This is a genomic window from Pedobacter segetis (genome assembly GCF_016623585.1).
Lineage (GTDB): Bacteria > Bacteroidota > Bacteroidia > Sphingobacteriales > Sphingobacteriaceae > Pseudopedobacter > Pseudopedobacter segetis.
Genome location: NZ_JAEHFY010000011.1, coordinates 1 through 115,343, shown reverse-complemented (window position 1 = coordinate 115,343; position 115,343 = coordinate 1). Strand labels below are relative to the sequence as shown.

Annotated in this window: 83 protein-coding genes and 2 tRNA genes (1 of these 85 running past the window's edge); 54 read left to right on the top strand and 31 right to left on the bottom strand. The window is 36.3% G+C overall.

The window, feature by feature from the left end; all coding sequences use genetic code 11:
• The 4 genes from I5M32_RS09205 to I5M32_RS09190 all read left to right on the top strand — a co-directional run.
• Positions 1 to 357: the end of a metallophosphoesterase gene (locus tag I5M32_RS09205; protein ID WP_200585934.1), read on the top strand. Its footprint begins 882 nt before the window's first position; 357 of the gene's 1,239 nt are visible here — the last part of the coding sequence; its start codon lies beyond the left edge, outside the window; the stop codon is at positions 355 to 357.
• A gap of 64 nt (positions 358 to 421) precedes the next feature.
• Positions 422 to 1,300, top strand: a complete 879-nt coding sequence (locus I5M32_RS09200) for a UbiA prenyltransferase family protein (protein WP_200585933.1) — start codon at positions 422 to 424, stop codon at positions 1,298 to 1,300.
• Between the two features lie 30 nt (positions 1,301 to 1,330).
• Positions 1,331 to 1,996, top strand: coding sequence for an MOSC domain-containing protein (locus I5M32_RS09195; protein ID WP_200585932.1), 666 nt, complete (start codon positions 1,331 to 1,333; stop codon positions 1,994 to 1,996).
• Between the two features lie 137 nt (positions 1,997 to 2,133).
• The gene (locus I5M32_RS09190) at positions 2,134 to 2,619 is read left to right on the top strand and encodes a DUF4920 domain-containing protein (RefSeq protein WP_200585931.1); all 486 of its coding nucleotides are present in this window, start codon (positions 2,134 to 2,136) and stop codon (positions 2,617 to 2,619) included.
• A 99-nt stretch (positions 2,620 to 2,718) separates the two neighbouring features.
• Here the strand turns inward: I5M32_RS09190 and I5M32_RS16855 are convergent, their stop codons facing one another.
• From I5M32_RS16855 to I5M32_RS09180, 3 genes are all read right to left on the bottom strand, one after another.
• Entirely contained in the window at positions 2,719 to 2,850 is a 132-nt protein-coding gene (locus tag I5M32_RS16855; RefSeq protein ID WP_262895596.1) for a hypothetical protein, read from the bottom strand.
• A 21-nt stretch (positions 2,851 to 2,871) separates the two neighbouring features.
• Positions 2,872 to 2,994: a nucleotidyltransferase domain-containing protein gene (locus I5M32_RS17000; protein WP_394370317.1), complete on the bottom strand. Its 123-nt coding sequence runs from the start codon at positions 2,992 to 2,994 to the stop codon at positions 2,872 to 2,874.
• Between the two features lie 353 nt (positions 2,995 to 3,347).
• Positions 3,348 to 3,459, bottom strand: a tRNA-Asp gene (locus I5M32_RS09180).
• 164 nt (positions 3,460 to 3,623) lie between these two features.
• On the opposite strand from I5M32_RS09180, the gene I5M32_RS09175 reads away from it, so the two are divergent.
• The 3 genes from I5M32_RS09175 to I5M32_RS09165 all read left to right on the top strand — a co-directional run bounded on the left by I5M32_RS09175 (position 3,624) and on the right by I5M32_RS09165 (position 5,904).
• Entirely contained in the window at positions 3,624 to 4,100 is a 477-nt protein-coding gene (locus tag I5M32_RS09175; protein WP_200585930.1) for an Lrp/AsnC ligand binding domain-containing protein, read from the top strand.
• Positions 4,101 to 4,161: 61 nt separating this feature from the next.
• On the top strand, positions 4,162 to 4,401 hold the full coding sequence (locus I5M32_RS09170) for a hypothetical protein (RefSeq protein WP_200585929.1): 240 nt from the start codon (positions 4,162 to 4,164) through the stop codon (positions 4,399 to 4,401).
• 126 nt (positions 4,402 to 4,527) lie between these two features.
• Positions 4,528 to 5,904, top strand: coding sequence for a mercuric reductase (locus I5M32_RS09165; RefSeq protein ID WP_200585928.1), 1,377 nt, complete (start codon positions 4,528 to 4,530; stop codon positions 5,902 to 5,904).
• Positions 5,905 to 5,948: 44 nt separating this feature from the next.
• Here I5M32_RS09165 and I5M32_RS09160 read toward each other — a convergent pair whose 3' ends face one another.
• The 3 genes from I5M32_RS09160 to I5M32_RS09150 form a co-directional block, all read right to left on the bottom strand.
• Positions 5,949 to 6,500 (bottom strand): NUDIX hydrolase, encoded by a 552-nt coding sequence (locus tag I5M32_RS09160; protein ID WP_200585927.1) that lies wholly within the window; start codon positions 6,498 to 6,500, stop codon positions 5,949 to 5,951.
• Positions 6,501 to 6,856: 356 nt separating this feature from the next.
• On the bottom strand, positions 6,857 to 9,148 hold the full coding sequence (locus I5M32_RS09155; RefSeq protein WP_200585926.1) for a Tex family protein: 2,292 nt from the start codon (positions 9,146 to 9,148) through the stop codon (positions 6,857 to 6,859).
• A 165-nt stretch (positions 9,149 to 9,313) separates the two neighbouring features.
• Complete coding sequence (locus I5M32_RS09150; RefSeq protein WP_200585925.1) at positions 9,314 to 12,343, bottom strand: glycosyltransferase family 117 protein; 3,030 nt, start codon at positions 12,341 to 12,343, stop codon at positions 9,314 to 9,316.
• Positions 12,344 to 12,776: 433 nt separating this feature from the next.
• Between I5M32_RS09150 and I5M32_RS09145 the strand changes: the two genes are divergently transcribed.
• The 3 genes from I5M32_RS09145 to I5M32_RS09135 all read left to right on the top strand — a co-directional run bounded on the left by I5M32_RS09145 (position 12,777) and on the right by I5M32_RS09135 (position 14,468).
• Positions 12,777 to 12,847 (top strand) — tRNA-Gln (locus I5M32_RS09145).
• A 71-nt stretch (positions 12,848 to 12,918) separates the two neighbouring features.
• On the top strand, positions 12,919 to 13,860 hold the full coding sequence (locus I5M32_RS09140) for a ribose-phosphate pyrophosphokinase (protein WP_200585924.1): 942 nt from the start codon (positions 12,919 to 12,921) through the stop codon (positions 13,858 to 13,860).
• 20 nt (positions 13,861 to 13,880) lie between these two features.
• Positions 13,881 to 14,468 (top strand): 50S ribosomal protein L25/general stress protein Ctc, encoded by a 588-nt coding sequence (locus tag I5M32_RS09135; protein WP_200585923.1) that lies wholly within the window; start codon positions 13,881 to 13,883, stop codon positions 14,466 to 14,468.
• An 84-nt stretch (positions 14,469 to 14,552) separates the two neighbouring features.
• On the opposite strand, the gene I5M32_RS09130 is transcribed toward I5M32_RS09135, so the two are convergent.
• Entirely contained in the window at positions 14,553 to 15,812 is a 1,260-nt protein-coding gene (locus tag I5M32_RS09130; RefSeq protein ID WP_200585922.1) for a chloride channel protein, read from the bottom strand.
• A 159-nt stretch (positions 15,813 to 15,971) separates the two neighbouring features.
• Here I5M32_RS09130 and I5M32_RS09125 point away from each other — a divergent pair, with 159 nt between their 5' ends.
• From I5M32_RS09125 to I5M32_RS09095, 7 genes are all read left to right on the top strand, one after another.
• On the top strand, positions 15,972 to 16,607 hold the full coding sequence (locus I5M32_RS09125) for an O-methyltransferase (RefSeq protein ID WP_200585921.1): 636 nt from the start codon (positions 15,972 to 15,974) through the stop codon (positions 16,605 to 16,607).
• Positions 16,608 to 16,609: 2 nt separating this feature from the next.
• Complete coding sequence (locus I5M32_RS09120) at positions 16,610 to 17,305, top strand: glucosaminidase domain and LysM peptidoglycan-binding domain-containing protein (protein ID WP_200585920.1); 696 nt, start codon at positions 16,610 to 16,612, stop codon at positions 17,303 to 17,305.
• Entirely contained in the window at positions 17,302 to 18,129 is an 828-nt protein-coding gene (locus tag I5M32_RS09115; RefSeq protein WP_200585919.1) for a glucosaminidase domain-containing protein, read from the top strand. The genes I5M32_RS09120 and I5M32_RS09115 overlap by 4 nt, the downstream gene beginning before the upstream one ends.
• Positions 18,130 to 18,131: 2 nt before the next feature.
• On the top strand, positions 18,132 to 18,881 hold the full coding sequence (locus tag I5M32_RS09110; protein ID WP_234461919.1) for a hypothetical protein: 750 nt from the start codon (positions 18,132 to 18,134) through the stop codon (positions 18,879 to 18,881).
• A gap of 108 nt (positions 18,882 to 18,989) precedes the next feature.
• A complete protein-coding gene (locus tag I5M32_RS09105; protein WP_234461918.1) occupies positions 18,990 to 20,123 on the top strand; it encodes an ATP-binding protein in 1,134 nt (377 codons plus the stop codon).
• A 172-nt stretch (positions 20,124 to 20,295) separates the two neighbouring features.
• Positions 20,296 to 20,853 (top strand): peroxiredoxin, encoded by a 558-nt coding sequence (locus tag I5M32_RS09100; protein ID WP_200585918.1) that lies wholly within the window; start codon positions 20,296 to 20,298, stop codon positions 20,851 to 20,853.
• 84 nt (positions 20,854 to 20,937) lie between these two features.
• Positions 20,938 to 21,519, top strand: coding sequence for a carboxymuconolactone decarboxylase family protein (locus tag I5M32_RS09095; protein WP_200585917.1), 582 nt, complete (start codon positions 20,938 to 20,940; stop codon positions 21,517 to 21,519).
• Positions 21,520 to 21,739: 220 nt separating this feature from the next.
• On the opposite strand, the gene I5M32_RS09090 is transcribed toward I5M32_RS09095, so the two are convergent.
• Genes I5M32_RS09090 through I5M32_RS09075 form a run of 4 tightly spaced genes read right to left on the bottom strand, consistent with a single transcriptional unit; the run spans position 21,740 to position 26,352 of the window.
• A complete protein-coding gene (locus I5M32_RS09090) occupies positions 21,740 to 23,287 on the bottom strand; it encodes a DHA2 family efflux MFS transporter permease subunit (protein ID WP_200585916.1) in 1,548 nt (515 codons plus the stop codon).
• A 6-nt stretch (positions 23,288 to 23,293) separates the two neighbouring features.
• On the bottom strand, positions 23,294 to 24,340 hold the full coding sequence (locus tag I5M32_RS09085) for an HlyD family secretion protein (protein WP_200585915.1): 1,047 nt from the start codon (positions 24,338 to 24,340) through the stop codon (positions 23,294 to 23,296).
• Positions 24,341 to 24,359: 19 nt separating this feature from the next.
• Positions 24,360 to 25,724: a TolC family protein gene (locus I5M32_RS09080; RefSeq protein WP_234461917.1), complete on the bottom strand. Its 1,365-nt coding sequence runs from the start codon at positions 25,722 to 25,724 to the stop codon at positions 24,360 to 24,362.
• Positions 25,711 to 26,352: a TetR/AcrR family transcriptional regulator gene (locus I5M32_RS09075; RefSeq protein ID WP_200585914.1), complete on the bottom strand. Its 642-nt coding sequence runs from the start codon at positions 26,350 to 26,352 to the stop codon at positions 25,711 to 25,713. The genes I5M32_RS09080 and I5M32_RS09075 overlap by 14 nt, the downstream gene beginning before the upstream one ends.
• Before the next feature lie 190 nt (positions 26,353 to 26,542).
• Between I5M32_RS09075 and I5M32_RS09070 the strand changes: the two genes are divergently transcribed.
• The gene (locus I5M32_RS09070; protein WP_200585913.1) at positions 26,543 to 27,001 is read left to right on the top strand and encodes a MaoC family dehydratase; all 459 of its coding nucleotides are present in this window, start codon (positions 26,543 to 26,545) and stop codon (positions 26,999 to 27,001) included.
• Between the two features lie 556 nt (positions 27,002 to 27,557).
• On the opposite strand, the gene I5M32_RS09065 is transcribed toward I5M32_RS09070, so the two are convergent.
• The gene (locus I5M32_RS09065; RefSeq protein ID WP_200585912.1) at positions 27,558 to 28,565 is read right to left on the bottom strand and encodes a LacI family DNA-binding transcriptional regulator; all 1,008 of its coding nucleotides are present in this window, start codon (positions 28,563 to 28,565) and stop codon (positions 27,558 to 27,560) included.
• 306 nt (positions 28,566 to 28,871) lie between these two features.
• On the opposite strand from I5M32_RS09065, the gene I5M32_RS09060 reads away from it, so the two are divergent.
• From I5M32_RS09060 to uxaC, 17 genes are all read left to right on the top strand, one after another.
• Positions 28,872 to 32,081 carry a SusC/RagA family TonB-linked outer membrane protein gene (locus I5M32_RS09060; protein ID WP_234461916.1) on the top strand — a complete coding sequence of 1,070 codons (3,210 nt, stop codon included), beginning with the start codon at positions 28,872 to 28,874 and terminating at the stop codon, positions 32,079 to 32,081.
• Positions 32,082 to 32,091: 10 nt separating this feature from the next.
• Positions 32,092 to 33,864: a RagB/SusD family nutrient uptake outer membrane protein gene (locus tag I5M32_RS09055; protein ID WP_234461915.1), complete on the top strand. Its 1,773-nt coding sequence runs from the start codon at positions 32,092 to 32,094 to the stop codon at positions 33,862 to 33,864.
• A 14-nt stretch (positions 33,865 to 33,878) separates the two neighbouring features.
• Positions 33,879 to 35,513 carry a DUF4957 domain-containing protein gene (locus I5M32_RS09050; RefSeq protein WP_200585911.1) on the top strand — a complete coding sequence of 545 codons (1,635 nt, stop codon included), beginning with the start codon at positions 33,879 to 33,881 and terminating at the stop codon, positions 35,511 to 35,513.
• Between the two features lie 67 nt (positions 35,514 to 35,580).
• Positions 35,581 to 37,089 carry a pectate lyase family protein gene (locus tag I5M32_RS09045; protein ID WP_200585910.1) on the top strand — a complete coding sequence of 503 codons (1,509 nt, stop codon included), beginning with the start codon at positions 35,581 to 35,583 and terminating at the stop codon, positions 37,087 to 37,089.
• Between the two features lie 9 nt (positions 37,090 to 37,098).
• A complete protein-coding gene (locus I5M32_RS09040; protein ID WP_234461914.1) occupies positions 37,099 to 38,511 on the top strand; it encodes a pectate lyase family protein in 1,413 nt (470 codons plus the stop codon).
• Between the two features lie 7 nt (positions 38,512 to 38,518).
• On the top strand, positions 38,519 to 39,277 hold the full coding sequence (locus tag I5M32_RS09035) for a rhamnogalacturonan acetylesterase (protein WP_200585909.1): 759 nt from the start codon (positions 38,519 to 38,521) through the stop codon (positions 39,275 to 39,277).
• Positions 39,278 to 39,788: 511 nt separating this feature from the next.
• Positions 39,789 to 40,820, top strand: coding sequence for a T9SS type A sorting domain-containing protein (locus I5M32_RS09030; protein ID WP_200585908.1), 1,032 nt, complete (start codon positions 39,789 to 39,791; stop codon positions 40,818 to 40,820).
• A gap of 193 nt (positions 40,821 to 41,013) precedes the next feature.
• Complete coding sequence (locus I5M32_RS09025) at positions 41,014 to 45,366, top strand: pectinesterase family protein (RefSeq protein ID WP_200585907.1); 4,353 nt, start codon at positions 41,014 to 41,016, stop codon at positions 45,364 to 45,366.
• A 165-nt stretch (positions 45,367 to 45,531) separates the two neighbouring features.
• Positions 45,532 to 47,136, top strand: a complete 1,605-nt coding sequence (locus I5M32_RS09020) for a glycoside hydrolase family 43 protein (RefSeq protein WP_200585906.1) — start codon at positions 45,532 to 45,534, stop codon at positions 47,134 to 47,136.
• Positions 47,137 to 47,147: 11 nt separating this feature from the next.
• Positions 47,148 to 48,122 carry a pectinesterase family protein gene (locus tag I5M32_RS09015; protein WP_200585905.1) on the top strand — a complete coding sequence of 325 codons (975 nt, stop codon included), beginning with the start codon at positions 47,148 to 47,150 and terminating at the stop codon, positions 48,120 to 48,122.
• Between the two features lie 5 nt (positions 48,123 to 48,127).
• A complete protein-coding gene (locus I5M32_RS09010) occupies positions 48,128 to 49,072 on the top strand; it encodes a pectinesterase family protein (RefSeq protein WP_200585904.1) in 945 nt (314 codons plus the stop codon).
• Between the two features lie 39 nt (positions 49,073 to 49,111).
• Complete coding sequence (locus I5M32_RS09005; RefSeq protein ID WP_200585903.1) at positions 49,112 to 50,059, top strand: alpha/beta hydrolase; 948 nt, start codon at positions 49,112 to 49,114, stop codon at positions 50,057 to 50,059.
• Positions 50,060 to 50,332: 273 nt separating this feature from the next.
• The gene (locus I5M32_RS09000) at positions 50,333 to 52,048 is read left to right on the top strand and encodes a glycoside hydrolase family 28 protein (RefSeq protein ID WP_200585902.1); all 1,716 of its coding nucleotides are present in this window, start codon (positions 50,333 to 50,335) and stop codon (positions 52,046 to 52,048) included.
• A 1-nt stretch (position 52,049) separates the two neighbouring features.
• A complete protein-coding gene (locus tag I5M32_RS08995; protein WP_234461913.1) occupies positions 52,050 to 53,999 on the top strand; it encodes a glycoside hydrolase family 88 protein in 1,950 nt (649 codons plus the stop codon).
• 4 nt (positions 54,000 to 54,003) lie between these two features.
• Positions 54,004 to 55,512 (top strand): tagaturonate reductase, encoded by a 1,509-nt coding sequence (locus I5M32_RS08990; RefSeq protein WP_200585901.1) that lies wholly within the window; start codon positions 54,004 to 54,006, stop codon positions 55,510 to 55,512.
• 3 nt (positions 55,513 to 55,515) lie between these two features.
• Complete coding sequence (locus I5M32_RS08985) at positions 55,516 to 57,165, top strand: UxaA family hydrolase (RefSeq protein ID WP_200585900.1); 1,650 nt, start codon at positions 55,516 to 55,518, stop codon at positions 57,163 to 57,165.
• Positions 57,166 to 57,295: 130 nt separating this feature from the next.
• The gene (gene uxaC / locus I5M32_RS08980) at positions 57,296 to 58,702 is read left to right on the top strand and encodes a glucuronate isomerase (protein ID WP_200585899.1); all 1,407 of its coding nucleotides are present in this window, start codon (positions 57,296 to 57,298) and stop codon (positions 58,700 to 58,702) included.
• Positions 58,703 to 58,933: 231 nt separating this feature from the next.
• On the opposite strand, the gene I5M32_RS08975 is transcribed toward uxaC, so the two are convergent.
• The 3 genes from I5M32_RS08975 to I5M32_RS08965 are packed head-to-tail and all read right to left on the bottom strand — an operon-like array spanning position 58,934 to position 62,603.
• Complete coding sequence (locus tag I5M32_RS08975) at positions 58,934 to 60,805, bottom strand: M1 family metallopeptidase (protein WP_200585898.1); 1,872 nt, start codon at positions 60,803 to 60,805, stop codon at positions 58,934 to 58,936.
• A gap of 9 nt (positions 60,806 to 60,814) precedes the next feature.
• Positions 60,815 to 62,038 carry an energy transducer TonB gene (locus tag I5M32_RS16935; protein WP_200585897.1) on the bottom strand — a complete coding sequence of 408 codons (1,224 nt, stop codon included), beginning with the start codon at positions 62,036 to 62,038 and terminating at the stop codon, positions 60,815 to 60,817.
• Positions 62,031 to 62,603, bottom strand: a complete 573-nt coding sequence (locus I5M32_RS08965) for an RNA polymerase sigma factor (protein ID WP_200585896.1) — start codon at positions 62,601 to 62,603, stop codon at positions 62,031 to 62,033. Before I5M32_RS08965 ends, I5M32_RS16935 begins: the two co-directional genes overlap by 8 nt.
• A gap of 87 nt (positions 62,604 to 62,690) precedes the next feature.
• On the opposite strand from I5M32_RS08965, the gene I5M32_RS08960 reads away from it, so the two are divergent.
• The 10 genes from I5M32_RS08960 (at position 62,691) to I5M32_RS08915 (ending at position 81,522) form a co-directional block, all read left to right on the top strand.
• Entirely contained in the window at positions 62,691 to 64,553 is a 1,863-nt protein-coding gene (locus I5M32_RS08960; protein WP_200585895.1) for a vWA domain-containing protein, read from the top strand.
• Positions 64,540 to 65,286, top strand: a complete 747-nt coding sequence (locus I5M32_RS08955) for a DUF4197 domain-containing protein (protein ID WP_234461912.1) — start codon at positions 64,540 to 64,542, stop codon at positions 65,284 to 65,286. The genes I5M32_RS08960 and I5M32_RS08955 overlap by 14 nt, the downstream gene beginning before the upstream one ends.
• 105 nt (positions 65,287 to 65,391) lie before the next feature.
• Positions 65,392 to 66,114, top strand: a complete 723-nt coding sequence (locus tag I5M32_RS08950) for a DUF4197 domain-containing protein (protein WP_200585894.1) — start codon at positions 65,392 to 65,394, stop codon at positions 66,112 to 66,114.
• Between the two features lie 452 nt (positions 66,115 to 66,566).
• The gene (locus I5M32_RS08945) at positions 66,567 to 68,168 is read left to right on the top strand and encodes an MFS transporter (protein ID WP_200585893.1); all 1,602 of its coding nucleotides are present in this window, start codon (positions 66,567 to 66,569) and stop codon (positions 68,166 to 68,168) included.
• Between the two features lie 308 nt (positions 68,169 to 68,476).
• Positions 68,477 to 69,559 carry a family 43 glycosylhydrolase gene (locus I5M32_RS08940; protein ID WP_200585892.1) on the top strand — a complete coding sequence of 361 codons (1,083 nt, stop codon included), beginning with the start codon at positions 68,477 to 68,479 and terminating at the stop codon, positions 69,557 to 69,559.
• Positions 69,560 to 69,955: 396 nt separating this feature from the next.
• Positions 69,956 to 71,101 carry a T9SS type A sorting domain-containing protein gene (locus I5M32_RS08935; protein ID WP_200585891.1) on the top strand — a complete coding sequence of 382 codons (1,146 nt, stop codon included), beginning with the start codon at positions 69,956 to 69,958 and terminating at the stop codon, positions 71,099 to 71,101.
• Positions 71,102 to 71,866: 765 nt separating this feature from the next.
• On the top strand, positions 71,867 to 75,100 hold the full coding sequence (locus I5M32_RS08930; RefSeq protein WP_200585890.1) for a SusC/RagA family TonB-linked outer membrane protein: 3,234 nt from the start codon (positions 71,867 to 71,869) through the stop codon (positions 75,098 to 75,100).
• Between the two features lie 13 nt (positions 75,101 to 75,113).
• Entirely contained in the window at positions 75,114 to 76,934 is a 1,821-nt protein-coding gene (locus I5M32_RS08925; protein ID WP_200585889.1) for a RagB/SusD family nutrient uptake outer membrane protein, read from the top strand.
• A gap of 24 nt (positions 76,935 to 76,958) precedes the next feature.
• Positions 76,959 to 79,796: a SusC/RagA family TonB-linked outer membrane protein gene (locus I5M32_RS08920; protein ID WP_200585888.1), complete on the top strand. Its 2,838-nt coding sequence runs from the start codon at positions 76,959 to 76,961 to the stop codon at positions 79,794 to 79,796.
• A 13-nt stretch (positions 79,797 to 79,809) separates the two neighbouring features.
• Positions 79,810 to 81,522, top strand: coding sequence for a RagB/SusD family nutrient uptake outer membrane protein (locus I5M32_RS08915; protein WP_200585887.1), 1,713 nt, complete (start codon positions 79,810 to 79,812; stop codon positions 81,520 to 81,522).
• Positions 81,523 to 81,780: 258 nt separating this feature from the next.
• Here I5M32_RS08915 and I5M32_RS08910 read toward each other — a convergent pair whose 3' ends face one another.
• Complete coding sequence (locus tag I5M32_RS08910) at positions 81,781 to 82,401, bottom strand: hypothetical protein (RefSeq protein WP_200585886.1); 621 nt, start codon at positions 82,399 to 82,401, stop codon at positions 81,781 to 81,783.
• Positions 82,402 to 82,628: 227 nt separating this feature from the next.
• Between I5M32_RS08910 and I5M32_RS08905 the strand changes: the two genes are divergently transcribed.
• Together I5M32_RS08905 and I5M32_RS08900 are read left to right on the top strand one after the other, a co-directional pair.
• Positions 82,629 to 83,603, top strand: a complete 975-nt coding sequence (locus I5M32_RS08905) for an NAD(P)-dependent alcohol dehydrogenase (protein ID WP_200585885.1) — start codon at positions 82,629 to 82,631, stop codon at positions 83,601 to 83,603.
• A gap of 60 nt (positions 83,604 to 83,663) precedes the next feature.
• Positions 83,664 to 84,287 carry a Crp/Fnr family transcriptional regulator gene (locus I5M32_RS08900; RefSeq protein WP_200585884.1) on the top strand — a complete coding sequence of 208 codons (624 nt, stop codon included), beginning with the start codon at positions 83,664 to 83,666 and terminating at the stop codon, positions 84,285 to 84,287.
• Between the two features lie 164 nt (positions 84,288 to 84,451).
• On the opposite strand, the gene I5M32_RS08895 is transcribed toward I5M32_RS08900, so the two are convergent.
• Together I5M32_RS08895 and I5M32_RS08890 are read right to left on the bottom strand one after the other, a co-directional pair.
• Positions 84,452 to 84,823, bottom strand: a complete 372-nt coding sequence (locus I5M32_RS08895) for a DUF6567 family protein (RefSeq protein WP_200585883.1) — start codon at positions 84,821 to 84,823, stop codon at positions 84,452 to 84,454.
• A gap of 61 nt (positions 84,824 to 84,884) precedes the next feature.
• Positions 84,885 to 85,511, bottom strand: coding sequence for a hypothetical protein (locus tag I5M32_RS08890; protein WP_200585882.1), 627 nt, complete (start codon positions 85,509 to 85,511; stop codon positions 84,885 to 84,887).
• A gap of 257 nt (positions 85,512 to 85,768) precedes the next feature.
• Here I5M32_RS08890 and I5M32_RS08885 point away from each other — a divergent pair, with 257 nt between their 5' ends.
• The 5 genes from I5M32_RS08885 (at position 85,769) to I5M32_RS08865 (ending at position 96,775) form a co-directional block, all read left to right on the top strand.
• Positions 85,769 to 86,149: an MmpS family transport accessory protein gene (locus tag I5M32_RS08885; protein ID WP_200585881.1), complete on the top strand. Its 381-nt coding sequence runs from the start codon at positions 85,769 to 85,771 to the stop codon at positions 86,147 to 86,149.
• Between the two features lie 68 nt (positions 86,150 to 86,217).
• The gene (locus tag I5M32_RS08880) at positions 86,218 to 86,745 is read left to right on the top strand and encodes a hypothetical protein (protein ID WP_200585880.1); all 528 of its coding nucleotides are present in this window, start codon (positions 86,218 to 86,220) and stop codon (positions 86,743 to 86,745) included.
• Positions 86,746 to 87,805: 1,060 nt separating this feature from the next.
• Positions 87,806 to 90,781 carry a SusC/RagA family TonB-linked outer membrane protein gene (locus tag I5M32_RS08875; protein ID WP_200585879.1) on the top strand — a complete coding sequence of 992 codons (2,976 nt, stop codon included), beginning with the start codon at positions 87,806 to 87,808 and terminating at the stop codon, positions 90,779 to 90,781.
• 29 nt (positions 90,782 to 90,810) lie between these two features.
• On the top strand, positions 90,811 to 92,292 hold the full coding sequence (locus tag I5M32_RS08870) for a RagB/SusD family nutrient uptake outer membrane protein (RefSeq protein WP_200585878.1): 1,482 nt from the start codon (positions 90,811 to 90,813) through the stop codon (positions 92,290 to 92,292).
• Between the two features lie 445 nt (positions 92,293 to 92,737).
• The gene (locus I5M32_RS08865; protein WP_200585877.1) at positions 92,738 to 96,775 is read left to right on the top strand and encodes a hybrid sensor histidine kinase/response regulator transcription factor; all 4,038 of its coding nucleotides are present in this window, start codon (positions 92,738 to 92,740) and stop codon (positions 96,773 to 96,775) included.
• Positions 96,776 to 96,967: 192 nt separating this feature from the next.
• On the opposite strand, the gene I5M32_RS08860 is transcribed toward I5M32_RS08865, so the two are convergent.
• The 6 genes from I5M32_RS08860 to pyrH form a co-directional block, all read right to left on the bottom strand.
• Positions 96,968 to 98,521, bottom strand: coding sequence for a RagB/SusD family nutrient uptake outer membrane protein (locus I5M32_RS08860; RefSeq protein WP_200585876.1), 1,554 nt, complete (start codon positions 98,519 to 98,521; stop codon positions 96,968 to 96,970).
• A gap of 9 nt (positions 98,522 to 98,530) precedes the next feature.
• Positions 98,531 to 101,593 (bottom strand): SusC/RagA family TonB-linked outer membrane protein, encoded by a 3,063-nt coding sequence (locus tag I5M32_RS08855; RefSeq protein ID WP_200585875.1) that lies wholly within the window; start codon positions 101,591 to 101,593, stop codon positions 98,531 to 98,533.
• Positions 101,594 to 102,323: 730 nt separating this feature from the next.
• Positions 102,324 to 102,512: a PLDc N-terminal domain-containing protein gene (locus I5M32_RS08850; protein WP_200585874.1), complete on the bottom strand. Its 189-nt coding sequence runs from the start codon at positions 102,510 to 102,512 to the stop codon at positions 102,324 to 102,326.
• Between the two features lie 16 nt (positions 102,513 to 102,528).
• On the bottom strand, positions 102,529 to 104,295 hold the full coding sequence (locus tag I5M32_RS08845; protein ID WP_200585873.1) for an ABC transporter ATP-binding protein: 1,767 nt from the start codon (positions 104,293 to 104,295) through the stop codon (positions 102,529 to 102,531).
• A 98-nt stretch (positions 104,296 to 104,393) separates the two neighbouring features.
• Positions 104,394 to 104,957, bottom strand: a complete 564-nt coding sequence (gene frr, locus I5M32_RS08840) for a ribosome recycling factor (RefSeq protein ID WP_200585872.1) — start codon at positions 104,955 to 104,957, stop codon at positions 104,394 to 104,396.
• An 18-nt stretch (positions 104,958 to 104,975) separates the two neighbouring features.
• Complete coding sequence (gene pyrH / locus I5M32_RS08835; protein WP_200585871.1) at positions 104,976 to 105,680, bottom strand: UMP kinase; 705 nt, start codon at positions 105,678 to 105,680, stop codon at positions 104,976 to 104,978.
• A 532-nt stretch (positions 105,681 to 106,212) separates the two neighbouring features.
• Between pyrH and I5M32_RS08830 the strand changes: the two genes are divergently transcribed.
• Positions 106,213 to 107,280, top strand: coding sequence for a PA0069 family radical SAM protein (locus tag I5M32_RS08830; protein ID WP_200585870.1), 1,068 nt, complete (start codon positions 106,213 to 106,215; stop codon positions 107,278 to 107,280).
• Positions 107,281 to 107,622: 342 nt separating this feature from the next.
• Here I5M32_RS08830 and I5M32_RS08825 read toward each other — a convergent pair whose 3' ends face one another.
• From I5M32_RS08825 to I5M32_RS08815, 3 genes are read right to left on the bottom strand one after another with little or no spacing between them, the layout of a single operon-like run.
• Positions 107,623 to 108,189, bottom strand: a complete 567-nt coding sequence (locus I5M32_RS08825; RefSeq protein WP_200585869.1) for a hypothetical protein — start codon at positions 108,187 to 108,189, stop codon at positions 107,623 to 107,625.
• A 4-nt stretch (positions 108,190 to 108,193) separates the two neighbouring features.
• On the bottom strand, positions 108,194 to 109,012 hold the full coding sequence (murQ, locus tag I5M32_RS08820) for an N-acetylmuramic acid 6-phosphate etherase (RefSeq protein ID WP_200585868.1): 819 nt from the start codon (positions 109,010 to 109,012) through the stop codon (positions 108,194 to 108,196).
• An 11-nt stretch (positions 109,013 to 109,023) separates the two neighbouring features.
• A complete protein-coding gene (locus tag I5M32_RS08815) occupies positions 109,024 to 109,416 on the bottom strand; it encodes a VOC family protein (protein WP_200585867.1) in 393 nt (130 codons plus the stop codon).
• 287 nt (positions 109,417 to 109,703) lie between these two features.
• Between I5M32_RS08815 and I5M32_RS08810 the strand changes: the two genes are divergently transcribed.
• The gene (locus I5M32_RS08810) at positions 109,704 to 111,329 is read left to right on the top strand and encodes a S41 family peptidase (RefSeq protein WP_200585866.1); all 1,626 of its coding nucleotides are present in this window, start codon (positions 109,704 to 109,706) and stop codon (positions 111,327 to 111,329) included.
• Positions 111,330 to 111,487: 158 nt separating this feature from the next.
• Here the strand turns inward: I5M32_RS08810 and I5M32_RS08805 are convergent, their stop codons facing one another.
• The 4 genes from I5M32_RS08805 to I5M32_RS08790 form a co-directional block, all read right to left on the bottom strand.
• Positions 111,488 to 111,994: a CPBP family intramembrane glutamic endopeptidase gene (locus tag I5M32_RS08805; RefSeq protein ID WP_200585865.1), complete on the bottom strand. Its 507-nt coding sequence runs from the start codon at positions 111,992 to 111,994 to the stop codon at positions 111,488 to 111,490.
• A gap of 53 nt (positions 111,995 to 112,047) precedes the next feature.
• The gene (locus I5M32_RS08800; protein ID WP_200585864.1) at positions 112,048 to 112,254 is read right to left on the bottom strand and encodes a hypothetical protein; all 207 of its coding nucleotides are present in this window, start codon (positions 112,252 to 112,254) and stop codon (positions 112,048 to 112,050) included.
• 142 nt (positions 112,255 to 112,396) lie between these two features.
• Positions 112,397 to 114,559, bottom strand: coding sequence for a peptidase domain-containing ABC transporter (locus I5M32_RS08795; protein WP_200585863.1), 2,163 nt, complete (start codon positions 114,557 to 114,559; stop codon positions 112,397 to 112,399).
• A 395-nt stretch (positions 114,560 to 114,954) separates the two neighbouring features.
• Positions 114,955 to 115,176 (bottom strand): hypothetical protein, encoded by a 222-nt coding sequence (locus tag I5M32_RS08790; protein ID WP_234461911.1) that lies wholly within the window; start codon positions 115,174 to 115,176, stop codon positions 114,955 to 114,957.
• Between the last annotated feature and the right edge of the window lie 167 nt (positions 115,177 to 115,343).

The window sequence follows — 115,343 nt, the reverse complement described above, 5'->3', positions numbered from 1 at the left end:
TGGGGTACCGGCCGTTTCCCTAAGTTTGGTAAAATGGAAGAGGCCATTAAAAACACCGATGATCTGCCGATAAAACTACTGCTTTCTCATGATCCTTCGCACTGGCGGGCAGAAGTATTGCCAAAATACCCCACCGTTGATGCAAGTTTCGCCGGCCATACACATGGTGCGCAATTTGGTATCGAAAGCGAATATGTTAAATGGAGCCCGGTACAATATGTATATAACGAATGGGACGGGCTTTATAAAGAAGGCAACCAACAATTATACGTAAACGTGGGTTACGGCTTTTTAGGTTATCCGGGGAGAGTTGGTATTTTGCCAGAGATCACTATTTTTGAATTAAAAAAAGGTTAGTTTTTTCTATTGAGAAATATAAAATCTGTTTGCTAGCTTTAAACCGTTGGCTTTCCACTTTAAAATGATTAGATATTTCCGGCTTCCTTTAGATTTTTTACTCTTTAGCAACATCTTTATTTCTTTGGGTGCGGCAGCACAAGGTTTGGTAACCTACCATCTGTTAGGCTTTGCCATAAATTGGTACATCATAGGTTGCCTCTTCTTTTCTACCATTGTTTCCTATAATTTTAGCATCCTCATCCAAAAACCAAAAAACCCACAGAATTCAGAATATAGGCGTGTGCGATGGATCTTTGCCCATTATAAACTTAATTTGGCCATTACCGTTTTGGCTGCTTTAGCTTTAATGCCTTGCTTTTTTGAATTGGGTTTTAAGCCCCAAGTACTGTTGGTATTCTTAGGGATTATTTCAATAGGATACTCTACCCCTTTATTTTCTACCGGTGGGGCAAAATACGGTTTAAGAAACATACCAGGGCTAAAATTATTATTGATCGCTCTGGTTTGGGCCTTAAGTTCGGTATGGTTGCCCTATTTAGAAATTGCTGCTAACCAACAAATTAACCTTAGTAAACCAGATTTATTTATTCTAATTTTTAAGAGATTACTGTTTGTAACAGCAATTACTATCCCTTTTGATATTAGGGATATGCTGCAAGACACCAAGTATAAACTAAAAACAATTGCAACGGTTTATGGCGAAAAAAAAGCCTATTTATTTTGCCAAATATTATTGGTGGTTTATCTGATTTTATTGTTCTTCTTCCGCTCAGGCGGATTCAATATCGATTTTTTTGCGCTCACTTTAACCATTATTCTAACTGCTTGGCTCATTTTTAAATCTAAATGGGAAAAAAATGAATACTACTATTTTTTTTACTTAGACGGAACCTTGATTTTACAATACGTAGTATTGCTTTTCTTTAATCTTATATCCTGAGTAAATTTGAAATCCTCATCACCATTCATCATGAATAAAAACATTTCCATACAATCAATCAATATAAAAGGGAATATAGAACAGTTGGTGGCCGATCATCAATCGGTAAAAACCGCTTTTAAAAAAGAAAGCATTGGTGATAGAAACATATTTTTACGCATGACGGGTTTTGAAGGCGATATGGTTGCAGATAAAAAACACCATGGCGGCAACGATAAGGCGATTTGCTGTTATAGTGCAAATAGGTTTGCCTATTGGGAAAAAGAATTAAATTTAGATTTAGGGTTTGCCGCCTTTGGAGAAAACCTAACCCTAGAAGGAGAAAGTAGTTTAGAAGAAAATATTTTTATTGGCGATAAATATCAATTAGGAGATGCAATAGTAGAAGTTTCAGAACCCCGTGGGCCTTGTTTTATCATCGGGATAAGATATAACTATAAACCATTCGCTAAACTTTGTCAAGATACAGGTTTTACTGGTTTCTATCTGCGCACCATCAAAGAGGGGCAGGTTAAAAAAACCGATGGATTGGTACATTTATCAGCTCATCCAAAAAAGATCTCTGTTGCTTTTGTTAACCAAATCCGTTACCACGATTTTAAAAATAAAGCCGCTCTAGAACGCTTGGTTGATTTAAAAGAACTCACTTTAGAATGGAGAGAAAAACTAGAGGTATTATTAAGAAAGGCAAAATGAAAATAGGTTTTACCGGTTATTTTAAGCATCAAAATTATTGCCTATTGTAAGTCATTGGTAAATTTATTGTCTTATTAGTAAGAAATAATGTAAAGCTTTAATAAATAAATAGATATTTGTCTCATTGGTTATTAAAAATGAAAATAAATATTCTATCCCTATTGCTGCTTGCGCTTTTAGCTACTTCATGCGTTAATAGAGAAAAAGTGCGTTTAAGGGGTGCCCAAAACATTAAGGGAACCGTTTACGGCGACTCTATACTTGACAATAACGTTAGAGAATTAAGTACTTTATTAGATTTGGTACATGGTGGCGAGCGTGAAAAAGTTACCGTTAAAGGTGTGGTTAATAATGTTTGCAATAAAGACGGTAATTGGGTTACCATTAAATTACCCAATAACGACCTTATGAAGGTAAATTTTGAAGAAGGTAAATTTAAAATTCCCAACAGCACTAAAGGAAAAACGGTAGTAATTAAAGGAATGGCCAAAACCGATATTTTTAGCGAAGATCAACAAAAGCAGCTCGCCCAAGAAATTGATGCCCCAGAAAAAGAAATAGCAAAAATAAAAGGCCCAAAAAGAATGATCTCTTTTGATGCGATCGGTATGGTGGTATTGTAGTCATCAATTTTCGGCTGGTTATGCAAGGCCAAAATAAATGATCTATTAGATCAAACCTTAGTGCTTCATAAAGTTAAGGCTCAAAAATTAATCGGCCGTTTAAGGTTTTGCATTGGGCACTTTAAAAATCATATCTTTATTTTCATAAAGCACCTCATGTTGCGCTTCTATGTTTTTATGGAAACTTTCTGGCAACCTTGCCCAATCAAAAAGATGTACCACAATCAGCACATTACACTCCCGTATTTTTTCTTAAACATTCAAAAATATATCGAGTGATAATCTCTTTAAGTCAGGGGTTCTTATCACTAAATCTAAATCGCTGCCTACATGTGCATCTCCGTTTACTCGGCTGCCATAAGCCCAAACTTGTATAGGTAAAATAATCTCAAACTCTTTAACACAGGCCTAACGATACCTATCATCATCTATCTCGTTTGGGTCTGCGCTTAGTAATAGTCCGTAGGCTTTGTCTAATGTTGCAATACAACGCTCTAAGTAAGTGGTATCGATTTTTTTTTCATATTGGATATTTATAGCATTATAGTTTAAATGCTTTTACCGAAAATAGAAATTTTTTGACGGAGATATTAAAATGTTCAGATGCTAGCTGTTTTAATTATAGATTTAAGTTTTTCAATTTCAAAAAGCTTATAAAACAGTTAAGCTCCAAACGGGGAGAGTGGAGCTTAAACTAACCAATTATAAACCTAAATTAAACGAAAGGGCTGTAGGGGTAGGAGTCGAACCTACACGAAGCAGTTATTTCACCTTGCGGCTATTTCCCAAATCTTCGCCACCGAGACAAGGAGGTGTGTCTGCCAATTTCACCACCCTACAGTGTATTTTATTTTTTCAATTTTAACATTCGGCTTGCCCGTTTGTCTTATTGTATAGAACAAATGTAATGCTATTGGTAATACGTTGCAAATATTTCAACAAAATATTTTAATTTTTATTAATTTTTTATTTATAATTGTTAAATATTAGTAATCGATAAAAACATGAATGATAAATTAAGACCTAATTTAGAAATTGATAATTTGGATATAGATATTTTATCTATTTTAATGAACGATGCAACCACCGCCTATACAGAAATAGCCAAAGAATTGATCGTTTCTGGCGGCACCATACATGTGAGGATGAAAAAGATGCAGGATTTGGGCATTATCAAAGGATCTAACCTAATTGTAGATGCCCAAAAAGTGGGTTATGATATTTGTGCTTTTTTAGGGATCTATTTAGAAAAAGGTTCTATTTATCATGATGCCGTTAATGAGCTAAAAAAAATCAAAGAGATAGTAGAACTACATTATACCACGGGTGGCTATTCTATGTTTGCAAAAATTATTTGTAGAGACACCAACCATTTAAGATATGTTTTAAACGATGAAATACAAGCGGTTTCGGGTATCCAGCGTACAGAAACATTTATTTCTTTAGAAGAGAGCATCAAAAGACAGATTACTTTGAAATAGATTATTAAAAAGCTAAATGGCAAGAAGTTTGATTTAATACTAAGAATTAAACTCAAACACCATGGAAGCAAAAGATAAAAAATGGGAATCTGGCCCCATGCAAGAAACAGACGATAAAAGAACCATTGAGCAAATAAATAGGGCTAAAGAAGAGGCCCAAAGAAGAAACGAGAATTTAGACGAGGAGGAGCCCGAGGGCGGTTACAAAGAAAAAAACGGAGACCATAAAAGGCAATTTACAGATATAAGAAACGAGCCCAAGCAAGATAAAAAAGCTACCCATCCGCAAACTGGCGGATAATTTAAAGATAGCTTTTAAAAACCCCTTTAACCATTAATTTGGTTAAAGGGGTTTTGTTTTCTTGTCAAATCTATTATGGCATCTTATGTGCTTTAGTAGGTTATCATTCACTCCATAATTAAGATCATGCAAAAATTCGATGTAATTGTTATTGGCGCAGGCCAAGCAGGAATCCCACTATCAAAAAAGTTTGCCCAAGCAGGTAAAAAAGTAGCATTAATAGAAAAAAGAATGATCGGTGGCACCTGTATAAACGATGGTTGCTCGCCAACAAAAACGATGGTTGCCAGCGCAAGGGTTGCATATTTGGTAAAAAACGGCGCAAAGTGGGGCGCAAATCCAAAAAATTTCGAGCTTGATTATTCAACCGTTTTAGAAAGGAAAAACGCAATCGTTAAATCTTTTAGAAACGGAGCGATCAAAGGTTTAGAAAAAGAAAAAAACATCACGGTTTTTATGGGCGAAGGCTATTTTGAAGCTGCGCACCATATAAAAATCGATACAAAAGAAGAAACAATAGACATAGAGGGAGAACTTATTTTTATCAATACGGGCTGTTCGCCAACCATCCCAAACATAGAGGGTATAAAAACCACTTCTTACCTTACTTCTACCACCATTATGGAATTAGAAGAAGTTCCAACACATCTAATCATTATAGGTGGTGGCTACATTGCCTTAGAATTTGGGCAGATGATGAGCCGTTTTGGAGCGAAAGTGACCATTTTAGAAAAGTCTGATACTTTGCTGCCTCATGAAGATGATGATGTTTGTGTTGCCATTACAGACATATTTAAAAGTGAAAACATAGAGATACACACCTCTGCAGAAGTAATTGCTGTTTCGGGAAAAAATGAAAAAACGGTAAGCACCACCATTAAAGGTAAAAAGAGAGACTTTACCGGGAGCCATATTTTAGTGGCTGCGGGGCGCTCTCCACAAACAAAAAATCTAAAATTATCATTTGCTGGCATAAACACTAATGATAGGGGTTTTATTGAAGTTGATGAACATCTAAAAACCACACAAAAAAATATTTATGCTTTGGGCGATGTTAAAGGCGGCCCTGCTTTTACGCACATTGCCTACAATGATTATGTAATTTTGGCCGATAATCTATTAAAAAATGGCAGCAAAACCACCAAAGGAAGGCTTGTACCATATTGTATGTTTACAGACCCACAACTAGGGCGCATTGGCATTACAGAAGGCGAGGCTAAAAAGCAAAAATTGAATTACAAAGTGGCCAAGTTAGAAATGAAATATGTAGCTAGGGCTTTAGAAACTGGCGAAACCAAAGGTTATATGAAAGCCATAGTAGATGCGGGTACTAAACTCATTTTAGGTGCATCTATCATTGGCGAGCAAGGTGGAGAAATCATGTCGGTTTTGCAAATGGCCATGATGGGGAATATCACTTATGAGCAAATTAGGTCCAATATTTTTGCCCACCCCCTCTTTTCAGAATCGCTGAACAATCTTTTTATGTCATTAGATGAATAGCTAAAAGGAGAAAGGGTTTAAAGCATAAGGAAAACAGCAAAAGCTTACTTCAAAACACCTAATTTCAAAAGCCCATAAGTTAAACCAGTTACATGCAACGCTTGCGGGATCTCATTGTGCAACAGCATTTGCTTTACTTCGGCAACAGAATAAAGTTCAATGTCTATATCTTCATGTTCATCTAGATCTTGCTCTTGCACTTTTTTTCCGCCTTTGGCCAAATAGCAATAAGTAACATTATTAGAAGTTGCGGGGTTGGGGTAAATGGTAGAAACCAATTCAAAATCATCAAACAAATAACCTGTTTCTTCTAAAAGTTCACGCTTTGCGGCATCAACGGGCTTTTCATCACCATCGATCACACCTCCAGGTATTTCGATAGAAACAATATCTCCGCTATGGCGATATTGCCTCACCATGATCACTTTTTCATCATCAGTTACGGCAACCACGTTTACCCAATTTGGGTATTCAAGCACATAATATTCGCTCGCCACCCTCCCATTGGGCAATTCACATTCATCAACCCTTAAAGTTGCCCAAGGTTTTTGCACTAAATATTTAGAAGAAAGTGTTTTCCATTTAGAAATTGCCATGTGTTAAAATTAGAAAATTAAATGGTTTTTTTTATCGATATAATTAAGAAATCCATTGTCGATGTTATTCCGTTAGCCAGCTGGCTAATCGGGATCTCATCAAAATCAGTTTTAATATATTTCCCCATCCTAAAAGCGAGGCACTAATCCATCTGCTAACCAACAATAAATCTTTCCTGTTAAATATTTTGGGCGTTTTAACTCTTTTTTTGCAACTGGCTTTACGCATAAAGACAAAAAAGCCTGCCCGAAAACAGGCGGGGATGCCGTTCCTATCGTTAACGCAAATCCCTTTAAAGGTCAAAATGCTTTTTATGGCCCATGGCTTAAGCTATGGGCCATAAAACATAATCAGCCTATTTAAACTTCCCCATTAAAGCTTTCAATTTATCTTGCATATCACCTTCTGCAACTTTTGGTTGTTCTTTTTTCATAACAACAGCTTTTTGCTGAACCACTTTATTCGCGTGTTTTTGAAACGGTTTGCGCTCTACGGGTTTTTGGGCGATTTCTTTTTTCTCCCCAGATTTCATGGTCAGTGAAATTCTCTTTCTAGCAACATCCACTTCAACCACGGTAACTTGTACCCTTTGCGAAACTTTAACCACTTCATTTGGGTTGCTGATAAATTTATCTGCCATCTGGCTTAAATGCACCAAACCATCTTGGTGTACGCCAATATCAACAAAAGCCCCAAAATTGGTTATGTTGGTAACAATGCCGGGCAGTTTCATCCCTGCTTTCAGATCTTCTATTTTATTGATCCCATCGGCGAAGGCAAAAGCCTCAAAAGCTTCACGGGGGTCTCTCCCAGGTTTTGCCAGTTCGGCAATGATATCCTTTAAAGTTGGCAAACCAACTTCTTCAGAAACATAATTTTTTAAATCTATCTGTTTTCTTTTCTCCTCATCATTCAGTAAATCCGCCACTTTACAATTTAAATCTTTTGCCATTTTCTCTACCAAGGCATAACGTTCTGGGTGTACTGCACTGGCATCTAATGGATGGTCGCTGTTTCTGATACGTAAAAAAGCAGCGGCTTGTTCAAAGGCCTTATCGCCCAAACGGGCAACTTTTTTTAAAGAGTTCCTGTTTTTAAATGCACCATGTAAATTACGATACTCCACAATATTTTGCGCCAATTGTGACCCCAAACCCGATACATAAGCTAAAATTTGCTTGGAGGCCGTATTTAATTCTACACCAACGGCATTTACACAACTAATCACGGTATCATCTAAAGAGGTTTGTAATTTATTTTGATCTACATCATGTTGGTACTGCCCAACACCAATAGATTTTGGGTCTATTTTTACCAGTTCTGCCAAGGGATCCATCATCCTTCTACCTATGGAAATTGCGCCCCTAACCGTAACATCATGATCGGGCAATTCTTCCCTTGCCGTTTCAGATGCCGAATAAATAGAAGCTCCGCTCTCGTTTACCATCACCACCAAAACATTTTGTAAGTTTTGCGTCTTCACAAAATCCTCGGTTTCTCTGCTCGCCGTTCCGTTGCCAATCGCAATGGCTTCTATTTTATATTTCTCGCATAAATACTTTAAAGTTTGTGCAGCTTCTTTGGCAACCCCAGCACCAGTATGCGGGTAAATGGTGGTGTTTTCCAATAGTTTGCCCTGCTGATCTAAACAAACCAATTTACAGCCCGTTCTAAAACCTGGGTCTAAGGCCAGAACCCGTTTCTGCCCAATGGGCGCTGCCAATAAAAGCTGACGAGCATTCTCTGCAAAAACCCTAATGGCTTCCTCATCAGCCATTTGTTTAGATTTTAATCGGGTTTCAGTTTCCATGGATGGCTTTAACAATCGTTTATAGCAATCATTTAAAGCCAACTTTATTTGTTGCGATTTTTTATTGTTGGTCGTAACGAATTGATTTTCTAAAATCTGTATGGCAGCCTCTTCTTCTGGCAAAGCATCCAATTTCAAAATCAGTTCTTTCTCGCCACGCCGCATGGCCAAAACACGGTGAGATGGTGCCGTTTTAACGGGTTCGCTCCAATCAAAATAATCTTTATATTTTATTCCCTCTTCTTCCTTGCCTTTTAAAACCTCGGCTTTATAAATCCCTTTATCAAAAAACAGCAAACGCAAATTGGCCCTTGCATCGGCATTTTCAGATATGATCTCTGCAACAATATCCCTTGCGCCCTGCAAAGCTTCATCGATAGTATTTACCCCTTTTTCTATGTCAATAAAAGCTTTCGCCTCCTCTTCTGGGTTTTTAGCGTCTTGAAGCAACAAGCTTAATCCTAATGGTTCTAATCCTTTTTCTTTGGCGATAGAAGCCTTTGTTTTTCGCCTAGGTTTATAGGGCAAATAAATATCTTCCAACAAAGTCATGGTTTCGGCATCCAAAACTGCTTTTTTTAATTCGTCGGTTAATTTCCCTTGCTCTTCAATAGATTTTAGGATAGCTTCTTTTCTTTTATCCAGATCACGTAATTGCTGCGCCCTATCACGGATGTTGGCTACTTGTACTTCGTCCAAACTGCCCGTCATTTCTTTCCTATACCTAGAAATAAACGGAATGGTTGCGCCTTCATCTAATAAGCTCAAAGTAGCTTCTACCTGTTTGCTGCCTATATTTAATTCTTGTGCGATTAAAAATATATGTTGTTGTGCCATGCTTTGTTTTTGTGGTACGAAGATGGGAAATTGAGAACTTATTTTAGAATTGGTTTGTACACATTTATGGAAAAGTATTTTTTGGGTAATGTATAATTTCCCTAAAACAAAAAAAGCACAACGATAATTACCGCTGTGCTCCAAAATCTTAAAAAAATCTAAATCTTATCTCGCCATCCCGAAAGTGGCTTCGTAGGTTTTCATTTTACTTTCTAGCTCTTTATGTAAAGCTGGTTCGCCATATTTGTTGGTCATATCTACAAATTGGGAGAGTACAAAAAGATTGAGTTGTATATCTCTGCTGGCCAAGTTTTCTTTACTGGCAATAATACTTGCGTGGTAATCCAGCTCTTCAATGATCAGCTTTTCACTTTGCTTTAACAAATCTGTGGCTTGTTGTTTCATTCCCAAGCTGTACATATTAGAAATCATCTCAAATTTACTTAATGCAAAATTAGGGTCGTAAGTAGTGGTTATAGGTAAAACCCTTAAGCATTCTTTCATCACGTTTCTTGCGCTATCTACTTTGCCTTCGTGTATTAAGTTTTTAGCCAGCTCATTAAACTTGTTTACAGATAAGAACACCATCTTTTCAGATTCTGGATCTAAATAAGGTGCGGTTTTAATAGGTCCCCAATCAAAATTATGCATCAAATTATTGTACATTACATCGGTGTTAACCACTTCTGTTTCTCCAAGAGGGCTATCTGAGGCGATTTTTCCTTTAACCTTTGGTTGTAGCCTCAAAGCAAAACCTTCGTTAAACAAATAATTATCTAAACCCAAAAAGTTGCTGTTAGGTACGGTAAAAGCAAAATAGATAGGGCGTTTCCAATGGTTATGAACTAAAATATCTAAAATTGCCAATTGCCCTTTTGTTAAATAATTGCCACTGAAAGTCCAATCCATTTCTGGTACAATTTGGCTTTTATTTACTGTTTTAACCGTTTTGGTGGCTAAAACTTCTGCTGGGTTAATGGTCATTTTAAAACTTTTTGTAGGTAAAAAGTTTTCAGATTTACCACTTTGGTAGGCCACTTTTGCTTCCGGATTATCTGATGTTAAAAACTCAAATACATCCTTTAGCTCTTGGGGTCCTTCCAGTTTAAAGTCTTGGTAAAAAAGCACATCCCTGGTCCCGGTTTTGTACATATCGGGCTTCATGCTCATTGGTAAAGGGGCCGATTGGTTAAAAGGCCTTCTCAATTGATCAATATACCAATCTGTATCAAATAAGCTTAGGTTAACAATCCTAACATCTGGCCTAAAGTTTTCTACCTCTTGTACAAACCATAAAGGGTAGGTGTCATTATCTCCATAGGTAAACAAAATGGCATTTGGCGCACAGCTGGCCAAATAATTCTTGGCAAAATCCCTTGCGGTAGATTTTCCAGAACGATCGTGATCGTTCCACTCTTGGCTAGCCATTAATATTGGCGCTGCAAATAAACATACCACGGTTGCAATTACTGCCGCCGTTTTTGGCGTGACAACTTTTTTGAGCCAATCCATTACCGCAAAAACGCCCAAACCTATCCAAATGGCATAGGCATAAAAGGAACCAACGTAGGCATAATCTCGCTCACGCGGTTGGCTTGGCGTTTGGTTTAGATAAATTACAATGGCCAAGCCGGTAAAGAAAAATAATAGCGCAACGATCCCAGCATCTTTTTGGCTGTTTTTAAAATGCCAAAAAGCACCTAAAAGCCCTAAAATTAAAGGCAAGAAAAACATCCTGTTATAAGCTTTGTTTTTGGTGATGCTTTCGGGCAGAGCAGATTGGTCTCCCAAGCGTAAAGCATCTAAAAATTTAATCCCGCTTATCCAATTCCCATCGGTATAATTTCCAATTCCTTGGCTATCGTTTTGGCGGCCGGCATAATCCCACAGTAAATATCGCATATACATAAAACCAACCTGATAAGTGGCGAAGAAACCAATGTTTGTAGCAAAAGTTGGGCTTTCTTGAGGGCCTAAATTCATCCAATCCCTATACACCGCCGGATGATTAGAATCATCACTGTACATTCTAGGGAACAAAGTATTTCTATCGTATTCATAAGATTGCTTTTGCCCGGTTACTTCATATTTTGTTTCACCTTTTCTGTATTGATTTGCACCTTGCTTGGTATCAATGGGCTTAGAATCGAAATACTGGCCATAAACCAAAGGCCTATCGCCATATTGCTCTCTATTTAAATAACTTAAGAAAGAAAAAGCATCTTGTGGATTGCTGTTATTTAAAGTTGGGTTGGCTTTTGCCCTGATAACGATCATGGCAAATGAGCTGTACCCAAAAATGATCAGGATAAAAGAAAGCATCGCCATATTCAAAACAGGCTTGTTTTTCTTTATAGAATAAACGGTTAAATAAATGGTTAAACCTATCATCAATAAAGCGAAGAAAAGCACCCCAGACCCAAAGCCAAAACCAAATGTATTTACAAAAAGCAGATCAAAATTTGCAGCAATCTTGATCATGTATTGGATAATACCATATTGGATGATACCCAAAATGAGGATACCAGCAAGCAGGGCAACAAAAACCCCTTTGGTGGTGGCCAATTTATTTCTTCTGAAATAGTACACCAAAGCCATTGCGGGTATGGCCAATAGATTTAATAAGTGGATGCCAATGGATAAACCCATTACATAAGCTATAAACAACAACCATTTATCTGCATAAGGCTCATCAGCATGTGCATCCCATTTTAAAATTGCCCAAAACACAACTGCCGTACATAATGAAGACATGGCGTAAACTTCTGACTCTACAGCAGAAAACCAGAAAGAATCTGAAAAAGCATAAGCTAATGCACCCACTAAACCAGCACCCATTATCGTAATTAATTGATAAGTGCTAGGCATTACGCCCGCCTTTAAAACCACTTTTTTCCCTAGTGCCGTGATGGACCAAAACAGAAACATGATGGTTGCACCACTAGCTAAAGCCGAACTTACATTTACACAATAAGCCACCTTTTTGGGGTCGCTGGCAAATAGGCTGAAGATTTTCCCTATCATTAAGAACAAGGGTGCGCCAGGCTGGTGTACAATCTGTAATTTATAAGCGGCAGAGATAAACTCGCCACAATCCCAATAGCTTGCGGTAGGCTCTAAGGTTAAAATATAAACCGTTGATGCGATTAAAAAGGCTAGCCAACCTAGTAGGTTGTTGATTTTTGTATAGGTCATTTCGAAAATAATCTTTTAACCGCCGAAAATAACTAATTGTATTCAAATTAAAGGCATTTTAACATTTATTAACCACAGATGGTTTTTTAAGATCAACAATAGCTCAAAATAAAAGATAATTAATGATTTGGGCGTTTTAACACTTCGCCAGCTGGCGGATACATCTTTTTTTGCTATTTGCTAAATGGCAAGCGCAAAAAAAAGCCTGCCCTAAAAACAGGCTTGGATGCCGTTCCTATCGTTAATGCTGCTGAAAGGCACAAAACTTCGTAGATGAGCTAGGTAACGTTATGGAATCCTCTAATCAAAAACATTTTATGGCGCATACGATCTTATCCTTAAAAACTTTATTATCAAAATAATTTGCATCATTTATCTAATGCTCCTATATTTGCATTCCGTTTTGGAAGACTATTGTTTTTTAAGACAAGATTGCCCGATAGTATAATGGTAGTACAACGGTTTTTGGTACCGTCTGTCTAGGTTCGAATCCTGGTCGGGCAACTTAAGAAAAATTCGGAAGTTGCATAAATTTCCGAATTTTTCATTTTAAACTACTCCAAAAGTAAAAGCTCATGCCTTCAACTTTTAATACCGTAAAACTTTTTTCAGGATCTGGCACAACTGGGCTATCAGAAAAAATCGCTAAATGTTATGGTAAAGATTTGGGAAAGGTAATTCTTTCTAGGTTTTCTGATGGAGAGTTTCAACCACATTATGACGAGTCTATAAGAGGTTGTGATGTTTTCTTGATTCAATCTACCTGCCAACCCAATGATAATTTGGTAGAGCTTTTGATGATGATAGATGCAGCAAAAAGAGCTTCGGCGCATTACATTACTGCGGTTATCCCTTATTTTGGTTTAGCAAGGCAAGATAGAAAAGACAAGCCCAGGGTGGCTATCGGCGCAAAGCTGGTCGCTAATCTTTTGGTGGCGGCGGGTATCCATCGCATCATGACAATGGATTTACACGCAGCGCAAATCCAAGGTTTTTTTGACATCCCGGTAGATCATTTAGACGCATCGGTAATATTTGTTCCCTATATCAAAAGTTTAGGATTACAAAATTTAACCATCGCCTCGCCAGATATGGGTGGTTCTTACAGGGCCAGAACGTTTGCAAAATATTTTAATGCAGAGGTTGTAATTTGTGATAAGAGGAGAAAAAGAGCCAATGAAATAGAATCAATGTCTATAATTGGTGATGTAACAGGCCAAGATATTGTTTTGATAGATGACATAATAGACACCGCAGGGACGCTTTCAAAAGCAGCAGGTTTGATTATGGAAAATGGCGCAAAAAGTGTTAGAGCCGTTTGTACGCATGCTGTTTTATCGGGCAAAGCCTATGAAACCATAGAGAACTCTGCTTTAGACGAGTTAATAGTTACCGATACTATCCCTTTAAAGCATCATAGCAATAAAATAAAAGTATTATCAACGGCAGATTTGTTTTCAAAAGCAATCGCAAACGTAAATGAACACGCATCAATAAGTGAACTTTTTAAAATTTAACAATAAAATAAATACAAATCATGAATTCAATCGCTATTAGCGGTTCTCTAAGAGAGAACGTAGGGAAACGCGACGCAAAGGAACTGCGTTACGAAGGTAAAGTACCAGCCGTACTATACGGTGGTAAAGAACAAATACATTTTGCAATTGATGCCCCAGAATTGAGAGACCTAGTTTACACACCGGAGGTAAACTTTGCCGAAATAACCGTGGGAAACAAGAAGTTTAATGCAATAATGCAGGATATACAATTTCATCCTTTAACAGAGAAAATAGTACATATTGATTTTCTTCAGTTGTTTGACGATAAAATAGTTACCATGGAAATACCGGTAAAATTAACCGGAACTTCTCCTGGTGTTAAAGAAGGTGGTAAATTAATCCAGAAATTGCGCAAATTAAAAGTTAAAGCATTACCTAAGGATATGCCACAATATGTAGAGGTTTCTTTAGAACCTTTAACGGTTGGTAAATCTGTAAGAGTGCGTGATTTAAAACCTGATGGTTTTGTGATTACTAACGTACCAGAAGATACGGTTGTTTCTGTAATTATGTCTAGAGCTTTAAAACAGGCAGAACAGCAAGCAGCGGCCACTACCAAAAAGTAAAATTTTTTTAATCAAAAAATCCCCGTTGGTGCTTTAACCAACGGGGATTTTTTATGGAATTTCAAATTGATTCTGATAGTTTTACTAAGGCTTATTATAACTATAAACCGTGTAGCTACATAAAAACTGAGCAGCGTATTTTGCGATAAAACTACAGATCAAAACAGGGACAAACAACAAGTAGCCTCCAGGAACCATGCTGCAGATCAAAAATATAGAGGTTAAAGGGGCATGAATAGCCGCACTTAGCATACCTGCCGCCCCTAATAAAGCAAAATTCAAAATGATCAAATGAGTGCCTAAATAATGGTTAAGCATCATTGCCGTTAACATTCCTAAAACTGCGCCAGCAACTATACTTGGTGCGAAAACTCCCCCATCGCCACCCGCACCCAATGTTAAAGAAGCGGCCAAAGGTTTTAACAAAGCTATAATCAACAACAAAAACATCAAGCTTAAAGAAAAAGGTTGCTGGTTAATTTTATCCATCAATCCCGGTATGGCATGATAGCTATCGCCGTAAAGCTGTGGAAGAAATAGCAAACCGATACCAACCAAAATTGCGCCGCTGTTAACCCTTATAAAATTGTTCTCTATTTTAGCAAAAGTGCCTTTGATATAAATTACCGCTTTGGTAAAGTAAACTGCCAAGGCCCCAACCAAAACACTGAGGATAATAAAAAACGGAATAGCACTTGTATTCCAATTGATCACCGAGAATTTGAAAAGGGTTTCCCCGCCCAGTAAAATAATGCTTAACCAACTTACCAAAACAGAGATACCACAACTTAATACGATCGAAAAAGTCAACTTTTTTCTGGCTATTACTTCTATGGCAAACAAAAAGCCGGCAATTGGGCTAACAAACAACATCGCAATACCAGAAGCTACGCCTGCACAGATCAATTCTGTTTTATAAATGTTCGCAATGGCGGTTTTTCTTTGGGCCACCGCACCTATGGCGGCCGTTGCAACAACCGTAGATACCTCTACGCCCGTAGAACCACCAAAAATTACCGTTAAAAACCCGTTAAAATAATGTGATGGCACCTTAAAGGTTGGCAACATATTCTTTCTGTTATCAATGGTTTGATAAATCTCTTTTATGCCCTTGTTTTGTTTGCCCTTAAACAAGTACTTTCTCAGAAAATAAATCAAGGTTATCCCAACGGAAGGCAAAATAATGAACAATAGCGGATAAAGACTGGCCTTGCCAAATATCAAATGCTCAAAATGTTCTGTGGCTTTTTTTAAGGATACCGCCAGCAAAACGGCAAATAAACTCACAACCGCAGATGTAATAATGAGTTTTAAATAGTTTATGGTAATGATCGTTTTTCGCATTTCAAATTTGCAAAGAGATTATTTTCTTGTGCAAAGATAAGACAAATAATAAGTTAGTGTTGTTTGAGTTTAATAGATGGTTTATTTTACAAATCTTAAATAAATTACGGCTTAAGGGCATTCCATTATTTATTTATTTGCTATCATTATCTTTGTCAAATGTTATCAACCTCAGAAGAGTTAAACCATTATCTTTCTAAAACCAGCGAACCAGAGGGCCATCTATTAAAAAGAATCGATAGGGAAACCCAATTAGAAGTTCTAATGCCGAGGATGCTCTCTGGGCATTTTCAAGGAAGGGTTTTAAGCATGTTGAGTAAGATGCTGAAACCCAAGGTTATTTTAGAAGTGGGGACTTTTACCGGTTACGCTACCTTATGTTTGGCCGAAGGCTTACCAAAAGATGGGAAGATCATCTCCTTAGACATAAACGAAGAATTAGAAGACAGGGTTAGGGGCTACTTTTCGGCATCGGATTATAAACAACAAATAGATTACAGGATCGGAAACGCCCTTGAATTGATACCGAAAATTGAGGATGTTTTTGATCTGGTATTTATAGATGCCGATAAAAAAAACAACGGCGCTTATTATGATTTGGTTTTTGATAAACTGAAACCCGGCGGGATCATTATTGTTGATAATGTTTTATGGAGCGGGAAAGTTTTAACCAATATTAACGATTCTGACACTATAAATATCAGTACATTTAACCAAATGGTAAAAAACGACACTAGGGTTGAGCAATTGATCTTACCCGTGAGAGATGGGCTTTTTATCATTCGTAAAAAATAAAAATGCTCTTTTCAATAAATGATAACTTTTTTAAAAAAACCCTACTAAAGATAGTTTTGCTAACCCTATTTTTTATTACGCTCAATTCTAGATGTTTTTCACAATCCGTAACCCAAAATTATATCGAAGAACATAAAGACTTCTCTGTTGACCTAATGAACAAATACCATTTACCGGCCAGTATTATTTTGGGTGTTGCAATTCACGAGTCTGGTAGCGGAACAAGTAAAATAGCCAGATATTTGAACAATCATTTTGGCATTAAAGGTTATAATAACAGCACTCAAATTAGGTCTGCATACAAAGGCTTTGAGGTTGCAGAAGATTCTTATTTAAACTTTATCGATATTCTGCAAAGCCGATCAAAATTTAAGATCCTGTTTAACAAATACTCAGATTACGATTATCGTTCTTGGGCTTATGGCATTCAAAGGGGCGGTTACGCAGCAAGTAGAACTTGGGCCTCACAGGTAATAGCAATCATAAAAAAATACAAACTTTATGAGCTAGATAACAGGCCCATAGATTATGTAGAACCCGTGGAAGCGGTAAAGGTTAACATTTATTACAAAGTAAAACCTGGTGATACTTTGGGTAAAATTGCACTTAAATACCATACTACTGTTAAAAACTTGATGAAGAGAAATAATTTAAAATCTCCCATATTGCAAATAGGACAAAAATTAAGAATTAAATGAAAAACCTATTGTTATCGCTTTCGCTGATAATTTTATTGGCTTCTTGTGCTTCTAAAAGAAAAGTTTATCAAAAAGAAAATAAACAAGTTGAAAAAACCGCCAACAAAATATCTGGCGGTAATTACATTTCTTATGATACCCAATCTTATATCGATAGATTTAAAAACATTGCCGTTACCGAGATGAACAAATATGGTATCCCGGCTAGCATCACTTTGGCACAAGCACTTTTAGAATCTGGAACTGGTAATAGTGATTTGGCTAAATATGCCAATAATCATTTTGGTATCAAATGTACCTCAGATTGGAGTGGTAAAGGATATTATAAAGATGATGATAAAAAAGACGATTGCTTTAGGGTTTACAATAACCCCGAAGAAAGCTTTAAAGATCATTCAGAATTTTTAAAAAGAAAGCGATATGCCTTTTTATTTGAGTTAGATAAAAACGATTATGAAGGATGGGCAAAAGGCTTAAAGCAAGCTGGGTATGCAACAAACCCGAGATACCCAACTTTATTGATCAGTATAATTGAAAAGTATGATCTACATCAATACGATAAACGCGAAGGAGAAATTGATAAAATAAAAAGGGAAGACCGTGTATTATCAGACATCAATAAAAACATTCCTAAAGAGCAATCAAAAGACCGTAAAACAGATGCGCCACCAGTGATCGCCGGCGATAAATACCTGGTACAACAGGGCGATACACTTTACAACATTTCTAAACGTTTTGGCTTAACCGTTGAGCAGCTTAAAGCCCTAAACAACATGAACGATAGCACAATTAAGATAGGCCAAGAAATAACCATCAAAAAATAAATTTGAAAAACATCCTTTGCTTTTTTTCCTTTGTAATCTTTACTCTTTCCGCTTATGCTCAAACTAAAGGAGAAATAGGTGGGATCGTGTTTGATAGTAATACCAAATTTAGGTTAAATAGGGTTTTACTAACAAACGTAAATACGCAACAATCCATCTACAATAATAATAAGGGAGAGTTTTTTATCAAAATTAATGTTGGTGATATTTTAACCAGTAAATTACAAGGTTATAGAACCGACACTTTGAGATATACCGGACAAACAACCTTGATCATTTATCTTAAAAGACTTGCTATCCCACTGCCCGAAGTGGTTTTCAAAGATTCTGTATTATCGGCTAAGGCCAAATACGAAGAAACAAAAAGAGAATTTAATAAGGCAATAAGATTGGGCAATGATAAAGATTTGATAAGCACTGGCCCGGCGGGGGCAGGGCTAAGCATAGAAGCTATATGGAGTGCATTTAGCAAAGAAGGAAGAAACGCCCGTAAGCTGATGGAAATTATGGAACGCGATTATCAAAACTCTTTTGTTGATGAGATTTTCAATAAAGATTTGGTGGCCAGGGTTACTGGCTTAAAAGGCGACAGATTATTGATTTTTATGATCAACTATCGCCCTTCTTACGCCTTTGCAATCAAAGCCCGCAATTATGATTTGATCAATTACATAAAAGTGGCTTATATGAAGTATCAAATGAATCCTAAACTCGAAGACATCTCTGAATTAGAACCTATCGAAATAAAATAAATGATTTTATTGCCCCCAATTAACGTTAATTTAGTCAGTTGATTGACCCAATTAACGTTAATTTAGTCAGTTAATTGACGAAATTAACGTTTTTATTATATTTGAATTATGAAAATCTATAGAAAGGTTCAAGATTTAATTCAAAAACGCATTAATCAAAACAAGGTATTACTGCTTTATGGCACTAGGAGAGTTGGTAAAACCTACTTGATCAAATCTGTAGAGAAAGATTACACCATACCCTTTCTGCACCTTAATGCAGAAGATGCGGATGTGGCCTCTATTTTAGAAAACAGGAGCGTAAGCAATTACCAAAGATTGTTGGCGGGCAAAAAACTATTGATCATAGATGAGGCCCAAGTGATTCCAGAAATTGGAAAGATCTTAAAGTTAATGATCGATAGTTTTGAAGACTTAACAATTATAGCAACCGGATCCTCTGCTTTTGACCTATCTAACCAAACCGGCGAACCATTAACGGGCAGAAGCTATACTTATCATTTATATCCTGTATCCCAAAAAGAGTTATCTGCCTTAGAAAACAATTTAGAAACAAAACAGAATTTAGACGACAGGTTGGTTTTTGGTTCTTATCCAGAGGTTTTTCAATTAGAAACCCCTAAAGAAAAAGAAGAGTATCTAAAAAATCTGGTAAAATCTTACCTGTTAAAAGATATTTTACATTTCGAGAATATCCAGAACAGCACAAAAATATTTGATCTATTAAAACTAATGGCCTACCAGGTTGGGTCTGAGGTTTCATTAAATGAATTGGGCAAAAAACTAGGCATTAGCAAAAACACCGTAGAAAGATATTTAGATCTTTTAAGCAAAGTGCAAATATTATTTAAACTTGGGGGCTTTAGCACAAATTTGCGTAAAGAGATCATCAAATCTGCAAAATGGTATTTCTTTGATAACGGGATTAGGAATGCCATAATCAATGATTTTAGATTAGTGCCTGTAAGGCAAGATTTGGGCTTGCTTTGGGAAAACTATTGCATTTATGAAAGGATAAAGCTTAACAATCATCAGCAAATTAATTCTGAATATTATTTCTGGAGAACGTACGATCAACAAGAGATAGATTTGATCGAGAAAACAGGAAAAGAAATTAAGGCTTTTGAGTTTAAGTATGGAAACGGCACAAAAAAAATCCCTGCTTTTTTTACAAAAAATTATCCTGAAGCACCTTTTACCATCATCAATAAAGAGAATTATTTAGATTTTATTTTAGATTGATCTATTTAAGAAACGCCTAAAATTAAGATCAAAATATTGCCTATATTTTTTTAAAATTATATAGTGTTTATCTATTGATGTATAGATTAAAACAACCTCTGTTTGCTTTTTTAGGCACTTTAATAATCTTACATTTGCCGCATATTAAAATATTCATTTAAACACAGTAAACATGATAAGTATAGGAGAAAAGTTTCCGGATTTTGATAAAGTAGCCGTTGCAAGTCTAGAAAAAGGAAAAGAATTTGATAATATCTCATCTTCATCTTTCGTAAACGATGATAACCGTTGGACGGTAATGTTCTGGTGGCCAAAAGATTTCACGTTTGTTTGCCCTACAGAAATTGCAGAATTTAATAATAACTACGGAGAGTTTAGAGATAGGGATACCACTTTGTTAGGCGCTTCAACAGATTCTGAATTTGTTCATTTAGCTTGGAGAAATAACCACGATGATCTAAGAGGTTTAAAATTTCCGATGATTGCCGATACTTCAAAATCTTTAGCAGAGGATCTGGGTATTTTGGTTGCCGGCGAAAAGGTAGCTTATAGGGCAACATTTATTATTGACCCGCAGGGTGTAATTAGATGGGTTTGTGTAAACGATCTTAATGTGGGTAGAAACGTTAAAGAGGTTTTACGTGTTTTGGATGGTTTACAAACCGATGAATTGTGTCCTTGCAATTGGGAAAAAGGCGAAGAAACCCTTAATGCTGCATTAGAAGCTTAAAATTAAAGAACCCTTATTGTTATAAATTTAATGATAAGGGTTTTTTGTGTCCATAAAAAAACAAAAAATCTAAAATAAAATACAATGAGCATTATATCAGAAACCACCCAAGAACTATTAGCTATTTTTGGAGAAAACAATATCAACAATAAAGCTTTAGAAATATTAAACGCCGTAGATTTTAAATATCTTAGAGATCTAAAATTAAATTTCAACAGTACCTTAACGTCAGAATATATTAGTGAAAAAGAGTGCGGTTTGCTAGGATTGTCTGTGGCTGTAAATAACCGAAACCCTGTTTTGATCAGCTTTTATAAAAATTATGCGGCAAAATTTGGGGCAACGGAAGAAGAATTAGCAGAGGCGGTTTCATGCGCTTCGTTATTGGCCTCAAACAATGTGTTTTATAGATTTCGCCATTTTACCCAAAAAGAAAAATACACCCAAATTCCGGCCCGTGTCAGGATGCAAATTATGATGAAACCCGTAACCAGCAAAGAGTTTTTTGAATTAATGAGTTTAGCCATATCTGCGGTTAACGGTTGCGAAATGTGCGTAAACGCCCACGAAGATTCTTTAATAAAATTAGCAACCAAAGAAGAAAGGATTTTTGATGCGGTAAGAATAGCATCGTTGGTAACGGCAACAGGAAATATTATTTACTAAAGAAAAATAAAATATTTATAATTAATATATTTGCTTTTGGTATTTATGAAGTAATATTTTTTTGATAAAATTGAATTAAAATTTGCTTTTTAACCTTAAAATTTATTAAATTAGTAATAAGGTTAATCAACCCTAAAAGCATTTAACCGATCTTTTAGGATTTAATAGGTTTTAATTGTTAATTTAAGGCGGCTTTTTAATAAAAGCCGCCTTATTTATTTTAATGTACGTCTGCCGGGATTTCTACGTTTTTCTTAAATTTTTGAAGTAATAATAAAGGTATAGAGAACAGCATAGTATAACCAACCAACCAATAAGCATCGGTATAGGTCAATAAAAAAGTCTGTCTGGTTACCATTCCTTCTATGGCTTTTAAGGCTACGTGTTGGGCATCTAAAAAAGTATAGCCTTTTGCTTCAAAGCTTCTTGTGATCATCTGTATTTTTTGCGTAAAAGCAGTATTGTAGTCATTAACATTGCTCAATAAATTGCTTCTGTGCAAACCGTTTCTAATATGGATAAAAGTGGTAAGTGCGGCAATACCAAAAGAACCGCCCAATTGCCTTCCCATATTGTTTAAACCTGTCCCCTGTCCAATTTCTTTACCCCTTAGATCTTGGATTGCCAGTGTTGTGAGCGGCACAAATAAAAAGGCCATGCCCACACCCCGTATTATCAAAGGCCAAAAGAAATCGCCTGTGCCAGAAGATAGCGTAGATTTGCTCAACATCAATGAAAATAAAAAGAACATTAGCATACCAAAACCCGCCATCAGTTGTGCGGGCACACCCTTCTTTAACATTATGCCAATAGCGGGCATCAAAACAATGGTGGCCAAACCTCCAGGCAGTAATATTTCCCCTGTTTGTAAGGCGGTAAAGCCTAATAAATTCTGACAAAATATGGGGAATATAAATACCGAGCCATACAAACCAAAGCCCAAGATGAAACTAAAGAACATACCCACAGAAAAGCTACGTTTTTTGAGAATGTCTAAATTTACGATGGGATGTTCGGTGCTTTTTTCTCGCCAGATAAACAATAGAAAACCCAGCAATGAAATAATTGATAATACCAAGATGTAGGAAGTTGCAAACCAATCTTCACTTTCGCCCTTTTCTAATACGGTTTGTAAACTTCCAACTGTTAAGGCTAAAAGTACAATTCCCCACCAATCAATTGGTTTCCCTTTAGCCGTTTTGGGTGTTTCTTTAATAAACAGAAAAGTAGCAAAAGCGGCAATAATACCTACCGGGATATTTACATAAAAGATCCAAGGCCAAGAGAAATGATCGGTGATGTAACCACCAATGGTAGGCCCTAAAGTTGGCCCAACAACCGCACCTAAACCAAACATGGCGGTTGCCACGCCTACTTCTTCTGGTGGCCAAGCTTCTAAAAGAATTGCTTGCCCGGTAGATATCAATCCACCTCCTGCTAAACCTTGTAATATCCTAAAAGCGATCAACTCATCCAAACTTGTGGCATTACCACATAAAAAAGATGCAATGGTAAAGATGACGATAGAAAAAAGGAAGTAATTTTTTCTTCCAAAAGTTTCGCCTAACCAACCAGACATGGGCAAAATGATCACATTGGCGATCGCATAGCCAGTGGTTATCCAGGCAACATCTTCTAGGGTGGCACCTAAATTACCTTGTATTTGGGGCAAGGATACATTTACAATGGTAGTATCTATTAACTCTAAAAGTGATGCGGTGATTACGGTAATGGTAATAACCCACTTTCTTAAACCTTTTTCTGCCATGATTGATTATTCTGAAATGTGTACAGAAGCTTTTACGCTCATGCCTGGGCGCAATTTGTCCAAGATCTTGTTCTTTTCTAATTTTATCTTAACTGGTACTCTTTGAATAACCTTTACGTAATTACCCGTAGCGTTATCGGGTGGGAGCAATGAGAACTTAGCACCCGTTGCAGGGGCAAAATTATAAATGTGCCCTTTTAGATCAACATCAGGATAAGCATCAACAACCACATCTACCAACTGCCCTTCTTTTAGTTTTTCTAATTGTGTCTCTTTAAAATTTGCTTTTACGTATAAGCTATTATCGTTAACAACGGCAAACAAAGACTGCCCGGGTTGTATAAGCTGGCCAATTTGTATGTTTTTATTAGATACGATACCAGATGAAGGGGCGGTAATTTTTGTGTACGATAGTTGCAATTTGGCAAAGTCTATATCTGCCGTTCTTGATGAAATATTAGAATTTGCGGCACTAACCTGAGACTCGCTAGTGTTCACTTGTTTTTGCGCAGCAGCAAATTGGGCTTTGGCGGCCTCTAATTGTGCACTAGCCGTTTCTTTTTCTGCTTTGGCTTGGTCAAATTGTTGTTGAGTGATGGAGCCATCTTTAATTAGGTTTTGGTAGCGGACAAAGTCTTTTGATGCTTTTTCTGCCCTTGCACTAGCAGCGTTTACATTGGCCCTTGCCGTGGCGATATTGGCTGAGGTTGAACTAACCACCGTTTCGCTCACGTTCACATTGGCTAGTGCAGATTGCTTACCTGCCTGCGCCTGTTCTAACTTAATTTTATAGTCCCTATCATCAAGTTTAACCAAAAGCTGCCCCGCGTTTACGTGTTGGTTTTCCTCAAAATAGATAGAATCTATATACCCGCCCACACGTGATACAACCGGGCTAATATCGCCATCAATTTGTGCATCATCGGTATCAACATGGTTGCTGAAGTAAATATATTCCTTTACTCCAAAAAAGCCGCCAATAAGGATAATTGCACCCAATATAAATGGGATTACTTTTTTTGATTTCGATTTTGGTTTATTGTTATTTTCCATTGTTTTTATATGTCTGTGTTTAACGATTTAATTCAATTCCTGCCGAGCGCAATAAGTTATAATAAGCTATTTGGGCATCAGCTTTAGCTATTTCTAAATTTATTTTAGCTTGAAAAAGCTGGGTATCTGCATCTATCCTATCAGTAATAGAGGCAATGTTGTTTTGATATTTTGAAGTAACTATTTTATCGTTTTCTTGCGCCTGAGCTATAGAAGCACTGATCACATCGATGCGTTTTAAAGACTGTAAGTAAGTTTCATAATTTCTATTAACATCAAGCTTAATATTATCCATTAAAATATTTTTGTTGATCAAAGTTTCATTTTTATCAATGGTGGCTTCTGCAACTTTATTTTTTGTGGTAAATAAATTACTGATATTCCAAGACAAGGTTGCGCCAATGGTTAAGGGCGTTATAAACTCATTTTGGTTTGGGATAAAACCTTTGGGGTTTAGGTAATAAGCACTAACACCGGCACCTAAAGTTGGCAGTTTATCGGCTTTTATAGAAGCGATATTTCTATCGTTTACACCAGCTCTAAAATCCATTTGTTTTATTTCTACCCGGTTTAACATGGCGCTATCCAAATAATCAACAAAACCCATTTTTTGATTATCAGCAATATTGAAAGGTGCGGTTTTAATAATGGTATTTTCCTGTAAACCCAATAAAATATCCAGGTTATAATTTACGATATTCCTGTTTTTATCAAGATCTAAACCGGTAAGCTCTATATTGGAACGTTGTAGTTGCAATCGTAAAACATCGTTTTTTGTTACCAAACCTTGATCAAAAAATCTGTTTGTTTGTTTAAGCTGCGTATCAATTGCGGCTATGTTTTGGTTGATCACCTCTTTGCTATGATCCAGCTTATACAAGTTTAGGTAAGAGTTTATAATTGCTAATGAGACATCCTGTTTGCTTTTATCAACATCTAATTCAGTAATTTTCTTTAATAGATCTGTACTTTCTTTTGCATATTTAAGTTTATTCCCCGCAAAAATAAGCTCTTGTATAGATAATGTACCTATAAACGCATCTGCTCTTTTTGGTAACCTAACAGGGTCCCCAGGGCCTAGTTGTAAAACATTATTGGGTATTTCTGCATGGTTATAAATTGCGCTTGCTTTTGCAGAAGGCAAAGCCTTATCTAGTGTTTGGTTGTACACAGAAATTGCTTTATCAACTTTAGACTTTGATAGTTTTAAAGTTTTACTGTTTGTTAAGCCTAATGAAATGGCATCATTTAAGGTAATTGTTTTAGTTTCTTGCGCAACGCTTATAAGCGGGGATAAAAAAGCAAATGACGTAAAAATAACGCAGAGTAACTTCGCCATTTTCACAGAAATAATTTTATGGTTTTTTGTGTTAATTATTTTCATTGTTGTTTATTAAATAAGCTCTAAACATTTTTTTTATATGGTTTTTAAGACGTGGTTTCACAACGGTTTCTATAACAGAAGGATTGGTAACATCATAACCCATTAACAAAGACGACATTTCTGCGGCATTAATGATATAACTTTTAGTACCAAATAAAGAAGCTACCAACATATCGGCATCAGCATCTTGGTTAAAGCTGCCGTTTTTTATCCCCTCAGAAATTATTCTTTTTACCTCTAAAGCATTTAAAGAAATTAGGGAAATTATTTTCTTGTTCAATTCTGATCTTTGCGAAAGGCTCATCTCCCTATATATTATTTTTTGGAAAGCACAGTTAGACATCATTTTATCGGCATAATCATCAATGCACTTCTCCAGCTTTTCTATTGAGGAAATCTCTTCATTATTTAGGTTTTCGAGTTTGATTTTTTGCTGAGTAACATGTTTTTGGAAAATGGATAAATACAATCCTTCTTTTCCTCCAAAATAATAATTGAGCATAGCCATATTAACCCCCGCTGCTTGAGAAATATGACGGGTAGAAGCACCATCATAGCCTAGGTCTGCGAATAATTTTTCCGCAATTTCTAGTATATGGTCTTTTTTATCTTGTCTTTCTTCTGTCATTACGGCAACAAAAATAATTAATCGATTGATTAATTATTGTCATGAAAATGTATTCTTTACCTAACTTATTGATATTCAAATATATTAAATTAATCGATTGATTAATTATTAGGGCTTTTTGAAAAGGTAAATTGCCCCTTTATTAAAAGAATTGTTTTTAGCTTTGGATTTTTAATCAATATTAAAAGCTATGGTTGTAATAAATAACTACGAAGAATTTGAAAGTCATCTGGGTAAAGACATGGGCTTATCTCAGTGGCATAAAATAGAACAGTCCCAAATCAATCTTTTTGCCGATGCCACTTTAGATCACCAATGGATACACACCCAACCAGAAAGGGCCGAGGTTGAAAGCCCGTTTAAGAAAACGATAGCTCACGGGTATTTAACGCTTTCTTTAATTCCGTACTTATGGAAACAAATTGTGAACATCCAAAACCTGAAAATGGAAATCAATTACGGCATCGAGAAATTAAGGTTTGCCCAGGCAGTAACCGTAGATAGCGAAGTGAGATTGAAGGTTAGCTTAGCCTCCATTGCTAATTTAAGAGGAGTTACAAAAGCAAATATCAGTTTAACGTTAGAAATTAAAGACGAGAAGAAGCCAGCCTTTACCGGCGAGGTTGTTTTCTTATATCATTTTATTTAAACGCATCTTAAACGTTAATTGACTTGTAAACACCAGATTTGGTGTGCTTTAAATCTCTGTTTTATTTTTACTTTTAAAGAAAAAACCTAACGCCTGTTTAAATGTATGTTGTGAAATTGCTTAGAGTTTAATTTTTTAGCAAACAAGGCAAATTCCTTTTTATTTCTAGTCAAGCGTAGGAGAATTAAACCCTAAGATGATTAAAAAACTAGGAAAATCAGGATTTTTATCGTCAATGATCGTTTAGAAATCTCAAACATTCAATTGCCTAATGCTCAAGAAATCATTATTCAAGATGCGTACAAGAAGCGTTTCAAAATATCATCAAAATATGCCCAAGCTACTGAGATTGCTTTTTATGCCAATTAAAAAATCAAGTACTAAATATTAGGGTTACAGACAATGGTTTAAGGTTGGGTGTTGATAAAGTCAAAAAATATACGGGGTTAACAAACGTGGGTGCTAGGACGAAAACTATTGACCATGACTTTAAGATCAGTTAAAAATTGGATGGAGGAACAGTTTGTGAGATTAAAGTTACATTAACAGTTTAATTCTATTCGTTTATATGGAATGTTGTATCTAAGATTTTTGTCTCAAACTCTTCAACGGGGTATTTGCTTTCTATTAGGTTAATTAACATTTCTGTAGCAATTCTTCCCATTTCAAATGCTGGCTGTCTCACATAAGATAAAGATGGCTTTAATAAATTTACTACATCAGAATTACTAAAACCAGCAATTAAAATATCGTTTTTAGGATTATATTTTTTTAAGGCTTCTAAACAGCCAATGCTTAAACGGTCACTAGCAACAAAGATGGCATCTGGCTTTTGTGGCAAATCAAGTAATTCTTTAATTGCGGTATCTACCTCTCCTTTTTTGCTTCCCCCATGCTCACAATATTTTACATAATTTTCATCAAATACTATCCCGTGTTTTTCTAAGGCATTTAGATAGCCAATTTTTCTTTGCTCTGTAATTGATAATTGTTTAGCATTAGCAAGATGGGCGATTTTTTTAATCCCTTTACTAATTAAGTATTCCGTTGCTTCAAATGCTCCTTGTGTATTGTTACTGGTAACTTTATGTGTGTTCATTGTTTCCAATATCCTATCAAAAAAAACGATGGGCAAACCTTGGTTATGCAATTTTTCTATATGAGAATAATCTTTAGTTTCGGCAGCCAAAGAAATAATAATTCCATCTACAGATCTATTGGCCAAATGTTGGATATTGGTAACCTCGCGTTCATAATGGTCATGGCTTTGTGAAATCACGATATTATACCCACGGTTATAAGCAATAGATTCAATTCCATCAATCGCTTGCGAGAAAAAAACATTGGCAACTTCACAAACAATTATCCCAATAGAATAACTCCGTCTCTCTTTTAAACTTAATGCAATTGGATTTCTAGTAAAATTGATTTTTTCTGCATATTCCAAAACAATTTTTTTTGTTTCCTCACTAATTTCGTAGCCGCCCCTCAATGCCCTGGAAACTGTGGAAGTAGAAAGATTTAAGACTTTGGCAATATCTTTAATAGTTGTTGGCTTAAACATTCTCTATTCTTAATTGATGTGATGTTACCAGCTAAAATACACAATTAAATGCAATTTTAGAACAGTTTATCCTATTGAGAAAAATTAACCCTCACTCGGTAACGATGCCGGCATCGATTGCACACTTATTTAGCTTAATAAGCTTTTTTATTGGTATAAATCTCGTTAACATTGTCTAAACCAATTAAAATAATTAAGCATATTCTTTTTTGAAAAGTGAGAAAATCTCCATTATATGGGAAAAAACTTTCAATCTTTTCTTAAATCCTATTCTTAAAAAAGATTCAAATTTTAACAAACATTCTTATGATGAGAAAAAAAATTCTACTTTTTTTATTAGTAATTGGGTTTACGTTAAGTGCCGCATTTGCACAAACTAGACTAATTACCGGTAAGGTTACAGATTCAACAACAGGAGAAACCTTAATAGGTGTATCAGTTACAGTTGTTGGAACAAAAACAGGAACCCAAACAGATGTAAATGGAAATTACAGCATTAAAGCGGCTAGTGGTTCTACCCTTACATTTACCTATATAGGTTTTAAGGTTAAAAGTGTTAAAATATCAGAGCAAAAGACATTAAACGTTATACTAGAAAACGACTCTCAACTTTTAAACGAGGTTGTTGCCATTGGTTACCAAACGGTTAATAGAAGAGATTTAACAGGTTCTGTATCATCGATTGGTGCAAAACAATTAAAAGATACTCCAATAAACTCTACCGCAGAAGCACTTGCCGGAAGATTAGCGGGTGTTCAAATAATTTCTTCAGAGGGAACTCCTGGCGCATCTGCACAAATAAAGGTTAGAGGCGGGGGTTCTATTACCCAAGATAACTCACCCTTATATATTGTAGATGGTGTTCAGGTTGAGGATGCCCTTTCAAGTTTAGCACCACAAGACATTGCTTCAATTGATGTTTTAAAAGATGCGTCGGCAACTGCTATTTATGGTTCTCGCGGTGCAAATGGAGTAGTAATCATTACTACTAAAGGAGGAAAAGAGCAAGCACCAAAAATTTCTTATAGTGGGCTTGTTGGTGCTAGGAAGTTATTAAGAACATTAGATGTTTTAAAGCCTTATGATTTTGTGCTTTATCAGTATGATAGAAGCAGAGGTAGCACTACTCAAGAAAACACCTTCCAAAGTACATACGGTAATTTTGCAGATCTAGAACTTTATAAAGATGCACCTTTTGTAGATTGGCAAGACGAATTATTTGGAAGAACAGCTTTACAACAAACTCAGAATGTAAGTTTAACAGGTGGAACAGCTACTACAAAATACAATGTAAGCTATACTAATAATTCTGAACAAGGGGTTCAGTTAGGGTCTGATTTTAATAGAAACTTGATCAACCTTAAACTTGATCAAAAAGTAAATGATAAGCTATCTGCTAGTTTTTCTGTAAGGTATAATAATACTAATGTTAATGGAGCGGGAACTTCTAGCGAAGGCTCATCTTCTACTAACAGATTGAGACATGCTATTAAATATAAGCCAATTTTAGGTGCGGGTCAAGATTTATTAGATTACGATCCTGACTATGCTTTAGAAACCAACTCTAATAGTTTAGCATTAATAAACCCTCTTTTATTAAATCAGGCAGAATATCGTAAAAATATTACTAATACCACTAATTTAAGTGGTAATGTAACTTACAAATTCAATAAATATTTAGCCTTTAAAACAACTGTTGGTGTTGATATGCAAGACAGAAGAAATACTTTCTTTAACGATACCATTACCAGTGTTGCAAAACAAAACTCTAATATGCCAACCGCGGGCATTACCACTAGCGGAAGAAATTCTTTAACAAACTCTAATGTGCTAACTTTTGATTTTAGTAAGTCAAAATCGAAGTTTGCAAAGAACAATAGAATTGATGCGCTTTTAGGTGAAGAGCTTTATCAAAATAAATATAGAGAGGATGATTATTCTAGTAAGTTCTTTCCGGTAGGTATTTCACCTATAACAGCACTAGGAAATTTCAGTTTAGGGACACCAAATATTCCTACCTCAAATCAATATACAGAAAGGTTATTCTCTTTATTTGGTAGAGTGAATTACACTTTTAAAGATAAGTATTTGCTAACGGCAACGATGAGGGCAGATGGGTCTTCAAAATTTTCTGACGGTAACAAATGGGGTTATTTCCCATCGGCTTCTTTAGCTTGGAGAATTTCTGAAGAAGATTTTTTTAAGGATTTAAAAGAGAAAATTAAGGTTTCTGAATTAAAATTGAGATTAAGTTATGGAGAAAGTGGGAATAATAGGATTGATAACTTTTTATATCTAACCCAATTTTCACCTAGTGGGTATTATACTACTAATAATCAACTTAATACTACATATAATCCAAGCGCACTTGCCTTTAATGATTTAAAATGGGAAACCACAATTTCAAGAAATGCGGGTTTAGATATTGGATTATTTAACGATAGAATTCAAATTACTGCAGATGCTTATTACAACACTACCAAAGATTTATTATTTCCGGTGCCAGTGGATCCAACTTCAGGATATAGCACTCAATTACGTAATGCAGCTTCAACATCAAATAAAGGTCTTGAACTTCAAATTAGTGGGAACATCATAAACAAAAAGAATTTTAGTTGGAATGCCAATTTCAATTTATCCCACAACAAAAACAATGTAGAAAGTATTGGTAGTATATCCAATTCAGCTCTTTATTCTTCTGGATGGGGCGGAAGTAATCAACCATCAGATTATATAGTGAGAGTTGGCGAGCCCGTAGGAACTATTTGGGGCTTGGTTAGTGATGGTTTTTATAAGATTGATGACTTTGATTATAACAGTGCTAATGGTAAGTACACTTTAAAATCAACCGTAGCGAGCAATAAAAGTATAACTGCAGCAGATCCTTACCCTGGAGGGATAAAATTTAAAGATATCAACAATGACAATGTGGTGGATATTAATGATAGAACTGTTATCGGTAACACTCAACCAAAATTCTTTGGAGGTTTAAATCAACAATTTACTTATAAAAACTTTGATTTAAGTGTTTTTGTGAACTTCCAAACAGGTAATGATGTGTACAATGCAAACAAATTAGAATTCACTAGTGGTTACACGGTTAATTCAAATCTACTAGCCATTGAAACAAATAGATGGAGAAACGTAAATGCTCAAGGTCAAACTGTTACAGATCCAGTTCAATTAGCAGATTTAAACAAAAATGCAACCCTATGGACTCCTTTAACAACCGCAAGTTCATTCTATGTGAATTCTTGGGCAATTGAAGACGGCTCTTTTTTAAGGTTAAATAACATTACTATAGGTTATACTTTGCCTGATAAGACCTTGAAAAAATTAAGAATGGAAAGGTTAAGATTTTACGCCACAGTAAACAATTTAGCGGTATTAACCAATTATTCTGGATATGATCCTGAAGTGAACACTAGAAGGTCAACACCTATTACTTCCGGTGTCGATTATTCGGCCTACCCTAGAAGTTCAGCATTTATTTTTGGATTAAACTTAACGTTATAAAATATTAAGCATGATGACTTTAAAGTTAAATAAATTAGTAATAGGAACAGTTACTTTATTGGTTTCTATCATTTTCATACCTTCTTGTAAAAATTATTTGGAGGTAGCCCCTATTTCATCATTTGGCCCTGAATATGTTTTCAGTAATGTAGGAAATGCGGATAAAGCAGTTTTGGGAGCCTATTCTTATTTAGGTGGTGATAACGGATATGGAATCCGACTGAGTATGTATTACCCTTATGATAATGACGAGATGATGGGTCAAGGTGCAACTCCATATCCAGATAATGAACGTCGTGATATTGCTCATTATAATGTAAATGCAGGTAATACACAATTATCAAATCCATTTTCGCAATTATTTAAAGGGGTAGAAATGTCCAACATTTGCATTTATAATATCCCTAAAATGAATATGTACAATTCTGGTACAGATGCACAAAAAAAACAATTAAAAAAGCTCTATGGAGAAGCTTTAACATTAAGAGCTCAATATTATTTTGAATTGATTCGTAATTGGGGAGACTTGCCAGCTAGATATCTACCGGCAAGTTTTGAAACAGAATTATACAAAGCAAAATCTGATAGAGATGAAATATATGACCATCTATTGGATGATTTGGCAACAGCAGAAGATATTGTGCCCTGGAAATCACAGGCAGGCACTACAAATGAGCGAATAACTCAAGGTGCAGTAAGAGGGCTTAGGGCTAGGATTGCTTTATTTAGAGGAGGATACTCTTTAAGAGTTAGCAGGCAAATGGAGAGAGGTTCTGATTTTAAAAAGTATTATCAAATAGCCTATGATGAGTGTAATAAAATTATTCAGAGCAGAGAGCATAACTTGAATCCAAGTTTTCAATCTATTTTTAAAGATGGTTTAGACGCTCACGTACAAGGTCCTTATGGAGAAATTATCTGGGAAATTGGAATGTCTGGAGGGGCTAGTTCTTATGGAGATAGCAAATTGGGTTATTATAATGGCCCAAGATTAAATGGATCTACCGGAAACGGTGCTTTAACCATTTTACCAACTTACTTCTATTCTTTTGATGCAAATGATACCAGAAGAGACGTAACCTGTGCTCCATTTAATGTAAGCGCAACAGGTGTCATTCAACCCCGTACTTTACAAACCATGGTTGATGGTAAATTCAGGAGAAATTGGATAACAGGCGCTTTAACATCAACAGCACAATATTTGGGAGTTAATTGGCCGGTTTTGAGATACTCTGATGTATTATTGATGTTTGCCGAGGCTGATAATGAATTAAATAATGGGCCAACTCCTGCTGGAATAGCTGCGTTTGAAAAAGTACGTTTAAGAGCTTTCAATCAAAATGCGGGCTTAATTGGTACTACGCCAACAGCATATTTAAGTTTCTTTGATGCAATTGTTAAGGAAAGAAAAATGGAATTTGGTGGTGAAGGGATAAGAAAATATGATTTAATAAGATGGAACCTTTTAGGGCAAAAACTAGCTGATACAAAAGCTGAATTAGCTAAAATGGCGGTAAGTGCTGCTCCTTATGATATGTTACCCAAGATGATGTATTTTCAAGATAATTCCACCTCAGTAATTTATCTTAACTCTTTGTATAACCCTGCTCCAACTACAGCACCTGCAAATTCTGTTGGTGTAACATGGATAGGGTCTGGGATAACAAGTACTATTTCAACCTATTACGCTGTAAATTTTACAGCAAATAAGAGCGAGCTGTTGCCTATCCCACAATCAGCTATAGATGCAAACCCACTATTAACACAAGACTACGGTTATTAAGTAAAATTGAAAATATGAAAAATAGAAATTCAAATAAATTATTTATAGTACTCGGTCTTATTTCATTGGTCATTGGATTAATATCAGCATGTAAAAAAGACAATGTTGATTTAAATTTTGTTCCTACAAGACAGTTTACCCCAGCAACTATTACTGTTTCTGGCAAAGAGACCAGTGCTTTAATTACATGGAGTAAATCTTTATTCTCTGATACTGCAACAACTTATACGGTAGAGTTTGCTAAAGATTCTTTGTTTACCACGGGTATAGAATTAACTAAAGTAACAGACAGCTTAACTTTAACCGTACAAGATGAAGAATTGGCGATTAAACAAAAACATTATGCCAGGATAAAGGCTAATGCAACCGCAAAATCTGTTGAGTCTAAATTTATAACAAGTAAGAGTTTTACCATTACTGGCGAGCAGTTGTTTTTACCTGTTTATTCTTCACAAGTAACAGAAACAACAGTTTTATTAAAATGGAGAGTAAAACCAAATATTTCTAAAGTGGTGCTTACTCCAGTAGCTGGTGGTACAGCTGTTACAGCAAACATTGGAACAACTGAAAGAAATGCCGGACAGATAACGGTTACAGGTTTACAACCAAACACAAATTACGAAGCTGAACTTTTTGCTGGAAATGTATCTAAAGGAAAGGTTTCTTTTGGTACACCTGGTGCTTCTGTTGCAACACAAACCTTAGCACCAACTGATGATTTAGCAGCGGCAATAGCAGCGGCATCAAACAATGCAGTAATTGCAATTCAGCCAGGGACCTATGATCTTACGGTGGTAACTACAGATATAATAGGTAAAAATATCACTTTGCAATCGGTATCTAAAAATCCAAATAACACTAAAATTAATTTCAAGCAATTTAATTTGAAAGGTTCAGGAGCGGGGATAAAATTCTCGGGAATCGAGTTTGATGGATCTATAGCACCCGCAGATTATTTTATTAATGTTGTTGGCTTAAATAGTGATGGGGAAGCAGCTACTTTTAAATCTATAGTGGTAGAAAACTGTAAAATCCATTTTACAAGAAATTGTTTGATAAGAGCAAACAGAGGCTCAAACAATGGTCAAAAATTAGATGACATTAAATTTGATAATTGTATTCTTTATGATAATAACGCATCATCTTATAGTTATTTCATGATGGATAAATCAGAATTTAAAACAATTAGCATCACAAATACTACTATTTACAATTCAGCTAGGGCAATTATCAGTTGGGGAACAAATATCACTCCCGCTCAAACTCCTGTGATAACTATTGATCACGTTACTATAAATGGATTTGGCTCTGGTGTAAGAAATAACATTGTATTAGATGCTAATACAAACACGGTTACTTTCACTATGCAAAATTCTATAATTGCCAATACTCCTAAAGCAGGCGAAACAGTTGGCACAAATGCAATTAAAGCCGCCGGAAATATTAAATTTAATAATAATGATTATTTCAATTTAAATACCGGCGATGGTAATCAGGTTACCTTTGGTTCTAATGTCACACTAATCAGCAATAAAACGGTAGATTTAGGTTGGAACGCAAGTACCACAACATTTGCACTACCTGCAAATTCTGAGTTAAGAACCGCTGGAACACTAAGTGATGCAATAGGTGATCCAAGATGGCATTAAGTAATTGATAAATAAAATCTGGTTAATGGGCAGTATATTTTAACTGCCCATTTTTAATTATATCAAAATGATAAGAAGTTTTAACTCAAGGCGTATAATAATATTAGCCTTTATATTTTTAGCCTGCTCTTGCAAAAAAGCAAATAAAAGCGGTGGGGAGGTTATTCCTGAACCTCCGGTTTTGGAAACACCGGTTAAAGTTGTTGAAAGTGCTTATGCTTTTGCAGGCGCAGAAGGTGCTGGTAAAAACACTACTGGTGGGCGTGGAGGTAAAGTTATTAAAGTAACAAACCTAAATGATTCTGGTAATGGAAGTTTAAGAGCGGCAATAGAATCAACAGGTGCTAGAATAATTGTATTTGATGTTTCTGGAAATATAAAATTGAAAAGTAGTTTACAGTTAAGAAATTCCAATGTTACTATTGCCGGCCAAACCGCACCCGGCGACGGAATTTGTATTCAAGATTATGATATGTATATATCTGCGAGCAATGTTATTGTAAGATATATGCGTTTTAGATTAGGAGACACCAATGTAGCAACCATAGAAAGTGATGCTTTTGGCGGAAGAGATGCAGAAAATATCATGATAGATCATTGTTCTATGAGTTGGTCTATAGATGAAACCGCATCATTTTATCACAATAAAAACTTTACCATGCAGTGGTGCATCATTTCAGAAAGTATGAATGATTCTGGTCATGCGAAGGGAAAGCATGGTTATGGAGGTATTTGGGGCGGTAGTCCTGCTTCTTTTCATCACAACCTTTTAGCACATCACGCCAGCAGAAACCCAAGGTTTGATGGAGGCCTAAGATATAGTGCAGGCAGTGGTACAATGGTAGGTAAATACGGAATAGATAAAGTAGATTTTCGTAATAACGTAATTTATAATTGGAGTTCTAATAGTGCTTATGGAGGCGAGAATGGCGAATATAATATTGTAAACAATTATTATAAAGCAGGGCCTGCAACTCCTGCAAGTATAAACAGGCGTATCATGCAGGTTTATAAAGATGTTACTACCGGAGCAAGCAACCCAAGTGTGTATGGCGTTGGATATGGTACTTTTTATATCAATGGAAATTATGTTGATGGTAATGCGACTATTACTGCTAATAATTGGAATGGAGGTGTAGATTATCAATCTGGTACAAGCCAGGTATTAGTTCAAAACATCAATCCTTTTCAATCAGTAGAAATCCCTGTACAAACAGCAGAACAAGCCTATAATGCAGTATTGTTATATGTGGGGGCAAGTTTAAAAAGAGATCCTATTGATACCAGAATTACCAAAGAAGTAAAAGATGGAACAACCACTTTTGTTGGTTCTAAAACAGGATTAAAAGGAATTATAGATACACAAACCGATGTTGGAGGATGGCCTGCACTGATGCAAACGGATGTTCCTTTAGATACAGATGGAGACGGAATGCCAGATGCTTGGGAGATTGCCAATAAGTTAGATCCAAAACAAGCAAATGCAAACGGGCATGATTTAAGTTCTGGATATGAAAATATTGAAGTCTATTTAAATTCATTGGTAAAAGAAATCACAGAAAAGCAAGCACAATAAACCTTAATTATGTTTAGAAATTTAAATTTAGCCGCTATTACTATCATTTTTCTTTCATGTTCTGCAAAAAAACCTACAGTAGCTATAAACGATAAACCTCTTGCTTTTCCAAGTGCAGAAGGTTATGGTAAATATACAACTGGGGGCAGAGGGGGTGAAGTATTTATAGTTGATAATTTAGAAGATAGCGGTACGGGCAGTTTTAGAGAAGCCGCAACAGCTAAACATCCAAGGATTATTGTATTTGCAGTTTCGGGAACCATTCATTTAAAATCAGAATTATCGATAAGTAAAAATGCTACTATTGCTGGGCAAACAGCCCCTGGAGATGGAATTTGTTTAGCAGATGAACCAGTTCTTTTGGGCGGTGATAATATCATCGTTAGGTTTATGAGATTTAGAATGGGAGATAGGTATCAGAACAAAGGAATGATAGATAAAACTGGTGCTGATGATGCTTTTGGAGGATCAAAGAAGAAAAATATTATAATTGATCATTGTAGTATGAGCTGGAGTACCGATGAGGCATTTTCAGTTTATCGTGGTGATAGTACAACACTACAATGGAATTTAATTGAAGAGCCGTTAAATTATAGCTACCATTTTGAAGATGGTGATAAAGATTTTGAACATCATGGCTATGGAGGCATTTGGGGTGGCGAACACTTTACTGCACACCATAATTTATTTGCACATTGCGGAAGTAGAAACCCTAGATGGAATGGTGCTAGATTAGGGGCAACCGAAGAACTTGCCGATTTTAGAAATAATGTAATTTATGACTGGGGACATAATAGTGCTTACGGAGGTGAGGGCGGTAAATATAATATGGTAGCTAATTATTATAAATATGGCCCGTCAACCCACAAAAGCGTTAAGAACCGCATTGTTAACCCAAGTTATCTTAAAGAAGTTGGATTCGGTCAGTTTTATGTAGCAGATAATTATGTCGATGGTTTTCCTGATGTAACTAAAGATAATAAATTAGGCGTACAATTAGACAAGGGTTTTGGCGAAGCAGATATGGAAAAAACCATCGTCAATTCTCCAATGGATGTTATGCCAATTTTTACCACCACTGCTATAAAAGCTTATGGCGAAGTATTAAAAAATGTAGGCGCAACCTTACCCAAAAGAGACACCTTGGATCAAAGGATAATTAATGAAGTAAAAACAAGAACCGGCCGCATGATAGATGTACAAGGAGGTTTTAAACATGGAACACCTTATGAAATCTCTAAAATTGCTTGGCCAGTTTTAAAAAGTAATCCAGCTCTAAAAGATTCGGATAAAGATGGAATGCCTGATGATTGGGAGATTAAGAATAATCTTAACCCAAAGATTAATGATTCTGCATCATTTGGTATAAATAAGCAATACACCAACATAGAAATTTATATCAATAGTTTAATAACTAAATAGTTTTAAAATGAGAAAATTAAAATGGATAGCTCTATTTATACTAACGGTTTTTTGTTTTGCATTTAAGCAGAAAGAGCCAATAACAGTTTTTTTGATCGGCGATTCTACGCTATCAATTAAAGAGGTAAAAGCTTATCCAGAAACTGGTTGGGGGATGCCATTTGCTTGGTTTTTTGATAAAGATATAAAAGTAGATGATAGGGCTAAAAATGGTAGAAGTACCCGAAGTTTTTTTGAAGAAAACAGATGGCAACCTATTTTAGATTCATTAAAAGCAGGAGATTATGTTTTAATTCAGTTTGGGCATAATGATGAAGTTTCTACCAAAAAAACCTATACTACACCCTCAGATTATGTGATGTATCTTACCAAATATGTGAATGAAACAAGAGAAAAAGGAGCTTTGCCGGTATTGATTACACCTGTTGCCCGCCGTTCTTTTGATGAGCAAGGTAAAGTGGAAGATACCCATAAAGTTTATGCACAATTGGTCAGAAATGTAGCTAAAGAATTAAATGTTCCATTAATAGATCTTTCACAGAAAAGTATGGCCCTTGTTCAAGATTTAGGCCCTGATAAATCTACGCTGATATACAATCATTTACAGCCCGGAGAAAACCCAAACTACCCAGATGGTAAAAAGGATGACACTCATTTTAACGAGTTAGGAGCAAGAAAAATAGCTCAATTGGTATTAGATGGCATTAAGGAATTAAATCTTCCATTGGTTGCCCACATTGTAAAAAGCAATTTTTTAAAGAAATAATTAGCATAATACTATGTTAAAGGGATTTTAAATTAACGGGCAAGTAACCCACTAAGTTTAAAAAATAAATATTACAGACCTTTTATCTCTTCCGCTATCATTTGTAAATATTGCAGATCCAAATTCTTGGATAATGCCAAAGCGTTTAACCATCAATATAAAAAGATTATCCTTGAAAATTTGATCTCTAAGAGTTCTCAAAATCCAAGATTGTATGTTCATTAGTAAATTCAGCCTACCAATAATAATCAATCTTCAGGGCATTTTATTTTGAAAAAGAACACGGCGTTTCTAAAATAAATTTTCGGTATCGATGCCGGCAACGATTGCACATTTTTAATTGGTTAAATGCTTAAAATACAGCGATAAACTAGTTAAGTTTATTTAACCAATTATAAATAAAAGCAATCTTACTGATTTTTAGTTGTTTCTAATCTTACTGATTTTTGATCGTACAATCTATTATTGATTTAATTTATAAGGGTAATTTTTAACTAATTAAAATTCAATTATGAAAAAATCTTTACTTTATTTTACATTTATTTTTGCTGTTCTTTTTGTTTTTGAAGCAAAAGCGCAATCTTTTGATTATGATGTTACGGCTGCTGATCCTGCAACAGCAAGTTTTCCAACAAGTACCCAAGGCGGAATATCACTAACCACCACTGCGCCGGTAGCTACGGATGGTTCATCGCCTGTTTATAAAATGTTAAATATCAGTTCAAACAGTTACGATGTTACTTTATCATCAACAACATCAGATATTAGGCAAGTGATTTATTATGTAAGAGGCGCAGGAACTTCTACTGCGGCAACACCTGTTGTAACTTATGGCGTCTCTTCTTCTGATCCTGCAATGGTTACATCTACTGCTCAAAGCGCAACAAGCGCAGCCCCAGGAGCCCCATTGACATACATTTTTCCAATGGGGACCAGATATGTTAAAATGGTTAGAATTGCTACGGTTAGGGTGTTTCGCATCGCTGCAGGACCATCATCCTTTACCTTGCCTCTCGATTTCCTTTCATTTACAGCTAAAGCCGATGCATTGGGTAAAACAGTTGCTTTAAATTGGAGTACTACCAATGAAATAAACACCAAAAACTTCGAGATTCAAAGAAGAACAGATGTTACAGAATTTAAAACTATTGGTAAAGTAATTAGCAAAAACACTGCTGGAATTCATAACTATTCATTTACTGATGGTAATGTATCACAAGGAAGTTCTTACTATCAAATTTTACAATTTGATAATGATGGCGCCTCAAAACCAAGTGTAATAGTACCCGTAAATATTAAATCGGCAACAGCACTATCTATTTACCCAAATCCGGTAGAAAATTCTTTAGGCATTACTCATGCTTTAGCATCAAATGCCTTTATCAAAATTTTGAGTTTAGACGGCAAAACCATCATTCAAAAAAAGGTGGATGAAAATTCAACATCAACACAATTAGATGTTTCACAATTAGCAAGCGGTTCTTACCTCATTGTTTTAGATAACAATAACGAAAAATCAACATTAAAATTTATTAAAAAATAAAGTATAAAAGAAAGGGGTTAAAAAGGTTAATCCCTCTTTTTTTTAACGCCTTTTAAGGCGTATTAACTGTGTATTGCCCTAAAAATTCTTCAAAACGCTTTTTATTAAGCCTTTCAAAGGCATAATAATTAAACTGATTAAATCTGATTTTCCTCTAGAAAATTTAAGGTCTATTAAATATAAATCAAAAATTATGAAACCAATTATTACCAAAGTGAGATGGAATTATCTCTTGAGTTTTTTATTGCTTTTTTTAATGCAAAGTGCATTTGCACAATATGACAAAACCGTTGATAAAACCGGAACGGGTGATTACACTACAGTTCAGGCGGCCATTGATGCAGCACCAACAGGTTTAATTGCACCATACAGAATTTTTATCAAAAACGGTATTTATAAAGAAATAGTAACAGTGCCATCAAATAAACCTTTTATACAATTGGTTGGAGAAAGCGTTGCCGGTACCATTATTACTTATGATAACTATTCTGGAAAAGCAATACCAGGCGGCGGAGTTTATGGTACAAGCACTTCGGCAACCGTAACAATTAGCGCAACAGATTTTAGTGCGGTTAATATTACATTTCAAAACACAACCGGCGACGCTCCTCAGGCATTGGCAATTAATGTAAATAATGATAGAGCTTCATTTAAAAATTGTAGGTTTTTAGGCGGACAAGATACTTTATTGGCAAATAATAACGGTTTAAGACAGTATTATCTCAATTGTTATATAGACGGCGTTGTTGATTTTATCTTCGGCAACGCTAGGGCGGTTTTTGATAATTGTGTGATTTATCCTAAAGATAGAAAAGATGGTAATTCTAGTTATATCACGGCTGCAAATACAAAAAATCCAGAACCTTATGGCTTTGTTTTCAGAAACTCGCAAATAACAGAAAATACAGGGATAACAAAATATGTTTTAGGTAGGCCGTGGCAAAATGATGCGGCTACTACAGTCAACAAATCAGAAAATAGAACCGTGTATTTAAACACAAAAATGGGAGCTTCTGTTAGCCCTGCAGGTTGGTCTACTTGGGATTCTGGTACAGATACAAACTTAATTATCTATGGAGAATACAATAGCCAAAATACCGATGGTTCTCCTTATGATGTTAGCTCCAGGGTTTCATGGTCTAAACAATTTACCACTACTGACGCCGCTGTTTATTCTGATGCTAATTTATTTGCAGGATGGGATCCCACAGCCGTTTTTATAGATGCAGCAACTTATACAGCTCCTTTGGTAGTTTCAAATTTTCAGGGAACAAAAGGTGCAACTACAACCCCGTTTAAATGGAATATTAGCTGGCCAATTACCGGTGTACAATATGATGTTTATAGAAGTACAGATAACGGTATGAATTATTCAATAGTGAATACACAAACATCTTCAGATGCAAATGTAAATTTTAATTATACGGCACCAAATCCGCCTCCAGGCTCTAGCTATCAATATTATGTGAAAGCAACTAAAAGTAGTTATGCTGATAATTCATCTGATATAGTTACTATTTCTAGTGTACCTACGGTTACGGTAACAGGTTCTTTAGGAGTGTTTTTACAAGGTTTAGGTACACCATCAACATCACAATCTTATACTGTTTCTGGTCTAGATTTAACAAACGATATCATCATTACTCCTCCTGTGGGGTATGAAATTTCATCAAATGGGGGTACAAATTGGTATGATTTAACCAACCCTATTCATTTGGTACCTACTAGTGGTGCTGTTGCCAACACAAGTATTTCTGTAAGGTTAAATGTCAGTACGGCAGCAACTTATTCGGGTAATATTACACAAACCAGCACTGGCGCAATTGATGTTAATCAGGCTGTTTCTGGAACAGTTCAAAGTGGTTCTCTTACCGTTTCTGCAACATTAATCAATTGGCCATTAACTGCTGATAATGTAGATAACTCTTTAGTTAGGGCAACTGGCGTAACGGCTACAACCCCAACTTTAAACGGGTTTGTACCTTCAGACGGAACAACAAATACTTCTTTTCCACCTTATTCAAGTGTTCAGGGACAATCTTTTGCCGTAAATGCGGCAGGTGGAGGATGGTCATCAAGCTCAACACCCGCCGGTCCTGGAAATTTGAATACTAATTTCTATGAGCAATTTACCGTTCAGCCGAGTGCTAATTATCAGATAAGAGTAGATACGATAAGTTTTAATACTTCAGTAGAGCTTACAACCGGTAATTTTGCAGTAAGTTATTCTTTAGATGATTTTACAAACAAAGTTGATTTGAATACTGGTATTGCACCTGATGGAAATTCAATCATGTTTACCTCAAATGGAGTTTTCCCTACCACAGCAATTGCAATGATAAGGGAAGATGCTGCAAATATTTCTAAGTTTAAATTCCCTGTTAGTAATCTAAATATCCAAAATGGGCAAACCTTAAAAATTAGGATCTACTTTAAAACGGGAAGTAGCAGCAGTACAAATAGATATGTAAAAGTTAAAGACTTTTTGGTAAAAGGAGAATCTTCTTTAGCCCCAGTTTTAGGAGATTACCAGTCGCACCAATCTGGTGATTGGACAGCCCTAAGCACTTGGGAAAGATATGATGGTACAGCTTGGGTAACTCCGGCACCAGATTATCCTGTTTATAATAATTCTGGTAAATCTACTATACAAAATGGGCATACTATTACTGTTTCTTCTTCTCTTGCAAATGGAAGCGGTTATATTCATTTAACTACTGTTAAACTAGGAGGACAATTAGTTGTAAGTTCTGGTGCTGATTTAAAATTATCTAATGATGGAGATGCAAATACAGTTGATTTATTAGTTAATGGCAATATGAACATTAACGGTACATTAAGCACTAACGGAGCTTGTACTATTGAAGTTGGAGGAAAATTAGTGAATTCAAACTCAATTAGCTTAAATGGAACTGATATACTTACTATAGATTCATTAGCAACTTATCAGCACAATGCAAATAGTCCAAATGCACCAACAGCAGTATGGAAGACTGGTTCAAATTTCTTGATTACAGGACTCACAACTAGCCAAACTAGTATTTTCAAAAACACGATAAATTACTATAATATCATTTGGGATAATCAGAACGAGGCTTCAGGAAAATATTATGCAGTACGTGGCAATCTAACAGCAACAAATGTTTTAGGCAAGTTGACGGTAAAAAGTACAGGCGCAACTTATATTTCATTATTTAATGCAGATGGAACTACAACTTTACCCAGTGGCTATGAGCAAACGGGTGGTAAAGTTTTAGTAAGAGAAAGCGGAACTGTAAATGCCATTTTTAATATCGGTAAAGATTTTGCAGTTACTGGTGGTACTTTTGAGTCTAATTCCGCAGCTTCTGTAATCCTTAATCTAACTGGTGCAAGTAGCAAATACAATTACGATGATGCCACCCATGTACTTACAAACCTTAATACAAACATAAGCGGAAATTACACCTTACAGTCTTCATTAAACTTGAATAATTTAGCTTTAACAGGTAATGGAAAAATAACATTAGGAGCTAATACTTTAACAACAACTTTGCTAACTGGTGGTTCTTCATCGGCGTATGTAATTACTAATGGCGTTGGGAAATTAAAAATAAATAATATTGGGACAACTAATGTTACCTTTCCTATAGGTACATCTGCAACATCTTATAATCCAGTTACTATAAATAATGCTGGCATTGTTGATAATTTTTCTATGAGCGTACAAAACACCTTTGATAACGCTACCCCAAATAATAACCAAACTGTAAATAAACAATGGAACATAGAAGAAGATATTGCTGGCGGCAGCAACGCCACTTTAACTTTGGGGTGGTCAGGTGCGGATCAAGCTGTGGGTTTTAACCCTTCTAACCCAATTTCTCTTTTGCATTACACAAGTGGTAATTGGGCGGGAACATTGGCTTCAATTTCTGGAAGTGGAACAGTTGCAGATCCTTATTTAGCAACTGCATCTGGCTTCAATTCATTTAGTCCTTTTGGTGTTGGTAATTCTACCGTTTTACCACTCGATTTGATTTCATTTACAGCATCTGTAAATAAGGGTTTAAGTCCAAAGGTAAATTTGAGTTGGAAAACTACAAATGAAGTAAATACCTTAAAATTTGATGTAGAAAGAAGTTTTGATGGGAAATCTTTTTCTAATATTGGATTAGTTAACGCTATGAATACACCGGGAATTCATGATTATGCTTTTGTAGATGATAATCCGCTTACGGGAACTGCATATTATCGTTTAAACCAAATAGATTTGAATGGTGCAAATAAATATAGCCCAATTGAAGCTGTAAATTTGGAAAGCTATATCAGCTTGAGCGTTTATCCAAACCCTGTTTCAAACATTTTAAATATCATTCATCCAAAAGCAAATGATGGTGCGTCTTTAAGTATTGTTTCTTTAAATGGGCAAAAATTATTTACAATTGGTGTTAATAAGGATAATACAAAAACAAGCACTGATATTTCTAAGCTAAGTTCAGGAGCTTATTTTATGATGTTCGATAATGGTAGCCAACAATCTGCATTAAAGTTTATTAAAAACTAATATCGTCTTTTGGTTGATAATTAGAGTTAGGGTGTACTTTTGGTTGGTGCATCCTTTTTCATTTCTGTAAACGGCATCGATTGCATAGAATTATATGCTTAAATGCTTTTAATCTGCATATTTTCTTTGTAAAATTGAAAATACCAGTTATTTCATAACCAAGAAATGAAAAACTTCCTATTTGTTTTTTTGTTTATTTCTCAGTTTTTATCCGCTCAGGAAGCTTCTAAAGTTTGGATAGCCGACCAAGGTAACGGGACATATAAAAACCCGATTTTAAATGCAGACTATTCTGATCCTGATGCGATAAGAGTAGGAGAAGATTTTTATTTAACATCTTCTAGCTTTGAACATATTCCGGGTTTGCCAATTCTGCATTCTAAGGATTTAGTAAACTGGACAATCATTAATCATGCTTTAAAAAAGCAACCTCCTTATGATGCTTACAACAAGCCTCAACACGGTAACGGAGTTTGGGCACCCGCAATACGCTATCATAACAAAGAATTTTATATCTATTATCCAGATCCCGATTATGGGATTTATAGGATAAAAACAGCTAATCCCGCTAAGGATTGGTCTCAGCCAATTTTGGTTTATCCCGGCAAAGGAATTATTGATCCATGTCCCTTTTGGGATGAAGATGGCAAAACTTGGTTAGTACATGCTTATGCCGGTAGCAGAGCAGGTATTAAAAGTTTAATTGCCATTGCACCAATGAATTTGGAAGGCACAAAAGTCATCGGCGAAAGCCAGATTATTTATGACGGGCATGAGACCGACCCAACTATTGAAGGCCCAAAAATTTACAAGAGAAACAATTATTATTACATTTTTGCGCCTGCCGGCGGAGTACCAACAGGCTGGCAACTGGTTTTAAGGTCAAAAAATATATTGGGACCTTATGAGCGGAAAGTAATGATGGGCCAAGGTAAAAGCGTCGTAAATGGCCCGCATCAAGGGGCTTGGGTAAAAACACAAACAGGCGAAGATTGGTTTTTACACTTTCAGGATAAAGGGGCTTACGGAAGAGTTGTCCATTTAGAACCCATGAAATGGATAAACGATTGGCCGGTTATTGGTTTAGATAAAGATGGAGATGGAATAGGCGAACCAGTTTCGGTTTATAAAAAACCTGATGTTGGAAAAATTTATCCAATACAAACACCACAAGAATCTGATGAGTTTAATAACCAAAAATTAGGTTTACAATGGCAATGGGAAGCAAACTATAATGGCAATTGGTATATGCCTAATCATGATGGGAATTTACGGCTTTACTCAGTTTTTACGGATAGTACCAAAAACCTATGGGATGTTCCAAACATTCTAGCACAAAAATTTCCGGCAGATAATTTTACAGTAACAACTAAACTAAAACTGATACCAAACCCAAAATTAAAGAATGAAAAAGCAGGGTTGGTTATTTTAGGTTTGAGTTATGCCAACGTTTTTATACAAAACAAAGAAGATGGTTTGTATTTGATGAAAGGGATTTGCGAAAAAGCCGATAAAGGAAATCCAGAGAAAGATGAAGAACTATTAAAACTATCATCATCTGAGGTTTATCTAAGGGTAAAAGTGACGGCGGGTGCTAAATGTAATTTCTACTACAGTTTTGATGATAAAAAATATAAAGAAATTGAAGATGAATTTTCTGCCGAAGCCGGTAAATGGACGGGAGCAAAAGTTGGGATTTATAGTATAGGCAATCAAAAAAGTAATGATTCTGGTTATGCTGATTTTGACTGGTTTAGGATTACTCTTTAAAATAGTTTAACATGAAACAATTGGTTTTCTTCTTTCTTTTTTTGAGTTCTGTTACGGTATCTGCACAAGCGCAAAAATTCAAATTTGTAGTAGCGCAAGATGGAAGTGGAGATTTTAAAACTATACAAGAAGCGGTTAATGCAGTAAGAGATCATTCTCAACAAGAAGTAACTATTGAAATAAAAGAAGGTATTTACAACGAAAAACTAGTGATTCCATCGTGGAAAAAAAACATTAAACTTATTGGCGAAAGCAAAGAAAAAACCATTATTACCAATGATGATTTTTCTGGAAAACCCTTTCCAATTGCAACAGATTTTACCGGCAATCCTAAATACAGTACTTATACTTCTTACACAGTTTATGTACAGGCTAATGATTGTGTTCTGGAGAATTTAACCATCCAAAATACTGCCGGAAGAGTTGGGCAAGCTGTAGCTTTAAATGTGGAGGCAGATAGAGTAAGCATAAAGAATTGTAATATTTTAGGCAATCAAGATACTTTATACTTGGCTAAAGACGGGCGTAATTATTTAGAAAATTGCTACATAGAGGGGACAACAGATTTTATTTTTGGCGAGGCCACGGCAGTTTTTCAAAATTGCACCATTAAAAGCTTAACAAATTCTTTTATTACTGCCGCGTCTACTTCTTGCAATCAACAATTTGGCTTTGTTTTTTTTGATTGTAAACTGATAGCTGATAGTGGTGTTGATAAGGCTTTTCTCGGTCGCCCTTGGCGGCCGTATGCAAAAACCGTTTTTATTCATTGCAATTTAGGGACTCAAATTTTACCAGAAGGTTGGGATCCTTGGAAAGGTGATGCAATGTTCCCTGATAAAGAAAAGACGGTTTTTTATGCTGAATATCAAAATACTGGAGCGGGATCAAAAACCCAAAATCGAGTAAATTGGTCTCATCAGTTAACATCGGCGGAAGCCAAAGAATACAATTTAAAAAACATATTCTGCAACTGGAAGCCATAAAGCCCATGAAAAAAACATTGATTTTATTGTTCTTAGGGGTTAGCTTTTCGGCTTTTTCTCAAACCAAATTATTGGTTTCACAAAGCGGTGATGGTAATTTTAAAACTGTTCAAAAAGCGTTGGATGCCGTCCCTATAAATAACACAAAGACAATTATCATTTATATTAAAAATGGGATTTATAAAGAGAAATTACAGTTAGATTCTACTAAAAATAAGGTGACTTTAATTGGCGAGGATCAGTTTAAAACTATTTTAACTTTTGATGATCATCCTGGTAAGGTTGATGGAAATGGTAAATCTATTAATACTCAATCTTCTTATAGTTTTTTAATTGCCGCGGATGATTTTAGTGCAAATAATATTACTTTTCAAAACGATGCTGGTTTTACGGCCGGGCAAGCCGTAGCTTTAGAAGTGCGTGGCGATAAAGCTGTTTTTAAGAATTGTAGAGTTGTGGGAAACCAAGATATTCTGTTTTTAAACTCGGTAAACAGCCGCCAATATTACGAAGATTGTTATTTGGAAGGAACTACAGATTTTATCTTCGGTGCAGCCACGGCTTGGTTTCAAAACTGTCATATACATAGCAAAAAGAATTCTCACATTACTGCGGCATCTACTCCAAAAGAGCATGCTTTTGGGCTTGTTTTTTATAATTGTGTAGTAACTGCGGATACTTCATTAAATAAAGTTTCTTTAGGAAGGCCATGGAGACCTTATGCAAACGTGGCTTATCTACATTGTTATCTGCCCGAGCAGGTTAAGCCAGAAGGCTGGTCTGTTTGGAATAAACTAGATACTTACACATTATCTAGATTTTCTGAATATGAGAATTATGGACCAGGCGCCAACCCAAATACCAGAGTTTCTTGGTCTCGTCAATTAACATCGGCGGAAGCCAAAAATTATAATTTAGAAAATGTTTTAAGAGGTTGGAAACCAGAATAAATTAGGATTTAAAAAGCAAACATTAAAATATAAAAGGGTATGCGTTATAAAATATTATTGTTGATTTTATTATTTGTTGATGTTTTTCAGGCACATTCACAATTTAAAAGAGACACTAGTTTTACTACTTACAGTGCATTTACCAAAGAAAAAAAACATTATCCAGAAATTGAAATAGCCAAATTACCCTTAGCAAAAAATACGTTAGAGAAGCTAAATATTCCGTATAAGAATTTAGGTTACAGAAAACTTAATTTGGATATTACTTATCCTAAAAAAGAAAAGAAAGGCGGTTATCCTGTAGTGATTCTTTTGTTTGGTGGAGGATGGAAATCGGGAGATAAATCTATGTGTAATCCGCAAGCTCGCTTTTTGGCCGATAACGGTTACGTTGCAGTTTCGGTAGAATATCGTTTATCTCCAGAATCTAAATATCCCGCTGCCGTTTTAGATGTTAAAGAAGCTATCAGATGGGTAAGATTACATGCTAAAGAATACAATATTGATCCTTATCACATTGCTGTTTTAGGCAGGTCTGCCGGTGGGCAATTAGCGGCTTTAATTGGCAGTACCGGTGGCGATAAAAAATACCAAAGCGGGCAAAATCTTTTTCTTTCTGATGATGTACAGGCAGTTGTAGATATTGACGGTATTTTAGCTTTCCATCACCCAGAATCTTTAGAGGGGGAAGCTGCTTCTGAGTGGTTGGGCGGCACATATCAAGAAAAGCCAGCTGTTTGGGATCAAGCTTCTGCATTAAATAATGTAAGCAGCCAAACTCCACCAATATTATTTATCAATAGCTCTAACCCAAGGTTTCACGCTGGCAGAGACGATATGATTAAAAAACTGAATGAGCTTAATATTTATTCAGAAGTTCATGAAATTCCCAATACCCCACATCCATTTTGGTTATTTAATCCATGGTTTAACGAGACCAATAATTTCACGTTAAAATTCTTAGATAAAGTATTTAAGGAGGATTAGATTTTTGAAAACTATGCGATTTTAACAGGCATAATTTCTTGAATTTTTTATGCAATCCTTGCCGGTAACGATTGCACAAATAAATAGGCAATAATGGTTCAGAACCAAGCTTAAAATTCTTAAAATTGTTCAGAAACAAAGTTTTCTACACTAACTAAAAGTCATTTAGTTATAAACCGAGAGTATATTTTAAAAGTTAAAATGAATTTATTTGAACTGCACATACATCAAGTACAGCAAACAAATTCGACACATTTAAATAAAATTAAACAAATGAGGATTTTCAAAATACTTTTTTTAGGTATCATCATACAAGCTTGTTTACAATCATGTAGCGCAAATACAATTTCTAAGATAAATCCTGATCAATCTGGTATTACAGATTCCTTAGAATTTACAAACTATTTTAAGGTTAAAATGCCAATTATTAAAACACCCGTTTTTAAGAAAGATACATTTGATATCAGTAAATCTGGAGCTAAAGGAGATGGCATTTTCTTAAATACTCAAATCATTAATGCTACAATTACGGCATGTAGTAATAAAGGTGGTGGTGTTGTTTTAATTCCGGGAGGAATATGGCTAACAGGGCCTATATACATGAAGAGCAATGTAAATCTTCATATTAAAAGAGATGCAATCTTACAATTCACTAAAGATAAAAATCAATACAAGTTAGTAGAAGGAAATTGGGAAGGTAAGCCCTCTGTTAGAAACGAATCACCAATTTCTGGAAACAATTTAGAAAATATTGCCATTAGCGGTACTGGAATAATTGATGGTAATGGAGATGTTTGGAGGGCGGTAAAAAAGGATAAACTAACAGAATCTCAATGGAAAAATTTAGTTAAGTCTGGCGGTTTGGTAGGTGAGGATAAAAAAACTTGGTATCCATCAAAAAGCTATTTAAAAGGAGACCAAACTAAGGATGCGAGTGTTATTCAAGAAGGAAAATCTTTGGCCGATTATCAAGATATGAAAGATTTCTTTCGCCCAAACTTGTTGGTTTTAACAAAGTGCAAAACGGTATTGCTAGAAGGCGTTACTTTCCAAAATTCACCAGCTTGGTGTCTGCACCCATTAATGTGCGAAGATTTAACGCTTAAAGGAGTTTATGCAAAAAACCCATTTTATGCTCAAAATGGCGATGGTGTTGATGTAGAATCTTGTAAAAATGTAATGATTGAAAACTCAACTTTTGATGTTGGCGATGATGGTATCTGTATCAAATCTGGAAGAGATGAAGATGGCAGAAAACGTGGAATGCCTACAGAAAATTTGATAGCTCGTAATAATGTGGTTTATCATGCACACGGCGGTTTTGTAATTGGTAGTGAAATGTCTGGCGGGGCTAAAAACCTATTCGTTTATAATAATTCATTCATCGGAACCGATATTGGCTTGCGTTTTAAGACCACAAGAGGTCGTGGTGGAGTAGTTGAAAAGATTTATATTTCTGATATCAATATGAAAGACATCGCTGGCGAAGCTATTCGTTTTGATATGTATTATGCAGCAAAAGACCCAGTTCCATTAGCAGATGAGGTTAGGGAAGCCCCAAAGGTTGAGTTATTTCCGGTAACAGATGAAACGCCACAATTTAAAGATTTCCATATTAGGAATATCAACTGTGATGGAGCTGCTAAAGCAATTTTTATGAGGGGTTTGCCAGAAATGAACATCCATGATATTTATTTAGAAAACCTAACCATCCAAGCTAAAGAAGGTGTAGAATTAACAGAAGCAAGTAATATCAGCATTAAAAATTTAAACTTAATGGTTGGCAACAGCAATCCTTTAATAAACGTAGATAACAGCAAAAACATCAGTTTTGAAGGGTTAAAATCATTTACAGACGTAGGTTTTTTAATGAATATTTCAGGAGTAAAAACAACGGGAGTAAAAATTTCCAATTCCTCAATTTCTACATCAAAAGATAAAATCACATATACTCTTGGAGCATCTTCAAAAGCATTAACCATAAAATAAAATGATCCAAACATTTAAAAAATACGGTTTCCTTTTTGTTTTTCTTTTGATGGTGGTTTCATCATGTGCATCAAAAAAAAGTATAATAAATCAAAATTCTCATTTAAGCCTTTCCGAAGATATGGCAAAAACCGTTATGACAAAATGGGCTGATTCACTTTTAATGGAAGAGGGCAAACCGGTAAAATGGGCGTACGATCAAGGTGTGGTTTTAGAAGGCATCGCCAATATTTGGAAACGTACCGGCCAAGATAAATACTTTACTTATATACAAAAGAGTATGGACTTTTTTGTTAAAAACGACGGTTCAATCAATCGTTATAAATTATCTGATTATAATATCGATAATATTAAAAACGGAAGATCATTATTGTTTTTATATAACGTAACCGGAAAAGATAAATACTACAAAGCTGCTTCATTATTAAGAAAACAACTACAAGAGCAACCAAGAACAAAAGAGGGCGGGTTTTGGCATAAAAAAGCCTATCCCTATCAAATGTGGTTAGATGGCTTGTATATGGGAGAACCTTTTTACGCTCAATATGCTAAAGATTTTCATCAGAATGCAGCTTTCGATGATATAGCTAATCAGTTTATTTACATGGAGAAGCATGCTAGAGACCCTAAAACTGGTTTGCTTTATCATGGCTGGGACGAATCTAAAGAACAAACATGGGCAAATAAAGAAACCGGTAATTCTCCAAATTTTTGGGGACGAGCTATGGGCTGGTATGGCATGGCGTTGGTTGATGTTTTGGAAAACTTCCCATCAGATAATCCCAAACGACAAGAATTGCTAGCCATTTTAAATCGTTTTGCTGATGCAGCAACTAAAGTTCAAGATAAAAAATCTGGCTTATGGTATGAAGTTTTAGATCAACCAAATGGTAAGGGGAATTATTTGGAAGCCTCAGCTTCAAATATGTTTGTTTACGCTTTAGCAAAAGGAGTAAGGTTAGGCTATTTACCCGCTAAATATGAAGCGGTAGCAAAAAAAGGTTATGTAGGCATTCAAAAACAGTTTTTAGTTAGAGATGCCCAAGGATTACTTCACCTAAACGGAACGGTAAGCGTTGCAGGTTTGGGGGGTAAACCTTATCGCGATGGTAGTTATGAATATTATTTGAGCGAAAAAGTAGTGCAAGATGATCCTAAAGGGGTTGGTGCTTTCTTGTTGGCAAGTAATGAAATGGAATTGAGAAATATCCCACAAGTAGGGCAAAACAAAACTGTTTTATTAGACAACTATTTTAATAACGAAACCAGAAAAGATATTACAGGCAAACCAGAAAGTTTCCATTATTTATGGAATGAATGGGACAACAATGGCTTTGGGATTTTAGGCGAGAGTATCCGTAATATGGGTGCAAAAACAGAGACTTTAAAAGAAGGTCCAACAGCATCAAATTTATCCAATGCCTCAGTTTATATCATAGTTGATCCTGATACTAAAAAAGAAACTGCAAACCCAAATTATATGATGGCTCCATACATCCATAATATAGTAGAATGGGTAAAGCAAGGTGGTGTTTTGTTATTGATGGCAAATGATTCTAGTAATTGTGAACTGCCTCATTTTAATGATTTAGCAAGGCAGTTTGGCATTCGGTTTAAGGATGAATTAAAAAATGCGGTTATAGGTTCTCAGTTTGATATGGGTATGATAAAAATTCCCGAGGGAAATAATGTATTCCCATCTGGGCCGCAAACCTATCTAAAAGAAATTAGCACCCTTGCTATTAAAACGCCAGCTAAAGCGATAGTAGAAAATAAGGGAGACGTTATAATGGCATCAGCTAAAATAGGTAAAGGGACAGTCTTTGCAGTTGGCGATCCATGGTTATACAACGAATATACAGATGGTAGAAAATTGCCAAGTACTTTCCAAAATTTAAAAGCAGGAAAAGAATTAATGTATTGGCTCTTAAAGCAAGCGCCAAATAAATAATATCATGATTTTAAATAAGAAAAACATAAGTTTGGTTTTATCAAAAAACATAACCAAGCCACAAACAAACTTGTTTGATTTGCCAGAGAAAGTTTTACAATTTGGTACAGGTGTTTTACTGCGTGGCTTACCAGATTATTTTATTGATAAAGCAAATAGGGAAGGTTTTTTTAATGGGAGAATTGTTGTGGTAAAATCTACCGATCATGGCAATACCGATGAATTTGACCATCAGGATAATTTATATACCGTTTGTGTTAAAGGCATAGAAAAAGGAAAAACGATAGAACAAAATATTGTTTCATCTGCAATTAGCAGAGTACTTACCGCAAGTAAACAATGGGATCAAATCTTAGATTTTGCAGCAAGTGATTCTCTAGAAATAGTGATCAGCAATACCACAGAAGTTGGGATTACTTTAATAGATGATGATGTAAATTCAAGCCCACCTTCATCTTTTCCTGGTAAGTTATTGGCTATTTTACACCATAGGTACAAAACTTTTAATGGCGCAATAGATAAAGGTTTGGTAATTGTGCCTACAGAATTGATCGTAGATAACGCTACTAAATTAAAAACCATTTTATTAAAGCTTTGTGAGCGCAATAATCTTTCTCCAGATTTTATTAACTGGCTGCAAGAGAGCAATCATTTTTGCAATTCTTTGGTAGATCGTATCGTTCCGGGTAAGCCAGATAATGAACAATTGAATGAAATAAAAGATGGGCTTGGTTATGAAGACAATCTTTTGATCATGTCTGAAGCTTACCGTCTTTGGGCTATAGAAGGAAACGAGAAAGTTAAAGAGAAGCTTTCTTTTGCAAAAGCGGATAGCGGAGTAATCATTACTCCGGATATAAATTTACATAGGGAATTAAAATTAAGGCTGCTAAACGGAACACATACTTTGAGTTGTGGTCTGGCATTTTTAGCAGGCTTCGATACGGTAAAATCTGCCATGGATGATGAAGATATGGAAAGCTATATCCGTGATTTGATGATAAATGAAATAGCTCCTTCCATTCCTTATGAAGTTTCAAAAGAACAAACAGATGTTTTTGCAGCAAACGTTTTGGATAGGTTTAGAAACCCATATATCAAACACCAATGGCTAAGCATAACCTCTAATTATACCTCAAAACTAAACATGAGGGTTGTTCCTGTTCTTAAAAGCCATTACAAAAACCATCGCTCGGCACCAGTTTTGATCGCTTTGGGTTTTGCCGCATATATTAGGTTTATGAAACCTTCTGACAAAAAAAACAATAAATTTTATGGGAGAATTAGCGATCAAGATTACTTGATAAATGATAGCGAAGCAGAATATGTAACTGCTTTTTGGCATCAAAACCCCGATAAAATTGTTAATGTGATATTAGCGGATGTTTCGCTTTGGGGCACAGATTTAACATCATTCCCTCATTTTGAAAGCTCAGTAAACAATTATCTAAAATTTATGGATGATAAAATATCCATCAAACAACTCATGATCAAAGAAAGCGTTAATATATAAAAGATGGATAGGGTTTTAAAAGTACATCCAAAAGATAATTTGCTGGTAGCCTTAACAGATTTGTTTAAAGGCGAGATCATCATTTATCAAGATGAAAAAATAACGCTTTTAGATGATGTAAAAGCGAAGCACAAATTTTTAACGCAAGATTTATCTACTGGGCAAGAGATAATCATGTACAGTGTTTTGGTTGGGAAAGCGCAAAGCGATCTAAAAGCCGGGAATCTTATCCATACCAAAAACGTTAAACATGCCGCAAATTCTTTCGAGATCGGAGATCGGAAAACAGATTGGCAAAAACCGAATATAAAAAAGTGGGAAAACGTCACTTTTAATGGTTTTTACCGAGCAGACGGCAGCGTTGGCACCGCAAATTATTGGTTGGTAATACCCATGGTTTTTTGCGAAAATAGAAATCTAGAGGTTTTACAAGAAGCTTTGATACATCCATTAGGCTATGGCAGAAAAAAAACCTATCAAAACCAAGCTAATAAATTAATAGATCTTTATCAGGCTGGTGCCGATAAGGAAGCCATATTAAACACAGAGATCTTTGTTGAAAACGAAACAGAGAAATCTAAAAGGCTTTTCCCCAATGTTGATGGGATCAAGTTTTTAAACCATGATGGTGGTTGCGGTGGTATAAGGCAAGATTCACAAACACTTTGTGGTTTACTAGCGGGTTATATAACGCACCCCAACGTAGCAGGTGCAACGGTATTGAGTTTAGGTTGCCAAAATGCACAGATCAATATTTTAGAAGAAGAAATAAAAAAAAGGGATGCTGATTTTAGCAAACCAATGTACATTTTAGAACAACAAAAGGTAGGTACCGAAGCAGATTTACTTTCATTGGCAATAAAGCAAACCTTTGCAGGTTTAATGGAAGCAAATTTACAAGAAAGAAAACCAGCCCCCTTGAGCCAGATTACCATTGGTTTAGAATGCGGCGGTTCCGATGGTTTTTCTGGCATATCTGCAAACCCCGCAATTGGTTACACTTCAGATCTATTGGTTGCCCTTGGAGGTAAGGTTATCTTAGCAGAATTTCCCGAACTTTGCGGAGTGGAGCAGAATATCAGTGATAGATGCGTTTCTACCGAAGACGCAAGACGTTTTTCATCATTGATGAAAACTTACGCTGCAAGAGCAGAAGACGCAGGTTCTGGGTTTGATATGAACCCATCTCCAGGAAATATAAAAGATGGATTAATTACAGATGCGATAAAATCTGCCGGGGCCGCAAAAAAAGGTGGTACCTCGCCAGTAGCGGCCATTTTAGATTATCCAGAAAAGGCAACAAAACCGGGTTTAAATTTGCTTTGCACCCCGGGTAATGATGTAGAATCTACCACGGCAGAAGTTGGGTCTGGTGCAAACGTTGTGCTTTTTACAACCGGTTTGGGAACGCCAACGGGCAACCCGATAGTACCGGTGGTTAAGATTGCAAGCAACACAACCTTGTTTAAAAAAATGAACGATATTATTGATGTAAACACGGGGACAATTATTGATGAAGGTGAAACCATTTATGAGGCCGGCGAACGCATATTAAATTATGTAATACAGGTAGCTAGCGGTGAGGTTGAAGTTTGTGCCGTAAAACACGGTCAGGATGATTTTATACCTTGGAAAAGAGGAATTTCATTGTAATTTAATCAATCGCTATGTTAACGATAAGGAAACATCACACTTATCAATAAACCAAAATACCGATTTACTTATTTATGAAAGCTTCCATCTTAAAGTTAAAATTTAAACAAAATACAGAACAAAAAAAGACATGAAAAATGGAGCAGTAATCCCTGATGATTTTTTATTGTATTCTGAAAAAGCTAGAATACTTTATCATCAATACGCAAAAGATTTACCCATAATAGATTACCATAACCACCTGCCACCTCAAGAAATTGCTGAAGCCAAAAACTTCAGAAGTATTACCGAAATTTGGTTAAAGGGCGATCATTATAAGTGGAGAGCCATGCGTACTTTGGGCGTAAACGAACGTTTCATTACGGGCGATGCTAGCGACGAAGAAAAGTTTATGGCTTGGGCAAAATGTGTACCGGCAACGGTGCGTAATCCATTGTTCCATTGGTCTCACATGGAATTGAAAAATCCTTTTGGGATCAATTCTTACTTAAATGAGAACTCGGCCAAAGAAATCTATGTACATACCAATCAGCTTTTAGCGCAAAAAGATTTCTCTACCCAAGGTTTACTAAAGAAATTTAATGTAGCTATGGTAGGCACAACTGATGATCCTACTGATAGTTTAGAATACCACAAAGCAATTATAGACCAAGGTTTTGAAATTAAGGTAAAGCCTTCTTTCCGCCCGGATAAATCATTGATGATCGGCGATGTGAAAACTTACAGAGCTTACATCCAAAAATTGTCTGTAGCTTCTGGAGTTGAGATTATTGACCTAGAATCGTTATTAGGTGCTTTAAGAAACAGGATTGAGTTTTTTGAGGCCCATGGAGCTTCCATTTCTGATCATGGTTTAAACACCATTCCTTCAAAAGTTACTTTGACTGATGCGCAAAAATCTGAGTTCGAAAAGGTCTTGAGCGGCGATGCGGATTCTTTCTCTGATCCTGATGCTTTTGCAGGTTACGTACTGACGGAGATCTGTAAAATTTATCACGAAAAAGGTTGGGTGCAACAGTTCCATTTGGGTGCAATAAGAAATAATAACCATGGTATGATGCGTAAATTAGGCCCCGATACAGGTTACGATTCTATTGGCGATTTTAGCCAGGCAACAAGCTTATCTAATTTCTTAGGAAATTTGAGTTTAGACGATCAATTGGCCAAGACAATAATCTACAATTTAAACCCTGCTGATAACGATGTTTTTGCAACCATGATTGGAAACTTTGCCGATGGAAAGATAAAAGGTAAGGTACAGTTTGGCTCTGGCTGGTGGTTTTTGGATCAAAAAGACGGGATGGAAAAACAATTGAACTCATTATCAAACATGGGTGTTTTAAGCACTTTTGTAGGGATGTTAACAGATTCTAGAAGTTTCCTTTCATATCCTCGACATGAGTATTTCCGTAGAATTTTATGCAACCTTTTAGGTAACGAAATGGAAAATGGGCAAGTGCCGGATGATGAAAAATGGATCGGTAAGATTGTACAGGATATTTCTTACAACAATGCCAAAGAATACTTTGGTTTGTAAGCTAATTAGTTTTAAAAAAATATTGTCTTAAACATAATATTTGTCATCCCGAACTTGTTTCGGAATCTTATCAGAATAAGTTGCCATCTAGATTATAAACATTCAAATTGGATGCTGAAATAAATTCAGCATGACAAAGTTTTCATTTTTGAGACAGCATATTTTATTATAAATCTTCGTTCTGCATTATACAGAACGAAGATTTATAGCTGAGAAATTAGAATTTCATTATTACTGAGGTTTTAATAGCTCATCTAAAGTATTGTAAGCCACAGAATGATAATTTGGCCTTGCTTGTTTGTAGATCTCTAAAGCCATCTTTTTCCCTTCTGGCGTTTTGATCAATGCTTTATAAATTGGTGTTAAAAACTTTCTTCTCCCTACATTTATCAAGAAATCTTTCATGGCCGGGAAAGCAGTTTTATAATTTTGGTTAATTGCCAAAGTGTACCAAGCGCATTGTATTTCTGCATTACCAGAATTGGTAAAACCAAACTCCTGATCAATTGCCGCCATTAATTTTAAACTTGTATTAGCAGGAATGGTGCGTATAAAATATAACTTCTCGTTGGTAGAACCTATTGTTTTACTTAATCCTTTTGGATCTTGGGTTGAGGCCAGTTTTTTTTGTAAGCTATCAATTTTGTTAAAAGTTTGGCTAACGGGCGCAACAAAATCTTTTGGCAAACCCGGCTGATAGACCCAAGCGTAAGAGTTTATTTTTTTCTTTAAACTTTCATCATTTTTAATGAGTTTTTGGTTTAATTCTGCTAAAAAAGCATCGTTGCCCATACTTGTGAAAGCATGTTCGTTAAAATAAGATTTCAAAAAGGCATCAAATTTTTCTCTACCTGCTGCTTTTTCAATATTCTTTAAAAAGAAGTAACCTTTTTCATAAGCAATGTCGGTTACCCCTAAATCTGGATCTCGTCCCGTAAAATCAACTTTTAACCGAGTATCTGGGTTGGTTGCGCCCATTTCTTCAATGCTTTCTTTTAAATCGTTATAACCTAAAACCTCTTGCATTTTAGCTTCTTCTTTACCGTATAGTTGTTCTACGATCCTACGCTCAAAGTAAACCGTAAAACCTTCGTTTAGCCAGAAATCGTTCCAGGTGGCGTTGGTAACCAAATTGCCGCTCCAGCTATGAGCGAGTTCATGGGCAATTAAGCTTACCAAAGAGCGGTCGCCGGCAATAACCGTTGGTGTGGCAAAAGTCAGCATCGGGTTTTCCATCCCTCCAAAAGGGAAACTTGGCGGCAACACCAATACATCATAGCGTCCCCAACGGTAATCGCCATAGATTTTTTCGGCAGCAGAAACCATTTTACCCATATCGGCAAATTCATAAGCCGCCTTAGGTAATACTGAAGGTTCTGCATAAACTCCGGTTCTTCTATCAATCGCTTTAAAAGCGATATCGCCTACGGCCAAGGCCATTAAATAAGAAGGGATAGCATGTTTTTGCTCGAAATGATAAACGCCAGAATCATTTTTTTGTTGAGGATTTTCTGCGCTCATTAAAGCTAAAAGCTCTTTAGGGACAGTTACATCGGCATTATAAGTAAACCTGATTGATGGGCTATCCTGACAAGGGAGCCAAGTACGGGCCAAAATAGCTTCTGACTGTGTAAACAGATAAGGGAATTTTTTGCCTGCTGTTTGTTGCGGGTTTAACCATTGTAAAGCGGCTGCATCTTTACTGGTAGAATAAAAAATATGTATTTTTTTTGTTTTCGGGGTAATCTCCACGCTTAACGGTTGCCCTATAAATTCCTCTTCATCGCCTAAAGCATAAAAAGCGTTTTTGGTATCATCATCTAAGGTTACTTTTTCTATGTTTAACCCTTTAGTATCAAAAATCATCTCATCGATCTTCCCTGTTTTACTAATTGTCCAGGTGGCCTCGCCATTTAAGATCTGTGTGTCAAAATTTACGTTAAGTTTTAGGTCTAAATGCTTAACCACGCAATTATCGGGTTCAGAATATGAATGGGGATCTTTTCTTTCTATGGGCCTTACCTCTTTTTCATTAGTTGTTTTCTTTTTGTTTTGAGTGCAAGAAAGCATTAATACTGGGATAAATAACAGCAGTTTATTCATAATTGATCACTAAAATTTAACGGTAACACTTGCTTTTTGAGGGGTTTTATCGGCAGAGCCGTTCCAACCTCCAGAAAAGTCTTTCACTAAATTTACGGCTTTTTCATCTGCAATGGCATTAAAACTTTTTAAAACTTTAAAATCAGTGAGTTTCCCATCTGCTTGTATCACAAACTCTATCTGTACTTCGCCCCCGTTCAGATCTGCTTTTTTTGCTTCATCATCTAAATATTTCCTAAAAGTAGCCCATCCTTTTTTAGGGCCTGCAATTAAATTTTCATTGCTTTTTGGGGTTCCATAGCCCACAACTACTACTTCAGAAAGTTGAGATTTATCTTGTTTTAAGGCTATATTCAGAGAATCGTTCTCAATGCTTTTGGTTATGGTTTCATAACCTATGTAACTGATTGCCAATTTGCTGTTCTTTGGGGCTTCTATATCAAATTCTCCATGGGCATCTGTTTGGGTAACATTACCGGTAGCTAAATTTCTTATCGAAACGCCGGGTATTGCTGCACTATCTTTTTCGTCTATTACCCTTCCTTTTATGTTAATGGTTTGAGGGGCAGCAATGGCAGATTTCATTGATCTTGCTGCCATCAAATTTTCTTGCTTGGCAGATATTGCCGCAATTTTTTCTTTTTCTAAAGTTGGTGCGGCCGCTGCTTCATCGCTATCCATATTGGCATCAGCCATAGTTTCTTTTTGCTCTAAGGTAATACCGGTTCCTGGCGAAAAGGCTTTTTTTGTTTCTGGGTATTCGGTATCGTTTAAAATGGCTATTTGTTGCTCTTTTTTATCGTTTTCTATTTCAGGATAATTGTTTTGCCCCTTATCGTTATTTGTCGGGGTATCTGTTTTTATCTTTTCATCATCGGGTATTTGCTTTGCTTTTTGCAAATCTGCCAAGGCAATATTTTTATTGTTGGGGGTTTGGTTAAAATAAATCGCAGATAAGGTAAGTGCCAGAATAATAGATGCCGCAATTCCCCATTGTTTTACTCCCCAATTTAAACCAATAATTTTCTCTTTTTTGCTTAGCTTCTCATTCAAGCGATAGTTTAGATCGTTCATATCAGGATCTTTTAAACCAAATTCAGAGAAACCGTCTAGGGCATCCTGTAAAAAAGGATCATCCAAAGCCCTAGCTTCCAAACTGTTCATTTCAGCAGGGCTTAGTTGTCCGTTTAAGTATTTACGGATCAGTTCTATGTCAGATACTTTCTTAATCACTTCTCTTTTCTATACAAAGTCTTAAATTTCTTTTGCCGTTTTGGATGTAGCTTTTCACTTTCTTTAAATCGTATCCTGTTTCATGGGCTACCTCTGTGTAGCATTTTTGTTGAAGATAAAATAACTTCACGCTCAATTTTTGCTCTTCGTTTAACGTTTCCATGCAATCTTCCATCAAAATCAATCGCTTTTCTTTATCGTTTTCATCCTCATGATGCAATAGCACCTCAGAATCCATAAATTCCTCGTCAATTTCAACCTTATTTATTTTCGATGTTTTTCTCAAATCCATCAAACAAAAATTACGGCTTAGCACATATAACCAGCTCTTAAAATTTTTTACCTCATGGTTTTTCAACTTTGCGATCAATTCTTCAAATATCTGCATTACGGCATCTTTACTGCGTTCTTCATCTTTAAAATATTTTAAACAAACACCGTAAACCAAAGGCATATAATTTTGGTATAAGCCGCCCAAAAGCTTTAAATCGCCCGATTTTTTGTATCGGGCAATCAAATTCTCTTCGTTTAAAGAGCGCTCTGCGGGTTCAACAATCAATGCCATCTAACATCAATAATAAAAAAAATTTTTGGGCTGTTTATGGAAAAACGTTTTAACCTACATCATTAATGTGAATTTAAAAACAAGATTATGAAAACAATATGCTCCTTAATTATTGCCGCCACACTTTTAATGGCCTTTAAAACCGATGACACCAAACTGGTAAGCGGTTATGTTTATGATGTTAACCAACAAGTATTAGTTGGTGCTACTGTAAGTTCTAAATTGAACCCAAAAATTAAAACAAATACAGGTAGTAATGGATTTTTTAAACTAAAAGTTTCGCAAACAGAGAAGAAAATATTGGTATCTTTTATAGGGTTTGAAACTAGGGAGATTGTTCTTACGCCCAAAACTTTAAAAATAATCCTGAAGGCGGTAAACGCTAATTTGGATGAGCTAGTTGTTGCAGGTTATGGCTCCCAAAATAAAAGGGAAATGTTGGTTTCAAATACAAAAAGTATGGCAGCCAGTAGTTATATGGCTTCGCCGATGCTTTCTAATGTGGGTTACAATACAGAATCTTATAATGCCATTGATGAAAACGGATTTAAAAACACCAAAAACGATCCGCTATCTACTTTTTCTATAGATGTTGATGCAGTATCTTACAGTAATATGAGGCGTTTTATACAAAGCGGGCAAATGCCGCCAAAAGATGCCATTAGGGTAGAAGAAATGATCAATTATTTTGGCTACGATTATCCAGAGCCAAAAGATGGCGATCCGGTAAGCATTATTACCGATGTGGCCGATGCACCTTGGAACAAAAACCACCGTTTGGTTCGCATCGGCTTAAAAGCCAAGAGCATAAAAAGCGAAAACCTGCCCGCTTCTAATCTGGTTTTTTTGATAGATGTTTCTGGTTCTATGCAAGGCCCCGATAGATTGGGGTTGTTAAAAACATCCATGAAATTGTTAACGGATCAGTTAAGGCCCAACGATAAAGTAGCGATCCTAGTTTATGCAGGTGCTGCCGGCTTGGTTTTGCCCGGTACCAACGGAAACCAAAAAAATAAGATCAAAGATGCGTTAACCAATCTTTCTGCCGGAGGTTCTACAGCGGGCGGTGCCGGCATTAAACTGGCTTACCAAACCGCAAAAAACAATTTTATTAAAGGAGGCAATAACCGTGTTATTTTAGCTACCGATGGCGATTTTAACGTTGGCGCAAGCAGCGATGCAGAAATGCAAAGATTGATTGAAAGCTATAAAAATGATGGGATTTTCTTGAGCGTTTTAGGCTTTGGCAGCGGTAATTTAAAAGATAGTAAAATGGAAGCTATCGCCGATAAGGGCAATGGAAACTATTACTACATAGATGGGATTAATGAGGCCAAGAAAGTGTTGATCAATGAATTTGGAGGGACACTTTTTACGGTTGCAAAAGACGTTAAACTACAGGTTGAGTTTAACCCTGCAAAAGTGGCGGCTTACCGTTTAGTGGGCTATGAAAATAGGTTGTTAAATAACGAGGATTTTAAAGATGATAAAAAAGATGCCGGTGAGATGGGCGCAGGGCATACCGTAACCGCACTTTATGAAATCATCCCGGAAGGATATAAAGATGAATTTATAAGAAACGTAGATGAAATGAAGTACCAAACACCAAAAGAGATTAAAAACTCTAACGAATTATTGACCGTTAAGATGAGGTATAAAAACCCAGATGAAAATAAGAGCCAAGTGTTAAGCGTTTCATTGGTGGATCATCAGCAAAAATTAGCGAACGCAACTTTAGATTTTAAATTTGTTGCGGCTGTTGCCGAGTATGGATTATTGATCGGGGAATCGGGGTTTAAACAAAACGCCAATTATGATCAAGCTATCGCCCTGGCAAAAAGCGGCAAAGGCAAAGACGATAACGGCTACCGCTCTGAATTTATACAATTGATAGAAAACGCTAAACTATTAGCCAAAAAAGATGTAATTTCAAAAAATGAAGACGAATAAGACAGTAAATAAAATAGCGCTTTCGCTGATGCTTTTAACGGCAAGCAGCGGGGCCTTTGCACAATTTGGCAAATTGCTAGATAAAGCAAAAAGTGCCGTGGGTGCAAACGGCGTTTCTGCAAGCCCAACAGAAATAGCAACGGCCTTAAAACAAGCTTTAGAGCTTGGCGCAACAAAAAGTGCCGATTTGCTTTCTGCACAAAACGGTTTTTTTGGCAATCCATCGGTTAAGATATTGTTTCCGCCAGAAGCATTAAAAGCAGAAGCAACCTTAAGAAAACTAGGTTTAAATAAAATGTGCGACGATGCCATCCTAAGCTTTAACAGGGCCGCCGAAGATGCCGCAAAAACCGCCAAACCCATATTCGTAAACGCAGTAAAACAAATGACCATTAAAGATGCCACCAATATATTAATGGGCGCAAATGATGCTGCAACCACTTATTTTAAAAATACCACAACAGATTCCCTAACAAAGGTTTTTGAACCCATCGTATCAAAAAGTATAGAAAAAGTTGGTGCCACAAAATATTATGGCGAAGTAGCGGATAGGTATAATAAAGTACCCTTCGCAACAAAAATTAACCCCGATTTAAAGGCTTATGTTACCCAAAAAGCCATTGATGGGCTATTTAAACAGATAGCAACCGAAGAATTAAAAATCAGGGAAAACAGTGCGTTTAGAACCACAGATTTAATGAAAAAGGTTTTTGCGCAAGCAGAAAAGAAATAGGGAAGTTTTCAAATATCTTTTATGGTTATATTGGTCTGATTTTTTATTTACGAAAAAAAATAAATCCCTAATGGCAACATTATTGCGCTTAAACAAAAAAACGAGATGAAAAAATTGATCCTTATAACCCTATTCTCCACCCTATTTATTTTCTCTGGTTGCGATACTTTAAACCAATATGCGGGAGCGATCAATCAAACCGTTGGTACTCCTTCCAGTACAGAAATGAGCTTGGGTTTAAAGCAAGCCTTAGAATTTGGTACCAACTACAGTGCCGAAAGATTATCAGCTAAAGACGGTTATTTAGGAAATTTAGCAGTTAAGATCTTGATGCCGCCCGAAGCGCAAAAAGTAGAAAACACCCTAAGGTCTATTGGCCTAAACTCATTATGCGATAATGTAATTACCAGTTTAAATAGAGCGGCAGAAAATGCAGCCATTGAGGCAAAGCCGATATTTGTGAACGCCATAAAGCAAATGAGTTTTCAGGATGTGAGCAATATTTTATTAGGCCAGCAAGATGCGGCAACATTGTATTTTAAACGTACAACAAGCATTGCCTTAGCAGATAAATTTAGGCCAATAATCAATAACAGTTTAAACAAAGTGGGCGCAACCCGTTATTGGGGAGATTTAACTTCCCGCTATAATAAAATCCCTTTGGTAAAACCTATCAATACAGATTTGGCCGGTTACGTAACTGATAAAGCAATTGATGGTATGTTTATAGAAATTGCCCAAGAAGAATTAAAAATACGCCAGAACTTAGCGGCCAGAAGTACTTCTTTGTTACAAAAGGTTTTTGGCTACGCCGATAGGCAAAAATAAAGATTTGCTTAAATTAACCTATTTAAGTATAAAATTACTCCTCGATCAAAACCGCTTAAATTAAGTCAAAAACTTGCTCATGCCATTTTTGGTATCAGCATGGTTAAATTTTTATTCACTGTGTTTTACAAATTCTAAAATTTGAGATTTTATTTACATAAACACTATTGCGAGTAACTACCCAACTTTAAGATTACGAAGAAAAAATTTTATAAATTGGCGATTGATTAACATTGAATCGGGCTGTAAATAGAAGCATAAATAAACAGGCAGAAATGAATAATCATTAAAATAAATGATCATAATTTTGCAGCAAAACTTAGATTTACACTTTTAAATGCAGCTTTTAACAAAAAAGAAAAAAATCGGATTACCCGCCCAACCATTTAGAACAGATAATTGGGACAATGTAACCTACCAAAAACCTTAATATTTAAACGACAAGCCAAAATATGGACCAACAAAAAAGCTATAGTTCCGCACTGTACACCTTGATCACAGTTTTCTTTTTCTGGGGCTTTGTAGCGGCCAGCAACGGTATTTTTATCCCTTTCTGTAAGGCACACTTCCACCTTACCCAGTTTGAGTCACAGCTGATAGATTTTACCTTCTACGGGGGCTATTTCATAGGTTCTCTGGTGCTTTATTACGCTTCGCAGATTTTCAAACTAGATATCCTCAACAAGATAGGCTTCAAGAACGGGATCATCTATGGTTTAATTATTTCTGCGGTTGGGGCCCTAACCATGATACCGGCGGTAAACTCGGGTTCGTTCAGTTTTATACTGGCTTCCTTTTTTCTGATAGCCATCGGGTTTTCACTTCAGCAGACCGCCGCCAACCCCTTTGCGGTTGCACTGGGCACACCAGAAACCGGTGCTGACAGGTTAAACCTGGCCGGTGGGGTCAACAATTTCGGGTCTATTTTAGGCCCTATCATCGTTAGCGTTGTGCTTTTTGGAAGTGCGGCAGGTGCATCGCCAAAATCGGTAGAAATATCCTCCATCAATAATCTTTATTACATTTTGGCAGGTCTGTTTTTGGTAGTGGCCGTATTTTTTGCGGTATCAAAACTACCAAAAGTTACCAGCGATGAGCAGATCGAAGCCAGTAGCAAAACCAATATCCCATTAATGGTGATGTTTGTAGCCTTTTTAATAATTCTTGCCTCGGATATTTTGGCGAATGCAACAGGCTTTGCGAAAGCAATATATGTTTATTTGGCACTCGTAATTATTGTAGTTACCCTCTTGTTTGCATCCAGATCTGCGGGTAAATCTCCAAACGGTTGGGGCGCAATGAAATATCCGCAACTGGTTTTGGGGATGCTGGCGATATTTACCTACGTGGGCGTAGAGGTAAGCATCCAGAGCAATATGGGCGCACTTTTGCAACTTCCTAATTTTGGGGGTTACAGTGAATCCGAAATATCGCCTTTCATATCCCTTTATTGGGGCAGCTTGATGATCGGTAGGTGGACAGGGGCGGTAAGCGCTTTTAATCTATCAAAAAGCATGAAGCGAATATTGACCGTTGTGGTTCCTTTTTTTGCGTTCGGGGTGATCCTGTTCTTCAACCACATCAGCGGGACAGATATTTCGCACATGTACATCTACGTCATCTGTATTGCCGTACTGATCGTAGGCTTCTTTTACAGTCAAGAAAAACCGGCGAAAACATTGGCCGTTTTCGCAACTTTGGGTGTTATCGCAATGATCATCGGTTTGCTTACCGAAGGAAAAATAGCCACCTATGCCTTCATCAGCGGAGGTTTATGTTGTTCCATCATGTGGCCTTCTATCTTTTCGCTTTCCATCACAGGGCTGGGTAAATATACCAGCCAGGGCTCCTCATTTTTGATCATGATGATCTTGGGCGGGGCGATCATTCCACCGGTTCAGGGTATCCTTGCCGATGGCAGTGGCATCCACTTTTCTTATGTTGTACCGGTAATCTGCTTCGGCTATTTACTGTTTTTTGCATGGAAGGTAAGCAAAGAGTTAAAAAAACAAGGTTTTGATGTGAACAGGATTGAAGCCGAAGGAGGGCATTAAATCGCAAGGTTGAGTAAAATAGAAGTTTACGGTAAGAAAGAGTCCTTTTTCTATCGCTATTTAACTTAAACAGGCGGCAAATCTGTTTTAAATATCTATATAATCCCAGATGATTTATTTTGACGCAATTCTAGAGACCTCTGTTCAACACAAACTCCTTTCTTAATTTCATAGAATAGTCTATCCTTTTTTACGTAATGTCCATTTTTTACAGAGATGGCTTGGTGTAAGTTTGTAATTAAAGATGGGTTGTTTTAAGATAAACCAATTGATCTTATGACCAAATTATAAACTAAAATTTATAACAAATGAATTTCAAATCGTTTTTTAGATTTTTTGCCCTATTTATAATCGTATTAACTTTTACAAGGTGTTCTAAAAAGAAGATTGAGATACCAACTTTGCCCCCGGTAACTGGCAGCTCACAAACAGATATTTATCCTTATAAAGAATGGGAAGATACTGATGGGAAACCTATTAATGCACATAGTGCAGGTGTGTACTTTGAAAATGGGTTTTATTATTGGTTAGGCGAAAGTAAACTAAACTTTAATGAGAACACCTCTTTTGCTGATGGCGGTGTTGCGGTCTATAAATCGAAAGATTTGATCAATTGGCAGAACATGGGCTTAGTTTTATCAGTAGATTACAACAATTCTCAAAGCGACATTTCTTATGGCTGCAGGATCCAAAGACCAAAAGTGGTTTATAACGCATCAACAAAAAAATATGTGATGATTTTTAAACTGTTTCTCAAGGGCGGCGGTGTGGAGCTTGGTTATAACGGAGTGGCAACCGCAGATAAAATAACAGGGCCATTTACTTATGTATCTAAATTTATTGCTGCTTCGCCGGTTAATGGTTCTGGAGATTTTGCGCTATATCAGGCACCAAACGGAGACTTGTATCATTTTACAGTACGTAAATCTGATAGGGTATTTGTAAAAGCCAAAATGTCTGATGATTACCTTAGCCCGGCTACGGCTTATGTGCCATGCCCGGGTATTGCCTCAAATACAGAAGGGCCTGCTATTTTTTATAAAGATGGTATTTACCACTTGTTGGCCTCTGGCTCATCTGGCTGGGATCCCAACCCTGCCAGATATTATACCAGTAACAGCATAGACGGCCCGTGGACAAATGGTGGAAATCCTTGTGTAGGCACAAACCCGCTCTCTGGCTTTGGGCCAGAAAAAACCTTTGGAGGCCAACCTACTTTTATTTTAAAAGTTGAAGGGGCGGATAACCAATATATTGCCCTTTGTGATGTATGGAGACCAACTACACCAACCAAATCAACATATATTTGGCTGCCTTTTAGAGTAAAAAACAATAAGTTTATCCTTACTTGGCTAGATAAATGGAACCTTACTTGGTTTAATAATAACTAACGGTTTTTGGTAATAGCTCCCCTACCCCTATTGCTGTAAGTTTATATTTCGGCACCAATAATTCAACCGAAATAGAACCATCTGTTTTAGGGGGTAGCAATATGCCATTCTCTCTTCTTTTTTTAAATAACGCTGCGTTTATAACCTGGGTTTATGAGTAAAAAACGGCTATGACAAGAATGTGGGTCAATTGATTTTGGATAAAATCAAATCGGGGTTTTGTCTATTATTTAAGTATAAATGTCTATTTATTTGGTTTCATGTATAGCGTAATTTGCATTGGATAATTTCTTAAACGCTTAGTATCTAAACAAATAATAATTGAAAGTTGCCAATTAACCACTTTCTGTATTAAAGAAATAAACTAATTATTAATCAATTTTAAATCTTGTTCAAATGAAAAAACAATTACTTTTTATTTTTTTCTGGTGTATTACTTTTTTGTTTACACCTTTTATGGTTAGCGCACAAGCCCCAAATTTAGTTCTAAATGGTGATTTTGAATTAGGTACGGGTATTGGATCTAATCAAAGTTTTACCAACTGGACAGAGGCAAGCCCTTTTGATATGACCCCTGATGCACCCGCCACCGCAAACCAGTTTCCGATCAATAATAATATTACTTGTAGGTTTCCTGGCGCAAACGCTAATAGAGAAATTCAATCAGACGCCTTTACGATAGAGCCTGGGAAAACATATAGATTAACATATACCTATAGAATTAGAACATCCAATAGCCAAAGTGCCGCTGGGACTAATATTACAACCAGTATGTTTCAAGCAGAAGTGTTCCCATCAAACAGTGCTACCGCTATAAGTTCTAATTCTGGCAACTCAGAAGTTAATACTACCGTATATTTTGAATTTACCATACCCGCCGATGCTTCTTATACGCAGGTTTATATCAAGTTCACTAAATTTGGCAGCAATCCAGCTACTGCTTATGGTGTGGCATGGTTAGATGATGTAAAGTTTCAGGACGCTTCTTTATTACCCATTACTTTAAGCTCTTTTACCGGTAAACCTAGTTTTGACGGGGTTAATTTAACTTGGGTTACAAAAAGCGAAATCAATAATGATAAGTTTACCATTTTACGTAGTTCAGATGGTAAAACATTTGAGGAAATAGCAACAATAAAAGGGAAAGGAAATTCATCTACAACCAATATTTATAATTTCAAAGATTTAAACCCTTTTAGTGGGGTAAATTATTATCAGATCAAACAAACTGATTTTGATGGAAAATCAGAAGCGTTTAATCCCATATCTGTCAATTTTAATTTGACTTCTTTAAGCAATTCAATCTCTGTTTACGCCAAAAACAATAATATCAATTTGAAACTAAATTGGGGATCCAATGAAACCGTAAACGTATCTATTTTTGATTTGACCGGGAAAAGATGTTATGCTAAAGATCACCGAATAGAAAAAGGCAACAACGGTTTAACTTTGAATTTAGAAAAACCCATTACCCCAGGAATTAAAATATTAAAAGTATCAGGAAATGCCGGCTCTGAGGTAATTAAATTTAATGTTTACTAAAACAAACAAGTTTAGCTTTAAGAAAAACCGAATTGGTTAGCAACTTTTAAACAGTTTAATTAAATGTTCAAAGAGCGGTTTTTTCTGTAAAAGGAAGTAAGCACACCTAATTATGGGCGGTAAATACATCTTTAGAATAACCATTTTCTGTATAAATATTAAAAGGTAATTAAGCATAAAACAACTTTATAGGCTTTAAGGAACAAAAAATCGCTTTAATTAAAATCAATGCTCAAAGGCAGGGCTATTGTTTAACCCAATAAGGCAAATACTCTTTTTATGAAGTATTTTAAATTTTCTGGTTTGCCTTTAAGAAACACGCTTTTGGATTAAGGTTTTGATATAACCATTTATAGGTTAAGAGTAGGATGAAACGTAATATTGTCTATCATTTTTACTTTTTTATCCATTAATATAAATGTGATTTAGCTTTAAATTAGTAGTGTTATTGTATTGATACGCTAACCACATCAGCTTAATTAAAATATCAGAAATAAGTTTCATTTTTTTGAATTAATTGAAAGGAGGAAAATCAAAATGCTTTAAATCTTTACATTAAGGGAGAATCAAAACCTACATAATTGTAGGTAGCAAAAACATAGATTTCAATCTCCAATTCTCCCAGTACTTAAAATAACCAAAATTTCCCTTTACAGGGAATCAATTAAACCAATTACGCAAATGAAATTTTACGATTTTAACCCATATCGGTTTTTAGGTAATTCGATATTAAAAATCTTTTTTATAATAACAGTTGCTTTTTACATGATAATTGTAAACAGTTTTGAGGCAAAGGCAACTATCATCAATCGTGTTATTTACTCTTATAAGTTTGTTGATATTAATGTAACCGGAAAGGTTGTTGACGAGCAGGGATTACCATTGCCAGGTGCATCCATTACGGTAAAAGGCGGAAAAAACGCTACCAGCACAAATATAGACGGAGAATTTACGCTCAAAGGCGTTGATGAAAATGCGATAATCGTTATATCCTCAATAGGTTATACCACGCAAGAAGTTAGAGCATCCAAAACGCTTTCAATAAAGCTGATCTCTGATGTTTCTAAACTTAACGAAGTTGTGGTTATAGGTTATGGCACACAATCAAGAAAAGATGCAACGTCTAATGTAACCCAGATCAGTGGAGATGCCATAAGATCTACACCAGCGGCCAATGTTCAAAATATGTTGGTGGGTAAAGTAGTGGGTTTAACTACACAACAGCAAAGCGGCCAACCCGGAGTTGATGGGGCTAGTTTTTACTTACGCGGGGTATCTACAGAAGTAGGTAATAACAAACCATTGGTTCTTATCGATGATGTTGAATCTGATTACGGACAGGTTTCTAAAATAGATCCAAGCGAAATAGAATCCATCTCGTTTTTAAAAGATGCGGTATCAACCTCAATTTATGGCATAAAGGGCGCTAACGGTGTAATGCTTGTTACCACAAAAAGAGGGAAAGCCGGTGCCCCAAAATTTGCTTTTTCTTCGCAAGTTGGTTTGCAGGCTCAAATTAAACCCGCTAATAGGTTAGACTCTTATCAAACGGCTTTATTTTGGAACGAGGCTGTTAAAAACGAAGCAAAATTAGGTAATTCAAGCTTTCTTCCTTTTACATTTACCGATGACGACCTTCAGAAATTTAAGGATGGCTCTGATCCTTACAATCACCCTAACGTAGATTGGTACGATGTGCTTTTTAAGAAATCATCTTTAATGAATACCAATAATCTTTCTGTATCTGGAGGTAACGATAAGGTTAAATACTTTACATCCGTAGGCTATTTGTATCAAAACGGTATTTTAAAAGACTTTAACGCAACCGATTATTACGGAGGCCCAATTGATGCTAACAATAATTATTACTACAATAGATATAATTTTAGATCTAATTTAGACATACAAGCCACCAAGAAACTGCTAATAAAGGTTGATCTAAGCGGTAATACCGATGCAAGAAACCAACCAGCATCGGCCAATGTTTTTAACCAAGTAAACAGTTTTAAAACCTTGCCACCATGGGTCTATAACATCTATAACCCCAATGGTTCTTATGGGTTTACCAATGCTTCGTCGCCAAGGGCACCAAACTACAATTCTATCCCAAACAACCTTATAGGCCAGATAGCTTTAGGGGGCTACAATCGCCAGTTTAGCACACAATTAAACGGCAATATAAATGCTACCCACGATTTAGGTTTCATTACTCCTGGTTTAAAAGTTAGGGGCCTGCTTGGTTATACAAACATTGATAGGGCAAACAGAATACTAAGCCGTAGCGGAGATTTTCCTTCTTTCCAATACGACCCTGCAACAAACACCTATACACCTCGCGATCCGCAGATTTACACCACATCGCCGCTAACCACCTCTACAGACGTAACGGTTAATGGTAATGGCTATATCTCACCATTAAACCGCCTTAATTTGCAGGGCAACCTAAGTTATGATAGGTCTTTCGGCGATCATAACGTGTCTGCATTGTTATTGTATTCTTCATCATCCCAAACCGTGGTAACCAACGATCGTTTAACCAACAGGTTCCAAGATAAATTACGCGGATATACCTATCGTTTATCTTATAATTTTAAGCATAAATATTTATTTGAAACCACCGGAGCCTATAACGGAACACCAAAATTCACTCAAAAATATGGGTTTTTCCCATCCGTTGGTTTAGGCTATAACATTTCTGACGAGGATTTTTGGAAAAAAGCTTTGCCTGCAATTAATGACTTTAAGATAAGAGGCTCTATTGGTCTTGTAGGGTCTGATGATTTGGGAAATAACCCAATTACCAATCAACCTTATACATACACCTATCAATCTGTTTATACGCAAGGTGGCAACACTTATTTTGGAGATAATGCACCAAACGCTTCGCCGGGTATTTATGAAGGGGCATTGGGTAAAGATAATATTACCTGGCAAAAAGAATTAAAGAGAGATCTAAGTATAGATTTTGGGGTATTTAAAAGTAAATTATTTGGTACCGTTGGTGTGTTTGATAACCTAAGGACTGATATTCTATACATTAGAAATACTATCCCAATATTTTACGGAATTGCTTCTCCTCCTCCCCAAAATATTGGACGTGTTCAAAACAGGGGTATCGAGGTGGAATTGAACTATGCCGGGAAAGTTGGGAAATTAGGTTATACATTTGGTACTAAGTATAGTTTCATCAAAAATAAACTGTTGGCATTTGACGAGGCTCCACCACTTTATCCTTGGTTGCAAAGAACAGGTCAGTCTTTAGGCGTTGGCAGGTTTTTATTGTGGGATGGGTTTTATAACCAAGCAGACGAGGCAACCATACATGCAGAAACAGCTGCAATTAATGCTGCCATTGCAAACAAACAGCCCGTTCCATTGCGTACTATACCTATCCCCAACGGTGCAGATCCAATTGCAGGTATGATTAAATTTAAAGACCTAAACGGCGATGGAAACATCAATGATAATGATGCTCCTTATACAGGGAAGCCAAACCTTCCAGAAAGCAACTTAAGCTTTAACTTAGGGTTAAACTATAAAAACTTCTCCCTATCAGCTATTGTACAAAGTGCCTTTGATTATAATCTAACTTTGTACAGAGATAGTGCAGATCCACTTTATGCAAATTTAACCACTTATGATCTAAACTATTGGACACCCGAAAGAGGCAATTCCGCTACCCGTATCATCCCCTTGGTAGAATATACGCAAAGTAGCCAGTCTGCCGGTAATAACGGAAGCTTAACTTCTACATTTTATAATATCGATGCTTATTATGTGAGGTTAAGAAATGTAAGCCTATCCTATAACCTAGGAGATAAATTTGCCAAAAAACTTGGGTTAAGCGGGGCAACTTTATATATCAACGGTGCTAATTTGTTTACGGTAAGTAATGTTTTTAAACGTTATGATTTTGATCCAGAAGTAGCAACAGGCACTAGAACAGGGGTCTATCCAATCCAAAAGATATACAATTTTGGAATTAATTTATCATTTTAAAAGAGATATAGCAATGAAATTAAATTATATAAAAATAACTTTTGCCACCATGGTGGTAGCAGTAGCAATTTCATCCTGTAAAAAACAAGGGTTTTTAGATCCGGTAATATCTAACGACTTAAACGAGACCGTCACGTTTAGCGACAGCACCAGAACCTTACAGTTTTTAAACAGCATTTACGATGGTTTAGGTATTGAAGCACCCCCTAAAAACATAGATTTTGCAGGCGGTTTTCCTACGGCCTCCCTATCAGACGAAGCAGAGGGAAGGTTTGCACCTGCCGGGGCTACCCAAAATGCCATTAATACAGAAAACCTAAGCGGTCGTTTTACCAATGTTGCTGATGGCGTATGGACTAAATATTTCCAAAAGATAAGGGCGGTAAACATCTATTTAAAAAACGTAGATGCCGGGCCTTTAAGTACCGCTAAAAAACAACGCACAAAGGCAGAAGCTAGGGTGCTAAGGGCATATTACTATTTTATTTTGATGAAATATTTTGGTGGTGTACCATTATTGGGAGATGATGTAAAAGATGAAAGCGCCCCTTTTGATATTTTGCGTTCTCCTTATGGAGATTGTGTAGATTACTTATCTAAAGAACTAACAGAAGTGGCTCCATTATTACCCGTAACCTATAACGGGATTGATTACGGACGTGTAACACGTGGGGCTGCCTTATCTTTAAAAGGAGAGATATTACTTTACGCAGCAAGCCCATTCTTTAATGGTGGCGGAACAACAGATGATGATAGACAAATAGGTATCATTGGCTATCCAACTGCAGATGCCTCTCGTTGGCAAAAGGCCTATAATGCTTTTACCGATGTAATAAATATGCCCGGCAATCCATACAGCTTAGAGCAATATACCACTAAGCCTGGCGATGGTTTTTATAATCTTTTTTTAAAAAGGTCAAACACAGAATATGTTTTGGCTAATATGCAACCGGCCAATAAAAATATGGAGCGCTATTTATTACCGCCCAGCTGCGGGGGTACGGGATCTGGCCAAGGGACAAGCACAGGTTTTGGAACAGCTGCAGTAAGTACGTTTGAGCGTTTTCTGGATGTTCCTTCGCAAGAACTGGTAGATGCTTTCTCTATGAAGGATGGGAAAAATATTTTTGCCGCGGGTTCTGGTTATAACCCTAATAACCCTTATGTAAACCGTGATCCACGTTTTTATTACACCGTAATTTACAACGGCGCAAATTATATGAATAATACCACACGGGCGCAAGCACCTATTTATACTTTTTTAGGTACAGGGCAAACTGCTGATGCTTTTAATACCACCGGAACAGCTACAAAGACCGGATACTTTGGAAGAAAAATGTGCGACTCGACCGTAACAATTACCCTAGGTGCAAATACAAACACCTGTTATCCTTTAATTAGATATGCAGATGTTTTACTGATGTATGCTGAGGCTGCAAATGAAGTGGGCCAAACAGGTATAGCCATGACCCAGTTAAAAACCATCAGGAACAGAGCAGGGATTTTACCCGGTACCGATGGAAATTATGGCCTTATGGTAAATCCTTCACAAGATCAAATGCGAAAAATGATCATGGATGAGCGTTTTGTAGAACTTGCTTTTGAGAATAAAAGGTCATTTGATCTTAAACGCTGGAAATTGGGAGAGGCCAAATTAAATGGCCCTTTAACCGGAATGAAAATCCAAAGAATAGGGAATACCGGAAGTAACTATACATTTACCAGGGTTCCTTTAACACAAACCAGAATATTCACTTTCAAAAGTTATCTATGGCCAATACCTGTTAAAGAATTGGGAAACAACCTAGACTTTGTTAAAAACCCAGGCTGGTAATTTGATTATCTTAAAAAAGAAATTATGTTAAAAAATATATTTATGGGCTTATATAGCCATATAAAAATGCCGGGCAAAATGGTGTGCATGTTATTAGGTTTGTCAACCATATCTTATAACACTCAAGCTCAGAGCAAAATCAAAGAGACGGATTCGTTGATAAATCAGCATCCTCAAATAATAAAAATTAAGGCCGATAGTATTGCTATTCTGTATGGCCAAAAATCAGAGAATAAATTAAATGTTGCAGCATTGGGCTATTTAAACGGGAGAGCTTTAGAAAGCACCCCAAATAGCTTTATATTTCAAGGATTAACCGGTAGGATCGCAGGTTTAAGAACCACACAAGATTCTGGTATCCCTGGCTCTGATAACGTTTCTTTAACCTTGAGGGGTAGAAGCCCCGCCATTTTAGTTGATGGGGTGCCAAGGGATATTTCTGAGCTTAACCCAGAACAAATATCCTCAGTTACTGTTTTGAAAGATGCTATATCTACCGTAACCCTAGGCCAACGCAGCATGAACGGTGCTATTTTGATAACAACGCGTAAAGGAGAAAGCAATGGGCCAGATTATTTCAATTTTAACGTAAAAACGCAAGCGGGCATTCAATCACCGGTGGTTTCTCGTAGATATTTAAACGCTTTCGATTATTCTACTCTATATAATGAGGCTTTGGCAAACGATGGAAAAGCACCACTTTATACTCCTGCTGATCTACAAGCCTATAAAGATGGCAGCGACCCTTATTTGCACCCAAATGTAGATTGGCAAAAACAGATCTACAAAAATAACGCAGGCTACAGTAGAACCAACTTATATGCCGATGGTAAAAGCAAGTCGTTAAGGTATATGTTATCCATGGATTATTTAGACCAAGGAGGTTTGTTAAACGAGTTGGATAGTAATAGCTATGAAACCAACGCAAGTTATAAACGTTACATATTACGCTCTAATATTAATCTGCAATTAACAAAAACCTTAGAAGGTTATTTAAACCTATATGGCCGTGTTAACGATACCAATGCACCTGCAGGGGGTAATTTGACTGCGGTTACCAGTGAATTAAACATTACCCCTAACAACGCATACCCAGTTTATAACCCTAACGGCACACTGGGCGGTAACATTAATTATAGCAACAATTTATGGGGAAGATCAACTTACAATGGTTATTTCCAGAGTTTGACAAGAGAAGGCTTCTTTGATTTTGGCCTAAAACAATCTCTAGATAACCTTACAAAAGGTTTGTCTATCGGGGGGAAATTATCTTTTAGTTCTTTTACAAATTTGAATACCAATAGAAGCAAAGCTTTTGGAGTTGTTAATTACAGCGTAGATGCAAACGGAAATCCAGTTTACACCACCCTAAGTTCTGCCAATAACCAATCAAACACCTCAAACGTATCGGCTTCACAACAAACATCATATGCAAAATTTACCGCTAATTATAACAGAAGATTTAATAAAAACGGTATAACGGCATTTTTAACTGCCAATTCAGAAAATTACAAGAATTTTGTGGGCGATTTTCTTCCCAGAGTACTTACTAATTATGCCGCTAGTTTAAAATACGATTTCGATAAAAAGTATATTATAGAAGGTGCCGCAGCTTACAGCGGGTTAAATTATTATGTTGATGGGCAGCAGTATGGGTTTTTCCCTGCGGTTGGGCTTGGCTGGAATATCAATAACGAAGGTTTTATGAAATCGGTAAAATTTATTGATGCCTTAAAGCTGCGTGGAAGTTATGGCTTAACGGGTAGTATCAATGCCGGAAACTTCGACAACCAAAAAGGCTACGTTGGTGGCGGAAATTATCCTTTTGGCCCAAGCGGTTCAAACTTAAATAGCTTGGTTGAAGGCGCAATTCCTTTTAATAATACCTGGTCTCAATCTTTAAAAACGGATGTAGGGTTAGATGCTTCTTTATTGAAAAATCAGCTTTGGGTTTCATTTGATTACTTTTTAAATAAACAATCAAAATTACCAATAACAACCGGGTATGATTCTGGCATCCTTGGTTCTACTTATCCTACCTCTTTTATCGGTAAAAACGATATTAAAGGAATAGAGTCTGAAATTGGTTTTACAACAAACAAAACAAGAAAGCTTGTTTATTCTGTAGCAGCTAATTTTTCTACCTACCAAGTGAAAACAATCTTTAATGGAGAACAAACAGCGGGCTACCAAAACCTGATCAGAACGGGGCAATATACAAATCAAAATTATGGTTATATCGCAGATGGTTTTGTAACCACGGCAGGCCAAGGGCCGGTAATTACCGGATACGCTTCAAAACCCGGTGATATAAAGTATAAGGATTTGAATGGCGATAATACTATTGACTACCGAGATGTAACAGCAATCGGAAAAGCAAAACCAATTATAAACTATGGTTTAAGCTCTCAATTTAGCTACAACAAGTTTTGCTTGTCGTTCTTGGTACAAGGATTAGCCAATACCAATGAAATGTTATCGGGCAATACCGTATTCCCTTTCTTAAATGCTCCTAATGGTGGTATTTCACAAGCTTTCCCAGAAAGTTTAAACAGATGGACACCACAAACCGCCAATACGGCTACTTTTCCTCGGTTGACCATTGGAGGCAACCCCAATAATTATGCGGCATCATCTTTTTGGTTAAGGAGTACCAGTTATGTGCGGTTAAAAAACATAGAGTTGGGGTATAACTTTTCTCCAAAATTATTAGATAAAATAAAGGTTAAAAATATCCGCCTGTTTGTTAATGGCGAAAATTTATTTACCCATTCTGACTTTAAGATTTTTGACCCAGAGATGCCTTTTTCTGATTATTCAATCCTGAAAGTAGTAAATGGTGGTTTATCTGTTACATTTTAATTGAAACATGAAGATGAAAATATATTTGAAAACGATTTTTACGGCAGGGTTACTTACAGGATTAGTAAGTTTAGATGCCTGTAAAAAATATGAGACCCAACCTCTAGACATCTTAACTGATAGCATAGTTTATGATAGTAAAGATAAAAACGGAACTTATCTACAACAGCGGGTAGTCAGTCTGTATCTAGGCTTGCCCAATGGTTTTAACAGAATTGATGGTTTGCCCTTAGATGCCGCCACAGACGATGCAGTTGCTAGCAGCTACAACGCAACCATTGAAGACCTTGCAAAATCGCGTATTACCGCAAACTCTAATCCCGATAATAATTGGAACGATGCCTACAATACAATCAGAAATGCAAATAACTATCTCGCCAATGAACTGGTAGTGCCGATTGACCCTTTAACAAAAACTTTTTATAAAGCTGAAGTTAGGTTTATTAGGGCTATTAGCTATTTTGAATTGATTAAACGATACGGTGGTGTTCCTCTAATCGGGGATAAAATTTACGATGGCACAGAAGTTATCAACATCCCGAGAAACACTTATGATGAGTGCGTACAATATATCGTTAGTGAGTGCGATGCCATTGCTGGTTTTTTAAGGCCTAATGATTATTCTTCTAATGGCGAACTAACAGGCTCTAACATCGGGAGGATAAGTGTTGGCGCAGCAATGGCATTAAAGGCAAGAGTTTTGTTATATGCTGCTAGCCCATTAAACAACCCAAATAATGATCTTACAAGATGGGCAAATGCAGCATCTGCTGCCAAAGCAATTATAACGGGTTTAACAAACTTAAAACTATATACCGTAGCAGCAGGTAACTTACCTGCGTTTGCAAATCAATTTGTGGTTAGGGGCAACAATTATGAATCTATTTTAGGGTATCAAACAGCACCAAACGTTAATTTAGAAAAAGCCAATGCACCAATTGGCTATGTTTTTACCAATAACAGTAGAGGTGTTGTTAGCCCGACCCAAGATTTGGTAGATGCTTTCCCAGCGTTAAACGGCAGACCAATTACTGACCCTGCTTCGGGCTATGACCCTGCAAACCCATACGCCAACCGCGATCCTAGGTTAGCTTATACCGTTTTCTTAAATGGGGATAATTGGTTGGGCAGGCCCGTAGAAGCTTTTGAGGGCGGTTTAGATAACCCAACCAATATAAAAGGAGCTACCAGAACTGGTTATTATGAGCGTAAGTTTTTGGGAGATTTCGCAAACGCAAGCTCTTATTCAAACCAACAGCGTTCTTTCCCAATATTTAGATATGCCGAAGTTTTACTAAATTATGCAGAGGCCATAAATGAAGCCGGAACAGGAACAAACCAAACCGAAGCTTTCAATCAACTTGCTGCTATAAGGGCTAGGGCAGGTATTACCAAAGGGACAACCGCTGGGTACCAATATGGTTTAAAAACCACCATGACCCAAGCAGAAATGCGTACTGCAATTAGAAATGAAAGACGTATAGAGATGGCTTTTGAAGAACAACGTTTTTGGGATATACGTAGGTGGAAAATTGCGGATGTGGTGGGCAACAGCACACTTCATGGTATAAAAATCACTAAAACAGGTACAACTACATTTACTTATCAAACAGTAAATGTAGATAAGTTAAACTTTGATCCTACTAAAAATTATTTATACGCCATCCCACTTAATGAGATTACCTCAAACCCTGCATTAAGAAATCAACAAAATCCTGGATATTAAAGTATCAAGACCTTAAAGAACCAGAACGGATAAATCCGTTCTGGTTCTTTATAATTTTGTTCCATAAATCTAGGCTTTGGGCATTTTAAAGCACAGCCAATTGGTAAATATATTTTTCTTTGTTTTATCTTTTTACCATTGTTAAAACGATAAAGAAAGTTAACCAAGTTATTTAGAGGGTGTCGCTCCCATCATTAAGCGTTGTGAATATTTGAACATTTGATTTACTAAATTAGCCCTTTTATTATACATTTTAAGCTAAAAGTTAAACCCAAAATTAAGCCCAGGTTGGATAAAATAGTTAGGCCATTTATTTTCTACTGATTTAAAGGATTCTGGAACTTTGGTTCTTAATGGCCAATAACTACACCCAACAGCTGGTTCAAAAAAGAACCTGTTTTTAAAGAATTTAAGCTGGTAACCTAAGTGGAAGTTAAGATATAGCGTATAGCCGTTTCCAATTTTTTTACCGTCCTCATCTATGTATTTTTCAAAGGCATTTAACGCATGGATAGATGCAAAAGCTCCTTTCCACAAAAACCGTTGGTATCCTACTGTTGGTGCAAGTATGCGAGCATGACCAGAATATCCTTCCCCAGGTTTATCAAATGACGGAGACCCAAAAGGGATACCTATCGGCCAAGAATAAATAGATCTTTTAAAATCTAACGAAAGAACATCCTTAAAGGTTATTCTGTAACCAAAATTTAATTGTACATACTCAGGGTTGTTTGTTTTAGAAAAATTTCCCAACATGAGTAAAGAACTCCCAACAAAACATCGTTTGTAGGTACTGTCTTGTTGGTCTGTTTGTGCTTTTACCTGTAAACTGCTTGCCAACATTAATGCTAGTCCAAGCCTTAAAATTTTCTTTTGCATATCTTTTTTTACTGCTAAATGGTATGCCAAAAGTAGATTGGTGAGATGCCATAACGTATTCACTTAAGTTAATAGATGAGAGATTTTGATGGCTTAAATTTGCAGTTTGAAAATTAACTGCAACAAGGACTTATTAGTTTTGATGTATTGGCAATATTATAATGCAAACTGAAATCCATGGTCAACCTTTTTGATTTCCTTTGTCGTGTTTATAGAAAGCCATTTTAATGAGAGCTATCATCCATAAAAAGTACGGAGATCCAAATGTAGCCTATCTGGCAGAAGTTGCCCAGCCACAGCCAAATGATAATGAATTGTTGGTAAAAGTTTACGCATCTACCGTTAACCGTACGGATGCTGGATTTAGAAGTGCCGAATATGTTGTTTCACGCTTGTTTAGTGGTTTGTTAAAACCTAAAAATCAGGTTCTCGGGAGCGAATTTTCTGGAATTGTAGTGTATGCCGGTAAAAACGTAAGCGGTTTTAAAGTTGGCGATAAGGTTTTTGGTTATAATGATAAAACATTTGGTGGCCATGCAGAGTATGTTGCTATCACCTATGATGCTGCAGTAGCCATTGCACCCACAAATATTAGCTTATACCACGCAGCAGCTATCTCAGAAGGTGCTCATTATGCACTAAATATAATCAGAGCGGCCAAAGTAAAATCCGATCAAAATGTTTTGGTTTACGGAGCTACCGGTGCTATCGGTTCTTCGGCGGTGCAACTCTTAAATTATTTTGGCGCTAACGTTACCGCTGTTTGCAATACAAAAAATGTTGGGCTAGTTAAAGGTTTAGGTGCGAAAAACGTAATCGACTACCAACAATCGGCTATCACAAAACTTAATCAAAAATTCGATTTTGTTTTTGATGCGGTTGGCAAATCGTCGTTCAAAATATGTAAGCCTTTGCTAAGTAAAAACGGTATTTATATTTCTACCGAGCCAGGCAAAAACGGAGCGAATATTTTTTTGGCCCTAAAACATTGGATTTTGAAGCGCAGTAAAAGGGTTTTATTTCCAATTCCCCCAGAACTTTCACAACACGATATCATCTTTTTAAAAGAATTAGTTGAAAAAGAAATGTTTAAGCCAGTAATTGATAGCTACCGTAACATGGCCGATATTGTTGAGGCCTACACTTATGTTGATAGCGGACAAAAAACAGGTAATGTAGTTTTGAAAATTGTGGCAGAGTAAATATATTTATATAACTATTTGATTTACAAACGGAAAGCTAAGCGTTAAATAAAAAAACCGATGAATTTAAAAGAAGTAGAACTGCTAAAGAATCAATACCTAAACGATATGTTTAAATTGATGAATTTTACGGAAGAAGAAAAAGAAGTAATCACCTCTCTGCACAGTTTTAGGCAATATAAAAAAGGAAATGTGCTACTTAAGAAAGGGCAGTTTTCTAAAACAAGTTTTTATGTAATAAAAGGCTGTTTACGCAGCTACTATTTGGTAGATGGTGAGGAGAAAACAAATGAATTTTATACGGAAGGCGATTATTTTACCCCAAGCTGTTTGGTAACTAATAAACCTGTAGATCATTATTTAGACTGTTTAGAAGACTGTTTAGTAAACGTTAGCACTGCAGAATCTGAAGCAATTATATTAGAGAAGTTTCCTCGTTTTGAAAAATTATGTAGGGCATATTCAGAGGCTTTGGTAGTAAAACAGCAGGCCGAGTTTAACGATTTTAAAATGGCCTCGCCAGAGCAGCGTTACATTAATTTTGCTGCCAAACGCCCAGATTTGTTACAACGTGTGCCACAGTATCAAATTGCCAGCTATCTGGGCCTAACGCCGCAATCGCTAAGCCGCATGCGTAAAAGGTTGTTGAACGATGAGATTGCGCAACGTAAAGTTGCCGTGTAGTAATTGCTAATAGGTGCTAAAAGCTGATGCAAAACCCAGTAAACCATAAATTAGCGTTCCTGATTTACTAGATTGTTCCGCCTGCTTACCTTTAATTTTTTAATTACAGGTTGCCCTTGTTAGGGGCAACCATGAAAGCGATTGGTAAACATTTTTAATTGATCTTACCTTGTAAATTCAACTACTTGGGCGCTCACGGTTATCGTTCTTTTAACAAAGAAAGGGGCAAAACCACTAACGTGTTCCTCGGTAACAACGTTGGTTATCGCTTTTGAACCATTTAGCAAGTTGGCTTTTTTTATCATAGCCGAATATGCATTCTGGTACAGTTGCTTCTCTTTCATACCTCCAATCGCTAATACATAAGAAACTTCAGAACTTCCACTTACTTGGTCAACTACTTTAAAATTGTTTTGGTTAAGCTGTACTTCTGTGGCATTTTGATTATGGTTAGTTACAAGTGCGGCACCAATGCCACATGAACTAAAAGATGCCGTAAGCATCAGTAATAAAGAATAAAGGCTGATTTTTTTCATTTTATTATGTTATGATTTGTTGAATGCGTAAAAACTTGTTGTCAGAATTGCTATTTATCCGCTAAAAATCAAAACCGAAGTGAAATCCCGGTTCGCCAAATACAAATTTCGACCATTTATCGTCTAACTGTTTAAAACCATTTGGCAATGCTGTATGGTAAGCCCGGTGTGTAATGGCAAGCGAGGGCTGAATAAAAAACCTATCGCTAAAAAGTTTTACATGATAACCAATTCGGTAAGTGTTAAAAACCTGAAAGCCATTGTCAATTTTATTTCCTCCTTCATTTACAAACTTTTGAGAAGAAGGCATTACGTTAAATTCGGCATACAAACCATTCCAAATAAACCTTTGGTAGGCAATTGACAAACCAAATTCGCGAACGTATCCCGGGAATTTTTCTTCCGCCTTCCCGTACGATTTATTGAAAATCGGGTTTATCCCGTTTGGCCAGGCATATTTCCAGGTTTTTGGTTCTATCGTAATTATATCTTTCCCAGTAATTCGATAACCTAAATTAAGCTGAAAAAAATTTGGAGGGTTTGTGCTTGCTAAATTACCCAGCAAAAACATTGTGCTGCCCATAAAGTACCGCTTGTAAGTACTATCCTCTTTTGCGTATTGCGCTTTTAATTGAAGTACAGTTATCGGCATTAAAACCAACCCAATCCATAAAATTTTCTTTTGCATAGTTTTTAGAATGTTAAATAACGCTGCAAAAGTATATCGGCCAACAGCCAAAATTTATTCACTTAAGTTAAGAAAGTGGCTTCAGCATATTTTAAAAAACTATACCGAAGCTCACGTTAAAAAAAACACCACTAACGCATTTCTTAACTTAAGTTAACGTGTATTAAATTAACATCAAATATTTTTGTTATGATAAATAAAGGGAGGGTTAACTTCTCAGTAATATAATTTTAAAACTCACAAAAAATACTTCAGTTATGAAAAATTTATTTCTTTTAAGCGCACTTGGTGCAATACTAATTATTGGTTCTTGCTCTAAAGACAAAAAGAGCAATAACGCTACTTCCCGAAAGGTAAAATATGAAATTACAGGAAACGCAACCGGCAGTTTCACAATGGTTTACACCAACAGTAGCGGGGTAGCAGAAAATGTTACCGTACAGTCTTTGCCTTGGTCAAAAGAGTTAACGGTGCAAAATTCTGTTCAGGCGGTAGTGTTTACATCTAACGGTACTACCACGCCTGGCAAGGTTGCAGTGGCTAATTTATATATTGGTGGCCAAATAAAACAAACAGCAACGCAAACTGCAAATAATAATGGAACTATCATTTTTGGCGGACTTAGTTTTACTTATTAACAGGCTTTTAAACATTGGTTTTTGTACATAGTAGCAATGGTTAACAAGTTGCTTTTAAATTTATTTAAATGAAAAAATTATTTCACGGGATACTAATTTACCTCTTCTGCTTATCTAAAGTTTTTGCCCAAAATGGCGCATTTAGCAAAACAGATAAACTACTAAACATTGGGATTGGTGTTAATTCTTTTTATGATAACGGCATTCCGTTTGGGGCATCGTTTGAGAAAGGAATCAACGATAATATTAGTGTTGGTGGAAATTTCGATTACCTTGCCACAGATTTTGGAGCCAGTGGTGTAAATTCAAAATTTACTGCAATCTATCTTGCAGCCAGGGGTTCTTATCATTTCAACAATTTGTTAAAAGTAAATAACAAGCATATCGATTTATATGCTGGTCCTTCTTTGGGGTATCGTATATTCTCTTGGAAAGACGATTTTGGAGGTTCTTTGGGCAATAAATACGGTAGTGGGCTTTTTATTGGGATACATATTGGGGGCAAATATTATTTTAATGATAAAATAGGTGTGTTTTTAGAACTTGGCGATGTAGGTTCTACTAACGCAAGGCTAGGCTTGGCCATTAAGTTTTAAAAAGATTACCTTAAAGGTTTGTTTTTATTTTTTTTTCAATTGTAATTAAATTACACAAAATAAAGAAAGCTGGGTTAAAATCCATTTGTAAAACAAACCTGAAGCCTGTTAAACCTCTAAAGCAAAAGTAAGCAAATAAAACCCTTTGATAACAGATATTTAATAACTAAAACCAATAGCTATATCGCTAATCTATAAAATAATTAAGAATGGTTCTCTTTAGATTGGCGATAAAACAATTTGGCAGCCTTTAAGCCTAAATTCGATTATTCATATTTGTTTTAGATAATTTACGCCTGATTTTGTGAATCTTATAAGAGCGTTACAATTGAAGCGGTATCGTTTTAAAGTCGTCCTGATCGGAGTTAAAAGACAAAAAAAAATTCCTTTAAGAGTTGGTAGAAAGTTAAAACGCCCAACCCATCATAGTTTTGCTTGTTCAATTATATAACTCAGGTTGTAAAAAAACAGGCTTCTTTATCTAGGGTAAAAGGAGTATTTAAGCGTAAAAGATAAATTTAGCTAAGTAAATACTTGTTAAAGTTAACAGTTAAACCAACCGACATAAATAGTGTTGCACCTATAAATTTTAATGGCTGACTTTTAAAGCAGATCATTAAAAAATTCAAAAAGAATATCCATAAGCTAAAACACGGCTTCTATAAGAAAACAAGGGTAAAATACCCAAATACCATACTCTTGACATCATTTTCTGGCTATAAATTACAAATGGAAAGTTTAAGAAAAGATTTTTGATCGTATTAGGATAAATCTCAAAGTGTACCCCCAAATGGGGCATTAAGCCATTTCTGGCAATTATCTTAATAAGGTTAATTTAAGCATTTTTCCAGTATAATATGGCCCTCCTATTGAACCATTTGTACCTGTTATTTGAATTGATTACCCTATTACCGAGCGGCCTAATCTTTTACATTTGATTTTATAAACCAAGGATAGGAATTTGAGCCAAACAACTTTCTATGTCCTAATTTAAACCAATTTTAAACCACACTTTATGAATGAAACTAAACTAATTATCCTTAAAAAAAGGAGCTTATTAATGCTTCTTTTATTCGCATTCATCAACTTTTCAAGTCTGGATGCTCAAGTAAAAAAAATTACCGTAAAAGGATTTGTAAAAGACGAAACAGGGCTAACATTACCGGGTGTGGGCGTATCTGTAAAGGGCACTTCTTTTGGTACAACTACAACTTCAGATGGTGCCTACACTATTCAGGCAGAGCCTAATCAAACACTGGTATTTAGTTTTATAGGCTATCAAACAAAAGAAGTTACTGTAAATGCGAGGACTGAAATCAATATAGTGCTTCAATCTGACGTACATAGCCTTGATCAAGTGGTGGTTATAGGTTACGGAACCGTCAAAAAATCAGATTTAACCGGATCGGTAGGTACGATCAAAGCAGATGAAATAAAGCAAACACCAACCATACGCTTGGATGATGCCATGCGTGGCAAGGTTGCGGGCTTACAAATAACGCCCACTTCCTCGGCACCTGGGGCTGCTTCTACCATCAGGATAAGGGGCAGCAATTCTCTTCAAGGCAATAATGAACCACTTTACGTAATTGATGGTTTTGTTGGTGCCGGAAATTTAAACGATATCAATACCGCAGATATAGAGTCGGTTGAGATATTAAAAGATGCCTCGGCAACAGCCATATATGGTTCAAGAGGATCAAACGGGGTAATAATAATCACTACAAAAAAAGGCAAGGCAGGAGTTACCAAAATTAGTTACGACACTTATGCGAATTTTGCCTCTCCTACAAGATTTTTAAACGTAATGAACGCAGCCCAATTTGCGAGCTGGCAAAATGAGGTAAAGGGCTTTCTTGCCTATCCAAATCCAGAATCATTGGGTGCAGGTACAAATTACCAGAAGGAAATATATAAAAATAATGCGTTGATGATGAACCATAACCTTTCGGTTTCTGGTGGAAATGATAAAAGTATATTTTATGTATCTGGTAATTACCTAGATCAAGACGGTATTCACATAGAAAGTAATTTTAAACGCTATCAATTTAGGGTAAATACCGAGAATAAGATAGGCGAGAAGTTTAAATTTGGGACCAACCTTTCTTTAAGCCGCACCATTAACAAGGATAAAAACACTTCTGCCGAAGATTTGATAGGGTGGTTCCCAACAATTCCGGTAAAAGATGCCAATGGTAATTTTACCTATCAAACTCAAACAACAGAATTAGCTTCTGATAACCCTGTGAGTGTTTCGGTCCAAAGCTTAAATACCACATATGCTTTTAGAACGATAGGAAATGCTTACGGAGAATTAGAGATCCTTAAAGGTTTAAAGTACAAATTGAATTTTGGTTTAAACTATAATACAGGCAGAACCGACCAATATTTACCAACCACGCTTTTTTCGCAAACCGCAAATCAGGGTACTGCCACAATTAATAATACCGAGTACACCAACTTATTGATTGAGAATACGTTAAATTATAACAAAACGATAGGCGATCATAGTTTCAGCGGCTTGTTTGGGTACACTAGGCAAACCATTAAGAATTTTAACAATTCTGTGCAAACAACCGGGTTTGTAACCGATGCGTATGCTTACAACAATCTGGCAGCTGGGGTAGTACGTAGTGATGCAACATCTAACAACACACTAGAAGGACTGGAGTCTTATCTGTTCAGGGCCAATTATTCTTATAAAAGTAAATATCTGATAACTACTTCTGCCCGTTTGGATGGCTCATCTGTTTTTGCGAAAAATAATAAATGGGGTACTTTCCCTTCAGTTGCCTTAGCATGGAATATAGGTAATGAAAACTTTATAAGAGATTTAGGGACATTCGATAATTTGAAACTAAGGGCAAGTTATGGGGAATTAGGAAACCCGGGAGTAGATCCTGGCGCATCATTAACAAAACTGGCGCAGAATGGCAATAATTACATTTTAGGTGCAAGCCAATCTTTAGTTGCAGGTATTGCCGCAAACACTTTAGGAAACGACAACTTGAAATGGGAAACAACCAAGCAATATAACTATGGTATTGATGTGGGCTTTTTTAAAAACAGATTATCGGCCTCTTTAGATTATTATACTAAGAAAACCACCAATTTATTAGTTAATGTACCTGTATTATGGTTAACGGGTTTTCAAACCTCTTTAAGCAATTTCGGCTCGGTTTCTAACAAAGGATTTGAAGTTACAATTAATAGCGTTAACCTTGATAAAGGCAACTTTAAATGGACAACCAATTTTAATATCGCCACCAATAAAAACAAAATACTTGATCTATCAGATCCAACGGGTAAGGTCTTGATAAATAATATCGGGAGAGGCTCAACCTCTATTTCGGGTATCTTACAAGAAGGCCAGCCTTTAGGCTCGTTCTATGGATTGGTTGCAAATGGTATCTGGCATTCACAAGCAGAGATTGATGCCTCGGGCCTTTCGGGGTTTTCGGTTTTCCCGGGTGGTAGAAGATATGTGGATATAGACGGGGACAAGGTTATTAACCAAACTTTAGATAGGCAAATAATAGGAAATGCAAACCCTAAGATTTTTGGCGGTATAGGGAATACATTATCCTATAAAAGGTTAGAATTAAACTTCTATTTCTCTTTTGTTCAGGGAAACCAAATATTTAACGAAACAGGGTCTCGTATTGGTGTAGCATTTGATAATAATACATTTGCCGAGTTTGTAAACAGATGGACCCCAACAAATACCAATACCAATGTTCCTTCTGTACAAGCTGTACAAAGATCATTGACAGTTTCTAACTCTAGTTATGTAGAAGATGGCTCGTTCTTAAGACTTAGAAACGTGAGCTTATCTTATGATCTACCGGTAAAGAATATCAAATGGTTAAATGGCGCACAAGTTTATGTTTCTGGCACCAATGTATTATTATTTGATAACTATAGTGGCTATGACCCAGAGGTGAATAGGGGCTTTAACAATACTCGCCGTGGTTATGATCTGGCCCAGGACCCTTCAACAAAATCATTTACCCTTGGTGCTAGGTTTAATTTTTAAAAAATACAATCATCTTAAAAAAGATAACAATGAAAAAAATATTTAAAGTCTATTGTTTATTGGCATTAATGTCGGTTTGCATATCATCTTGTAAAGATATTTTAACAGAAAAACCAACAAGCTTTTTAACACCAGGTTCATTCCCGGGCAATCAAAAAGACGCACTAGCAGCAGTTAACGCCGCTTATTCCCGTATTTTTAGTTCTACCATATCCTTCTATTATGGCTGTGTTACTACAGACGAGGCTTTCCAGGGTTACCATAATAAAAGGCCTTCGGTTTATTTCGCAAATTTATCTGCATTAGATGGCGATGCCACGGTAATGTGGCAAAACAGTTATGAAGGAATTGCCAGAGCCAACACGGTGATAGATTATGTCCCGAAAATCAATATGGACCTTACCCTTAGAAACAGGATCGTAGCAGAGGCAAAATTTTTAAGGGCTTATTATTATTTTGATTTGGTAAGGATCTACGGTGGCGTTCCGGTTTTAGATAAATCTATATCTGGGCCCGATGCTATTGTCGGGATCAAAAGAAATACCGTAACAGAGGTTTATGATCTTATCAAAAAAGACCTAAACGAGGCTATTAAAGATTTACCTATTGTTTATCCGGCTGTAGATGCAGGCAGGGTAACCGCAGGTGCTGCAAGATCTTTATTAGTAAGGGTTTATATGACAATGGGTGATTGGAACAATGCGAACGAAACTGCCAAACTGGTTATAGGATCTAGCAATTACGGTTTGGTAAAAAACTATAATAGCCTGTGGGATCAGAATGCTGATAACCAGCTTTTTCCCGACAAAAATGGGGCTTTAGTTAACGAAGTGATTTTCGCCAGACAATACCAACAAGACTTAGTTGGCAGTCAAATTGGAACATGGACAGGCTCTAGGGATGTTGAAATAAAAGGGGGGGCCAGTGCTTTTGGCGGAGGATTTGAAAATATGCTGCTTTTGCCAGGATTAAAATCTATGTTTGAACCCGGTGATTTGAGATTGGGGATCAGCTATGTAGAAAACTTAGACGGAAACCAACTTGTATCGCCAAATACACCTGGTGCTGGCCCCATCACCGGCAAATTTTTAAACCGCCCGGGGGTTACCAAATACAACAACAGCAGCCAAAACGTTCCAATCATTAGGTATTCTGATGTTTTACTGATGAGAGCAGAGGCAGAAAATGAGTTAAATGGCCCAGACGGAGCTTATCAGTTTATTAATTTGGTTCGAGAAAGAGCGGGCATCCCACCATTATCAGGATTAGACAAAAATGGTTTACGATTGGCCATCAGAAAAGAAAGAGCAACAGAACTAAGCTTAGAAGGCATCAGAAAATTCGATCTGTTAAGATGGGGCATTTTTGTTTCAACCATTAAAAACAGCACTTCTACGTTTCTATCAATTCCTAGGGCAAGCATAAAAGACTTTAATGTACTGATGCCGGTTCCACAAAGAGAGATCGATATTTCAAAAGGAAGTATTACCCAAAACCCGGGATACCAATAAAAAGTATTTATTCTGTTCATATTTTTTGCCTCCATTGTATTTTACCATAATACGATGGAGGTCTTTTTTTTCAATACCATAAGCAGAGGCCCCTTTTAAAATTTGATTTCCAAAAATCTTCTTAACTGATCTTGGTTTATAACCAAACACCCCTACCCCTTTATACAGAAAAACCAACAACAGAATTATAAAATAAATGGAAAATCCATACGTTTTTTAGAAAATTCAGAAAAAGATGATCTATATTTCTTCTCTTTAGCAAAGGGGGCAATTTGGTTCATAAACAGGGGTATAATAATCGTTTTTTTTAAAACGGGAGCTTTTATTTCGCTCTTTCTAAAAGTAATTCCATATTTAGAATATAACAGGTAGTTTTGATTATAACCCAGCTATGCCACACCAATATAGCTTAATAATAAAAGCTCTTTTTTTTAATCGTCAATCTTTGAACAAAAGAAATTTACTTACCATGCTGTTTGTTTGCTATGGTATTATGGGTTTCTCCCAAATTCAGAACGGCACAAGATATATTGATCAAAACGGCCTCACCAATAATGAAATCACATCTATCCATCAAGATAAATACGGTTTTTTATGGGTGGGTACCAGGGGTGGGCTTAACAAGTTTGATGGGAATGGATTTAGCGTTATAAGGAATTTATCTAGCTCTAACAATAATTTTAGCGATCAATCTATAGAGGTAATTGCAGAAGGGGCTGCTAATAAGCTATGGATTGGCACCAAAAGCGGGGGTTTAAACAGTTACGATCTTTTAAGGGAAACCATCACAAAATATCCTGCATTAAAAGAGCTTAAAGGGAGCTCTATAAATGCGCTAACAGAAAACAAGCAGGGTAAGCTGTTTATTGGCACCGGAAAGGGGTTTTTTATTTTATCTAAAAACCGATTTATAAAAACGCAATTAAAAAGCACAATTTCGGCCATTAAGGCCGATGGTGAGGGCGGGGCTTGGATCGGCGGCAATACGGGCCTTTACCACTACGTTATAGAAAGCAATAAAATTATCCCGATCCATCTTAAGCAGCCTAACCTAGATATTGCTTCAATATCATTAGATGAAGAAAAACAAATATTGTATTTGGGCACTTGGAGAAGTGGGATGTTAACCTATAACATCAAAACTAAGCAAAGCCAGCAGTTTGTAAATGTTAGCGGTAATGAGAAAAGCATAAGCGGCAACGATGTTTACGTATTATTTTTAGATAGGGCAAAAAATATTTGGGCAGGCACATGGGGAAACGGCTTAAATAAATTTAATGCCAAAACGGGCAATTTTACTCGCTATCACCTTAATCCCGAGAATAATTATAACGATGACTATAAAATCATACTATCTCTTGAGCAGGATAAAACCGGCATACTTTGGATAGGGACAGATGGAGGAGGGATTTGCAAGATCGATCCTTACGAAAAGGCTTTTAAAAACATCAGTCACCATTCTCTTGCTTTCAGCGGATTAACCAATACCCACGTTTTAGCGGTATGGCAAGACAATAAACATGGCCTTTGGCTGGGCACAAAAGGCGGAGGACTACTTTATGCCAAAGACGGCCAGCACTTTCTTAAGAAAAACCTTGATAATGCCGGCTCCTCTGTACGGGCTTTTTCAAAGATAGACCAATCTTTATGGGTAAGTACCTCGCAAGGCCTTGCAGTTTGTAACAACGATAAAAAGAACAGCGATATAAAGGTGTTCAGATATGATAAAAATGATAACGCGAGCATCAGTGGGGATAAAATAACAGCGGTTGCGAAGGATAAAAGCGGTATCATTTGGGTGGGTACTCAAGATAGGGGTTTAAATAAGCTTATTGCTTATAAAAACGGGAAACCTGTTTTTAAGAATTACGGAGACAGTTTAGCAACAAACGGATATTTACAAAATGACAGGGTTAGCTGCTTGCTTGTTGACCATAAGAACAACCTTTGGGTGGGCACCTACAATGGGCTGCATTTGTACAACAGAAAAAGCGATAGTTTTACCTTGATCAACCAAAGATACGGGCTAAGTAACAATACCATACTAGCAATTGTAGAAGATGGCATTGGAAATTTATGGATAGGGACACAGCAAGGGCTTAACAAGTTAAGTTTTAATAGTAAAAATCAAATTATCATTAATAATTACTCTGCCCAAGCGGGTTTCCCTAGCGATTATGTTCATGCTGTTTTAACCGATAAAAGCAACAATGTTTGGATGAGTACCAATAAAGGTATAACCCAATATAATACAAAGGCAGGCAGTTTCAGGAACTTTGATATGTATGATGGTTTGGTTACAGATTATTTTTCTGAAAACGCAGCGTTTTTATCAAATAGCGGCGAAATGTTTTTTGGTTGTATAAAAGGCGTAGTTTCATTTTATCCGGATAGTATTAAGCTAAATACCAGAAAACCAAGCGTGTATTTAACACGCCTTATGATCAACAACAAAAAAATAAGGGTTAAAAATCCCGAAGAAAAAAACCGAATATTAAACTTTTCCCTATTTGCAACTCGTAAAATAAACTTATCCTACAAAGAAAATACAATCTCATTAGGTTTTTCTGCGCTAGATTATCATGCACCCACCAAAAACCAATATGCTTATAAGCTAGAAGGTTTTGATAAAAACTGGGTTTATTGTGGCAACAGAAAAACCGCAACCTACACTAATTTGCCTCCCGGTAAATACAATTTCTGTGTGATGGGAAGTAACAGCGATCAAAAGTGGAATACCAAAGGGCCACAACTGCAGATAGAAATCTCGTCTCCTCCCTGGGCAACTTGGTGGGCATATTCTCTTTACATTGTAGCTATCATTTCTGGTTTTTATCTATTGATTTGGTTTATCTTGGTTCGTATAAATTTGAAAAACAAACTACAGATCGCAAATTTAAACTACGAAAAAGAGCATGCAATAGCAGAGGTTAAAAGTAAGGTATTTACAAATATTTCACATGAATTTAGGACCCCGCTAACATTAATGATCGGGCCGTTAGAAGATATGGTTCGTGAAAATATAAGCCCAGAAATGAAAAACTCGATATATAAAATACAAAACCAAGCAAAAAGGGTACTAAGCTTAGTCAATCAACTATTAGACTTACAAAAATCAGAAATGAACTTGCTCAAGCTGCACTCCTCTAATTATGATATAGTGCAATTGGTAAAGGTCATTTATGAATCTTTTCAAGATGAGGCCATGAGAAAGAAGATCAGCTACGCATTTTATACCAATACTGGGCAGATCTTTCTGATGCTTGATAAGGATAAGTTCGAGAATATTGTGTACAATTTGCTTTCTAATGCTTTTAAATTTACACCAATTGGCGGCAGCATCCACGTTTCGGTTAATTTTTTAAACGGTTTAACGCCAACCTGCGAACTTATAATTATTGATACCGGCAAGGGCATAAAAAAATCAGAGCAGCAATTGGTATTTGATAGGTTTTATCAGGCCAGCCAAACAGAACCCGGAAAATACATGGGAACGGGTATCGGTCTTGCATTTGTTAAAGAGCTTGTAGAACTCCACAAGGGTACCATAACCTTAGAAAGCGATGAGGGCAAGGGCAGCAGTTTCAAAATAACCTTGCCTTTAGAGCCAAGCAACGCTATACCCCTTGTTTCTGATAAGGATAACAAAAACATAGATGAAACAGAGAATACCAACATCACAAAACTTAAACAGAAAAAAGACCTTCCCTTAGTATTGGTTGTTGAGGATAATGAGGAGTTAAATATTTATTTATGCAAACTTTTAGGCAAAACCAGCGATATTATCTCTGCCGCAAACGGAAGAGAAGGTATTGCTATGGCATTTGAAGAGATGCCAGATTTGATAGTGAGTGACGTTATGATGCCCGAGATTGATGGGCTACACCTTTGTGAAACCTTAAAAACCGATAAGCGCACATCACACATCCCGATCATATTGCTTACGGCTAAATCTGATGATCATACGCATATCTCGGGCATAAAATATGGCGCAGATAATTACCTTTCAAAACCTTTTAATCCACAAGTGCTTCTATCTTATGTTGAAGGTTTATTAGACTCTAGAAAGAAATTAAAAGAACTGTTTTCTTCTCGTTTTGGTATAGAACCAAAAGAAATAAACTTAGCTACCGAGAACGATTTTATCAAAAACGCTATTCAATTTGTAGAAGATAATATCGAAAAAGATGATTTCTCTATCGAGGATTTTGCAAAAGAGCTTAACATGAGCAAATCTACATTTTACCGTAAAATAAAAGCCTTAACGGGTATGTCTGGATTAGAATTTAAACGCCTGATCAGGCTGAGGCGGAGCGTTCAACTACTAAACTCTGGACAATTTACCGTAAGCGAGGCCGCTTTTAAATCTGGCTTTAATGATCTTAAATATTTTAGAACTTCTTTTCACAAACAATATGGTATAAATCCATCAGATTACCTTAAAAAAAATAAAACCACCGAAAACAAAATTGATGATTTTTAAACAGCTTGTTGCCTTTGCATTAGCGTTAAATGTGTCTGTTTTTTTACTGGCCCTTACTAAAGATAAGATGAAATTTTTATATGAATAAAAGACCAATTTTGCATTAAAAGGCAAAATTGATCTTCTAATTGTTTTAAATATTGTTAGGGTTATATTCTAACCTATTTCTAATCAGTTGGGTTTTGCCCTAACTTACTTCCATTCGTCGGCTTGTACAAGTGCATTGTTTGCATCAAGCTCACGCTGTGGGATTGGAAAAACGCTGTGCTTCACCTCTCCGATGAGCAGCCTGCCTTGTAGGCCAGGTATAGCAGCTTTATCTACCGCCAAATATTTGGTAACGGCTTCCTGTTCATAAATTCCCCATCTTTTTAAATCATAGAATCTTAAACCCTCAAAGGCCAACTCTACCCTTCTTTCATGCCTAATGATTGCCCTAAGTTGTGCCTGGCTTAAATTTGTGCCTTCTACCGCTTCTACGGTTGGCATTGTAGCTCTTGCTCTAACCTTATCAATAAGCCCATCTACCTCAGACTCTGTATAACTTCCACTTTCTACAAGTGCTTCTGCCCTTGTTAAAAGCACCTCTGGGTATCGGATAACATAAAAATCCTGACCCGAATCAAAGTTTACGATAGAAGTTTCTTCAGTAAATTTTCTTACCCTGTAACCAGTAGGTACAAGATTGTTGGCAGTAAGGGGTTTGCCTCTGAATAGTGATTTGGAAGTTAAAAATGTAGCATCAAAACGTGGGTCGCGATTGGTTAGCTCATTAGATGGGACGTATAAAGCAGAAGTGCTTTTAGGTTTCCCATCTTTAAAATAAAATTCATTGGCCAAATTTGGCAATGCCACATACCCTACCGGTGGGGCCGGAGAAAAATAACCGGCATAACCAGAACCAACACCCAAAGAAGGCCCTGCGTAAGCCACCCTAAAAATAATTTCTTTGCTAGATTCACCGGCGAGTTTAAATAAAGTACTGTCTGGTGTTTTAAGATCGTACCTGTTTGGTATATCCATTACCGTTTTTGCGGTTGCGGCAGCATTTGGATAATCTTTAACATATAGATATTGACGGGCCAATAGTGCCAATGCGGCACCTTTTTCTACCCGGCCAACAGCGGTTGCAGTAATAGGTAAATCAGCACTAGAACTTATGTCTTTAAGCTCACTAATTATGAAGGCATTTATCTCTGAATTTAGATTTTTTGGGACCTTAGATTCTGCTAAGGTTTGTGTCTTGGTAATCAAGGGTACATCTCTAAAAATCATGGCCAAGTTTTGGTAAGCCAATGCCCTTAAAAAACGCACTTCGGCCTTCATGGTGTTTCTGGATGCTTCAGGTACAGATGTTACCCTATCTACATTTTCTAAGAATACGTTACATCTGGCAATTAAACGGTAACAGCCGGTCCAAAGACCATTTACATAACCATCAGTAGGGCTATGCTCGCCACGGGCTACGGCCCCGCCATCTATACCTTGGTTGTTCGCATAACTATCATCGGTTATGATATCTAGCCTGATAAGACCAGCGGTTGTGTAATTCGCCGAACCATTATACATCTGGTTGTTTTGCAAAGCAGAATAACAACCTGCCAAAGCCCTATCAACATCTGCAGGTGTTTGCCAAAATGTTTCCTCTGAAAGGGTATTGGGGTTAGATTCATTTAAGAAATCCTTTGAACATCCGCTTATCATGAAAACGGAAAAATATAGGAGAAATGTGATTGTCTTTTTCATCACTTTAATTTAAAACGTTAAACTTAAACCTAATGCGTAATTTTTGGTATTTACGTAGCCGTATGAACTATTGTCTGTACCACCTTTTTCTACGTCGTAGTTTTTCACACCAGACCAAGTAAATAGATTAACCCCACTGAAATACAAGCGAGCTTTGGAAAGACCTATTTTGCTAATACTTTTTACCGAAAAACTATAACCAAATTCTAGGTTTTTTAACCTTAAATAAGAAGCATCTTTGAAACCAAAAGATTCTGAAGCTCCAAAAGTAGAAATAGGATTATTATTTGTGGGGTTTCCAAACCTTGGTAAAACACCATCGGTATTGATTGGCGTGTACCTTTGGGTCCACATGTTTAGTTTCTGCTGCCTAAAACCCATAGAAACAGGGTCGTTGTAATAACGGTTAATACCCGCTATTCCCTGTAAAAAAACATTTAAGTCGAAACCTTTGTACGCACCGCCTAAATTAATACCGTAACTTAATTTTGGAAATTGGTTTCCTATAATTACGCGATCTGCGGTAGTGATTTTATTATCACCATCCATATCTTTGTAGGCAATATCGCCTAAACGTAATGGTACTGTGCCAAGGCCGGCCGGGGCTGCCGCCAATTGTTCAGGAGTTCTTATAATGCCCGTAGATATATAGCCATAATAGGAGTCTATCGCATAGCCTGGCTTTAAAATGGTGCTTCCGTTTATTACTTGGTCTTGATCTGCCAAGCTAACCACTTTGTTTTTGATAAACGAACCGTTAACGCCTACATTATAAGTAAATTTCCCGATTTTGTTTTGGTGGTTAAGGGTTATTTCAAAACCTTTGTTATTTACCTTTGCCGTATTTTGAGGAGGCGCACCCAAGCCTCCCAGCGTATTTGGAATTGGTAAGCTAAATAGGATATCCGAAGTGTTTCTGTAAAAATATTCTGCAACTAAACTCAATTTGCCGTTTAAAAGTTCTGCATCCAACCCTACGTTAGACATTTTTGTGGTTTCCCATTTGATGTTAGGATTGGCTAAATTTGTAATAGCAGCACCCTGCACAAGCGTTCCGTTAAAAACATAATCCTGGCCTACGTTATAGTTTTGGGAATAAGCGTAATTTCCAATATCTTGGTTTCCCAGTTCTCCGTAACTACCTCTTAACTTTAAAAAGGAAATTATTTTATTATTCTTCAAAAATGGTTCTTCAGACAGTACCCATCCCGCAGAAACCGACGGGAACAACGGATATTGCTGAGATTGTGGCAAACGCGATGAACCATCAATACGCCCACTTACCTCAAAAAGGTATTTATCAGCGTACACATAGTTGATTCTTCCTAAAAATGATTGTAGCGATAGCGCATTAGCACCGCCTCCATTGGTAGGTTGCTCAGAACTTGCGCCGATAACACGTATGTTATTACTTGGCAAGTTTACAACTCCGGCGTTAAAATTTTCATTGGCATCATGCTGCAAAGTATGACCTAGCAAAACCTTGATATCATGCTTACCGATTTTTTTATTGTAGCGCAGTAAATTTTCATTGATGTAACGAGTAAAAGTTGCGGAAGAATTGTAGAGCGTATTTAACCCCCCTAAGGCAAGCAGTTCATCATCTGGCCCGTAAGTATTGAGCGATGGTATAAATTGCACTTCTTTGCTGTTTTCATATACTGCGGCCAAACTGGTGGTAAAGCTAAAATCTTTCAAGAATTTTACCTCTGCAAATAATTTTCCATCAAGGTGATAGTTATCGGTACCATAAGATTGTTCATTTAAGGCCTGCAAAGGGTTTTTTATACCGCCTAATGTTGAGCCATCTCTTGAGCCATATTCTCCAAAGCTATATCTAATTGGTACTGTTGGTCTCGTAAACCCACTAATCTGCCTGTTGATACCGTTATCGCCTGGCCCTGAGTTGCCGCTTGCAGAAAAAACTGGTTCTTTAATTTTTTCTTTGTATCCCCTTAGGTTTAAGCCAAAGCTTATGGCATTAGAAATTTTATTATCTAGGTTTGTCCTAAGCTGCATCCGATCTGATCCTGTATTAACCATTAACCCGTCCTGTTTCTGGTATTCAGCAGAAACTAGGTACTTGCTCTGCTCACTTCCGCCAGAGGCAGAAAAATAATGGTTTTGAAAGGAGGCAGGCCTATAAACCTCATCAAACCAGTCGGTATTTCCGAAGTGATTGGGATCAGACCCATCTTTTAATTTCTGCAACATATCTGGTGTATAAACAGGGGCAGCACCTGTTTCTACCTGATAATCATTAAAGGTACTTGCCCATGTAAAACCATCCATGTAAGAAGGTTTTAATAAGGCTGTTTGTATGGCTTGTGTTTCTCTAAACTGAACTGTTGGTTTACCGGCTTGCCCCCTTTTGGTGTTTACCAAGATAACGCCATTTCCTGCCCTAACCCCATAAATAGAAGCTGAAGAAGCATCTTTTAGTACCGAAATACTTTCAATGTCATCTGGCGAGAGATTTCCTAAAGCGCCTACATCACTTGGTACACCATCAATAACAACCAAAGGATCGTTATTGCCCAAGGTGCCAACACCACGTATCCTTATCTGTGGATCGTTTTTACCAGGCTGATTGCTAAATGCACTTATGGTTACACCTGGCAACCTACCCTGTAATGCCGTTGCAGCATTGGATATGGGTACGCCCTGTATATCATCCATATTAACAGATGCTACCGCACCCGTAAGGTTAGCCTTTTTTTGCGAACCATAACCTACCACCACTACCTGATTAAGCTCTTTGGCAGAAGGCTTAAGCTCTAGGGTTATTGTTGCCTTTCCTTGCACCTTTATGGTTTGCGTTTCATAACCTAAAAACGAGAATTTTAGAGATGGATCGCTTGTTTTTAGGCTGATCGAAAATTCTCCGTTTAGGTCTGTCTGTATGCCGTTGTTTGACCCTACTTCATTTACGCTCACTCCGGGGAGTGCAGATTTGTCATACGCATCCAACACCTTACCTTTAATTATATTATCTTTTTGCGCAAAACCATAAAGCCAAAAGCCCATGCTTAGCAAAAGCGATAAATACAATTTTTTAGAATAAAAATTCATGCTCCTTTAAGTTTAAAGAATAAATAATTTGGTTAGTATCTCTTCATAAATAAGAGGGGGCTAATTTATGCAAAGGTTTAAATGATTTAAGGGGGATTAATAATTCAATTTTAGGGTCAAATGTCTCAAGAAATAGCTCAATTAAGATTACTAAATCTATTTAGACCACATAAAAAAACCATTTATTAAAGGGGATAAAACCTTTTCTAATTGCCTGTTACTATATCGTTTTAACAAAAGCGTATTTTGGTTATGTTTTTCAATTAAGTTATCCGATCTTGATGATGTTATGATTAAATTAACGTAACCAGCAGCAATACTCACTTTCTTTAATTTCATAAAGCAAACCGATAAAAGCCAATCTCTAGAATGCAAATAAATTTTATGGATGATCAAAATACCAATATTATAAAACAGATCTTTTAGCTATTATGGGTTTCTAAGCTTGGCGAGTGAAAGTTTTAAAATCTCGCTCTCTTATGCTACTTTTTCTAACAGATCAAATTTTTTTATATCTTCTTAACAGAATTTGGGATCAAAGCATTGATCTGCGCTTTTAAGAAAGTACTTTCTTCAAGATTAAGCAATACAACAACAAGATTAGATTGGCCGTTAAACCCCGCTTTAAGAACAGGGCTACAAAGAGTTTTATCTCTGCCTATTTCGCAAAAATATTTTACTTTAATATTAAGAAGATAAATTTAAAGATCTATTATCATGCTTTAAACAATCAAACATTCTTTGGTTTGCCAAAAAAGAAATACGCTATCGCACCAAACAGGGGGATCAATATTACCAAAACAATCCAAATCAATTTGGTATTGTTGCTAAGCTCTTTATTTTCAAAAATATCCTTTACCGCCATTACGCTTACGATCAATGGCAAAAAGAACAGGCCAATTAAAGTTATTTTACTCATGCCCAAAAATAATGATTTATATGGTTTCAGAAACCTCTTGGCTGTATCGCTCGCCTATTTGTTGTCTCCACATGGCATAATATAGTCCTTTTTCTTCTATCAATTGTAGATGCTTCCCTTGCTCTACGATATTCCCTTTTTCTAAAACAAAAATCCTATCGGCATGCATGATGGTTGATAAACGGTGGGCAATCAATATGGTGATCCTATCAGATTGATCAGAAACATTTCTAATGGTTTCTGTGATCTCTTCTTCCGTGATGGAGTCTAGGGCAGATGTTGCCTCATCAAATACCAAGATATTTGGTTTTCTTAATAAGGATCTGGCAATGGATAAACGTTGTTTCTCACCACCAGAAACCTTTACCCCGCCTTCCCCTATTACCGTATCTAAACCATGCGATGCCCTGGCCAATAAAGAATCACAAGCGGCTCTTTTTAACACTTCCATACATTCCTCATCTGTGGCAGCAGGCCTAACAAACAATAAGTTTTCTCTTATAGTACCAGAAAATAGCTGCGTATCTTGGGTTACAAAGCCGATCCGTTCTCTTAATTCGTCTAGATCAATGGCTAAACTATCAACACCATTGTATTTTATTTTCCCGAAAACCGGATTGTAAAGACCAACCAACAATTTAACCAAAGTGGTTTTTCCCGAACCAGAGGGCCCTACAAAAGCAATGGTTTCGCCATGCTTAACCTTAAAACTGATGCCATTTAACGCATTCCTTGTTGCGGTTAAGTGTTTAAAGCTTACCTCGTTAAACACCAGTTCTTTAATATTACCCGTAGCTACCGGTTTTTTTGGTTTAACCTCAATAGGGCTGCTTAAAATAGATTCAAAATTATTTAAGGATGCCTCTGCTTCGCGATAGGTTAAAATGATATTGCCAAATTCTTGTAGCGGCCCAAACAAAAAGAAAGAATAAAACAAGAAAGTGAAATATTGCCCCGCAGAAATATCATTTTGAAAGATCAACAATAGTAAAATAACCACCATAGAGCTTCTCACCAGGTTAACCGTAGTGCCCTGCAAGAAACTCATGCTCCTTACGTATTTTACTTTCTTTAGCTCTAAGTCTAAGATTTTGTAGGTGGTATTGTTAAGCCTCTTGATTTCTTGGTTTGCCAAACCTAAACTTTTTACCAACTCTATGTTTCTTAAAGATTCTGTGGTAGATCCCGCTAAAGATGTAGTTGCACCAACAATTTTCTTTTGGATGGCTTTTATCTTTTTAGACAATGTCCAGCTGACGATAAAAATTAAAGGAATTGCAGCAAAGTAAACCAAAGTAACTTTATAACTTACTGTTAATGAATAAATAGTAACAAAAATCATCCCTACTAAACTGGTAAAAAGTATGTTGATAAATGCAACAATAAATTTTTCAGAATCTAGCCTTACTTTTTGTAAAATACCCAAAGTTTCTCCGCTACGTTGATCTTCAAAAGTTTGATAGGGTAGTTTTAAAGAATGCGCTAAACCATCGGCATACATGCTAGCACCCAATTTTTGAGTGATGATATTGGCAAAATAATCCTGAAAGTTTTTGGCAATCCTAGAAACCATGGCCGCCCCAACGCCTAAGCCTACCAGTTTTAAAACTCCTAGCGTAAATTCATGGTTAGATAAAGCATCTTTTTTCTCTATAAACTCATCTACAATAAGCCCGGTAATATGTGGGTCTATCAAAGAAAAACATTGATTGATGGCCGCAAACAACAATGCCAAGCCTATTAACCCCTTATAATTTTGTAAATATCTCTTTAGTATTTTCATTTAAAATGTTGTAACACCCCATTTAATAAACTTTCCAAAAATAAGAAAGGGAACAAGTATTTAACCTATTCCCTTAATTTGTGATCATTGTTTGACTTTTAAACCGTCATAACATCTTTTTCTTTTGTTTCTGTTAGCTGATCCACTTTGGCAATAAAGGCATCAGTGAGTTTTTGGACTTCTACCTCGCCTACTTTTATCTCGTCTTCAGAGGCACCATCGTTTTTTAGCTTTTTAATGCTTTCATTAGTTGCCTTTCTAATGTTACGGATAGTGATTTTGCCCCTTTCTGCTTCTTCTTTAACCTTCTTAACCAGATCTCTTCTACGCTCTTCGGTTAATGGTGGTACGTTTAAACGTATCAGCTGACCATCGTTTTGTGGGTTTAGCCCAATGTTGGCTTCCATAATTGCTTTCTCTATTGGCCCGATCATGCTTTTTTCCCAAGGTTGTACCACTATGGTGCGGGCATCTGGCGTGTTGATGTTGGCTATCTGTGGCAAAGGAGTAGAAGCGCCGTAATAATCTGCCGCTATCCCATCTAGCATATTAACGCTTGCTTTGCCGGCCCTAATTTTAGTGAATTCCGAATCAGTATGTGCTAAAGCTTTTCCCATACTGGATGACGCTTCATCTAATTCCATTTTTATAAACTCGTTCATGGTTTTAAATTGCTTGTTTTATTTTACTAAAGTGCCTATCGCCTCCCCCTGTATCAATTTCATCAAGTTGTTTTCTTTGTTCATATCAAAAACAATAATAGGCAAATTGTTTTCATCGCATAAAGTAAAAGCGGTCATATCCATCACGTTTAATTGCCTATCGTAAACTTCATCAAAGGTAAGGGCATCAAATTTTGTGGCTGTTGGGTCTTTTTCTGGATCGGCGGTATAAATACCATCAACCCTTGTACCTTTTAAAACCACATCTGCCTTAATTTCTATGGCCCTTAATGCCGCTGCCGAATCTGTTGTAAAGTAAGGGTTACCGGTTCCTGCTCCAAAGATAACCACCCTCCCCTTTTCTAAATGGCGCATGGCCCTTCTTCTTACATAAGGCTCGCAAATTTGCTCCATTTTTATGGCAGATAGCAATCTGGTGTAAACCCCTAAAGTTTCTAAAGCATTTTGCAAGGCCATGGCGTTGATCACGGTTGCCAACATTCCCATATAATCTGCCTGCGCCCTATCCATTCCAGATTTTTCTGCACTTAATCCCCTAAAAATGTTGCCACCACCAACAACCACCGCAACCTCTATCCCCAATTTTTGTATGGCTTTTATCTCTTCTGCATATTGTAACACCCTTGCATTATCTATACCGTAAGATTGTTCGCCCATTAAAGACTCGCCACTCAATTTTAAAAGGATTCTTTTATACTTCATTTTTTGGGATATTTTTGGAGTGAAAAGAAATGCTGTTTACAGAGAGGTTTGAATAAATTATTGCCCTGGTGCATTTCATTTCTGAGGATTTTGACAAAAATAGAAAATTCTGACTGAAATTGAGATTTGATTTTTTCTAAACCACAAAATCTTACAAAAAATTTTAATCGCAGCCAGCCATTAGTAAAAAAGTGGAGTGTAAATAAAATATTAATTACTTTATCTTCACTCCTTAATTTTTAATCTTAAGACCTTGAAGGCATGAAGCAAAGTTTTTCTGTCGTTATCAGCGAAAATCTGTAGAAGATATTTTTTAAACACGAAGCATTTCCACAGAAAACATAACCAAATTAACCGCAGAGGGCGCAGTGTACGCAGAGTTGGGTGGTAATTAAGATTAAATGCTTTGAATCTTAATGTTTAATTTTTTTCACTCCTTCATGTTTAATTTTTTGCATCATTACGGTCTTAGGCTTATTATGCTCTTCTAAATAAATGATTACTTTACTAAAAAAATTAGTATTTTTGGCTTGTGGAAGATTTAGAAAATGGTTCTTATTTTAAAGGAAGAGGTTCACAAAGTAACCCCAATAACAAATTTCATTGCCACCAATTTTCTACAGAAAATATAGAAGGTTTAGACGAGCCTTTTTTAGAAAACTCTTTAACAGAATTTATAAAAGAGAGTCCGAAGAAAATTATTAGCGTTAGTAATAGTCCTGATATTCCTTTTTTATATTCTATAAATCCTTACCAAGGTTGCGAACATGGATGTATTTATTGCTATGCCCGCAACGCTCATGAATATTGGGGTTTTAGTGCCGGATTAGATTTCGAAAGAAAAATAATCTATAAACCAGATGCTGCCGAAATTTTGGAAAAGCAAATCAATCATAAAAATTACCAACCGCAACCTATCATGCTTTCTGGCAATACAGATTGTTATCAGCCAGCCGAAAGAAAATTTAAGATTACACAATCTCTATTAAAGGTTTTTTTGAAATATAAACATCCGGTAAGTATCATTACCAAAAACAGTTTGATTTTGAGGGATTTAGATTTGCTGGAGGAATTGAACAAGCTAGACCTGATTCATATTAACATAAGTGTGACCTCGTTAAATGAAGAATTGCGACAAAAGCTAGAGCCAAGAACGGTAACAGGAAAAGTGAGAATAAAAGTTATTGAAAAATTAGCTGAAAAAAATATTCCTGTGAGGGTAATGGTTGCACCCATTATACCGGGTTTAAACAGCGATGAGATACCAAATATAATTAAAGCTGTAGCAAATGCCGGCGCTACCGATGCAGGGTTTACCATAGTAAGGTTAAACGGAGCAATTGCAGATATTTTTGAAGATTGGATCTTAAAAGCTTATCCTGATAGAGCACAGAAAGTATTGGGACAAATTGCAGCTTGCCATGGTGGCAGTTTAAATGACAGCCGCTGGGGAACTAGGATGAAAGGAGAAGGAAATGAGGCGGAAGCGATTAGACAGCTTTTTAAATTGGCGGTTAAGAAATATATGCCAAAACCTAATTTACATCAATTGTCTTTAGCTCATTTTCATAAAAGGGAAGAACAGTTGAAGTTGTTTTGAATGATAAATCGAAAAATCTTTTTAATAATTAACCACCTAAATTCCCTCCAGCGGGTGACATCTATCCTAACTGATTATTTAGTCGATGTTTTTTATTCAGTAAAGTGCGTTAGGGATAGTAGTGGTATCCCCGCCTGTTTTTCGGGCAGGCTTTCTTGTCATTCTGAGCGGAACCGAAGAATAAGACAAAAAAGATATAACGCCCGCCTGAATGGAACGGGCAAGGATAGCCCGCCCGAACGCCCAACTAAAAATGTAAACTTCTCTTTTATAATAATTTGAATAAAATATTCGATAATTATTTATGCTATTTCTATTTTTTAGAAAAGAAGCTTTTACTAATTACCCCAATCTTTTAACCAATAAACTTTCTACCTTTTGATAGAGCTGTAAAGGCTTTAATTGTCGCCAGTTCATTTCGTCCAGCTCACCACCAAAATTGATATAATAATCGATATTGTTAGATTTAAACTCATCGATAACGTGTTCCCTAAAGTTGATCCCGGCGATCCAACCGTCTTCAATTTCTTGGAACCATTCTTCATAGTAACAATCGTCAGATGAATGAAAGTTCAAAACGTTTTCACCGATCAGAATAAATTTATCGATCCCTTCATGAACGATGGATTCTAAAATCTCCCTTTTCAGCAACATAATATCATTGTCAATGGCATCGTTCCATTCGCCGATAAGCTCAATAATGGCATAAGAGAGTTCATAATCAACAAACAAGATTTTGACATATAGGGTGTTGGAGCCAAAAAAATCCCATTGTGGGTGTATCAGATAGTTATAGATTTGCTTATCGTAACCAAACTCGTTGTATTCTGTATTGTAAAATGGAGAGCGGTCGTCTTCTGCGGCAATATAATCGTCTCTCCATTTATAGTAAGGCTCTATTTCATGCATAAATTTATTGTAATGTTGCCAAAAAAGCTTCCACCGCTTTTCTAACGCTTCCATATTTTTGTAATAGCTCTGCGGCTTTTTCTTTCTCTAAACCGGTCTCTTCCATTACCATATTAGTTCCTCTATTAACTAATTTGTGGTTGGTTAATTGCATATCAACCATTTTATTTCCCTTCACTTTCCCCAATTTTATCATTACGGAGGTACTGATCATGTTCAAAACCAATTTTTGGGCGGTACCGGCTTTCATCCTCGTAGATCCCGTAACATATTCTGGCCCAACAATAACCTCTATCGGGAACTTTGCGGTTGCCGCTACCTGGCTATCTGCATTGCAAACAACGCAACCTGTTATCAGCCCAAGTTCATTCGCTTTTTTTAGGCCGCCAATTACGTAGGGCGTTCTGCCAGAGGCTGCAATGCCGATCAAAACATCGTTTGGGTTTACGTTAAACTGCTGTAGATCTTTCCAAGCTTGCTGATCATCATCTTCGGCAAATTCTACGGCCTTTCTAATGGCACTATCGCCACCGGCAATGATCCCCACTACCCAATCAAACGGGACACCAAAAGTTGGTGGGCATTCAGAGGCATCAACCACGCCCAACCTTCCACTTGTGCCCGCCCCAATATAAAACAACCTGCCCCCACTTGCCATTTTCTCTATGGCTGCATTTACCAAAGCTTCTATTTTTGGCAGCACTTTCTCTACCGATTTTGCAACCGATTGGTCTTCTTTGTTAATATCGTTTAAGATTTCATGTACCGATTTATTTTCTAAATCATCATAATTAGAATCTTGCTCTGTGGTTTGTTTTACCATTTTTTTAATTTTTAGGATGGATGTGTTTGGGTGCCGATTGCCCAATAATTACCTGCTAGATCATAAAAAGCACCCCTTGTATCAGGATCGCCCTTTTTATTAACAGGTTTTTCTATAGCCTTACATCCGTTTCTTATAGCTTTATCAAAAGTCTCAAAAACATCGGCAACGTAAATGTGCAACATGGTTTTATATGCAGGATAGCCCTCTAAACTATCGCTAACCATTAAAACAGAATCTTCAAACTTTAACTCTAAATGGGCAATTTTCCCATTCTCCCTATCCATCCTTCTTAACTCTACACAATCAAAAATTGTTTTTAATTGACTTACCAATTTTTGGGCATCATCAACAATTAAATAGGGCGATAGCGCATTGTAATTATCTGGCTTATATTTTTTCATGGCTTAAGATCGAGAAGTAAAATTGAGAAAATACTATTTCAAAAAGAAATAATTAGTTCAATATAAAAATTTAAAACCTATCGCGTTTTTAATAAGATGGTTTTATGAGTAGTTTTATTAAAAAGAATTAGGGCGTTTTAACACTCCTACCTTTAACGCTCTTAAAAAATTTTGAAATAGCAATTAGTTAAACTCAGCTGTATCAAGTTAATAATAAAAAGATATTTTAAGTGTTACATTATAAAAACATCTAAAAAAGAGCCAATTAATTAGTTATTTTGCGCTGAATGTTCGGATTTCCCAAAAACACCCTTCGAAACACCTTAATTATTGTCATTACCGTTTTAATCGGGATGATCTTGGGCGCAACCTATCAGCAAAAAAAGAACGATGGAGAGCTAAAGATCTTCCCTTCTATTTCTTTACAGCCCAAAGAAAAACTAGATCGCATATTGAAGGTAATCAAGAACAATTATGTAGATTCTGTTAATACCGATTCGCTACAAGAATTGGCCATTAATGACATTTTAAATAGTTTAGATCCTCACACGGTTTATTTACCACCAGTACAAGCAAAAAACCAGAACGAGAGTTTAGAAGGCAACTTTGATGGGATCGGGATCGAGTATTACATTTTAAACGACACGCTTTTTGTTACACACGTAAGGGAAAACGGGCCTTCGTTTAAAGCTGGCCTGTTAAAAGGAGATAAGATTACCGCCGTTAACGATAAAAATCTGGCCGACAAAAAATTACTGAGCGAGAACATAGTGAATAGCCTACGCGGAAAAAGCGGCAGTAACGTAAAGGTAACGGTAAAGCGCAAGGGCAGCCCCAAGCCTTTATTTTTTGATATTACAAGGGATAAAATTGTAGTAAGCAGTATTGATGTTGCTTTTTTGATCGATAAAGAAACAGGTTTTATTAAAATTAGCAGGTTTGGTGCAAACACCGAAGAAGATTTTTCTGATGCCCTGGATCGATTGATGAAAAACGGCATGAAAAGCCTGATTTTAGATTTAAGGGGAAACGGCGGCGGCTATTTGAACGCAGCAACTGCATTGGCCGATCAGTTTTTACCAGATGGCAAGTTGATCGTTTATACCAAGGGCTTGCATGAACCCCGAACAGATTATACCTCTACAAAAGATGGCTTGTTTGAGAAAGGAAATTTGGCGGTTTTGATAGATGAAGGAACGGCATCGGCAAGTGAGATATTAACCGGTGCCTTGCAAGATCTAGATAGGGCAACAATAATAGGGAGGCGCTCTTTTGGCAAAGGCTTGGTGCAAGAACAATTTGGCTTTGACGATGGATCGGCCATGAATTTGACCATTGCCAGGTATTATACCACATCTGGCAGATCTATCCAAAAATCATATACCAAAGGAAAAGATGTTTATAAAGACGAAATAAATAAAAGGTTTGAGCATGGCGATTATACTTCTTTAGATAGTGCCTTAACCGATAGTACTTTTTTGCCAAAACAAAAGTTTAAAACCGCAAAAGGTAGGGTAGTTTACGGTGGAGGTGGCATTATGCCAGATATTTTTATTCCTTTAGACACCAGTAAGTACAGTACTTTCTATCAAAAAATAAATGAGAAAGGATTGATCACCAAATATGTTTATGATGTTTTAATCAATCATATAAATCCAAAACAATTTGTTAACGCAGCAGATTTTACTATCAAATATAAAATCAGCGATAAAGAATATCAAGGTTTTTTAAATTTCTGTACTTTTAATAAAGTGGATTATAAACTTAATGAAACACAGCTTTCTAAACCTTTAATTGATAGCCAAATGAAAGCTTTGTTAGCGAGGTATTATTTTGATGAGGAAGGTTTTTATAGGGTGCTTAACAAGGATGATGATTTTGTGGAGAAGGCCTTGGTAGAGTTGAGGAAATAGGGTTGAAGCAAAAAGATAAAACTTCTATATAAACAAGCTGAGTTTGTTTACCATGTTGGTGTTTTAATGAAATTGAATCTTTAAAATAAAATACATAGAACCTTTAAATCGTATAATTTGAGATTATTACTTGGTACATATTTTTTAGAAATTTTATTTCATGAATATCTATACTGATAAAATTCTACTAAAAAACTAATGAGATTAAACAAGGCATGAATCGTAAATACCAACCAAAAAGGTTTAATCTTAAAATTTTTAGATGCAAGAAAAGAATATGCGAGGATACATCCTGCAAAAAATGTGATAATGATATAATAAATACTGTAGTAATGAGAAAGTGCAAATAAAAAAGCAGAAATTATAATTATTAATACTTCATTTTTTTCGAATCTTTCTGAAGTTTTTAAAAGATTGATAATAAAATATTGAAAAAGAGCCGTTTCTATTAATGGTATAAATATAATGACTTTGAATACAGCCTTAACAATTTGATTTATATTTTTAAAATTAGGTTTAAAACCTCCTTTCACCAAACTATAATTACTTACCAAATGAATAAATATTTCATTTAACAAATAATCTATCGCTTTAGATACTAATAAAGCCATCAAAATAAAATATAGTGATGCTAAAAAAGATTTATGTTTTTTTTGAAACTCCATCAAAAAATTTATAAGAAAGGATTAGATGCCCTAATCCTTAATTAATTTTTTATTTAAAAATGTTCATATTTCCAGCCTTGTTTACTTGTAACTTCTAAATCAGCATTTTTATTAGCCACCCACCATAATCCATCAACAAGCCAATCGATTACTTTACCTCCAAGATAGTCTGATGCTGGATCTTGACCTCCAAATAAAGATAATTTTTCATCATGGTTCATCTCTACTAAACCAAAACTTTCCAATTCTAAATTTTTCATTTCTTTAACATTTAAGTTTTTTAAGTTTCTTTCTATTACCACTTTGGTAGGGCAAAGTTGTTCCCTTTTTTATGTTGGCCAAACACAGTAATAAATATAGTTTAACAAAAAAACTAAAGCGGTAACTTAAACTTACCGTTTTTCATAAACTTTCTAAAGACGGGAAAGCATCTTTCCATAAATTGTAATAGTAAGATTCCTTCATCATCAACTCATGGTGGTTTCCTTGTTCCATTACTTTTCCCTTATCCAAAACAATAATTTTATCGGCATGATAAACCGTACTTAATCTATGGGCAATTACGATGATTGTTTTGTTGGATTCTTTTAAATAATTAATCGCCTCTTGAACGTATTGTTCTGATTTAGAATCCAATGATGATGATGTGGCTTCGTCTAAAATCAAAATCTCTGGGTTACGATATAATGCCCTTGCAATAGCAATCCGTTGTCTTTGTCCGCCAGATAATGTTGCGCCATTTTCTCCTAAATATGTCTCAAAACTTTTAGGCAAACTTTCAATAAATTCGATGATTCCTAATTGACTACAAATCTCTATAATTTTTTTCATGTCGGGTTCTTCATCTCCAACGGCAATATTTTCAATCACATTTCCAGCAAATAAGTCAATTTTTTGAGGAACTACAGACACTAACTTTCTTAATGAATTATTTTTGAGGTATCTGATATCATATTCGCCAATGGTAATTTTACCATTCTGAATCAGATAAATATTTTGTAGTAAAGACATTAAAGTTGTTTTACCAGATCCACTTTCTCCAACTATCGCTGTGAATTTTCCCTTAGCGATATTCAAATTCAAATCATCGAAAACCTGAACCCTGGTTCCATACCTAAAAGAAACATTCTTGAACTGTATGTCCCCCACATCTTCAACCATTAAATCAATTTGGTTTTCTGATTTTTCTTGCTCCAGATCCAAAATCTCGAACAACCTATCCGCAGCGATTACCGCATCTTGCACTGTTTTGTTCATACCGATCAACCCTGCAACGGGGCTGGTAAAATAGCCCACTAAAGCATAAAAAGATAATAATTCGCCGGGCGTTATCTCATTATCCAAAACGAAACCTGCGCCAACCCATAGTAAAATAATGGTAATGATACGGGATATAAACTCCGATGAAGTACCGGCGAAAACAGCATTCATACTAGAGGTATAAACGGTACCTAACAATTTGATAAAACGCGTCTCTGTTTTATCGTTAGCAAATTCCTCTAATCCAAATCTTTTAATAGTACTCATCGAGTTCAAACTCTCAACCAATTGCGATTCCAACTCTGCACTATCTTCCATCAATTTTCTTTGTACTTTTTTATTGAGCTTGTTGATGATCCAATAAACCAAAGCATATAAAGGAATCACCACGATTAAAACCAGGGCAAGTTTCCAATAATAGGTAAACATCAAGGCGAAGGAAAAAAACAGGATAAAAATGTTGAGCAAAAAGTTGATGCTCACATCGTTTAAAAAAGCCCTTATCTTTACGGCATCATTAATCCTAGATATAATTTCGCCCACCCGCATGGTATCAAAAAACTGTTGCGGAAGTTTTAAAAGGTGCTTATAATAACCCAAAATGAGGTTTGCATCTATCATTTGCCCTGTACGGATGGTAAGAATGGTTTTTGCGGTACCAATAAATAATTGTACTAACAACAAAACCACCATCACACAACCCATCAGGTTCAACAGGTTTCTATTACCATCTACCAATACAAAATCCACAATTTTCTGAACAAAAATAGAGGTTGACAAACCTAAAACGGTGTAAACCACCGCACCAAAAATAGCTTGCAACAAAATGGATCTGTGCGGTTTGATCAAACTCCAAAACCGGGCATTAATGGAGACTTTCTCGTTACCCATTTTAAAACCATCATCTGGCAATAAAAGAATCAATACGCCTGTCCATTCCATTTTAAATTCTTCATGGCTTTTTTTGTGGATCTGCCCATCCGCAGGATCCATAAGTTCTACGTATTGCTTGGTAACTTTATAAATTACCACATAATGTTGTAAAACCTCTTTTACAACTACATGGGCAATGGCTGGCAAAGGAATTTTAAACAAACTTTCGAACGGACCTTTTACGCCTTTTGCCTCAAAACCCAGTTTTTGGGCAGCCTCAATCATACCCAAAACATTGGTTCCTTTTTTATCCGTACCTGCCATTTGGCGGATGCGGGCAACGGGTAATTTCAGTTTATAATGCGAGGCGATGGATGCCAAACAAGCCGCACCACAATCGGTAATGTCTCTTTGTTTTATCTTGATGCTCATTTTTTTGTGGAGGTTTTGGGGCAAATGGTTGATGGTTTAAGGTTTAGAGTTTGTTCATGCTTTGCCGCGTTTGCCATGCTGAGCGAAGTGGAAGCATACAGCCCATCTTACCCCCTTTCGTCTCCACTCAGGGCGGCACCTAATCATACTGTTGGTAAGCCCTAAAACTTAATGTCATTTCATATTGGTTTAAATGAAATGTTTCATCATCCTCCAACACGATACGGCTCTTGGCCATCGTCATGCTGAATTTATTTCAGCATCTCATTCGCATATCCAATTTGCAAAGCAGCCATATTGAACGGAAACCTATATATGAGATGCCCGCCTGTACAATCGGACAGGTCTCGTATCCTTGACATGACGGCGGACCAAAATGATAAAATCCTTGTAATTCAATTACTTGCCAAATTAGGGTTTACCCAATCATCTACCTTATCATAAAGCAGTTGGTATAAACTTCTTTCTGTAACCATAAACCTTGCATTGAATGTCATCCCTTTTTTTAGTTTCCCTTTATAGCCATTTTTTAGTTTTAAAAATCCTTGGTCTAAACTGCATTTTACTTTAAAAACGGGTTGTTTATCCGCCATTAAAATATCATCAGAAATATCCATCACTTTGCCCGTAACAAAGCCCCACTGGTTGTAATTGAAGGCATCAATATTAAAGCGTACATCCTGTCCTTTTCTTATCAGCCCAATATCTGGAGATTCCGATGAAGTTGACCACCCTATTCCGATTTAAACTGGCCAGTCATTCCGTTAGAAACTGACCAGAGTAT

Excerpts from the sequence above, each read along its gene's own strand:
- I5M32_RS09000 (WP_200585902.1), top strand. The coding sequence starts at position 50,333 with ATGAGGATTTTCAAAATACTTTTTTTAGGTATCATCATACAAGCTTGT.
- I5M32_RS09025 (WP_200585907.1), top strand. The coding sequence starts at position 41,014 with ATGAAACCAATTATTACCAAAGTGAGATGGAATTATCTCTTGAGTTTT.
- I5M32_RS09125 (WP_200585921.1), top strand. The coding sequence starts at position 15,972 with ATGTTATCAACCTCAGAAGAGTTAAACCATTATCTTTCTAAAACCAGC.
- I5M32_RS08815 (WP_200585867.1), bottom strand. The coding sequence starts at position 109,416 with ATGAAAAAATATAAGCCAGATAATTACAATGCGCTATCGCCCTATTTA.
- I5M32_RS09030 (WP_200585908.1), top strand. The coding sequence starts at position 39,789 with ATGAAAAAATCTTTACTTTATTTTACATTTATTTTTGCTGTTCTTTTT.
- I5M32_RS09085 (WP_200585915.1), bottom strand. The coding sequence starts at position 24,340 with ATGGAAAATAACAATAAACCAAAATCGAAATCAAAAAAAGTAATCCCA.
- I5M32_RS09130 (WP_200585922.1), bottom strand. The coding sequence starts at position 15,812 with ATGCGAAAAACGATCATTACCATAAACTATTTAAAACTCATTATTACA.
- I5M32_RS09040 (WP_234461914.1), top strand. The coding sequence starts at position 37,099 with ATGTTTAGAAATTTAAATTTAGCCGCTATTACTATCATTTTTCTTTCA.
- I5M32_RS09050 (WP_200585911.1), top strand. The coding sequence starts at position 33,879 with ATGAAAAATAGAAATTCAAATAAATTATTTATAGTACTCGGTCTTATT.
- I5M32_RS09020 (WP_200585906.1), top strand. The coding sequence starts at position 45,532 with ATGAAAAACTTCCTATTTGTTTTTTTGTTTATTTCTCAGTTTTTATCC.
- I5M32_RS08935 (WP_200585891.1), top strand. The coding sequence starts at position 69,956 with ATGAAAAAACAATTACTTTTTATTTTTTTCTGGTGTATTACTTTTTTG.
- I5M32_RS09010 (WP_200585904.1), top strand. The coding sequence starts at position 48,128 with ATGAAAAAAACATTGATTTTATTGTTCTTAGGGGTTAGCTTTTCGGCT.
- I5M32_RS08845 (WP_200585873.1), bottom strand. The coding sequence starts at position 104,295 with ATGAAAATACTAAAGAGATATTTACAAAATTATAAGGGGTTAATAGGC.
- I5M32_RS08805 (WP_200585865.1), bottom strand. The coding sequence starts at position 111,994 with ATGGAGTTTCAAAAAAAACATAAATCTTTTTTAGCATCACTATATTTT.
- I5M32_RS09140 (WP_200585924.1), top strand. The coding sequence starts at position 12,919 with ATGCCTTCAACTTTTAATACCGTAAAACTTTTTTCAGGATCTGGCACA.
- I5M32_RS09115 (WP_200585919.1), top strand. The coding sequence starts at position 17,302 with ATGAAAAACCTATTGTTATCGCTTTCGCTGATAATTTTATTGGCTTCT.
- I5M32_RS08800 (WP_200585864.1), bottom strand. The coding sequence starts at position 112,254 with ATGAAAAATTTAGAATTGGAAAGTTTTGGTTTAGTAGAGATGAACCAT.
- I5M32_RS08955 (WP_234461912.1), top strand. The coding sequence starts at position 64,540 with ATGAAGACGAATAAGACAGTAAATAAAATAGCGCTTTCGCTGATGCTT.
- I5M32_RS09200 (WP_200585933.1), top strand. The coding sequence starts at position 422 with ATGATTAGATATTTCCGGCTTCCTTTAGATTTTTTACTCTTTAGCAAC.
- I5M32_RS09060 (WP_234461916.1), top strand. The coding sequence starts at position 28,872 with ATGATGAGAAAAAAAATTCTACTTTTTTTATTAGTAATTGGGTTTACG.
- I5M32_RS09195 (WP_200585932.1), top strand. The coding sequence starts at position 1,331 with ATGAATAAAAACATTTCCATACAATCAATCAATATAAAAGGGAATATA.
- I5M32_RS09065 (WP_200585912.1), bottom strand. The coding sequence starts at position 28,565 with ATGTTTAAGCCAACAACTATTAAAGATATTGCCAAAGTCTTAAATCTT.
- I5M32_RS09035 (WP_200585909.1), top strand. The coding sequence starts at position 38,519 with ATGAGAAAATTAAAATGGATAGCTCTATTTATACTAACGGTTTTTTGT.
- I5M32_RS08945 (WP_200585893.1), top strand. The coding sequence starts at position 66,567 with ATGGACCAACAAAAAAGCTATAGTTCCGCACTGTACACCTTGATCACA.
- I5M32_RS09095 (WP_200585917.1), top strand. The coding sequence starts at position 20,938 with ATGAGCATTATATCAGAAACCACCCAAGAACTATTAGCTATTTTTGGA.
- I5M32_RS09120 (WP_200585920.1), top strand. The coding sequence starts at position 16,610 with ATGCTCTTTTCAATAAATGATAACTTTTTTAAAAAAACCCTACTAAAG.
- I5M32_RS08875 (WP_200585879.1), top strand. The coding sequence starts at position 87,806 with ATGCTTCTTTTATTCGCATTCATCAACTTTTCAAGTCTGGATGCTCAA.
- I5M32_RS08880 (WP_200585880.1), top strand. The coding sequence starts at position 86,218 with ATGAAAAAATTATTTCACGGGATACTAATTTACCTCTTCTGCTTATCT.
- I5M32_RS08790 (WP_234461911.1), bottom strand. The coding sequence starts at position 115,176 with ATGGATATTTCTGATGATATTTTAATGGCGGATAAACAACCCGTTTTT.
- I5M32_RS08920 (WP_200585888.1), top strand. The coding sequence starts at position 76,959 with ATGTTAAAAAATATATTTATGGGCTTATATAGCCATATAAAAATGCCG.
- I5M32_RS09045 (WP_200585910.1), top strand. The coding sequence starts at position 35,581 with ATGATAAGAAGTTTTAACTCAAGGCGTATAATAATATTAGCCTTTATA.
- frr (WP_200585872.1), bottom strand. The coding sequence starts at position 104,957 with ATGAACGAGTTTATAAAAATGGAATTAGATGAAGCGTCATCCAGTATG.
- I5M32_RS08985 (WP_200585900.1), top strand. The coding sequence starts at position 55,516 with ATGGATAGGGTTTTAAAAGTACATCCAAAAGATAATTTGCTGGTAGCC.
- I5M32_RS09160 (WP_200585927.1), bottom strand. The coding sequence starts at position 6,500 with ATGGCAATTTCTAAATGGAAAACACTTTCTTCTAAATATTTAGTGCAA.
- I5M32_RS09005 (WP_200585903.1), top strand. The coding sequence starts at position 49,112 with ATGCGTTATAAAATATTATTGTTGATTTTATTATTTGTTGATGTTTTT.
- I5M32_RS09165 (WP_200585928.1), top strand. The coding sequence starts at position 4,528 with ATGCAAAAATTCGATGTAATTGTTATTGGCGCAGGCCAAGCAGGAATC.
- I5M32_RS08925 (WP_200585889.1), top strand. The coding sequence starts at position 75,114 with ATGAAATTAAATTATATAAAAATAACTTTTGCCACCATGGTGGTAGCA.
- I5M32_RS09080 (WP_234461917.1), bottom strand. The coding sequence starts at position 25,724 with ATGAAAATAATTAACACAAAAAACCATAAAATTATTTCTGTGAAAATG.
- I5M32_RS08960 (WP_200585895.1), top strand. The coding sequence starts at position 62,691 with ATGAAAACAATATGCTCCTTAATTATTGCCGCCACACTTTTAATGGCC.
- I5M32_RS09150 (WP_200585925.1), bottom strand. The coding sequence starts at position 12,343 with ATGACCTATACAAAAATCAACAACCTACTAGGTTGGCTAGCCTTTTTA.
- I5M32_RS09155 (WP_200585926.1), bottom strand. The coding sequence starts at position 9,148 with ATGGCACAACAACATATATTTTTAATCGCACAAGAATTAAATATAGGC.
- I5M32_RS09190 (WP_200585931.1), top strand. The coding sequence starts at position 2,134 with ATGAAAATAAATATTCTATCCCTATTGCTGCTTGCGCTTTTAGCTACT.
- I5M32_RS08895 (WP_200585883.1), bottom strand. The coding sequence starts at position 84,823 with ATGAAAAAAATCAGCCTTTATTCTTTATTACTGATGCTTACGGCATCT.
- I5M32_RS08905 (WP_200585885.1), top strand. The coding sequence starts at position 82,629 with ATGAGAGCTATCATCCATAAAAAGTACGGAGATCCAAATGTAGCCTAT.
- I5M32_RS09135 (WP_200585923.1), top strand. The coding sequence starts at position 13,881 with ATGAATTCAATCGCTATTAGCGGTTCTCTAAGAGAGAACGTAGGGAAA.
- I5M32_RS09075 (WP_200585914.1), bottom strand. The coding sequence starts at position 26,352 with ATGACAGAAGAAAGACAAGATAAAAAAGACCATATACTAGAAATTGCG.
- I5M32_RS08965 (WP_200585896.1), bottom strand. The coding sequence starts at position 62,603 with ATGGCATTGATTGTTGAACCCGCAGAGCGCTCTTTAAACGAAGAGAAT.
- I5M32_RS08890 (WP_200585882.1), bottom strand. The coding sequence starts at position 85,511 with ATGCAAAAGAAAATTTTATGGATTGGGTTGGTTTTAATGCCGATAACT.
- uxaC (WP_200585899.1), top strand. The coding sequence starts at position 57,296 with ATGAAAAATGGAGCAGTAATCCCTGATGATTTTTTATTGTATTCTGAA.
- I5M32_RS08900 (WP_200585884.1), top strand. The coding sequence starts at position 83,664 with ATGAATTTAAAAGAAGTAGAACTGCTAAAGAATCAATACCTAAACGAT.
- I5M32_RS09055 (WP_234461915.1), top strand. The coding sequence starts at position 32,092 with ATGATGACTTTAAAGTTAAATAAATTAGTAATAGGAACAGTTACTTTA.
- I5M32_RS09070 (WP_200585913.1), top strand. The coding sequence starts at position 26,543 with ATGGTTGTAATAAATAACTACGAAGAATTTGAAAGTCATCTGGGTAAA.
- I5M32_RS08825 (WP_200585869.1), bottom strand. The coding sequence starts at position 108,189 with ATGCATGAAATAGAGCCTTACTATAAATGGAGAGACGATTATATTGCC.
- I5M32_RS08910 (WP_200585886.1), bottom strand. The coding sequence starts at position 82,401 with ATGCAAAAGAAAATTTTAAGGCTTGGACTAGCATTAATGTTGGCAAGC.
- I5M32_RS09175 (WP_200585930.1), top strand. The coding sequence starts at position 3,624 with ATGAATGATAAATTAAGACCTAATTTAGAAATTGATAATTTGGATATA.
- I5M32_RS08975 (WP_200585898.1), bottom strand. The coding sequence starts at position 60,805 with ATGAATAAACTGCTGTTATTTATCCCAGTATTAATGCTTTCTTGCACT.
- I5M32_RS08855 (WP_200585875.1), bottom strand. The coding sequence starts at position 101,593 with ATGAATTTTTATTCTAAAAAATTGTATTTATCGCTTTTGCTAAGCATG.
- I5M32_RS08870 (WP_200585878.1), top strand. The coding sequence starts at position 90,811 with ATGAAAAAAATATTTAAAGTCTATTGTTTATTGGCATTAATGTCGGTT.
- I5M32_RS08940 (WP_200585892.1), top strand. The coding sequence starts at position 68,477 with ATGAATTTCAAATCGTTTTTTAGATTTTTTGCCCTATTTATAATCGTA.
- murQ (WP_200585868.1), bottom strand. The coding sequence starts at position 109,012 with ATGGTAAAACAAACCACAGAGCAAGATTCTAATTATGATGATTTAGAA.
- I5M32_RS08850 (WP_200585874.1), bottom strand. The coding sequence starts at position 102,512 with ATGAGTAAAATAACTTTAATTGGCCTGTTCTTTTTGCCATTGATCGTA.
- pyrH (WP_200585871.1), bottom strand. The coding sequence starts at position 105,680 with ATGAAGTATAAAAGAATCCTTTTAAAATTGAGTGGCGAGTCTTTAATG.
- I5M32_RS08930 (WP_200585890.1), top strand. The coding sequence starts at position 71,867 with ATGATAATTGTAAACAGTTTTGAGGCAAAGGCAACTATCATCAATCGT.
- I5M32_RS09170 (WP_200585929.1), top strand. The coding sequence starts at position 4,162 with ATGGAAGCAAAAGATAAAAAATGGGAATCTGGCCCCATGCAAGAAACA.
- I5M32_RS08995 (WP_234461913.1), top strand. The coding sequence starts at position 52,050 with ATGATCCAAACATTTAAAAAATACGGTTTCCTTTTTGTTTTTCTTTTG.
- I5M32_RS09105 (WP_234461918.1), top strand. The coding sequence starts at position 18,990 with ATGAAAATCTATAGAAAGGTTCAAGATTTAATTCAAAAACGCATTAAT.
- I5M32_RS08990 (WP_200585901.1), top strand. The coding sequence starts at position 54,004 with ATGATTTTAAATAAGAAAAACATAAGTTTGGTTTTATCAAAAAACATA.
- I5M32_RS08860 (WP_200585876.1), bottom strand. The coding sequence starts at position 98,521 with ATGAAAAAGACAATCACATTTCTCCTATATTTTTCCGTTTTCATGATA.
- I5M32_RS09090 (WP_200585916.1), bottom strand. The coding sequence starts at position 23,287 with ATGGCAGAAAAAGGTTTAAGAAAGTGGGTTATTACCATTACCGTAATC.
- I5M32_RS08795 (WP_200585863.1), bottom strand. The coding sequence starts at position 114,559 with ATGAGCATCAAGATAAAACAAAGAGACATTACCGATTGTGGTGCGGCT.
- I5M32_RS08915 (WP_200585887.1), top strand. The coding sequence starts at position 79,810 with ATGAAAATATATTTGAAAACGATTTTTACGGCAGGGTTACTTACAGGA.
- I5M32_RS09100 (WP_200585918.1), top strand. The coding sequence starts at position 20,296 with ATGATAAGTATAGGAGAAAAGTTTCCGGATTTTGATAAAGTAGCCGTT.
- I5M32_RS08810 (WP_200585866.1), top strand. The coding sequence starts at position 109,704 with ATGTTCGGATTTCCCAAAAACACCCTTCGAAACACCTTAATTATTGTC.
- I5M32_RS09015 (WP_200585905.1), top strand. The coding sequence starts at position 47,148 with ATGAAACAATTGGTTTTCTTCTTTCTTTTTTTGAGTTCTGTTACGGTA.
- I5M32_RS08950 (WP_200585894.1), top strand. The coding sequence starts at position 65,392 with ATGAAAAAATTGATCCTTATAACCCTATTCTCCACCCTATTTATTTTC.
- I5M32_RS08885 (WP_200585881.1), top strand. The coding sequence starts at position 85,769 with ATGAAAAATTTATTTCTTTTAAGCGCACTTGGTGCAATACTAATTATT.